Annotated in this window: 102 protein-coding genes and 3 pseudogenes (2 of these 105 only partly in view); 55 read left to right on the forward strand and 50 right to left on the reverse strand. The window is 72.9% G+C overall.

Annotated elements, in window-relative coordinates; all coding sequences use genetic code 11:
• Positions 1-150, reverse strand: partial view of a GntR family transcriptional regulator gene (locus AC3IX6_RS37290; protein ID WP_489367732.1) — the 5' end (the start) only. It extends 597 nt beyond the left edge of the window; only the first 150 of its 747 coding nucleotides appear in the window; its start codon is at positions 148-150; its stop codon lies off the left edge, out of view.
• A 308-nt stretch (positions 151-458) separates the two neighbouring features.
• Between AC3IX6_RS37290 and AC3IX6_RS37295 the strand changes: the two genes are divergently transcribed.
• The 5 genes from AC3IX6_RS37295 to AC3IX6_RS37315 are packed head-to-tail and all read left to right on the forward strand — an operon-like array spanning position 459 to position 5,341.
• Complete coding sequence (locus AC3IX6_RS37295) at positions 459-1,628, forward strand: ABC transporter substrate-binding protein (protein ID WP_489367733.1); 1,170 nt, start codon at positions 459-461, stop codon at positions 1,626-1,628.
• Complete coding sequence (locus AC3IX6_RS37300) at positions 1,628-2,536, forward strand: ABC transporter permease (RefSeq protein WP_489367734.1); 909 nt, start codon at positions 1,628-1,630, stop codon at positions 2,534-2,536. The genes AC3IX6_RS37295 and AC3IX6_RS37300 overlap by 1 nt, the downstream gene beginning before the upstream one ends.
• Positions 2,524-3,513 (forward strand): ABC transporter permease, encoded by a 990-nt coding sequence (locus AC3IX6_RS37305; protein WP_489367735.1) that lies wholly within the window; start codon positions 2,524-2,526, stop codon positions 3,511-3,513. Before AC3IX6_RS37300 ends, AC3IX6_RS37305 begins: the two co-directional genes overlap by 13 nt.
• 5 nt (positions 3,514-3,518) lie before the next feature.
• The gene (locus AC3IX6_RS37310) at positions 3,519-4,679 is read left to right on the forward strand and encodes an ABC transporter ATP-binding protein (RefSeq protein ID WP_489367737.1); all 1,161 of its coding nucleotides are present in this window, start codon (positions 3,519-3,521) and stop codon (positions 4,677-4,679) included.
• Positions 4,676-5,341, forward strand: coding sequence for an HAD family hydrolase (locus tag AC3IX6_RS37315; protein ID WP_489367738.1), 666 nt, complete (start codon positions 4,676-4,678; stop codon positions 5,339-5,341). Before AC3IX6_RS37310 ends, AC3IX6_RS37315 begins: the two co-directional genes overlap by 4 nt.
• A 32-nt stretch (positions 5,342-5,373) precedes the next feature.
• Here the strand turns inward: AC3IX6_RS37315 and AC3IX6_RS37320 are convergent, their stop codons facing one another.
• Positions 5,374-5,865 (reverse strand): hypothetical protein, encoded by a 492-nt coding sequence (locus tag AC3IX6_RS37320; RefSeq protein WP_489367739.1) that lies wholly within the window; start codon positions 5,863-5,865, stop codon positions 5,374-5,376.
• 64 nt (positions 5,866-5,929) lie between these two features.
• On the reverse strand, positions 5,930-6,316 hold the full coding sequence (locus tag AC3IX6_RS37325; protein ID WP_489367740.1) for a cupin domain-containing protein: 387 nt from the start codon (positions 6,314-6,316) through the stop codon (positions 5,930-5,932).
• 186 nt (positions 6,317-6,502) lie between these two features.
• Between AC3IX6_RS37325 and AC3IX6_RS37330 the strand changes: the two genes are divergently transcribed.
• The gene (locus tag AC3IX6_RS37330) at positions 6,503-7,273 is read left to right on the forward strand and encodes a GntR family transcriptional regulator (RefSeq protein ID WP_489367741.1); all 771 of its coding nucleotides are present in this window, start codon (positions 6,503-6,505) and stop codon (positions 7,271-7,273) included.
• On the opposite strand, the gene AC3IX6_RS37335 is transcribed toward AC3IX6_RS37330, so the two are convergent.
• The 4 genes from AC3IX6_RS37335 to AC3IX6_RS37350 form a co-directional block, all read right to left on the reverse strand.
• Positions 7,274-7,900 (reverse strand): phosphonate degradation HD-domain oxygenase, encoded by a 627-nt coding sequence (locus AC3IX6_RS37335; RefSeq protein WP_489367742.1) that lies wholly within the window; start codon positions 7,898-7,900, stop codon positions 7,274-7,276.
• The gene (tmpA, locus tag AC3IX6_RS37340) at positions 7,897-9,021 is read right to left on the reverse strand and encodes a 2-trimethylaminoethylphosphonate dioxygenase (RefSeq protein WP_489367744.1); all 1,125 of its coding nucleotides are present in this window, start codon (positions 9,019-9,021) and stop codon (positions 7,897-7,899) included. Before tmpA ends, AC3IX6_RS37335 begins: the two co-directional genes overlap by 4 nt.
• 516 nt (positions 9,022-9,537) lie before the next feature.
• Positions 9,538-10,287, reverse strand: a complete 750-nt coding sequence (locus AC3IX6_RS37345; RefSeq protein WP_489367745.1) for a phosphatase PAP2 family protein — start codon at positions 10,285-10,287, stop codon at positions 9,538-9,540.
• A gap of 218 nt (positions 10,288-10,505) precedes the next feature.
• Positions 10,506-11,558: a zinc-dependent alcohol dehydrogenase family protein gene (locus tag AC3IX6_RS37350; RefSeq protein WP_489367746.1), complete on the reverse strand. Its 1,053-nt coding sequence runs from the start codon at positions 11,556-11,558 to the stop codon at positions 10,506-10,508.
• 108 nt (positions 11,559-11,666) lie between these two features.
• Here AC3IX6_RS37350 and AC3IX6_RS37355 point away from each other — a divergent pair, with 108 nt between their 5' ends.
• Both AC3IX6_RS37355 and AC3IX6_RS37360 read left to right on the forward strand, forming a co-directional pair.
• Positions 11,667-11,804, forward strand: a complete 138-nt coding sequence (locus tag AC3IX6_RS37355) for a hypothetical protein (RefSeq protein WP_489367747.1) — start codon at positions 11,667-11,669, stop codon at positions 11,802-11,804.
• Between the two features lie 99 nt (positions 11,805-11,903).
• Entirely contained in the window at positions 11,904-12,287 is a 384-nt protein-coding gene (locus AC3IX6_RS37360; RefSeq protein ID WP_489367748.1) for a VOC family protein, read from the forward strand.
• 103 nt (positions 12,288-12,390) lie between these two features.
• Here AC3IX6_RS37360 and AC3IX6_RS37365 read toward each other — a convergent pair whose 3' ends face one another.
• The 5 genes from AC3IX6_RS37365 to AC3IX6_RS37385 form a co-directional block, all read right to left on the reverse strand.
• The gene (locus AC3IX6_RS37365) at positions 12,391-14,958 is read right to left on the reverse strand and encodes a galactose oxidase early set domain-containing protein (RefSeq protein ID WP_489367749.1); all 2,568 of its coding nucleotides are present in this window, start codon (positions 14,956-14,958) and stop codon (positions 12,391-12,393) included.
• Between the two features lie 409 nt (positions 14,959-15,367).
• The gene (locus tag AC3IX6_RS37370; protein ID WP_489367750.1) at positions 15,368-15,850 is read right to left on the reverse strand and encodes a hypothetical protein; all 483 of its coding nucleotides are present in this window, start codon (positions 15,848-15,850) and stop codon (positions 15,368-15,370) included.
• 50 nt (positions 15,851-15,900) lie between these two features.
• Complete coding sequence (locus tag AC3IX6_RS37375; RefSeq protein WP_489367751.1) at positions 15,901-16,623, reverse strand: DUF4232 domain-containing protein; 723 nt, start codon at positions 16,621-16,623, stop codon at positions 15,901-15,903.
• 151 nt (positions 16,624-16,774) lie between these two features.
• A complete protein-coding gene (locus AC3IX6_RS37380) occupies positions 16,775-17,563 on the reverse strand; it encodes an ATP-grasp domain-containing protein (RefSeq protein WP_489367752.1) in 789 nt (262 codons plus the stop codon).
• Positions 17,560-18,507: an ATP-grasp domain-containing protein gene (locus AC3IX6_RS37385; protein WP_489367753.1), complete on the reverse strand. Its 948-nt coding sequence runs from the start codon at positions 18,505-18,507 to the stop codon at positions 17,560-17,562. Before AC3IX6_RS37385 ends, AC3IX6_RS37380 begins: the two co-directional genes overlap by 4 nt.
• A 443-nt stretch (positions 18,508-18,950) precedes the next feature.
• Here AC3IX6_RS37385 and AC3IX6_RS37390 point away from each other — a divergent pair, with 443 nt between their 5' ends.
• The 7 genes from AC3IX6_RS37390 to AC3IX6_RS37420 all read left to right on the forward strand — a co-directional run bounded on the left by AC3IX6_RS37390 (position 18,951) and on the right by AC3IX6_RS37420 (position 25,464).
• Positions 18,951-20,726: a sensor histidine kinase gene (locus AC3IX6_RS37390; RefSeq protein ID WP_489367754.1), complete on the forward strand. Its 1,776-nt coding sequence runs from the start codon at positions 18,951-18,953 to the stop codon at positions 20,724-20,726.
• Positions 20,723-21,124 (forward strand): roadblock/LC7 domain-containing protein, encoded by a 402-nt coding sequence (locus AC3IX6_RS37395; RefSeq protein ID WP_243333037.1) that lies wholly within the window; start codon positions 20,723-20,725, stop codon positions 21,122-21,124. Before AC3IX6_RS37390 ends, AC3IX6_RS37395 begins: the two co-directional genes overlap by 4 nt.
• Complete coding sequence (locus tag AC3IX6_RS37400; protein ID WP_274546642.1) at positions 21,121-21,483, forward strand: DUF742 domain-containing protein; 363 nt, start codon at positions 21,121-21,123, stop codon at positions 21,481-21,483. Before AC3IX6_RS37395 ends, AC3IX6_RS37400 begins: the two co-directional genes overlap by 4 nt.
• Positions 21,464-22,174, forward strand: a complete 711-nt coding sequence (locus AC3IX6_RS37405; protein WP_489367755.1) for a GTP-binding protein — start codon at positions 21,464-21,466, stop codon at positions 22,172-22,174. The genes AC3IX6_RS37400 and AC3IX6_RS37405 overlap by 20 nt, the downstream gene beginning before the upstream one ends.
• Positions 22,171-23,409, forward strand: coding sequence for a cytochrome P450 (locus AC3IX6_RS37410; protein WP_489367756.1), 1,239 nt, complete (start codon positions 22,171-22,173; stop codon positions 23,407-23,409). The genes AC3IX6_RS37405 and AC3IX6_RS37410 overlap by 4 nt, the downstream gene beginning before the upstream one ends.
• The gene (locus tag AC3IX6_RS37415; protein ID WP_489367757.1) at positions 23,406-24,641 is read left to right on the forward strand and encodes a cytochrome P450 family protein; all 1,236 of its coding nucleotides are present in this window, start codon (positions 23,406-23,408) and stop codon (positions 24,639-24,641) included. The genes AC3IX6_RS37410 and AC3IX6_RS37415 overlap by 4 nt, the downstream gene beginning before the upstream one ends.
• A 91-nt stretch (positions 24,642-24,732) precedes the next feature.
• Positions 24,733-25,464, forward strand: a complete 732-nt coding sequence (locus AC3IX6_RS37420; RefSeq protein ID WP_489367758.1) for a DUF7873 family protein — start codon at positions 24,733-24,735, stop codon at positions 25,462-25,464.
• A 442-nt stretch (positions 25,465-25,906) separates the two neighbouring features.
• Here the strand turns inward: AC3IX6_RS37420 and AC3IX6_RS37425 are convergent, their stop codons facing one another.
• From AC3IX6_RS37425 to AC3IX6_RS37435, 3 genes are all read right to left on the reverse strand, one after another.
• Positions 25,907-26,629 (reverse strand): zf-HC2 domain-containing protein, encoded by a 723-nt coding sequence (locus AC3IX6_RS37425; protein ID WP_489367759.1) that lies wholly within the window; start codon positions 26,627-26,629, stop codon positions 25,907-25,909.
• The gene (locus AC3IX6_RS37430; RefSeq protein WP_250743242.1) at positions 26,626-27,207 is read right to left on the reverse strand and encodes a sigma-70 family RNA polymerase sigma factor; all 582 of its coding nucleotides are present in this window, start codon (positions 27,205-27,207) and stop codon (positions 26,626-26,628) included. Before AC3IX6_RS37430 ends, AC3IX6_RS37425 begins: the two co-directional genes overlap by 4 nt.
• Before the next feature lie 110 nt (positions 27,208-27,317).
• A complete protein-coding gene (locus tag AC3IX6_RS37435) occupies positions 27,318-28,316 on the reverse strand; it encodes a DUF1996 domain-containing protein (RefSeq protein ID WP_489367760.1) in 999 nt (332 codons plus the stop codon).
• A 206-nt stretch (positions 28,317-28,522) separates the two neighbouring features.
• Between AC3IX6_RS37435 and AC3IX6_RS37440 the strand changes: the two genes are divergently transcribed.
• Positions 28,523-29,875 carry an NsdA family TPR-like regulatory protein gene (locus AC3IX6_RS37440; RefSeq protein ID WP_489367761.1) on the forward strand — a complete coding sequence of 451 codons (1,353 nt, stop codon included), beginning with the start codon at positions 28,523-28,525 and terminating at the stop codon, positions 29,873-29,875.
• Between the two features lie 33 nt (positions 29,876-29,908).
• Here AC3IX6_RS37440 and AC3IX6_RS37445 read toward each other — a convergent pair whose 3' ends face one another.
• A complete protein-coding gene (locus AC3IX6_RS37445; protein ID WP_489367762.1) occupies positions 29,909-30,211 on the reverse strand; it encodes a putative quinol monooxygenase in 303 nt (100 codons plus the stop codon).
• A gap of 116 nt (positions 30,212-30,327) precedes the next feature.
• Between AC3IX6_RS37445 and AC3IX6_RS37450 the strand changes: the two genes are divergently transcribed.
• Positions 30,328-31,065: a DUF1838 family protein gene (locus tag AC3IX6_RS37450; RefSeq protein WP_489367763.1), complete on the forward strand. Its 738-nt coding sequence runs from the start codon at positions 30,328-30,330 to the stop codon at positions 31,063-31,065.
• A gap of 31 nt (positions 31,066-31,096) precedes the next feature.
• On the opposite strand, the gene pip is transcribed toward AC3IX6_RS37450, so the two are convergent.
• The gene (gene pip / locus AC3IX6_RS37455; RefSeq protein ID WP_489371677.1) at positions 31,097-32,017 is read right to left on the reverse strand and encodes a prolyl aminopeptidase; all 921 of its coding nucleotides are present in this window, start codon (positions 32,015-32,017) and stop codon (positions 31,097-31,099) included.
• A gap of 480 nt (positions 32,018-32,497) precedes the next feature.
• Here pip and AC3IX6_RS37460 point away from each other — a divergent pair, with 480 nt between their 5' ends.
• A complete protein-coding gene (locus AC3IX6_RS37460) occupies positions 32,498-34,261 on the forward strand; it encodes a S8 family serine peptidase (RefSeq protein WP_489371678.1) in 1,764 nt (587 codons plus the stop codon).
• A gap of 225 nt (positions 34,262-34,486) precedes the next feature.
• Positions 34,487-37,285 carry a helix-turn-helix transcriptional regulator gene (locus AC3IX6_RS37465; RefSeq protein ID WP_489367764.1) on the forward strand — a complete coding sequence of 933 codons (2,799 nt, stop codon included), beginning with the start codon at positions 34,487-34,489 and terminating at the stop codon, positions 37,283-37,285.
• On the opposite strand, the gene AC3IX6_RS37470 is transcribed toward AC3IX6_RS37465, so the two are convergent.
• The 4 genes from AC3IX6_RS37470 to AC3IX6_RS37485 all read right to left on the reverse strand — a co-directional run bounded on the left by AC3IX6_RS37470 (position 37,286) and on the right by AC3IX6_RS37485 (position 39,894).
• Positions 37,286-38,197, reverse strand: coding sequence for a glycoside hydrolase family 19 protein (locus AC3IX6_RS37470; protein ID WP_489371679.1), 912 nt, complete (start codon positions 38,195-38,197; stop codon positions 37,286-37,288). It lies immediately after the preceding gene.
• Positions 38,198-38,393: 196 nt separating this feature from the next.
• Positions 38,394-38,804 (reverse strand): rodlin, encoded by a 411-nt coding sequence (locus AC3IX6_RS37475; RefSeq protein WP_489367765.1) that lies wholly within the window; start codon positions 38,802-38,804, stop codon positions 38,394-38,396.
• 340 nt (positions 38,805-39,144) lie between these two features.
• Positions 39,145-39,336 (reverse strand): DUF5302 domain-containing protein, encoded by a 192-nt coding sequence (locus AC3IX6_RS37480; protein WP_243333056.1) that lies wholly within the window; start codon positions 39,334-39,336, stop codon positions 39,145-39,147.
• A gap of 114 nt (positions 39,337-39,450) precedes the next feature.
• Complete coding sequence (locus AC3IX6_RS37485; protein ID WP_266875140.1) at positions 39,451-39,894, reverse strand: MarR family winged helix-turn-helix transcriptional regulator; 444 nt, start codon at positions 39,892-39,894, stop codon at positions 39,451-39,453.
• A gap of 143 nt (positions 39,895-40,037) precedes the next feature.
• On the opposite strand from AC3IX6_RS37485, the gene AC3IX6_RS37490 reads away from it, so the two are divergent.
• The 3 genes from AC3IX6_RS37490 to AC3IX6_RS37500 all read left to right on the forward strand — a co-directional run bounded on the left by AC3IX6_RS37490 (position 40,038) and on the right by AC3IX6_RS37500 (position 42,601).
• A complete protein-coding gene (locus tag AC3IX6_RS37490; protein ID WP_489367767.1) occupies positions 40,038-41,591 on the forward strand; it encodes an MFS transporter in 1,554 nt (517 codons plus the stop codon).
• Between the two features lie 115 nt (positions 41,592-41,706).
• Positions 41,707-41,871, forward strand: coding sequence for a hypothetical protein (locus AC3IX6_RS37495; RefSeq protein WP_489367768.1), 165 nt, complete (start codon positions 41,707-41,709; stop codon positions 41,869-41,871).
• Positions 41,872-41,980: 109 nt separating this feature from the next.
• Positions 41,981-42,601: a HutD/Ves family protein gene (locus AC3IX6_RS37500; protein WP_489367769.1), complete on the forward strand. Its 621-nt coding sequence runs from the start codon at positions 41,981-41,983 to the stop codon at positions 42,599-42,601.
• On the opposite strand, the gene AC3IX6_RS37505 is transcribed toward AC3IX6_RS37500, so the two are convergent.
• On the reverse strand, positions 42,589-43,722 hold the full coding sequence (locus AC3IX6_RS37505; RefSeq protein ID WP_489367770.1) for an FAD-dependent oxidoreductase: 1,134 nt from the start codon (positions 43,720-43,722) through the stop codon (positions 42,589-42,591). The genes AC3IX6_RS37500 and AC3IX6_RS37505 overlap by 13 nt on opposite strands.
• A gap of 88 nt (positions 43,723-43,810) precedes the next feature.
• Positions 43,811-45,250, reverse strand: coding sequence for an MFS transporter (locus AC3IX6_RS37510; RefSeq protein ID WP_489367771.1), 1,440 nt, complete (start codon positions 45,248-45,250; stop codon positions 43,811-43,813).
• A 127-nt stretch (positions 45,251-45,377) separates the two neighbouring features.
• On the opposite strand from AC3IX6_RS37510, the gene AC3IX6_RS37515 reads away from it, so the two are divergent.
• The 4 genes from AC3IX6_RS37515 to AC3IX6_RS37530 all read left to right on the forward strand — a co-directional run bounded on the left by AC3IX6_RS37515 (position 45,378) and on the right by AC3IX6_RS37530 (position 52,958).
• On the forward strand, positions 45,378-45,983 hold the full coding sequence (locus AC3IX6_RS37515) for a TetR/AcrR family transcriptional regulator (RefSeq protein ID WP_489367772.1): 606 nt from the start codon (positions 45,378-45,380) through the stop codon (positions 45,981-45,983).
• 1,289 nt (positions 45,984-47,272) lie between these two features.
• The gene (locus tag AC3IX6_RS37520; RefSeq protein ID WP_489367773.1) at positions 47,273-48,331 is read left to right on the forward strand and encodes a hypothetical protein; all 1,059 of its coding nucleotides are present in this window, start codon (positions 47,273-47,275) and stop codon (positions 48,329-48,331) included.
• Positions 48,332-48,406: 75 nt separating this feature from the next.
• Complete coding sequence (locus AC3IX6_RS37525; RefSeq protein WP_489367774.1) at positions 48,407-49,144, forward strand: alpha/beta hydrolase; 738 nt, start codon at positions 48,407-48,409, stop codon at positions 49,142-49,144.
• Positions 49,145-49,562: 418 nt separating this feature from the next.
• Positions 49,563-52,958 (forward strand): CARDB domain-containing protein, encoded by a 3,396-nt coding sequence (locus tag AC3IX6_RS37530; RefSeq protein ID WP_489367775.1) that lies wholly within the window; start codon positions 49,563-49,565, stop codon positions 52,956-52,958.
• Positions 52,959-52,973: 15 nt separating this feature from the next.
• On the opposite strand, the pseudogene AC3IX6_RS37535 reads toward AC3IX6_RS37530, so the two are convergent.
• A pseudogene (locus AC3IX6_RS37535) lies at positions 52,974-53,911 on the reverse strand (IS5 family transposase).
• 88 nt (positions 53,912-53,999) lie between these two features.
• A complete protein-coding gene (locus AC3IX6_RS37540) occupies positions 54,000-55,823 on the reverse strand; it encodes a galactose oxidase early set domain-containing protein (protein ID WP_489367776.1) in 1,824 nt (607 codons plus the stop codon).
• 215 nt (positions 55,824-56,038) lie between these two features.
• Between AC3IX6_RS37540 and AC3IX6_RS37545 the strand changes: the two genes are divergently transcribed.
• Positions 56,039-56,710, forward strand: coding sequence for a DUF4360 domain-containing protein (locus AC3IX6_RS37545; protein ID WP_489367777.1), 672 nt, complete (start codon positions 56,039-56,041; stop codon positions 56,708-56,710).
• Positions 56,711-56,808: 98 nt separating this feature from the next.
• On the opposite strand, the pseudogene AC3IX6_RS37550 reads toward AC3IX6_RS37545, so the two are convergent.
• Positions 56,809-57,018 (reverse strand): annotated as a pseudogene (locus tag AC3IX6_RS37550) (DUF6204 family protein); the annotation flags it as partial.
• Between the two features lie 128 nt (positions 57,019-57,146).
• Here AC3IX6_RS37550 and AC3IX6_RS37555 point away from each other — a divergent pair.
• On the forward strand, positions 57,147-57,401 hold the full coding sequence (locus tag AC3IX6_RS37555; RefSeq protein ID WP_489367778.1) for an acyl-CoA carboxylase epsilon subunit: 255 nt from the start codon (positions 57,147-57,149) through the stop codon (positions 57,399-57,401).
• 124 nt (positions 57,402-57,525) lie between these two features.
• Here the strand turns inward: AC3IX6_RS37555 and AC3IX6_RS37560 are convergent, their stop codons facing one another.
• Positions 57,526-59,166 carry an FAD-dependent oxidoreductase gene (locus tag AC3IX6_RS37560; protein ID WP_489367779.1) on the reverse strand — a complete coding sequence of 547 codons (1,641 nt, stop codon included), beginning with the start codon at positions 59,164-59,166 and terminating at the stop codon, positions 57,526-57,528.
• A 284-nt stretch (positions 59,167-59,450) separates the two neighbouring features.
• Between AC3IX6_RS37560 and AC3IX6_RS37565 the strand changes: the two genes are divergently transcribed.
• The 7 genes from AC3IX6_RS37565 (at position 59,451) to AC3IX6_RS37595 (ending at position 64,759) form a co-directional block, all read left to right on the forward strand.
• Entirely contained in the window at positions 59,451-60,572 is a 1,122-nt protein-coding gene (locus AC3IX6_RS37565) for a SchA/CurD-like domain-containing protein (RefSeq protein ID WP_489367780.1), read from the forward strand.
• 118 nt (positions 60,573-60,690) lie between these two features.
• Positions 60,691-61,137, forward strand: coding sequence for a cupin domain-containing protein (locus AC3IX6_RS37570; protein WP_243333070.1), 447 nt, complete (start codon positions 60,691-60,693; stop codon positions 61,135-61,137).
• On the forward strand, positions 61,134-62,408 hold the full coding sequence (locus AC3IX6_RS37575; protein WP_389694810.1) for a beta-ketoacyl-[acyl-carrier-protein] synthase family protein: 1,275 nt from the start codon (positions 61,134-61,136) through the stop codon (positions 62,406-62,408). The genes AC3IX6_RS37570 and AC3IX6_RS37575 overlap by 4 nt, the downstream gene beginning before the upstream one ends.
• On the forward strand, positions 62,405-63,640 hold the full coding sequence (locus AC3IX6_RS37580) for a ketosynthase chain-length factor (protein WP_489367781.1): 1,236 nt from the start codon (positions 62,405-62,407) through the stop codon (positions 63,638-63,640). Before AC3IX6_RS37575 ends, AC3IX6_RS37580 begins: the two co-directional genes overlap by 4 nt.
• Positions 63,641-63,658: 18 nt before the next feature.
• Positions 63,659-63,916, forward strand: a complete 258-nt coding sequence (locus AC3IX6_RS37585) for a phosphopantetheine-binding protein (RefSeq protein ID WP_112448182.1) — start codon at positions 63,659-63,661, stop codon at positions 63,914-63,916.
• 1 nt (position 63,917) lies between these two features.
• On the forward strand, positions 63,918-64,397 hold the full coding sequence (locus AC3IX6_RS37590; RefSeq protein ID WP_489367783.1) for an SRPBCC family protein: 480 nt from the start codon (positions 63,918-63,920) through the stop codon (positions 64,395-64,397).
• A 20-nt stretch (positions 64,398-64,417) separates the two neighbouring features.
• A complete protein-coding gene (locus AC3IX6_RS37595; RefSeq protein WP_489367784.1) occupies positions 64,418-64,759 on the forward strand; it encodes a TcmI family type II polyketide cyclase in 342 nt (113 codons plus the stop codon).
• Positions 64,760-64,874: 115 nt separating this feature from the next.
• Here AC3IX6_RS37595 and AC3IX6_RS37600 read toward each other — a convergent pair whose 3' ends face one another.
• From AC3IX6_RS37600 to AC3IX6_RS37620, 5 genes are all read right to left on the reverse strand, one after another.
• Entirely contained in the window at positions 64,875-65,927 is a 1,053-nt protein-coding gene (locus tag AC3IX6_RS37600; RefSeq protein WP_489367786.1) for a LacI family DNA-binding transcriptional regulator, read from the reverse strand.
• Between the two features lie 191 nt (positions 65,928-66,118).
• On the reverse strand, positions 66,119-66,760 hold the full coding sequence (locus AC3IX6_RS37605; RefSeq protein ID WP_489367787.1) for an RDD family protein: 642 nt from the start codon (positions 66,758-66,760) through the stop codon (positions 66,119-66,121).
• Between the two features lie 281 nt (positions 66,761-67,041).
• The gene (locus AC3IX6_RS37610) at positions 67,042-67,695 is read right to left on the reverse strand and encodes a fasciclin domain-containing protein (protein ID WP_489367788.1); all 654 of its coding nucleotides are present in this window, start codon (positions 67,693-67,695) and stop codon (positions 67,042-67,044) included.
• 84 nt (positions 67,696-67,779) lie between these two features.
• Complete coding sequence (locus AC3IX6_RS37615) at positions 67,780-69,414, reverse strand: molybdopterin-dependent oxidoreductase (protein WP_489367789.1); 1,635 nt, start codon at positions 69,412-69,414, stop codon at positions 67,780-67,782.
• 265 nt (positions 69,415-69,679) lie between these two features.
• Complete coding sequence (locus AC3IX6_RS37620) at positions 69,680-69,919, reverse strand: chaplin (protein WP_489367790.1); 240 nt, start codon at positions 69,917-69,919, stop codon at positions 69,680-69,682.
• 365 nt (positions 69,920-70,284) lie between these two features.
• Here AC3IX6_RS37620 and sigK point away from each other — a divergent pair, with 365 nt between their 5' ends.
• The gene (sigK, locus tag AC3IX6_RS37625; RefSeq protein WP_489367791.1) at positions 70,285-70,962 is read left to right on the forward strand and encodes an ECF RNA polymerase sigma factor SigK; all 678 of its coding nucleotides are present in this window, start codon (positions 70,285-70,287) and stop codon (positions 70,960-70,962) included.
• Positions 70,959-71,705, forward strand: a complete 747-nt coding sequence (locus tag AC3IX6_RS37630) for an anti-sigma factor (protein WP_489367792.1) — start codon at positions 70,959-70,961, stop codon at positions 71,703-71,705. Before sigK ends, AC3IX6_RS37630 begins: the two co-directional genes overlap by 4 nt.
• Here AC3IX6_RS37630 and AC3IX6_RS37635 read toward each other — a convergent pair.
• Positions 71,702-72,706, reverse strand: coding sequence for an amidohydrolase family protein (locus AC3IX6_RS37635; protein ID WP_489367793.1), 1,005 nt, complete (start codon positions 72,704-72,706; stop codon positions 71,702-71,704). The genes AC3IX6_RS37630 and AC3IX6_RS37635 overlap by 4 nt on opposite strands.
• Positions 72,707-72,870: 164 nt before the next feature.
• Here AC3IX6_RS37635 and AC3IX6_RS37640 point away from each other — a divergent pair, with 164 nt between their 5' ends.
• Positions 72,871-74,532, forward strand: a complete 1,662-nt coding sequence (locus tag AC3IX6_RS37640; protein ID WP_489367794.1) for an AMP-binding protein — start codon at positions 72,871-72,873, stop codon at positions 74,530-74,532.
• A gap of 204 nt (positions 74,533-74,736) precedes the next feature.
• On the opposite strand, the gene AC3IX6_RS37645 is transcribed toward AC3IX6_RS37640, so the two are convergent.
• Positions 74,737-75,450, reverse strand: coding sequence for a PepSY domain-containing protein (locus AC3IX6_RS37645; protein ID WP_489367795.1), 714 nt, complete (start codon positions 75,448-75,450; stop codon positions 74,737-74,739).
• Between the two features lie 132 nt (positions 75,451-75,582).
• Here AC3IX6_RS37645 and AC3IX6_RS37650 point away from each other — a divergent pair, with 132 nt between their 5' ends.
• Both AC3IX6_RS37650 and AC3IX6_RS37655 read left to right on the forward strand, forming a co-directional pair.
• A complete protein-coding gene (locus AC3IX6_RS37650) occupies positions 75,583-76,260 on the forward strand; it encodes a response regulator transcription factor (protein ID WP_383949953.1) in 678 nt (225 codons plus the stop codon).
• Positions 76,261-76,312: 52 nt separating this feature from the next.
• On the forward strand, positions 76,313-77,680 hold the full coding sequence (locus tag AC3IX6_RS37655; protein WP_489371680.1) for a sensor histidine kinase: 1,368 nt from the start codon (positions 76,313-76,315) through the stop codon (positions 77,678-77,680).
• A 144-nt stretch (positions 77,681-77,824) separates the two neighbouring features.
• On the opposite strand, the pseudogene AC3IX6_RS37660 reads toward AC3IX6_RS37655, so the two are convergent.
• Positions 77,825-78,043, reverse strand: a pseudogene (locus tag AC3IX6_RS37660) (hypothetical protein); the annotation flags it as partial.
• A gap of 873 nt (positions 78,044-78,916) precedes the next feature.
• On the opposite strand from AC3IX6_RS37660, the gene AC3IX6_RS37665 reads away from it, so the two are divergent.
• Positions 78,917-80,818 carry an ATP-binding cassette domain-containing protein gene (locus AC3IX6_RS37665; RefSeq protein WP_489367796.1) on the forward strand — a complete coding sequence of 634 codons (1,902 nt, stop codon included), beginning with the start codon at positions 78,917-78,919 and terminating at the stop codon, positions 80,816-80,818.
• A gap of 49 nt (positions 80,819-80,867) precedes the next feature.
• Here the strand turns inward: AC3IX6_RS37665 and AC3IX6_RS37670 are convergent, their stop codons facing one another.
• Positions 80,868-81,920, reverse strand: coding sequence for a TetR/AcrR family transcriptional regulator (locus AC3IX6_RS37670; RefSeq protein ID WP_489367797.1), 1,053 nt, complete (start codon positions 81,918-81,920; stop codon positions 80,868-80,870).
• A gap of 53 nt (positions 81,921-81,973) precedes the next feature.
• On the opposite strand from AC3IX6_RS37670, the gene AC3IX6_RS37675 reads away from it, so the two are divergent.
• The 5 genes from AC3IX6_RS37675 (at position 81,974) to AC3IX6_RS37695 (ending at position 88,482) form a co-directional block, all read left to right on the forward strand.
• A complete protein-coding gene (locus AC3IX6_RS37675) occupies positions 81,974-82,465 on the forward strand; it encodes a GNAT family N-acetyltransferase (protein WP_489367798.1) in 492 nt (163 codons plus the stop codon).
• A gap of 242 nt (positions 82,466-82,707) precedes the next feature.
• Positions 82,708-83,472 (forward strand): bestrophin-like domain, encoded by a 765-nt coding sequence (locus AC3IX6_RS37680; RefSeq protein WP_489367799.1) that lies wholly within the window; start codon positions 82,708-82,710, stop codon positions 83,470-83,472.
• Between the two features lie 82 nt (positions 83,473-83,554).
• Positions 83,555-85,429, forward strand: coding sequence for a galactose oxidase early set domain-containing protein (locus tag AC3IX6_RS37685; RefSeq protein WP_489367800.1), 1,875 nt, complete (start codon positions 83,555-83,557; stop codon positions 85,427-85,429).
• 89 nt (positions 85,430-85,518) lie between these two features.
• A complete protein-coding gene (locus tag AC3IX6_RS37690) occupies positions 85,519-87,513 on the forward strand; it encodes a Dyp-type peroxidase (RefSeq protein ID WP_489367801.1) in 1,995 nt (664 codons plus the stop codon).
• Positions 87,514-87,522: 9 nt separating this feature from the next.
• Positions 87,523-88,482, forward strand: coding sequence for an aldo/keto reductase (locus AC3IX6_RS37695; protein WP_489367802.1), 960 nt, complete (start codon positions 87,523-87,525; stop codon positions 88,480-88,482).
• An 18-nt stretch (positions 88,483-88,500) separates the two neighbouring features.
• Here AC3IX6_RS37695 and AC3IX6_RS37700 read toward each other — a convergent pair whose 3' ends face one another.
• Entirely contained in the window at positions 88,501-89,391 is an 891-nt protein-coding gene (locus AC3IX6_RS37700) for an esterase/lipase family protein (RefSeq protein WP_489367803.1), read from the reverse strand.
• A 128-nt stretch (positions 89,392-89,519) separates the two neighbouring features.
• Between AC3IX6_RS37700 and AC3IX6_RS37705 the strand changes: the two genes are divergently transcribed.
• A complete protein-coding gene (locus tag AC3IX6_RS37705; RefSeq protein ID WP_489367804.1) occupies positions 89,520-90,764 on the forward strand; it encodes a PucR family transcriptional regulator in 1,245 nt (414 codons plus the stop codon).
• A 34-nt stretch (positions 90,765-90,798) separates the two neighbouring features.
• Here the strand turns inward: AC3IX6_RS37705 and AC3IX6_RS37710 are convergent, their stop codons facing one another.
• The 3 genes from AC3IX6_RS37710 to AC3IX6_RS37720 form a co-directional block, all read right to left on the reverse strand.
• Positions 90,799-91,713 carry a glycosyltransferase family 2 protein gene (locus tag AC3IX6_RS37710; protein ID WP_489367805.1) on the reverse strand — a complete coding sequence of 305 codons (915 nt, stop codon included), beginning with the start codon at positions 91,711-91,713 and terminating at the stop codon, positions 90,799-90,801.
• A gap of 80 nt (positions 91,714-91,793) precedes the next feature.
• Complete coding sequence (locus AC3IX6_RS37715) at positions 91,794-93,233, reverse strand: L,D-transpeptidase (RefSeq protein WP_489367806.1); 1,440 nt, start codon at positions 93,231-93,233, stop codon at positions 91,794-91,796.
• Between the two features lie 210 nt (positions 93,234-93,443).
• On the reverse strand, positions 93,444-93,977 hold the full coding sequence (locus AC3IX6_RS37720; RefSeq protein WP_489367807.1) for an FBP domain-containing protein: 534 nt from the start codon (positions 93,975-93,977) through the stop codon (positions 93,444-93,446).
• Positions 93,978-94,048: 71 nt separating this feature from the next.
• Between AC3IX6_RS37720 and AC3IX6_RS37725 the strand changes: the two genes are divergently transcribed.
• From AC3IX6_RS37725 to argG, 3 genes are all read left to right on the forward strand, one after another.
• Positions 94,049-94,618 (forward strand): TetR/AcrR family transcriptional regulator, encoded by a 570-nt coding sequence (locus AC3IX6_RS37725; protein ID WP_489371681.1) that lies wholly within the window; start codon positions 94,049-94,051, stop codon positions 94,616-94,618.
• A 64-nt stretch (positions 94,619-94,682) separates the two neighbouring features.
• On the forward strand, positions 94,683-95,858 hold the full coding sequence (locus tag AC3IX6_RS37730) for an SGNH/GDSL hydrolase family protein (RefSeq protein WP_489367808.1): 1,176 nt from the start codon (positions 94,683-94,685) through the stop codon (positions 95,856-95,858).
• A gap of 160 nt (positions 95,859-96,018) precedes the next feature.
• Positions 96,019-97,467, forward strand: coding sequence for an argininosuccinate synthase (gene argG, locus AC3IX6_RS37735; protein WP_489367809.1), 1,449 nt, complete (start codon positions 96,019-96,021; stop codon positions 97,465-97,467).
• A 70-nt stretch (positions 97,468-97,537) separates the two neighbouring features.
• Here argG and AC3IX6_RS37740 read toward each other — a convergent pair whose 3' ends face one another.
• A complete protein-coding gene (locus AC3IX6_RS37740) occupies positions 97,538-97,780 on the reverse strand; it encodes a DeoR family transcriptional regulator (RefSeq protein ID WP_489367810.1) in 243 nt (80 codons plus the stop codon).
• Positions 97,781-97,965: 185 nt separating this feature from the next.
• On the opposite strand from AC3IX6_RS37740, the gene AC3IX6_RS37745 reads away from it, so the two are divergent.
• From AC3IX6_RS37745 to AC3IX6_RS37755, 3 genes are all read left to right on the forward strand, one after another.
• Positions 97,966-98,748: a GntR family transcriptional regulator gene (locus tag AC3IX6_RS37745; RefSeq protein ID WP_489367811.1), complete on the forward strand. Its 783-nt coding sequence runs from the start codon at positions 97,966-97,968 to the stop codon at positions 98,746-98,748.
• A gap of 141 nt (positions 98,749-98,889) precedes the next feature.
• Entirely contained in the window at positions 98,890-99,096 is a 207-nt protein-coding gene (locus tag AC3IX6_RS37750; RefSeq protein ID WP_489367812.1) for a hypothetical protein, read from the forward strand.
• Between the two features lie 23 nt (positions 99,097-99,119).
• On the forward strand, positions 99,120-99,473 hold the full coding sequence (locus AC3IX6_RS37755) for a VOC family protein (protein ID WP_489367813.1): 354 nt from the start codon (positions 99,120-99,122) through the stop codon (positions 99,471-99,473).
• Between the two features lie 74 nt (positions 99,474-99,547).
• Here AC3IX6_RS37755 and AC3IX6_RS37760 read toward each other — a convergent pair whose 3' ends face one another.
• From AC3IX6_RS37760 to AC3IX6_RS37775, 4 genes are all read right to left on the reverse strand, one after another.
• Positions 99,548-100,897: an MFS transporter gene (locus AC3IX6_RS37760; RefSeq protein WP_489367815.1), complete on the reverse strand. Its 1,350-nt coding sequence runs from the start codon at positions 100,895-100,897 to the stop codon at positions 99,548-99,550.
• Between the two features lie 101 nt (positions 100,898-100,998).
• Positions 100,999-101,616, reverse strand: coding sequence for an RNA 2',3'-cyclic phosphodiesterase (gene thpR, locus AC3IX6_RS37765; protein ID WP_489371682.1), 618 nt, complete (start codon positions 101,614-101,616; stop codon positions 100,999-101,001).
• Between the two features lie 32 nt (positions 101,617-101,648).
• Entirely contained in the window at positions 101,649-102,140 is a 492-nt protein-coding gene (locus AC3IX6_RS37770; RefSeq protein ID WP_489367816.1) for an isochorismatase family protein, read from the reverse strand.
• A 110-nt stretch (positions 102,141-102,250) separates the two neighbouring features.
• Positions 102,251-103,159 carry a GlxA family transcriptional regulator gene (locus AC3IX6_RS37775; RefSeq protein ID WP_489371683.1) on the reverse strand — a complete coding sequence of 303 codons (909 nt, stop codon included), beginning with the start codon at positions 103,157-103,159 and terminating at the stop codon, positions 102,251-102,253.
• Positions 103,160-103,297: 138 nt separating this feature from the next.
• Here AC3IX6_RS37775 and AC3IX6_RS37780 point away from each other — a divergent pair, with 138 nt between their 5' ends.
• On the forward strand, positions 103,298-104,011 hold the full coding sequence (locus AC3IX6_RS37780; protein ID WP_489367817.1) for an MBL fold metallo-hydrolase: 714 nt from the start codon (positions 103,298-103,300) through the stop codon (positions 104,009-104,011).
• A gap of 123 nt (positions 104,012-104,134) precedes the next feature.
• On the forward strand, positions 104,135-106,684 hold the full coding sequence (locus tag AC3IX6_RS37785; RefSeq protein ID WP_489367818.1) for a galactose oxidase family protein: 2,550 nt from the start codon (positions 104,135-104,137) through the stop codon (positions 106,682-106,684).
• A 67-nt stretch (positions 106,685-106,751) separates the two neighbouring features.
• Here the strand turns inward: AC3IX6_RS37785 and AC3IX6_RS37790 are convergent, their stop codons facing one another.
• From AC3IX6_RS37790 to AC3IX6_RS37810, 5 genes are all read right to left on the reverse strand, one after another.
• On the reverse strand, positions 106,752-110,123 hold the full coding sequence (locus AC3IX6_RS37790; RefSeq protein ID WP_489367819.1) for a S8 family peptidase: 3,372 nt from the start codon (positions 110,121-110,123) through the stop codon (positions 106,752-106,754).
• Positions 110,124-110,242: 119 nt separating this feature from the next.
• Positions 110,243-111,508 carry a cytochrome P450 gene (locus tag AC3IX6_RS37795; protein ID WP_489367820.1) on the reverse strand — a complete coding sequence of 422 codons (1,266 nt, stop codon included), beginning with the start codon at positions 111,506-111,508 and terminating at the stop codon, positions 110,243-110,245.
• A complete protein-coding gene (locus AC3IX6_RS37800; protein WP_489367821.1) occupies positions 111,505-112,071 on the reverse strand; it encodes a carboxymuconolactone decarboxylase family protein in 567 nt (188 codons plus the stop codon). Before AC3IX6_RS37800 ends, AC3IX6_RS37795 begins: the two co-directional genes overlap by 4 nt.
• A gap of 5 nt (positions 112,072-112,076) precedes the next feature.
• Positions 112,077-113,072, reverse strand: a complete 996-nt coding sequence (locus AC3IX6_RS37805; RefSeq protein ID WP_489367822.1) for a 3-oxoacyl-ACP synthase III family protein — start codon at positions 113,070-113,072, stop codon at positions 112,077-112,079.
• A 37-nt stretch (positions 113,073-113,109) separates the two neighbouring features.
• Positions 113,110-113,145, reverse strand: partial view of a beta-ketoacyl-[acyl-carrier-protein] synthase family protein gene (locus AC3IX6_RS37810; RefSeq protein ID WP_489367823.1) — the final stretch only. 1,221 nt of this gene lie beyond the right edge of the window; only the last 36 of its 1,257 coding nucleotides appear in the window; its start codon lies off the right edge, out of view — the gene reads right to left on this strand; its stop codon occupies positions 113,110-113,112.

Raw genomic sequence — 113,145 nt, forward strand, 5'->3', positions numbered from 1 at the left:
CGCCACGGCCTGTCGGACGGTCCCGCGGGAGGCCGACCAGCGCGCCGCCAGATCGCTCTCCGAGGGCAGTTGGGCGCCCACCGGGTACTGCCCGGAGAGGATCGACCGGCGCAGCGCCTCGGCGATCTCCAGATACCGCACCGTAGCCATGCTGTCCTGTTCCCCCTCGTGTGGATGTGCACCGGCTCTGCCGCCCGGTGCCTGTCGCGCCCGCCCTCAAGCCTAGGCCGTACCGGGCCCGAAGATCATCTTGAGGGTCGTCCGTCACGTCTGTATCCGGCCAGTCTCCGGTCTTCGTCGAGACGTGCTCCGTACGACAGACGCCGTTCACCGTCCGTACAGCGACCCAGGGCGAACTGGAGCCAACTTGTTCAGACAAGTGAACGCTCCTCCAAGCTTCCCCCTCCAAGCTTCCTCCTCCACGCGTTCTTCATGCGTTTTCGTCTCCGGGAGAGACCGTGCTCAGTTCCTCCGCCCGTCGCGGTGCGGCCGTTCTGCTCAGTGCCGCCGTGCTCACCACGCTCAGCGCGTGCGGCGCCGCACCCGACAACACCGCCGGCTCCGCCGGTGGTGACGGCAAGAACAAGACCCAGCCCGGCACCGCCACCTCGGTCGCCGACTTCGGCGGCCTGGAGGGCCTCGTCGCGGCCGCCGAGAAGGAGGGGGAGCTCAACGTCATCGCGCTGCCCGCCGACTGGGCGAACTACGGCGAGATCCAGAAGGCCTTCGCGGCCAAGTACCCCAAGATCAAGATCAACGCCGAGAACCCGGACGCCTCCAGCGCCGACGAGATCGCCGCCGTCAAGTCCCGCAAGGGCCAGACCCGCGCCCCCGACGTCCTGGACCTCGGCATCGCCTTCGCCCGCAGCGGCGCCGCCGAGAACCTCTTCGCCCCGTACAAGGTCACCGCCTGGGACCAGATCCCCGCCGCCCAGAAGGACGCGGACGCCCGCTGGTACAACGACTACGGCGGCTACGTCTCCATCGGCTGCGACGCCGCCCGCATCCCGAACTGCCCGCAGTCCTTCGCCGACCTGGCCAAGCCCGAGTACAAGGGCAAGGTCGCCCTCAACGGCAACCCGACCAAGTCCGGCTCCGCCTTCGGCGGCGTCTACGCGGCGGCCCTCGCCAACAAGGGCTCCTTCGCGGACATCCAGCCCGGCATCGACTTCTTCGGCCGGCTGAAGAAGAGCGGGAACTTCATCCCCGTCGAGTCCACCCCGGCCACCGTCGAGAAGGGCGAGACCCCCATCTCGATCGACTGGGACTACCTGAACGCCGGCTACGCCGAGCAGTTCAAGGGCAAGGGCGTCGACTGGAAGGTGGCCATCCCCACCGACGGCGTCTACGCCCAGTACTACTCCCAGGCCATCAACAAGGACGCCCCCCACCCGGCGGCCTCCCGCCTGTGGATGGAGTTCCTGTACAGCACCGAGGGCCAGAACCTGTGGCTCAAGGGCTTCGCCCGTCCCGTGCTGCTGCCCGCCATGACCCAGGCCGGCACCGTCGACAAGGAAGCCGTCACCAAGCTCCCGCAGGTCCAGGGCACCCCGACCTTCCCGGCCTCCACCGAGCTGGACAAGGCCAAGGCCACCCTCGCCGAGAAGTGGGACAAGGCCCTCAGCTGATGTCCGCCTCCACCACCACCCCCCATCCGACGGGGACCGCCGGCGGCCGTGCCACCCGCCGCCGGCGGCGCGGCCCGCGCACCTGGCTCGCCGCCCTCCCGCTCCTCGTCTTCACCGGACTGTGCTTCGGCGTCCCGCTGGGCGCCATCGCCTTCGGCGCGGTCACCCGTACGGACCCGGTGAGCGGCGCCACCGAAGCGACCGGCGAGCACCTGGTCCGCTCCCTCCAGGGGCCCTACCTCGGCTCGCTCATCGGCAGCGTCCAGCTCTCCGGCCTCACCGCACTCGTGGCCGGGGTGCTCGGCGTCCTCATCGCGCAGGCCGTCGTCACCTCCCCCTCCCGCGCCCTGCGCGGAGCGACGCTGACCGCCTCGGGCGTCCTCGCCAACTTCGGCGGGGTCCCGCTCGCCTTCGCGTTCATCGCCACCGTCGGGATCTCCGGGGTCGTCACCCAGCTCGCCGACCTGACGGGCCTCGGCTGGAACCTCTACTCCTTCACCGGCCTCACCGTGGTCTACCTCTACTTCCTGACCCCGCTCATGGTGCTGGTGACCGTCCCCGCGCTGGACGGACTGCGCCCGCAGTGGCGCGAGGCCGCCCAGAACAACGGGGCGAGCGGATGGCAGTTCTGGCGCCACGTCGGCCTGCCCGTCCTCGCACCCTCCCTGCTCGGCGGGTTCGTGCTGCTCTTCGGCACGGCCTTCGCCGCGCACGCCACGGCCGCCGCCCTCGTCGGCGGCTCCGTCCCGCTGGTCACGCTCAAGATCGCGGACGCCCTGTCCGGGAACGTGCTGACCGGCCAGGAGAACGTGGCCCTGGCCCTCGGCCTCGACATGATCGTGATCGCCGGCCTGGTCATGGCGGTCTACCTGCCCCTCCAGCGACGGAGCGCCCGATGGCTGCGATGACCCCGACGCCCGCCCCGAACGACGAGGCCGCCCCGGCGGCTACGAGCGCCCAGGCCGCCGCGCCCGACAAGGCCGTTGCGGAACCCCGGGCCGCCCGGGCCGCGCGCGGGTTCCGCTCCCGGCCCCGCCCCCGGGTGTGGCGCGGAGCGGTGCTCGCGCTCGCCGGCGCGTACTTCCTCCTCCCGCTCCTCGCCTCCTTCGTGTTCACCGTGCACGTCCCCGGCCAGGGCATCAGCTTCGAGGCGTACACCCAGCTGCTCTCCGCCGAAGGGTTCACCCGGAGCCTGCTGCTCTCGCTGGGCCTCGCCGCGGCGACCATCGCCGCGTCGCTGCTCCTCGCCGTGCCCGCACTGGTCGCCGTACGCATCGGCTCGCCCAGGCTGCGCCCGGTCGTGGAGGTGATGTGCATGATGCCGCTGGTGGTGCCGCCGATCGCCCTGGTCACCGGTATCAGCACGGTGCTGCGCTGGGGTCCCGAACACCTCTCCAGGACCCCGCTCTACCAGACCTTCCTCGCCGTCCAGAACCCGGACTTCCCCCTCGTCCTGGTCCTCGCGTACACCGTGCTCGCACTGCCCTTCGTCTACCGCTCCCTCGACGCGGGTCTGCGTGCCGTCGACGTCCCGACCCTGGTCGAAGCCGCCCGCAGCTGCGGCGCGAGCTGGCCGTACGTGGTCCTGCGCGTGATCCTGCCGAACCTGCGGGCCGCCCTCGCCGGAGCCGGCTTCCTCACGCTGGCCCTGGTGCTCGGCGAGTTCACCATCGCCTCGCTGCTCGGCTTCCAGCCCTTCGCCGTGTGGATCGTGTCGATCTCCGGAGCGCACGCCCGGATGTCGGTGGCCGTCTCCGTGCTCAGCCTCCTCATCACCTGGTTGTTGCTGCTCCTCCTCTCCCGGGCCGGCACCGCCCCCGCTACCGTGTCTCCCGGGACCTCGCGTCACTCCCGTACCTCCCGCACCTCCGGCAAGGAGTCCTGACCCGCATGTCCCTCACCCTTCCCGAGGCCAGGAAGTCCGCGGACGGCGAAGCGGCCCCCGGCGGCGCGCGCGTCGAATTCCGTGGCCTGCGCCGGGCGTTCGGCTCCACCGTCGCCCTCGACGGACTCGACCTCACCATCGAGCCCGGCGAACTCGTCGCCCTGCTCGGCCCGTCCGGCTGCGGAAAGACCACCGCGCTGCGCGTCGTCGCCGGCTTCGAACAGCCCGACTCCGGCGAAGTCCTCCTCGACGGACAGGACATCACGCGCATCCCGGCCAACCGCCGCGACGCCGGAATGGTGTTCCAGTCGTACAGCCTCTTCCCGAACCTCAGCGCCCGCGACAACGTGGCCTTCGGCCTGCGCGTCCGCAAGGTCGGCGCGGCCGCACGCCGCGAGCGCGCCGCCGAACTCCTCGACCTGGTCGGCCTGCCCGACCACGGCGACCGGTACCCGCACCAGATGTCCGGCGGACAGCAGCAGCGCGTCGCGCTCGCCCGCGCGCTCGCCCTGCGCCCCCGCGTCCTGCTGCTGGACGAGCCGCTCTCCGCGCTCGACGCCAAGGTGCGGTCCGGACTGCGCGAGGAGATCCGCCGGCTCCAGCTCTCCCTGGGCATCACCACCGTGTTCGTCACGCACGACCAGGAGGAGGCGTTGTCCATGGCCGACCGGGTCGCCGTGCTCAACGCGGGCCGCCTGGAGCAGTGCGCCGCCCCCGCCGAGCTGTACGAGCGGCCCGCGACCCCCTTCGTCGCCGAGTTCGTCGGCACCATGAACCGGCTGCCCGGACGGCTGTCCGGCTCCGGGACGGTGGAAGTGGCCGGCTCCCGGCTGCCGGTGGACGGCCCGGTGCCTTCGACCCCGGACGTCGAGGTCCTCGTACGCCCCGAGAACATCACGGTGACGGCGGCGGGGGACGGCGTCCAGGGCGCGGCCACCGTCGTATCGGCCTCGTTCTTCGGGTCGGTGACCCGGCTCCACCTGGACCTGCCCGACGGCATCCGGATCAAGGCCGACCTGCCCTCGCGCGAGGCCGGAGCCCTCGTACCGGGCGCGCGGGCCGCCGTGCGCCTGGCCGAACGCCCCGTCCTCGTCGTCGCCGCGACCACCGCCGCCGCGACCGCCTCAGCCTCGACATCGGCCTCAGACACAGGGGATGCCCTATGACCGGACTCGCCGCCGTCCTCTTCGACATGGACGGCACCCTCGTCGACACCGAGGTCCTGTGGTGGCAGACCACCGTGGAGATCGCCGCGGACCTCGGTTACGCACTGACCGACGCCGACGCGCCCGAGGTGGTCGGCCGGGCGGTGGAGGACACAGCGGCCCACCTCGTACGGGTCGCCCGCGCGGGCGACGCGCAGCAGGTGGCACGGGCCCTGACCGACAGCTTCTTCGGCCGCGTCGAGGAGGGCGCACCGATGCGTCCGGGCGCGCAGCGGCTGCTGGCCGCCCTGGAGGCGGAAGGCCTGCCGTTCGCCCTGGTCAGCGCCTCGCCGCGGGTGGTCGTGGACTCCGTGGTGGGCGGCTCGCTGGCCCATGTCCCCTTCGCCTTCACGCTGTCCGCCGACGACACGTCCCTGACGAAGCCGCACCCGGACCCCTACCGGGCCGCCGCCGAGCGCCTCGGCGTCGAGCCGTGGAGCTGCGTGGCGGTAGAGGACTCCCCGGACGGCGCGGCCTCGGCGGAAGCGGCCGGCTGCGCCGTGCTGGTGGTCCCGTCCCTGCTGGAGGTCCCCGCGTCGCCGGTACGCACCTTCGCGCCCTCCCTCTCGGAGGTCACCCCGGCCACCCTGCGGGCCTGCCTGGTCGCGACGCTGGGGGTCTGACGGAGCCGGGCCGCGCCACAGCAAGAGACGGCCTAGACCGTCAGGTCGAGCAGGCTCAGGATCCCCTCCGCGTAGGCGGCCGATTCGGAGCCCGGGCGCCGGGCCGCCGTATCGCGCAGCCCGGGCGCGCAGGCGCGGATGTGCGCGGCGCACTGGCCGTACAGGCCGGCCTCGTGCGAGGAGCCGTCGTCCTCGGCGCCGAGCAGGCGCAGCAGGGCCCAGAGCAGGCCCTCGCGCGTCGACTGCCGGGGCGGGCCGGCTGACCAGACGGCCATCAGGACCCCGCACACCGCCGGGGCGGGCGGCCGCAGCACGCCGCCCTGGAAGGCGTGGCCCTCCAAAGCACGGAACGCGGCCGGGTGTCCCTCGGCCGCGTTCCACAAGGTGTCCGAGAGATGACCGAGGTGCCCCGCCGGACGGCCGCAGCCGCATTCGATGGAGTTCCAGTCGTGCCGGGCGATCTCCCGGGCCACTGCGTCGGGGACCAGCGGACTGGTGCGGGGCTGCTTATCCGTCGTTCTCACGGGAGAAGTATGGGATCACGCCGGTGGCCAGTCCAGAGCGGCCCTCCCGTAGGGGTTCGGGGGATCAGCCGCCGTGCCCCTGGCAGCCGCAGCCCTTCGCCGCGGCCCGCGGCAGCCCCTCGGTGAACTCGCTCTGCGAGAACACCGCCAGGACCGTCGCCGGCTCCGTGTCGTGGTTGACCAGGGTGATCTCCTTGCCGGCCGGCAGCATCGCGAAGGTGCCCGCCGTCACCGTCCTGCCGCCGCACCCGCACGAGGCCTCCACCGTTCCGGCGACGCCCGTCAGCAGCAGTTCGGACGCCCCGTGCCCGTGGGCCGGGATCGTCCCGCCGGCCGGCACCTGGATCCGGACGGCGGCGAGTGCGCGGAACGGACCGCCCGCGGGGTCGAGGCGCAGCACCGGGCCGCCGCTGGTGGAGTCGGGGGTGGTGTCGATGGTCATGCCGAACATGGGTGGTTCCTCTGCGCGTTGGTGCGCGGCTCGCGCCGCGCGGGCCGGGCCGCGCGGGCCGGGCCACGGCCACCGGTCCTTCCGGTCACGCTTCGAATTTAGACGACGGGCATCGTCTCAATACCGGGTGAAACGTCCCGGCCTCCCGGGCCTTTCGCCCCGCGCGGGCCATGACAGGCTGACCCCGTGAACGAGGCACCGCGCGACCCGGCACCCAGGACACCGCTCTACCTGAAGGTCGCGGGCGACCTGCGGGCCGCCATCAGCGCGGGCGAGTACGGGTCCGGCGCGCGACTGCCGGCGGAGGACGAACTCGCCCGCCGCTACGGAGTCTCCAGGGGTACGGTGCGCCAGGCCCTCGCCGCGCTGCGGACCGACGGGCTGATCACCTCGCGGCGCGGCACCCGCCGGGTCGTCCTCGGCGGCGGCGCGGGGGAGGCCGGGGGAGTCGCGGAGCTCCGTAGCTTCACCCGGTGGGCCCGCTCCCTCGGCGAGGACCCCGGCGGGCGGACCGTCGCCGTGGACCGGGGCGAGGCCGGCGCGGAGGAGGCGGAGCAGCTGCGGATCGACGCGGGCGCCCCCGTGTACCGCGTGCTGCGGCTGCGCACCCTGTCCGGGACCCCCGTGATGGTGGAGCGCACGACCTACCCGGAGCCGGTCGGAGCCCTGGTCGCGGCCATGCCGCCGGACACGGTCTCGTACTCCGAGCAACTCGCCCGGCACGGAGTCCTCTTCGCCGACGCCCACCACACCATCGACATCGCGGCCGCCGACGCCGACGACGCACGGCTGCTGGGCTGTCCGCGGGGCGAGGCCCTGCTGCGCGAGCGGCGCCGTTCCACCGACCCGGCGGGGCTCCCGGTGGAGTGGTCGCAGGACCGCTACCTGCCGGGGACGGTGGCCTTCACCGTGCACACCACGGCCGCCGGCGCGCTCGGCCGCCTGCTCACCCCCTGATCAGGCGTTCTCGATCAGCAGGGCCTCCAGGAGCGGCCGGAAGTGGTCGAAGCCGGGCGTGGCCAGCTCGGGGTCCTTGGCCTGCTCGTCCCAGCGCCGCACGGCCACCGCGTCGGCCGCCCCCGGGAGCGCCTCGAACGCAGCCGCCTGCTCGGCGGTCATCGGGCCGCCCTGGACGCGCAGGGTGTGCACGGAGGCCTCGGAGAGCAGGTCGAAGTAGCCCGGCTCGGCCGTGCACAGGTAGCGCTTGGCGGCCACGTGCAGCCGGACCGGCTCCGTCACCTCCGGCCCGAACCACCGGGCCAGCCAGTCGGCCCCGGTGTGGCTGTGCCGGTTGTCCCGCCCGCCCTCCATCAGGTCGCGGCCGGTCACGGTTCCGTGGAAGTGCCCGATGTCGTGCAGCAGCGCGGCCGCCACCAGGTGCGCGGGGGCCCCGGCGGCCTCGGCGAGGGCCCCGGCCTGGAGCATGTGCCCGGCCTGGGTGACGGCCTCGCCGAAGTACTCGGCGCTGCCCTCGCCCTCGAAGAGGCGGGCGAGCGCGGCGATGGCGCCGGAGGGGCCGGAGGGGCCGGAGGGGCCGGGCGAGTCAGCGGAGCCGGCGGAGTCCGTGGTGTCGTGGGCGTTCACGCGGAGGCTCCTTCGCGGCGCAGGACGGCGAGGGTGGAGAGCAGCCCGTCGAGATCGGCGTACGTCCCCTGGAGGTGGCGTCCCCCCGATTCGGCGAAGGCGGTACGGGCGTGCAGCAGGCGGGTGTTGTCGAAGACCACGCAGTCCCCGGGCGTGAGCCGGAAGTCGAGCCGGAGCTCGGGCCGTTCCAGCAGCTCCCCGAAGAGCCGGTAGGCCGCGTAGAACTCCTCCAGTACGGCGGCGGGCTGGTGCAGCGTGGAGATGGAGCGGTTGTTGAAGCGGACCTCGCGGATCCGGCCGAGCGGGTCCACGTCGATCAGCGGCCGGTGGGCCCGCAGTTCGCAGTGCGCGTCGGCGAAGGCGAACTCCACCGGTACACGGGTCAGCACCTCGAAGGCCGCCGGTTCCCGCTCGCGCAGCAGCGCGGCGGCGTGGAAGCCGTCGACCAGCCCGGAGTCGCCGCCCCGGGCCTCGTTGCGCAGACAGTGCAGCAGTTGCAGGGTCGGTACGGGATCCCGGTAGGGGTTGTCGGTGTGCGGGGTGATCAACGCGCCGGTGAACGCGAGGTTGTTGGGGTCGGCCTCCACGCGGACCTCGAAGAGCTCCCCGTAGTTGGTCTCGCGGACGAAGCCGAAGGTGCGGGCCACGTCCAGCACCATCCGGTCCCGGCACGGCACCTCCCGCAGGAGGGCGAAGCCCAGCCGGACCACGCCGTCGAGGACCTGCTCGCGGACCTCGCGGGAGCTGATGTACGCGTCCCAGCCGGCCTGCGGGATCCGCCCGTCCAGGTCCCGCGCCGCCCACAGCTCCTTGTCCGCCTCGGTCCGCCCGTCCCCGGCCGCGCGGTACGCCGGACCGTCCGGGGCGTGGGCGTCGAGCCACCGGGCCGGGTACAGGGAGCGGTGGCCGTCCGGCTGCCACACCACCTCCCAGCCCGGCCCGCCGTCGGCGGCCGGCGCTTCGCGCACCGAGCCGACGGCCAGACCGGCGGGCAGCTCGGTGATCTGGAACAGCTTCTGGCCGGTGCGCGGGTCACGGCACTGGGCGCAGGGGCAGTTGTCGCGCAACCAGGGCGCGGGCGGGCGGGTGATCGCCGGGACGGACATCGTGGCTCCTGCCATGCTCGGAAAAGTTGTATATACAACTCTGGGGTGCCCGCAGCGTGGCAGGAGGAGGTGACCGGAAGGTGACGCAGGGATGACCGGAACCGGATCGCGGCTCCGCCCGTCTGAGACCCGGGGCCGACGGGCCCGCAGGGGAAGGGGCCCGCGTGTGCACGGGCCCGCGGACGGCTGAGCGAGGGGTGTGGGGGAGACGGTGGGGACGGCAGGGGTGGGGATCGTAGGGGTGGCGGCCGCAAGGGTGCGGACCACAGGGGCACGAGTGGCCGGGTGGATCAGGCGGAGGATCGGAATCCTGCTGTTCGCGCTGCTCGCGACCCAGCTCGGGTCCCTCGTCAGCCCGGCCTACGCGACGAACTGCTCACCGCGGGCGGCGTCCCGGTCTGGATCCTCACGCTCGGGGGCGTGCTCGTCGCGGTGGCCCTGACGGCCGTCCTGACCGCGCTGCGGCTGCGCCGCGGCCGGACGACCGCCGGGGCGGTGGGCCCACACGTGTAACGGGCGCGGCTCCGACCGTCAGGGGGCGGGGGATTCCGCTTCCGCCGACCGTCGTCGGGTGCGCGCAGGCGCGGTGACCCGTACGGTTTCCCGGGCCAGTGCCGGGGCACAGAGCCACCAGGCGACCAGCCCGGCTCCGGCGCCGGCCGCGGCCCCGGCGGCGGTGTCGCTGAGCCAGTGCGCGTGCAGCCAGGTACGGCTCCACATCATGGCCACCGTGAACACCACGCCGCCGATCCACCACGCCCGGCGCCGGGCGGCCGGCACGAGGAGTGCGCCGACGATGACGACCAGGAGCGCCGCCCCGGCCGCGTGCCCGGAGGGGAAGGAGCCGTGGTCGACCCGGACCAGCGGGTTCTCCGGGCGCGGCCGGTCCACCAGGTGCTTGAGGCCCTGCACGACGAGCATGTTTCCGGCCATGTAGACGCCGAAGAGGAATCCCGCCGACACCCAGCGCCGCCGGACGAGCAGGAAGACCAGCAGGGCGAGCGGGACGACGGCGCCCAGCGGTCCCCCGAACCAGTTCAGCAGCGTGGCGACCACGGAGGGGAAGCCCTCGTGCGGCCCGCCCATCCAGGACAGCCAGCGGTCGTCGAAGGCCTGGAAGGGCGGCTGCGTGACGTCCCTCCGTACGATGAGCCCGAGCGCGGCGGCGGATCCGAGCAGGGTGATTCCGAGGCCGAGGGTGCCGGTGCGGCGGCTGCCTCGGTCCGTCGCGGACGCGGGTGCGACGGCTTCGAGGGGTGGGTCGACGGGGATCGTGGACATGGCTGTGCTGCCTCTCGCGGCGGGTGGAGAAAGAGGGGAGACGAGGGGGACGAGCGGGTGGGGAGGAATGGGGGTACAGGGGGTGTGGCGGGTTCAGAGTGGCCACATCTCGTGCTTACACGTGTAATCAAGGAATGTAGCCATGCCCTCCCCGCACCACAAGCCCCTCGCGACCAGCAGCCCGGCGGCTCCGCTGGCCGGCGGCCCGGCCGCCCGGCTCAGTTCCGCGCGTCGGCCCCCGGCCGGATGATCGTGATTCCGGGTCCCGGTGCGGTGCCCATCGCCGCCAGCGCGGCCGGCGCCCCGTCCAGGGGGATCGTGGAGGTGACCAGCAGGTCCGGCCGCAGCGCCCCGGAGCGGACCAGTTCCATCATCGGCGGGTAGGCGTGCGCGGCCATGCCGTGGCTGCCGAGGATCTCCAGCTCCCACCCGATGACCCGCTCCATCGGCAGCGCCACGGCCCCCCGCGCCGCGGGCAGCAGCCCGACCTGTACGTGCCGCCCGCGCCGGCGCAGCCCGGTCACCGAGGCCGCGGCCGTGACGGCGGAACCCAGCGCGTCCAGCGACAGGTGCGCACCGCCGCGCGTGTACTCCCGTACGGCCTCGGCCGCGTCGTCCCGACCCGGATCCACGCAGTGCGCGGCTCCGAAGACCCGGGCCAGTTCCAGGGCCGCCGACGCGGTGTCCACGGCCACCACCCGCGCTCCCGCCGCCACCGCGATCATCACGGCCGACAGCCCCACCCCGCCACAGCCGTGTACGGCGACCCACTCGCCCGGCGCCACCCGCCCCTGCGCGACGACGGCCCGGAAGGCCGTCGCGAACCGGCAGCCCAGCCCGGCCGCGGTGTCGTACGAGAGCTCCTCGGGCACCGCCACCAAGTTGACGTCGGCATGCTCCAGGGCCACGTACTCGGCGAAGGAGCCCCAGTGCGTGAAGCCGGGCTGCGTCTGCCGGGCGCACACCTGGTGCTGCCCTGCGGCGCACTCGGAGCAGCTTCCGCACGCGCAGACGAACGGCACCGTCACCCGGTCCCCGGTGCGCCAGTTGGCGACTCCCGATCCCACCGCCTCGACCACACCGGCCAGTTCGTGGCCGGGCACGTGCGGGAGCGTGATGTCCGGATCGTGCCCCATCCACCCGTGCCAGTCGCTGCGGCACAGCCCCGTCGCCTCGACCCGTACGACCACCCCACCGGTGGCCGGCACCGGATCGGCCACGTTCCGCACCTCGGCGGGCTCCCCGTACCGCTCGAACAGCACCGCGCGCACGCCGACCGCCTCCACTCGCCTGATCCGTCCGACCCGGGCTCACTTGTCGGCCCCGGGCCCGGATGCGAAGCTGCCGGGACGACCACCACACACCATCAGGGGGAGCCCATGACCCGCAAGACGACCCGCAAGCGCGCCGCGGCCGCCGCCGTATCCGTCCTGCTCGCCCTCACGGTCACCGCCCTGGGCGCGAGCGCTTCGGCGTACGCGGCCGCGGGCGACAAGAAGGTCGAGGTCATCAAGTAGCCGGACCGGGCCCGCGACCGGCGCCGGGACCGGCTCGCGGCCCGGCTCCCGGTCCTGCTTCCGGACCGGTGCCCGGGTCGTCTCCGTACACTGGCGGGCATGGTAAGCCGCATCAGTGAGCTGGTCATCGACTGCGCCGACCCCGAGCGCCTCGCCGCGTTCTGGAGCGAGGCCCTCGGCTATGTGGAGCTCTCCCGGGAGGACGACGGGAGCATCGAGATCGGGCCGGCCGTCGCCGGCTTCGGAGGTCCGCAGCCCACCCTCGTCCTCAGCCCGAGCAACGACCCGCGGCGGGGGAAGCTCCGCCTGCACATCGACGTCAATCCCGTCGACCGGGACCAGGACGCAGAGCTGGAGCGGCTGCTCGCCCTCGGCGCCCGCCCGGCCGACGTCGGCCAGACCGGCGCCGAGAGCTGGCACACCCTGGCCGACCCGGAAGGCAACGAGTTCTGCCTCCTGCGCACCCGCCTGAACCCCCTCTGACGCACGCCCCCGGGCCCCCGGCCCGTCTCCGCCCGGCGGGGCCTGTCCGTGGAGCAGGTCCAGGTCCAGGTCCAGGTCCGGGACGACTAGGCGCGATCATGATTCAGGTGGGATCGATGCGCAGGAAGTTGCCCTGCGAGGGGACAAGCCCGTCCGCGTCCTGCCTGCACGCGAAGAGCAGGTAGTAGCCCGGGATGGCGACGGCCCGGTCCGGGATCGTCGCGCTGTACAAGCCGGGGCCCCCGGGGTCGGGCTTCAGGCCGATGTACCGCTGGTCCGAGTCGAAGCCGTGGGTCGTGCTGCCGCACCGTACCAAGGCGAGCCGAGTGATCGGGCCAGGCCCGCGGACATCTACGCGGAGCTCGCTCCCAGGGCTGATGGACTTGGGAGCGTTGAGGATCCGGGGGCGCGGACGGCATACGTACCACGGCTCGTAGATCTCCAGTTCGAGGCGTCGGCGATCCTCCCCGCCGGGTTCCGAATTGATGTTCCCGCCACCCGTGAAGACGCGGCCATCCGGCATGAGCAGCGCGGTCGAGTGGTAATTGCGGGCGAACCTGGCCTCGCGAAACGGGCTTGGATCCCACGTCCAACCACCACCAGGGGTGCGAACGAGAAGCTCGGGAGCCGTCACCGCGCTGTCGTCGTCCGCGGCATCCGTGACTCCGCCGCACAGGAACACGTCACCGCTGGGCAGCAGCACCAGATTGCTGTTGAAACGCGCGCGTCCGTTGGCCTGGGCACTGCGGTTGCCGAGGCGCTGCCATGTCGGAGCGCCCACGGGATTCGCCGGCGTGCCGAGGTCGATCACCCAACCGGAGTCGACGCCGGTGTTTCCCGCCCGCAACACCTGGAACCGGAAACCGTCCTCCTCCATGAGCGGGAGCAGCGTGGCGGGTGTGTAGAAGTCGTCGTAGGCACCCCAGCCTCCTCCACCCGACGGAGGCGAGCCGTTCCGCGTCCAGTCCAGCCCGGTTCCGGGCCAGCTCGCGCTCCTCCGCGGTACGTGGGGAGGGACACCACCCTCGGCGGCAATGGGGGTGGCGCTGAACACCTCACCCCGCGGACCGCTGAACAGGCGCGGATAAAGATAGGACGGTGCCTCGAACGAGGTGTCGATGGCGGATGTCTCACCATGCCTTACCCAGTCTCCACGACGCCACGACTCCATGGTGTTGTTGTGGTGCCGTACGGTGTCCGCTTCTTCGGGGTGGCCGGACAGGGCGAGAATGTCGCCGTTCGGACGGGTGACCAGTGTGGGGTACCACCGGCCTCCGCCCCGCATGTTCTCCGCACTACGCCAGTACCGGCCGTTCTTCGCCAGGGGGTCGAAGGTCCAGGCATGAGACAGGCCCGAGAAATGTGCCCCATGAGGAGCCGCGGCGTCCTCCCGCCACTTCTCCGTGCCACCGGCCACCAACAACCGTCCATCAGGCGCGAACGCGTGCCCTGAGCAGAAGACGTCGCTGCTGGGGGCGTCGATCTTCTGCAAGGTCAACGTGCCGCAGTCGAAGAGTTCACAGTGGTTGATGTCCTGCGGGTTCGCCACGAGCTGCGCCCGGTTGTGCTGGTCCCCGCTGAAGATCACGATCTTGCCCGTGTGAACCAGGGCGGCGTGAATGGCGAAGGACCGGGCAGGGAGATTGCCGCCGTTCTCGTCCTCCACCCGGAACCACCGCCCGCGGCGGACCGAGGTCGCGCGATAGTCCCTGGATGTCGGGCTGATCACGCCGCAGAGTTCCTGGCGTGCGTTCAACGTCGCACCTGCGGGGATCTCGACGTCCACCGGCATACTCGATGCCCCGGCCTCCCAGCGGCCGATCTCGGCGTCATCAGCCAGGAGGATCACAGTCGCACCCGGCATGAGACGACCAAGGGCCACTTTGCGCGGGGCGGCGCACAGCGGGCCGTCGATGCGCGGGGGATTGAGGGACTGAAGCTTCTCGACCGTGGCGGTACCAGCGCTTCCGCTGCGCAGACCGCACAGGGGGAGTTCTTGCAGGGCTTTGTATTTCTGGCCGAGTTCGAGCCTCGGCATCCTGACCCGGACTGTCTCGTGCGCGATGGGCGCGTCGAATACGGGGTCGCCGTCGCGGAACAGCCGCAGAGTCGCCCCGGGAACGAGCCCGGTCACTTCGACCAGCGTGGTGCACTCCAGCAGGGGCTCGACGATGACGGGCGTGCGCAGGCCCTGGTTCTGCATGGGCGGGTCGACCGGCGGGCTGCTCCTCGTCGGAAACCGGAAGGAGCCCGAGCAGATTCGCTGGGTCACTTCTACGCCGAGCCCGGGTTTCACCCTCTTGAGAGGGAGGAACGTGATCGTGGCTTCATCACCGACCGCCGTGCCCTCGCCCAGCAGGATACCGACCTGCGACACCCGTAGATCGGCGCCGGGAGAACAGCCGGTCAGGTGAATTGCCTGTGCGCATGCGTAGACGGGGTCAGGGAGATGCACATTGCCGTTGACGGACTCCTCGACTACTTCCCCGGCCGGGGAGCGCGGGCTCTCCTGACCCCCAATTTCCTGTGTGGCCCTTATGGTTCCGCCGGGGACCAGTCGGGACTGATCGATGGCGACGAAGCCATCGGCCCAGTCGACCGGCGCATCTCCGATGGGCACCGGATCGTTCTCGGTGTAGATCCTCACCCGGGCGCTCGGGGTCTGGCCCATGACCCGTACCACTCGACTGCAATTCGAGACCGGGCCGATGATGGCAGGCGGTGAAGGGGACATGGCGTCCTCCAGCGATTCATTTTGCCGCGTTGGAGAGAAGACGGGCGCCGAACCCGAAGGCCACGAGGTCCATGAGACGAGGACGTGTGCATTCACCACGATAGGTCGCGGCTTCGCCCCGCGCTATTCCGAAGGAACCGCAGGGAGCCCGCCCTCATCCTCCGGCTCCGCGAACCATGCCAAGAGCTTTTGTCCGACAGGCATCGCTTCGTTTGGCGTGATTGTTCGTTGAACCGTGCATGACGGATCTGGTTGAGCGGCTGGTGCCGGACGAGTTGTAGGTGTTGTTCCGGCGGGTCGTCCACGCGGACGGAGGTGATACGTCCGCGTGGACGAGCAGGAACAGTCAGCGTGAGGTCCCGACACTGGCGACCCAGACAACGAACGGCATGATCTCCGGCTCGGTCCCGGTCTTCACCGAGGCGCTCTGCACGTCGTCCAGGTCCGACCAGGCGATGGCGTCTGGCTCGCTGTCGGCCAGAAATCCCTCGACGACCGGACCGATGTCGTCGGAAGCCACATAGGTACCGCTGAACGGCAACGCATCCGGGGGCACAGAACCGGTCGAGCACCGAAGCTGCCCGGCCTGTTCGTCGTGCCACACGTAGAACGTCGCCACGCCGGGAAAGTCCAGATCGCGAATGCGTTCCCGGATGGCATCAGCAGTCCCCTCGAAGGCAGCCGCCACCGCGGCGACGGACAACGAACTCCTGTCCTCGTCCGCCGTACTCAGCGACCAGGTGTTGGCCTCCCGCTCCACCCGCCGGTCAGCCGGCTCCAGGACCAGGGGCTCGGCCGCCACCTCAGCAATCCACGTCAACAGCACCACGGCAGTATCCTGCACGGCGCGGCACGAGAACCACCAGAAGAAACGACGCCCTAGGACGGCTTGGTGGGGGTCCAGGCGGTGACGGTTACCTTGTCGTCGCAGAAGGCGAACACGCCGTCGTCCATGGCGATCTGGTGCTTCCCGGCGCCGAGTACGCCGATGACCACCGTCGGGTAGGAGCCCGGGGTCGCGCCGGACGCGCAGTAGCCGTCCGCCTCGCCCTGGACCTGGACGAACGTGAGCTTCGTCCAGGCGCGGGCGCCCGGGGCCAGCACCACGTTGACCGCGGCGGGCCCGGTGTGGGTGGTGGCCAGGGGCTTGTTCTTCTCCGGCGAGCCGTTGCCGGCCGCCGCGACCGTCGGGTATCCGTACACCTTGCAGGCAGACGTGGAGGTGTTGGTGACGGAGACGACGGCGGCCCCCGTTCCGGTGCCCGGCGGGCGGACGTCGGCCTGGTGCCCTTCGGAGACCTTGATGTCGTCGACCGTGCAGGGCTTCTTCGTCTCGCCTCCCGTGCCGCCGGAGGAGGAGCCGCCCGAGGAGGACGCGCTGCCCGAGGGTGACGCGCCGCCCGTGGAGCCGCCGCTGGTCGTTCCGCCCTTGTCGCCGCCGGTGGCCGTGGGCTCGGCCGGCCGCGAGGGCGCGGTCGGCGCCGCCGGGCCGGCGGCTTCGCCGCCGTCGCCGGTCGGCGTACAGCCCGTCATCAGAGCCGCGGCCGCCAGAACCGTCGCCAGAGCCGCCGCGGTCCGGCCGATGCCTGCTGTGTACTGCATTGGGTGCTCCCCGAGGTTCACGACCGGTTCCTGCACCGGCACTCGCGTGCAGGAACACGGCTCCCTGACCCGAGCAGGTTCCCGCCGCACGCCGCTGTGGCGGTTCCGTGACGCGCCCATGACGAACGAGGATCACCCCGGCGCCGCAGTGTCAGCTCTTGGCCCGGCTCAGGGCCAGGGCCGCCAGGGCTTCGGGGGCGCCCGGCTGGTCGCGGACGCCGGGGAAGGCGTTGACGTCCACGATCAGGGGGGAGCCGTCGGCGGTGGCGATGATGTCCACGCCGTAGACGTCCAGGGAGTAGAGCGCGCCGACCCGGCGGGTCAGATCGGCCCATCCCTGCGGGAGCCGGGGCAGCGGCAGGGTCGGGCCGCGGCCTTCGGGGGAGAGTTCCGAACGGCGCAGGGCCGCGAAGACGCGGTCTCCGATCGCCCAGAGCTTGTGGTCCCAGCCGCTGTTCGGGGCGAAGTCCTGCACCACCACGGGCTCGTCGGGCCAGGCGTCCGCCAACTCCCCGAGGCGCACGGTGTCGTCGACCCGGGCCACGAGGTCCTCGCGGCGGCTGTGACGGCTCTTGACGACGACGGGGGAGCCCAGCGAGGCCCCGGCCGCCCACCGCGCGAGCGCGCCGACGGTACGGGTTCCCGCGAACGGCAGCCCGGCCCGGACCGCCAGCTCCGCCATCAGGGTGCGGTCCTGGCAGAGCGTGGTCGCCGCGGCGGAGTTCACCACCGGCGCCCCGAGCCGTTCCAGGCGCCGGGCCAGTTCCAGTCCGGGCGGGGTGTGCGCCTTGAGGAGGTACACATCGGCCGGGGTTCCCGCGGCCGCGTCCGGTGAGCCGGGATCCAGCACCTCCACCCCGTGCCCGCCGGCCCGCAGGAGACCGGCCGCCGCCGAGAGCAGCGGGTGCCCGGGCTTGTCCGTGATCAGGCCGATCCTCATACGGGCTCTCCCGTGGGGGCGGCAGCCGCCACGGTCGTGGCCGCCGTGGCCGCGGTGGCCTGGAGGGGGATCGACATCTCCTGCCCGGACCGGCGGGGGAGGGCGGACCCGGCCTCGGGGCAGGGCCGCGAGCCGGCGCCCCGCGCGAGGCCCAGTACCGCGCGGGCCACCCGGGCCGCCGCGTCGGGGACCTGACGGAAGCTCGGGAAGTCGTTCACGTCCACGACCACCGGCCCGTCGGGTCCCAGCAGCACGTCCACCCCGTACAGGTCGAGCCCGTACACCTCCCCGACCCGCGCGCCGATCTCCGCGATCTCCGCGGACAACGGGACGAGGCGCTCCGGCACGGAGGTGTCCGGATGCAGGGGGGAGCGGCGCTCGGTAGCGAAGAGCTCCCCGCCGACCGCGTACACCTTGAGGTCGGTGCCCGAGTTCGGGACGTACGGCTGGGCGACGAGCATGCCCTCGCCGGCCAGTTCGGGGAGCATCGCGGCCAGCCGCTCCGGCGAGGAGACCAGGTGCACGGCCCGTCCCGAGCTGCCGTCGGCGGGTTTGACGACCAGCGGGTACTCCGATGCCGGGATCTGCGCCAGCAGCTCCGGCCGGGCCGCGGCGTAGGTCGGTGGCAGCGGCAGGCCCCGGCCGCGCCCGATGGCGGCGGCCAGCGCCTTGTCCCGTACGCCCCGGATCGCGCGGGCGTCGTTGACGGTGGTCGCCCCGGCCGCGGCGGCGGCTTCGAGCAGGGTCAGCCCCGGCCCGCCGGACACCGTCTTCAGGACCCAGGCGTCATGGGTGCCGGCATCCACCGCCTCGCTCATCCGCAGCAGCGATCCACCGGGCCGCAGTACCTCCACCCGGTGGCCCCAGGCCTTCAGTTGCCGGACCACCTCGTTCGGCATGCCGTCGTGGCGGTAGTGCTCCTCCACCAGGAAGCAGAGCCTCATGGACCTTCCCCATATTCCCCGGACGTCCGCCGATCCCGTCCGGCGAGTTGTGACGTCACAGGATGTCATGGGCGGCAATGTGATGATCGGTCCGTGTACGCAGCAACCCGCAAGGGCGCCCCCGGGGCGGGTTTCGCCGTCCGGTGGCGGGCCGATGGCCGTCCGGTCGCCGCCCGATCGCTGCCCGACGGCCGTGCGGTCGCTGCCCGATCGCTGCCCGATCGCCGTCCGGTCACCGTCCGGCCATCGAGACGAGGGGGGACCGCAGGTCACCGTCCCGCGATTTCCCTTCTGCCCAAAGCGCCACAGAAGGACATTTACCGGTCGCGGTTGAGCGGAAAACTTGTCAGGGGCTGCCCAAAGCGATCAACAACTCTCCTATAGTGATGCCTCGTTGCCAGGAACCTTCTCCTCCATTTACGCCCGGTATGAGGCTTTGATTGATGACGGCGTCGCCCTCCCCCCTTCGCCCCTCCGCGCTGGCCCTGCTGATCACCGCAGTCGCCGGTGGCGCGCTCACCACGGCGGCGGTGGCCGCGGCCCCGTCGTCCATCGCCACCGCCCTCGGCTGGTTCGCCGGCGCGGGCGTCCTGCTGCTCGCGGTATCGGCCTTCGCCGTGACCTGGTGCGCGCGCACCTCCCGGGTCCAGCGCGCCCGGATCGCCGGTCTGAGCACCGAACTGGTCGCCCGTGACGGGCACATCGCCCGGCTCATCGCCGACGCGACCCGTGACGCGGCCGCGCACACCGCCGAACGCTCCCGTCTGACCGGCGAACACGCCGCCGTACTGGAGCGGCTGACGGGTGACCACGCCGCCGCGCTGGAACACCTGACGGGCGTGCACGCCGCCGAACTCGACGGACTGGCCGCCGCCCAGAACGCCTCCCGAGAGCGGCTCGGCGGAGAACTGCGCCGCGCCGAGTCGGGCCGGGCCGCCGCCATGGCCGCGGCCGCCAACGCCGCCGGGCGGATGCAGGCCCTGGCCACCGGGATGCTCGCGGACCTGCGCGACATGGAGCACCGGCACGCCGACGAGGACGTCCTCGGCGACCTGCTCCACCTCGACCACCGCACCGCCCAGGCGGGCCGTCTCGCCGACTCCATCGCCGTGCTCACCGGGGCCCGTTCGGGCCGCCGCTGGGCGAAGCCGATCGTCATGGAGTCGATCCTGCGCGGCGCGATGGGCCGCATCGGTGGCTACCAGCGGGTCAGGCTCCACTCCACCAGCGACGCCGCCGTAGCCGGGCACGCGGCCGAGGGCGTCATGCACGCACTCGCCGAACTCCTCGACAACGCCGCGAACTTCTCCCCGCCGACCGCCGAAGTCCACGTCTACGTGGAGGAGGTGCCGTCCGGGATCGTCATCACCGTCGAGGACAGCGGCCTCGTCATGAGCGAGGTCCAGCTGCGCCGTGCCGAACAGGCCGTGACCGCCGCCTCCCTGGACCTGGCCGGACTGTCCGGGACCCGGCTCGGCCTCGCCGTCGTCGGCCGGCTCGCCCGCAAGCACGGACTGACCGTCTCCTTCCGGCCCTCCGCCCGCGGCGGTACGGGCGCGCTGATGATGCTCCCGCAGGAGCTCATCAGCCGGACGCCCTCCGACGCCCCCGCCGCGCCGCTCGCCCTCCCGGCGCAGCCGTCCGCCCGGGTCGCGCCGAAGACACCGGCCGCGCCCGAAGCTCCCGCCGGGCCCGAGCCCGAGGCCCGGCACGACACGGCGGTGCACGACACCGCCGCCGCTCGGCAAGACGCCGTCCGCGCGCAGGACCGTACGGCGGTGGACGGCGGGACCGCGGTCCCCGGCGCAGCGGACACCGGCTCCGGTACCGACACCGGCTCCGGTACCGACACCGGCTCCGGTACCGACACCGGCTCCGGTACCGACACCGGCTCCGGTACCGACACCGGCACCGCGTCCGAATCCACCGGCGAGCACCCGCACTTCGGCGACAGCGGACTGCCCCAGCGCCGCCGCGGCCGGACCCTGGCAGCCGCCCACCCCGAGGGCACCGACGGCCCGGCCGCCGATCCCCGTACGGCTCCGGCCGCGGGCACGGCCTCCGCGCCCGGCGGGGCGTCCCGGTCGGCCGCGCGGTTCGGCAGCTTCCGCCAGGCCGTCCGCGGCGCCGCAGCACCGGGCTCAGCACCGGCCGGAACCCCCGGCGAAGAGCAGCAGCCCGCGCACACCCCAGACCCGGAAGGCAACACGCGATCATGACCGGCTTCACCACCGACGAGACGCTCAACTGGCTCCTGGAAGGCCTCCTGGAGCGCACACCGGGCGCCCGCCACGCCCTCGTGCTCTCCCGCGACGGCCTCAAGCTGTGCCGCACCCCCGAGCTCTCCGTCGACCAGGCCGACCAGCTCGCCGCGATCGCCGCCGGCATCCAGAGCCTGTCCCACGGGGCGTCCATCGAGTTCGGCGACGGAACCGGCGGAGTCCGCTCGGCCATGACCGAGTTCTACGGCGGGATCCTCTTCATCGTCGAGGCCGGCGAGGGTGCGCACCTCGCGCTCGTCGCGAACGAGGACGCCGACGCCGGACTCGTCGGCCACAACATGTCCGAACTGGTCGAGCAGCTCGGCGAACACCTCATCGCCAGGCCCCGGGGATGAGCCGGCCCCGGCCGGGCCGGGACGATTCGCCGGACCGGCTCTACACCCTCACCGGTGGCCGCAGCCGCTCCGGCTCGGACGTCTTCGACCTGGTCACCCTGGTCGTCGCCGAAAGCGATCCGGCGCCCGGCATGCAGTCCGAGCACGCGGCGATCCTGCGGATGTGCCAGTTCCCGACGGCCGTCGTGGAGATCGCGGCCGAGCTCGGACTGCCGGTGTCGATCGTACGGATCCTGCTGGCCGACCTGCTCGCCACCGGACGGATCCGCGCCCGGCACCCGCGTACGGCGAACTCGGCGTACAGCTTTACCGACCCCGACATCCTGGAGCAGGTGCTCGTTGGACTCCGCAATCTCTGACGCGACGATCCCCGAAGCCGCGTCGCCGACCCCGGCCACCGAGTACCGGGCCACCGAACCGGCCCGGCCCCGCCAGGCGCTGCGCAGTACGGCCGACAACGGGCTGAAGATCGTCATCGTGGGCGGTTTCGGCGTCGGCAAGACCACGATGGTCCGCTCGGTCAGCGAGATCCGCCCGCTGAACACCGAAGAGACCATGACGAAGGCCGGCGAGGCCGTGGACGACACCCAGGGGATCGCCGGGAAGAGCGCCACCACCGTGGCCTTCGACTTCGGGCGCATCACCCTCGACGCCCGCAACGTGCTCTACCTGTTCGGCGCCCCCGGCCAGGAGCGGTTCTGGTTCCTGTGGGACCGGCTCTTCTCCGGCACCCTCGGCGCCGTGGTCCTCGTCGACACCCGGCGCCTGGCGGACTCCTGGTACGCCATCGACCGGCTCGAACACCACGGCACGCCCTTCGTCGTGGCCTGCAACGACTTCGGCGGCCCCGAGCACACCCCGGAGCAGATCCGCGCCGCCCTGGACCTGCCCGACGGCATCCCGCTGGTGTTCTGCGACGCCCGCTCCCGGGAGTCCAGCAAGCAGGTCCTGATCTCCCTCGTCCAGCACCTCCAGACGGCCGCGCTGTCGCACGCCCGGCCGAGCCTCCAGCCGAGCCCCCTGTCCCAGACCCCGGAGCCCACCCCGTGACCTGCCCCGCCGCCCCCGAGCACCAGCCCGTCTACCTCGGCGGCCCCCGGTTCCAGACCGACCCCGCCGAGCTGTACCGGGAGATGCGCCGCGACCACGGAGCCGTCGCCCCGGTCGTCCTCGACGGAGACGTACCGGCCTGGCTGGTCCTCGGCTACCGCGAACTGCACCAGGTCACCAGCGACCCCGTGCTCTTCTCCCGGGACTCCGAGCTGTGGAACCAGTGGGACCGCATCCCCGCCGACTGGCCGCTGCTCCCGATGATCGGCCGCCGCCAGCCCTCGATCCTCTACACCGTCGGCGAGCGCCACCGGGAGCGGGCCGCCGTCATCTCCGAAGCCCTCGAAGCCGTCGACCCCTTCGAACTCAAGGGGCACGCCGAGCGGTTCGCCGACGAGCTCATCGACGACCTGTGCGGCAAGGGCTCCTGCGACATCGTCGGCGAGTACGCCATGCTGCTCCCGCTGCGCGTCCTCGCCCGCCTCTACGGGTTCTCCGACGCGCAGGGCCCCGGCCTCGTCCACGCCATGAACGAGATGATCAACGGGCGGGAGGGCGCCCTGGAGGGCCAGCGCCACCTCGCCGAGTCGATGTTCGCACTGCTCTCCGCCAAGCTCGCCGAACCCGGCGCCGACGTGGTCTCCCGGATGCTCGCCAACCGGTCCGGCTTCACCGTGGAGGAGGTCGCCCAGGACCTCATGGTCATGATGGCCGCGGGCCACCAGCCCACCGCCGACTGGATCGGCAACTCCCTGCGCCTCATGCTCACCGACGACCGATTCGCCGCCTCCCTCGCGGGCGGCCGGCACAGCGTCGGCGAGGCCATGAACGAGGTGCTGTGGGAGGACACCCCCACCCAGAACGTGGCCGGCCGCTGGACCTCCCGCGACACCCACCTGGGCGGACAGCGCATCGGCAGCGGCGACCTCGTCCTGCTCGGCATCGGCGCCGCCAACGCGGACCCGCACGTGCGCACCGACGCCGGGGAGCTGACCGGCGGCAACAACGCCTTCTTCTCCTTCGGGCACGGCGAACACCGCTGTCCCTTCCCCGCCCAGGAGGTCGCCGAGGTCATCGCGCGCACCGGCATCGAGGTGCTCCTCGACCGGCTGCCCGACGTGGACCTCGCCGTGCCCGCCGGGGACCTGGCCCGCCGCCCCTCGCCCTGGCTGCGCGGCCTCACCGCCCTTCCCGTGACCTACACCCCGACCCCCGCCCTTGGAGCCAACCGATGACGTGCCCGATCGACCACACCGGCCCCGCGGCCATCGTCCTGGACCCCTTCGTCGCCGACCTCGCCGCCGAGAGCGCCGCGCTGCGCGCCGCGGGTCCCCTGGTCCAGGTGGTCCTCCCCGGCGACGTGGCCGTGTACGCCGTCACGCACCACGCCGAGGCGCGCAAGCTGCTCACCGACCCCCGGATCGTCAAGGACATCGACGTGTGGGGTGCCTGGCAGCGCGGGGAGATCCCGATGGACTGGCCGCTGATCGGCCTCGCCAACCCCGGCCGCTCGATGCTCACCGTGGACGGCGAGGACCACCGCCGGCTGCGCACCCTGGTCGCGCAGGCCCTGACCGTGCGCCGGGTCGAGAAGCTGCGCGCCGGGATCGAGGCGCTGACCACGGGCATGCTGGACAAGCTGGCCGCGCTGCCGGCCGGTGAAACCGTCGACCTCAAGGCGCAGTTCGCGTACCCGCTGCCGATGAACGTCATCAGCGACCTGATGGGCGTCGACGCCGAGGAACACCCGCGCCTGAAGGCCCTGTTCGAGAAGTTCTTCTCGACGCAGACGCTGCCCGAGGAGGTGCCGCAGATGATGGCGGACCTCGGCGCGCTGTTCTCCCGCATCGTCGAGTCCAAGCGCGAGAACCCGGGCGACGACCTCACCAGCGCCCTCATCGAGGCCTCGGAGGACGGCGACCACCTCACCACCGAGGAGATCACCAACACCCTCCAGCTGATCGTCGCCGCCGGCCACGAGACCACCATCAGCCTGATCGTCAACGCGGTCGTCGCCCTGGAGACCCATCCGGAGCAGCGTGACCTCGTCCTGAAGGGCGAGGTCTCCTGGGAGAGCGTCATCGAGGAGACCCTGCGCTGGTCCAGCCCCACCTCGCACGTCCTGATCCGCTTCGCCACCGAGGACGTGGAGGTCGGCGACCGGATCCTGCCCAAGGGCGAGGGCCTGATCGTCTCCTTCGGCGCGCTCGGCCGCGACGAGGCCCAGTTCGGCGAGACGGCGGGCGAGTTCGACGCCACCCGCACCCCGAACCGGCACATCTCCTTCGGCCACGGCCCCCACGTCTGCCCCGGCGCGGCCCTCTCCCGCCTGGAGGCCCTGGTCGCCCTCCCGGCCCTCTACGCCCGCTTCCCGGACCTCACCCTGGCCGTCCCGCCGACGGAGCTCCGCAACAAGCCGATCCTCACCCAGAACGACCTCTTCGACCTTCCGGTCCGCCTGGCCTGACCCCCGCTGCCCCGACCCTCCTCGATCCGGAGGGGCGGGGCAGCGTTTTTAATCGGATGTGCTTACGGGGCACGGTTGTTAGGTTCACGGTGTGCCGAAGCTGAATCAGATCATCGCAGTCGAAAAGGGCGTCAAGTCCAAGGCCCTCCAGGAGCTCACCCAGGCTCACCAGGACGTGCAGAAGCCCGCCCTGCTGGCCGGCATCTCCCGGACCTACCAGCCCAAGGACGAGGAGGGCGAGCAGCTCCCGCCCGAGTCCACCCGGGTCCAGATCAAGGCCGAGGACGCCCTGCGGGCGACCGCCTCGACGCTCACCCGGCTCTTCGACGTGACCGCGACGAAGGACTGGGCGAACCGGTCCGCCGTCGCGGACGTGGTGGTCGACGGCAGGGTCCTGCTGCCCCAGGTGCCCGTCCCGTACCTGCTGTTCCTGGAGAAGCAGCTCACCGACCTGCACACCTTCGTGCGCAAGCTGCCGGTGCTCGACGCCTCCGAGTCGTGGAGCCCGGACCCCTCGACGGACGCGTGGAAGACGGACCCGGTGCGGACCATCCGCACGAAGAAGGTCCCGCGCAACCACGTGAAGGCCGAGGCCACGGAGAAGCACCCGGCACAGGTCGAGGTGTACTACGAGGACGTGGCGGTCGGTTACTGGACCACCGTGAAGTTCTCCGGAGCGCTGCCCGCCCGCCGGGTCAACGAGCTCCTCGACCGGGTCGAGAAGCTCCAGCAGTCCGTCAAGTTCGCCCGGGAAGAGGCGAACAACACCGAGGTCACCGACCAGCGGATCGGCGACGCGGTATTCGGCTACCTCTTCGGGTAGCCCCACATTCGCCCCCCGTCGCGAGCGGGGGGTGCGCGATGAGCGCAAGCTGAAACTGATGTTGAAGCTGATCGAGGGGTGTCAGGTGGGGGTTCGAATCCCTCTCCCCGCACACGTGCGGGGGTGGCCCAAGTCCGGCAGAGGCGGCCCCGTCAAACTCAGATTCTCGCTCCAGTCTCAGTATTCGCCGCCGAACACCGGATCGACCGAGCGCGGGCGAACATCGACGGATGGGGGTTCAAGTCCCCTCGGCGGCTCTCTCGTGCCGCTGTAGTTCAAAGGCAGAACACGTCGATCTCAATATGACCCGCGGATCTTAAACGCCGCCGGTGTGCGCAAATGGGTGGCAAGCTGGAGCCCGGGAGCTGGACATGCTCCCGGGCTCCGTCACGTTGCGTGACCAGCGCGGCGCGGCGCCCGATCGCCGCGGCGCCGGATCGCCCTACGCGGGCACCGGTACCGAGACGAACGCCGTGCCCGACTCGTTCTCCACCAGCACCGCCCGGACGTCCGCCGGGTCCACCGCCGCCGAGCCGTCCAGCGCCGCGCCCTTGCCCTCACCGTGCTCCGCGGAGCCCACCACCCAGCCGCCCGCCGTGGTGCGCGTGCCGTCCCGGGAGACCACGACGATCCGGCAGCGCTCGCCCGCCGGGATCCCCGTCACCGCCGCGTGCACCCTTACCCACTTGGCCGCGGGCGTCACCTGTACGGTCATCCGCGCGCCCGTGCCCGCATCCGTCGCGGAGGCCACCTTGGTCCCCGCCACGGGCGGCGAAGGCTGGGCCGAGACCGTCGGCTGCGGCCGGGCCTCGACCGCGGTGCTCCCGCCGCCCAGCTGCGTACCGGCCCAGAAGACGGCGGTCAGCGAGGCCGCAACGGCCAGTCCCGTGAAGGCGGTCCGGCGCCGGCGCGCCCCGTCGACCTCCTGGCGCATCTGGCGCAGGGTGCGCTGGAGCAGCAGGTCACCGCCCTGCGGCGGACCGTCGAGGAACGCCTCGGGGGGCACCTCGCCCAGCGCCGTCTCCATCTCGCGCAAAGCCGTCACCTCCTGACGGCACTGCACGCAGCCGTCCACGTGTTCCTCGACCCGGCGGACCTCCGCGTCGTCCAAGACGCCGAGAACGTACGGGCCGAGCAGTTCCTCCTCGTGCCGCTGCCCGTTCATGCCACCACCTCCTGCAGTCCGCCGGGCCGCGGAGACGGGCCGCCCGTGCGCGTGCTTTCCCTGAAGACTTCTCTGAGCGCCTTGAGCGCGTAGTGCGAGCGCGATTTCACCGTGCCGGCCGGGATGCCCAGGGTGTCCGCGGCCTCGGCGACGCTCTGCTGTCGGTAGTACAACTCCGTCAGCACGTCCCGGTGTTCCGGTGACAGCTGGTCCAGGGCGCCCAGCACGGTCATCGTGTCCACGACCGCGTCGGCGTGGTCCGCCTCCACCGGCGGATGCGCCGGAGATCCGGACACCTCCGGCGGCCGGGCCGCCTTCGCCCGGTACCGGTCGGTGACGATGTTGCGGGCCACCGTGAGCAGCCAGCCGCGTACGGAACCCTTCCCGTTCACCAGGACCTCGGAGTGGCGCCAGGCCCTGATCAGGGTCTCCTGGACGATGTCCTCGGCCGCGGCCCGGTCCCCGGTCAGCCGGGTCGCGTACGCGAGCAGGGCGTGACCGTGCTCTTCGTACACGGACTTGATCAGTGCCTCGTCGGTCGAGCCCCGCCGAGTGCGGGGCCACAGTGGTCCGGCCATCTCACCCTCTCCGTCTTCCTCGCTTACGTGGTGCGGTCACAACACGCCACCCAGGGGCACCGGGTTCACGTGACCTGCGTCACCCGGGCGTCCGTGGCGGGCGGGCCCGCTCAGGTCCGGCAGTTGCGGCCCTGGTTGAGGCAGTCCACGACCTCGTCCATCCGCGGGCCGGTCATCACGTTCACGAACATCCCGTGGTCCGTCTTCGGGCTGTGCCGCTGCTCCGGGAAGGAGTCGAGGGCGATGGGCGCCCCCGCGGGAACCTCGTAGGCGAGGGAGATCCGCAAGCGCGGTACGGGGAAGGTGTCCTGCGGGCAGACCCCGTTCTCCGCCGGGAAGCGCAGGTGCGCACGGTGCCCGGAGCTGGTGGTGTCCAGGCCGTTCCAGCAGCTCGGGAAGGTGAGCGTACGGGTGAGGCGCTCGCCCTCGGGACAGCGCGGATAGCGGGTGGTGGACCGGTCGGGGGAGCCCGAACAGCCCCAGCGGGCCCGCACGTCCTCGTCGGAGTCCGCGGTGAGGGCCACCGCGTCCCCGGTCATGGCGTGCAGGAACCGGGGCATCGCCACCACCTTGCTCACCGGACTGCCGAGGAACTCCACCGACACCGCCGCCTCCGGCAGGATCGTGCCAGCGTTCCCGTGGCCCGCGGACCCCTCGTGCGGCCGGTCGCCGGGCCGGTCGGTGCGGCGCAGCACCGGCCAGTAGTACGTGGAACGGTCCCCGCCCGCGCAGCTGGTGGCGGCCGCCTCCAGGGAGGCGTCCGTGGAGAAGGCGTCCGTGGACAGGTTCCCGACGTAGCCGTGCGTGTGGTGGGCGCCGGCGCGCAGCCCCGGGGAGACGACCAGGTTGTCCTCGTTGTAGTGGCCCTCCGCGTTGCGGCCGCAATCCACCGACACCCGGCCCCCGGAGGCCTGCGGACCGGCGGCGGGCGGCTCGGCGGGCCCGGGCGGCACCTCCCGGAAGTCCACGAAGTCGGCGGGCACGGGACCGGTCCCGGCCGCCGGCGCACCGGGCCCGCCCGCACGCGCGGCCCCCAGCACGGCGGCGGTCAGCCCGGAGCCCAGCACCAGGCAGATCAGCAGCGTGAGCAGTCGGCGTTCGTTCCCCATGCGGGTCACGGTTGCCGCCCACCCCCGCCTGCGTCAACCGGGCGTCCGCAGGGCGGTCACCGGCCGGCCGGGACGCCCCGATCCGTGGGAGGCGCCGCACGCACGGGCCCCGCGGCCCCGGGCCCGCAACCTTTGCCCCCGTTTGGCCGTTCCTACGGCAAAGCAACCTTCTCGAGCGACCCGCATCGCAAGGAAGGACCACCGCCGTGCCCGCTGCCAACCACCTCCTGCACCGCCTGATCAGGGAAACCGGCTGGACCTACGAAGCCCTGGCCCGGCGGATCAACACGAGCGCGCAGGCGGTCGGCCTCACCACCGGCTACGACCGCACCTCGGTCGCCCACTGGCTGCGCGGCAGCACCCCGCGCGACCCCGTCCCGGGCCTCCTCTGCGAGATCCTCGCCGCCCGGCTGAACCGGCCCGTGGGCCCGGCCGACATCGGCATGCACGACCGCTGCGCCGCGGACCGTTCGGGCGCCGGCCTCTCCGGCTCCTCCAGCCCCTCTGACCCCTCCGGCCACGACCCGGGTCCCGGACTCCACGCCCTGGCGGCGGAGCTCCTCGCCACCGTGCCCGGACTGCACCCGCACCGCAGGCCCCGGAGCGGCGAGGCCCACCGGGTCCCCGAACAGCGCGACCGCGCCGCGGCCCCGCCCGGTGCCGGGCCCGATGCCGGCCAGGTGCCCGCCCTGTCCCACACCGAACTGCGCCGGGCCGCCGAGAACTTCTTCACCGGCCAGGTCGACGCCCTCGGCGGGGACGCCACCGCGCCCGTACTCCTCGCGTACCTCCAGAGCACCTTCCGTACGGCCCTCACCGCCACCGGGGACGAAGGGTCCCTGTCCGCCCTGGAGATCGGGCACGCGGCGCGCACGGTGCTGCTCCTGGCCCGCAGTTACGCCGACCAGTGCTCCTTCGCCGAGGCGCGGCGGACCCTGATCCGGGCCGCTTCCCTCGCGGAGCTGGCGGGGGAACTCTCCACCCAGGCGATCGCCCTGCGCATGCTCAGCCAGGACGCCCTCGACCAGAACCAGCCGGCCGTCGCACTCTCCTACGTACGCCGGGCGCTGGAGATCGCCCCGCGCGCCCCCGACGCCGTACGGGCCTTCGTGGCCGCCCAGGCGGCCCAGGTGCACGCGGCCCTCGGGCACCGGGTGGAGGCCCTCGCCTGGCTGGAGGCCGCCGACCGGGCGCAGGGCGCCATGGCGGGCGAGCCGGATCCGTTCCACGTGTACCGTCCGGCCGCTATGGAGTTCAAGCGCGCGGTGGTGCTCGGGCTGCTCGGGGACCATCCCGCGGCCCACGCCGCCCTGGACGCCTCGCTGGCCTCCCGCCCCGCCCAGCAGGAACGCGCGATCATGCTCACCCACGTGGAGCGGGCCCGGCTGTACCGGCAGGGCGGCCGGGAGCGGGAGGCCACCGCCGAACTGCGGTACGCCGAAGCCCTCAACCGGGGCGTGCACTCCCCGCGCGCGGCCCGCGAGATCGAGCTGCTCGGCGCGGGTGGTGCGGGCGGCACGGGCGGTGCGGGTGGCGCAGGCGGCGCCCCCGTCGGCTGATCCTCCGGCCGGCGGGCATCGGGCCCGGGATCCTCAGGCCAGCGGCGCCGCGTCGAGCTCGATCACCTCCGCGGGCCCCGCACGGAACGCGGGGCTCGCCGCGTCCGCCTCGATCATGTGCGGGGTGACGTCGTGCGCGGCGAGGGCCGCCCGCGAGGACCACTCCTCGATCAGGGCGAACCGGTCCGGGTCACCGCTCACTTGGTGCATGTCGTAGCGAATGCAACCCTCCTCGGCCCGCACGGCCGGCGCGAGGCGCTCGTAGGCCTCGATCTGCTCCCGGCCGCGGCCCGGGAGGGTGGTGATGAGGATCAGGAGTCGAACTGTCGATGGCATGGGCCGCATGCTAGATCGACCGCACCGGCCGGCGGAAAGGAATTTCCGCCCGCCGGTGCCCGCACGGCCGGTCCGGTCCTTGCCCGGTACGGGCCGACCGCGCAAAGTGGCCCGGTATGACACCCGATGAGCTCCTGCGGGCCCTCGCCCGTACCCGCGCCTCCCTCGACGGATCCGAGGTCACCTTCTGGTGGACCGGCGACGTCCACGCCTGGGCCCCCGGAGAGCCGTACCGGCGCCTCTTCGGCTTCGAAGGCCTCAACGTGGCCCGGCTGGTGGAGGACGGGGCGCCGGGGACGTATCAGCTGCTCACCCGTGAGGCCGCGTTCTACCTGGACCCGCTGACCCGGGAGATCCTGGAGACCTGGGAGGACAAGCCCGTGGTCCACGTCTGGAACGACCCCGCGAACCAGAAGTGGCGTCCCTTCCCCGTCCCCATGACCGAACTGGGCGACGAGGTCTGCTTCAGCCTGGAGATCCCGCTCGCCTACCCCTCCCCGCTGCCCGTCGCGCAGTACCCGGCGAACTCGGCCGACGACACCTACCGGGCCCTGGAGCTGTTCCAGTTCTTCGCCCCCGCCTCGGTCCTCGCCACCGACGCGCCCAGCGTCCCGTCCACCATGTCCTGGACCCGGATGTCGCCCTGGCTCCCCTGGATGGAACAGGGCCCGCGCCCCGGCGGGCTCACCTTCCACTGCCGGGGCCGCAAACTCGCCTCCTACGCGGAGGTCCCGGAGCGGACCCGCGCGTACATCGCGGCCCGACACCCCGAGTTCGCCCAGGCCCCCGAGAAGTGGACGGAGCCGAACGAGACCAGCTGGACGTACTTCCGCAAGCTCAACCCGCCGTCCTGACCCGCCCCGCCGTCCGGACCCGCCCGGGCTCTCAGCCGTCGGCCGCGAACCGGTCGAGGGCGCCGAGCACGTGGTCGAGGGTGGCCGCTCCGCCCAGGTGGCCCGCCTCCTCCACCACGGTCAACTCCGCGCCGGGCCAGCCACGGGCCAGTTCCCAGGCCGTGCCGAGGGGGCTTCCCATGTCGAGCCGGCCGTGGATCAGGACGCCCGGGATCCCGGCCAGCCGGTGGGCCCCGCGCAGCAGCTCGCCCTCCTCCAGCCACGCGCCGTGCGAGAAGTAGTGCGAGCAGATGCGGACGAGGGCGAGCCGGGCCGCCGGCGGCCGGCCGGTGTACGGCTGGGAAGCGCCCTTCGTCTCCCCGGACAGCACCGCGTCCTCCCAGGCGCACCAGTCCGCCGTGGCCTTCGCCCGTACCGCCTCGTCGGGATCGGCCGCCAGGCGCGCGTAGGCGCCGACGAGGTCGCCGTCGCGCGCGGTGCCACCGGATCCGGCGACGAACCGCTCCCACTGCTCGGGGAAGTACCGGCCTACGCCGCGGTACAGCCAGTCGATCTCCGAGCGCCGGGTGGTGGTGACGGCCGCGATGACGATCTCGGAGACCCGCTCCGGGTGCCGCTCGGCGTAGGCCAGGATCAGGGTGGAGCCCCACGAGCCGCCGTACAGCAGCCAGCGGTCGATGCCGAGGTGCTCGCGCAGCCGCTCCATGTCGGAGACCAGGTGCCCGGTGGTGTTGTGCCGCATGTCGGTGGCCGGATCGCTCGCGTGCGGGGTGCTGCGGCCGCAGCCGCGCTGGTCGAACAGGACGACCCGGTAGCGTGCCGGATCGAAGAGCCGGCGGGCGCTCTCGGTGCACCCCGACCCCGGACCGCCGTGGACCACGAGGGCGGGCTTGCCGTCCGGATTGCCGCATACCTCCCAGTAGATGACGTTCCCGTCGCCGACGTCGAGCATCCCCTTGTCGTAGGGCTCGACCGGCGGATGGAGCTCTCCCACGCCCTGACCTCCTCATCTCCCCGCCCCGGACGACCGTTTGCCGGCGGGTTCGTCGGGTTCCGGCCACCCTACGGGGGGCCCGGCAGGGTGCGGACAAGGGTTTTCCCCGTATCGCGTTCATCCCCGCTTTGCCTACTGTCTGCCCACCGGCGATCCTCCCCGTACCGAACAGCCCCCGCGCCCACCCCACATGGCGTGAAGCTGGGAAGTCGGTCCGTCTCCGGTGCCACTGTTGCCCAGCCCCGACGCTGCGGCGGGCGACGACGTGGTGTGCAGCAGCGGTGGCCGGGCGGGCTTGACCAGCCCGTTCCGGCTCCGCGGCCGCCGGTCAACCTCCCACACTGCACCAACCGGCCGCCCCGGCGCGTTCTGTGGCGGCCCGCGAAAGGGAACACCGTGCACGCATCCAGACGACGCAGGCTCATATCCGTGGTGGCGATGTCCGTCACCCTGCTCGCCGGCTCCGCCACCACCTCCCTGGCGCTGTCCGCCGCGGATCCCGCCCCCGCCTCGACCCTCCCGGCTTCCGGCGCCCCCACCGCCGCGGCCCCCGTCGAGAACCTCATCGTCGGCTACAAGACTTCGGCCGCGGAGGCCGGCTCCAACTCCGCCGCCGCCGCCGACGTGGCGGCGAAGGGCAAGAAGGCCTCGAAGAAGGCCACCTTCGAGCGCCGCCTCGGCACCGGAGCCGCCCTCGTCACCCTCGGCGCCCCGGCCGACGCGGCCGCCGTCATGGCCCAGTTCCGTGCCGACCCCGACGTCGCCTACGTCGAGGCCGACTCCCGCGCCTACGCACTCGCCGTCACCCCCAACGACACCGAGTACGCCAGGCAGTGGGACCTCTTCGAGCCCACCGCGGGCATGAACGTTCCGGCGGCCTGGGACAAGACCACCGGTTCCGGCGTCACGGTCGCCGTGATCGACACCGGCTACGTCGCCCACTCCGACCTGGCCGCCAACGTGGTCGCGGGCTACGACTTCATCGCCAGCTCCACCGCCGCCCGTGACGGCAACGGCCGCGACAACAACCCCGCCGACCAGGGTGACTGGAGCGCGGCCGGCGAGTGCGGCACCGGCTCCAAGGCCAGTGACTCCTCCTGGCACGGCACCCATGTCGCCGGCACGATCGCCGCCGCCACGAGCAACGCCAAGGGCATCGCCGGCATCGCCTACGGCGCGAAGATCCAGCCCGTCCGCGTGCTCGGCAAGTGCGGCGGTGCCACCTCGGACATCGTCGACGCCATCACCTGGGCCTCCGGCGGCACCGTCGCGGGCATCCCGGCCAACGCCACCCCGGCCAAGGTCATCAACATGAGCCTCGGCGGCTCCGGTGCCTGCACCGCCACGTACCAGAACGCGATCAACGCCGCCGTCGGCCGTGGCACGACCGTCGTCGTCGCCGCCGGCAACAGCAACTCCGACGCGGCCGGCTTCTCGCCCGCCAGCTGCAACAACGTGATCAACGTCGCCGCCAGCAACCGCACCGGCGACCGCTCCTTCTACTCGAACTACGGCGCGATCATCGACGTTGCCGCCCCGGGCGGTGAGACCCGCCGCGCCACCGACACGCCCGGTACCATCACCACGCCCGAGAACGGCATCTGGTCCACCCTGAATACCGGCGCCACCACCCCCGGCGCCGAGAACTACGAGCCCTACCAGGGCACCAGCATGGCCGCCCCGCACGTCGCGGGCCTCGCCGCCCTGCTGAAGTCGGCGAACTCCGCGCTGACCCCGGCCCAGATCGAGTCCGCGATCAAGACGAACGCCCGCCCGCTGGCCGGCACCTGCACCGGCGGCTGCGGCACCGGCCTCGCCGACGCCGCCGCTGCCGTCGCCGCCGTGACCTCGACGCCGCCCACCCCGGGCTTCGAGAACACCACGGACTTCGCGATCGGTGACAACACCACCGTGGAGAGCCCGGTCACCGTCACCGGTGTCACCGGCAACGCCCCGGCCACCCTCAAGGTCGGCGTGAACATCGTCCACACCTACATCGGTGACCTCAAGGTCGACCTGGTCGCCCCCGACGGCACCGTCTACACGGTGCACAACCGGACCGGCGGCAGCGCCGACAACATCAACCAGGTCTACACCGTCAACGCCTCCTCCGAGGTCGCGAACGGCACCTGGAAGCTGCGCGTCAACGACAACGCGGGCGGCGACACCGGAAAGATCGACTCCTGGAACCTGACCTTCTGAGTCCGGTTCCGCTCGTACCCGAACCACCCCTGACGGTGCGATAGTACGGACCAAACGAGCCCGCCGGGCCTGCCGATACCCCACGTATCGGCAGGTCGGGCGGGTTTTCCTGTCACGTGACTGGAATCTGCGTCACAATCCGGGCCCGCCGGGCATCCGACCTCGTATTGTCGCGTCTCACAGGAAGGGCACAGGGACGGGCAAGCGAGAGGCTGGTGGCTGTGCGTGGTGGTGGCGACGGGGAACGCTGACACGACCGTAGGACACCCGACCGTCGGACACGGCGAACTGATCAAGGCGGTCGACCGCGCGCTGACCACGCACGGACGCGCCCTGCTCACCGGCCCCGCGGGCGCCGGCAAGACCGAGGTGCTGCGCGCCCTCACCGAGGCCGCCGCCCTGCGCCACGGGACCGTACTGCGCCTCGCCCCCGGAGCCGCCGACCGGTGGATACCCGAAGCATCCGCCGCCGCCCTCCTCGCCTCCGTCCCCGCCACCGCGCTGGACAGCCTCTCCGGACCGCAGCGCACCGCCATCGCCCTCCTGCGCCGCGAAACCGACGCGCCACGGGCCGGCCGGGACCACGTCGCCCTGCGCCTCGCCGTCGTCGAGGTCCTGCGCACCCTCGCCGCCCGCGGACCCGTCCTGCTCGCCCTCGACAACGCCCAGTGGATCGACGCGGAGAGCATCGACCTGCTCCGCTTCGCCCTGCGGCTGACCCCGCCGCGGGTACGGGTCATCGCCGCCGAGTGCGTCCAGGGCGGAGCCCCGCTCTGCGAGCCCCTCTGCGGACCGGACACCCCCCAGATACGGGTGCCTCCCCTCGGCACCGACGAGGTCGCCGAACTCCTGGTGCGCCGCGGGCTCCCGGCCCGACTCGCCGGCCGCATCCACCAGGCCAGCGGAGGCAACCCGCGCCTCGCCCTGGCGCTGGGCCACTCCCTCGCCGAAGCCGCCGACTCCCGCGCGGGCGGCGCCCACCACGCCGATCCGCTGCCCGTCTCCGGGCAGGCCCGCGAGGTGGCCCGCCGACTGCTCGGCGTCGTCCCCGCCCAGGCCCGGCGCACCCTGCTGTTCGCCGCCCTCGCCGCCCGCCCCACCACCGCGCTGCTGCGGCGGGCGGGGCGCCCCGACGCGGAGGCCGAGCTCGCCGTGGCCGAGCGGGCCGCCCTGCTCACCGTGGAGGAGGACGGCACGATCCGGTTCACCGCCGGGGCCCTGCCGACCGCGCTGGCCGCCGACGCGGGCTGGCCCGAACGCGCCGCCGGACACGCCGCCCTGGCCGCCGCCGTGGACGACCCGGTCCAGGCCGTACGCCACCGCGCGCTGGCCGTGGACGCCCCCGACGAGGCGCTCGCCGCCGAGGTCACCGAGGCCGCCGCCGCCTGCCGGCGCCGTGGGCAGCGGGCGCTGGCCGCCGAACTCGGCCTGCTCGCGGCCGACCGGACCCCCGGCCACCTCCCTGCCGAGGAACTCGCCCGGCTCGTCGGCGCCGCCGAGGACGCGGGCTGGGCCGGCCGCGCCGACCTCGCCCGCCGCGCCACCCGCGCCGTACTCGCCCGCGACGCCTCGCCCGCGGACCGGGTGCGGGCCCGCCTCGCCGTGATCGACGCCGAGGGCCAGGCCCTCGGCTCCCTCGACGAAACCTTCGCGCACGCCGCGGCCGACGCCGAGGGCGACCCCGCGCTGGAGGCCGCCATCCGGCTGCGGCTCGCCTGGAAGCACAACCTCAGCGACGGGGACCCCGTCCGCTCCCGCGACGCCGCCGCGCAGGCAGGCGTACTGGCCCGCAGCGGCGGCGACCAGGTCGCCGAGGCCATGGCGCTGACGGTGCGGGCCCGGATGGGCCGCATCCTCGGCGATACGGACGCCGAGGAGATCCTCGCCGAGGCACTCGCCCTGCCCGCCCCCGAGGTACCGCTCGGCATGCGCAACGCCCCGCAGTACCTCGCCGTCCGTCACGCCCTCTTCGACGACCGGCTCGCCGACGCCGGACGCCAGCTCCTCGTCCTGCTGCCCGCGGTGCGGCGCACCGGATCCGCCGAGGACGTCTTCGAAGTGCTGCGCAGCCTCACCGAGGTGGAACTGCGCCGGGGCAGGTGCGCGGCGGCCACGGCGCACGCCCGCGACGCCCTGCGGCTGACGGTGGAGGCGGGCCTCTCACCCGGCCCCGCCTGGTACGTCGCCGCGATGGCCGAGGCCGTGGGCGGCGGCTTCCCGCGCGCCGCCGGATATGCCCGGCGCGGCATCCAGGCCTCCGAGGAGGAGCACGACCAGATCTTCCTGTCCCGCGGCCTGTACGTGCTCGGCCTGGTCGAGCTGGCCACGGGCGAAGCCGCGAAGGCCGTCGCCACCCTGCGCCGGGTGGCCGAACTGGAGGCCGCCCAGCAGGTGGTCGATCCCTCGATCCTGCGCTGGCACGGAGAGCTGGCAGAGGCCCTGGTCGCCGCCGACGCGCCCGACGAGGCCGCCGAGCTGCAGGCCCGCGTCCGTACGACGGCCGTCGCACTCGGTCGCACCAGCGTGATCGCCGCCCTCGACCGGGCCCGGGGGCTGTGCCTGTCCGCGCACGGCGAGGCCGAGGCGGCCGTCGCCCTGCTGGAGGACACCGCGGAGCGCTTCGCGGACCTCGAACTGCCCCTGGAGCGGGCCCGTACGCTGCTGGCCCTCGCCCGGGTGGAACGCCGCCGCCGGCGGCGCGCACCCGCCCGCGCCGCCCTGGCGGCGGCCGCCGAGGCCTTCGCCCGGGCGGGCGCCACCCCGTGGGCCGAGCTCGCGCGGGAGCCGTCCCCGTCCCCGTCCGCGTCGGGCAGTGAGGGCGGCGGCGGGGCCCGGCCCCTGGCCGCCCTCACGGAGGCGGAGACCCGCCTCGCGGTGCTGGTGGCCCAGGGCGCCAGCAACCAGGAGGCGGCCGCGAAGCTCTTCGTCAGCGTGAAGACCGTGGAGGCCCGGCTGACCCGGATCTACCAGAAGCTCGACGTCCGGTCCCGGGCCCAGCTGGCCACCATGCTGCGGCTGCGCTGACTAGCAGCTCAGGTTGTTCCCCGGGGTCACGCCGAGGATCTGCGTGAAGCTCTGGTAGGAGTTGATCCGGCTCTGCACCTGCGCCGGGTTGCCGCCGTTGCACTCCAGGGCGCCGTTGATGGAGCGGATGGTCTCGCCGAAGCCGGCGCCGTTCACCATGGCGGCGTGGGCGGTCATCGTGCCCGGGCCGTTCTGCGTGTTCCAGTACCAGAGCGCCGTCTTCATCGCGACGGCCGGGTCCTGCTCCACCAGGTAGGGGTTGGCCAGGAGGTTGATGCCCAGGGCGTCGCCGGCCGCCTTGTAGTTGAAGTTCCAGCTCAACTGGATGGGCCCGCGCCCGTAGTAGGCGGCCTGCCCGGCGGGACAGCCGTAGGACTGGCTGGTGTCGCAGTAGTGCGGGTAGTTGGCGGTGTTCTGCTCGACTATGTGCACCAGCCCACCGGTCTCGTGCGAGACGTTGGCCAGGAAGGCAGCAGCTTCGCGCCGCTTGACGGTGTCGTCACCGGTGGTGGCGAAGCCGGGGTAGGCGGACAGGGCCGCTACCAGGCCGTTGTAGGTGTAGAAGGGGTTCCGGTTCGGGAACATCTGGTTGAACTGGGCCTCGCTGACCACGAATCCGGACGGGTTGGGGGTGGTCGGGTCCGGGTTCGGGGTCCCGCCGCCTCCGCAGACGCCCTGGTCGGACCAGACGCCCCACTGGCCGGTGGTGCCGGGGGTCTCGCCCTGGGTCCACCACTTGGCCAGCCAGTTGTGCCCGCCGTACGAGGCGGTCGCGCCGCCGGTGTAGACGGCCGAGGTCGCCCACGCGCCGACGCAGGCGGGAGCGGCGGCGGCGGGGGAGGAGGGGAGGGCGATCGCGAGGCCGAGGGTGACGGCCGCGGTGGCGGCCAGCGAGAGGGCGCGGCGGTGCAGGGTGCGCTTCACGGAAGTTCTCCTTCAGTGGGGGGAGTTGCCGTGTTGCCGTGGGGGGCAACGGGGATGTGGCAACGGACAGCTGTGCCCACTGAAGCGAGGATGGTCTGGACCTGTCAAGGTCTAGACCAAAACGCAGCGCCGGTGCGCCGCCCCGAAGGGCAGTGCACCGGCGCCGTGTTGTGGGGGTCGCGGGTCAGCTACCGGCGGAGACGTTGCCGGAGAGGACCGGGATGTTGTCCAGGATGTGCGAGGCCGTCTCGTCGCCCTTGGCCTGGGTGGAGTTCTCGGCACACTGCTGGTTCTGCGGGTTGGACGCGATCGGGATGTCCTGCACGCCGACGTTGACCAGCGCCAGGATCGACTGGGCGTTGACCTTCGCGGGCAGGCCGACGCAGAGCTTGTTCAGGGAGCCCTGGATGGCCGCCATCTGCGGGCTCATCGCGCCCTTGGTCTCCTGGTTGCCGTAGAGCTGCGAGGACTCGTTGCCGTTGACCGTGTTGACGCCGTTGTCGTTGCCGATCGCCATCGCCGGGGAGGCTACGGCGGCACCGGCACCCAGAACGGCGGCGGTGGCGGCTGCGGTGGCCATGAACTTCTTGAGCATGTGGGGGATCCTTCTTCTGTCGCACTGTCGCATGAGATAGCTGCCCTCGGCGGGACGAGCTGCTCAACTGCCGTGGACACCGGGGGTTATCACCCATCACCCGAGTGGCCCAACCTTGCACTCCACAGGTGCGGTCCGGCGTCGGCCGATTGACCGAACGGCGGCGGGAGCGACGGGCGGGCGGATCCCCTGCCCCGCGTGTGGACGCACGCGTGCGCCCCGGGTTCGCGCTGTGCGCGCGGGGCGGGTGTGCCGCCCCCGCCCGGATCCGGACCGTGTGCGGGTCCCGGATCCGGGTGGGGCCGGCGGGCGGTGTCGCGGCAACGCGACGCCGCCGGGGTCAGCCGGTCTTGCGACGGACCTTCTTGTTCTTGCCCCCGGGGTTGCCGCCGGCGCCCTGGATCTTCGCCCGGCTCTGGTGTGCCTGCTGCGACTGGGCATTGGCGGCGTTCCGCTCCAGGGCCTCCTTGAACTTCCGCTTGGCCTCCTCGGCCGGCGATTCGTTCTGCGGGGTGTCTGATTCTTCTGACATGCGTCCTCCTGGAATGTTCTGAAGCCGTTGCAGTCTGTCAGGTGGCGTTTCCCCTGGCCAACGCGTTCGGGCCCAGTGGCCTCGAACCGGCTGCGGAGCCGCGTCGGGGGAGTCTCAGGCGTCCTTCTCCAGGGTCGGGCGCAGTCGCTCCAGCAGGGCGTGGAGGGTCGCGCGCTCGGTGTCGTCCAGGACGTCGAGGGCGCCGTGCGTGGCCTGCATCTCCTCGCGCACCCGGCGGATCACCTCGCGGCCCGCGTCCGTGGCCACGACGTTCTTGACGCGCCGGTCGGCGGGATCGGGCTCGCGGCGGACCAGCTCGCGGGCCTCCAGCCGGTCCACGATGCCGGTCACGTTCGAGGCGTCGCAGACCAGCAGGGTGGCGAGGCCGCGCATCGGCAGCGGGCCGTTCAGCTGGGCGAGGACCTTCGCCTGGGTGGAGGTGAGGCCGTGGTGGGCGGCGGCGCCCGCGAAATCGCGCCACTGGGCGGTGCCGATCGCGGCGAGCAGCTCCAGGAGCTCCAGCTTGGTCGGGACGGCGTGGGGGGTGGTGGCGCTCATGCCCGGAGCCTACTCAAGATGCTTTACATGGGCAACCTTTTACTTGACCACCTTAACTATTGAGGTCTACCGTCTGCTGGAGTCGAAGTACTTGATGACGTCAAACATCTGCGATCTGAAGCACTGAGAAGGTCTTCCCTGCCATGAGCACCACTCCCACCGCCACCACCCGGGCCGGCGGCCACCGGAACGAGACGGTCATCGTCTTCGCCCTGAGCCTGGCCGCCATGGTCGTGTCGATGATGCAGACGCTGCCGGTCCCGATCCTGGGCCTGATCCGCAGCGATCTCGGCACCACCACCGCCAACGTCAGCTGGGTGACCACCGCCACCCTGCTGTCCGCCGCCGTCTTCACCCCGCTCCTGGGCCGCTTCGGCGACCAGCACGGCAAGAAGCCGACGCTGGTGGCCGTACTCGGCGTCATGGTCGTGGGCTCGGTCATCGCGGCGCTGGCGTCCTCGCTGCCCCTGCTCCTCCTCGGCCGCGTCCTGCAGGGCGCCGCCACCGCGATCTTCCCGCTCGCCCTCTCCGTGCTGCGCGAGGAGGTCCGCCCGCAGAAGCTCCCCGGAGCGATGGCCCTGGTCAGCGGCACCCTCGCGTTCGGCAGCGGCCTCGCGCTCGTCGCCACCGGCCTGCTGACCTCCGGCAGCGACGCCGACTACCGCAACGCCTTCTGGATGGCCACCGGCTTCGCCGTGCTCGCGCTGCTCGCCGTCGTCTTCCTGGTTCCGGCGACCCGGCACAAGACCGGCGGCCGCACGGACTTCCTCGGCGCGCTCACCCTGGGCATCGCCCTGCTGCTGCTCCTGCTGCCGATCTCCCAGGGCCACGAGTGGGGCTGGGCCTCCGGCCGCACGCTGGGCAGCTTCGCGGGCGCCGTCGTCATGACCGCCGTCTGGGTGTTCACCGAGCTCAAGGTCCGCGAGCCCCTCGTGGACATGCGGATGTTCGTCCACCGCCCGGTCCTGATGGCCAACCTGGCCGGCATCCTCGTCGGCTTCGGCATGTTCGCGAACTTCCTGGGCGTCTCCTACCTCGTCCAGATGCCCAAGGCCCTGACCGGCTACGGCTTCGACGCCTCCATCCTGCGCGCCTCCGTGGAGTTCCTGCTCCCCGGCGCGATCGTCTCGCTGCTCGCCTCGCCGATCGGCGGCCAGCTGGTCCGCCACCGCGGTCCGCGCGCCGCACTGGCGGTGGCCGCCGGCCTCGGCGCCGCCGGCTTCGGCTGGCTGGCCCTGGACCACGGCCACAGCGCCTCGGTGATCGGCGCGGGCCTCGTCGTCGGCGCGGCCGTCAGCTTCGGCTACGCGGCCATGCCGGCCGTGATCATGGCGAGCGTCCCGCACCACCAGAGCGGCATCGCCAACGGCATCAACTCGATCTCCCGCTCCACGGGCAGCGCGATCGGCAGCGCCATCGTGACCACCATCCTGGCCTCGAAGACGATCGAACACCTCCCGGCGGGAGTTCCCGCCCTGCCGGCCGAGTCCGGCTTCACCCTCACCTTCGTCATCGGCGCGGTGGCCTTCGGCCTGGTCGCGGTCATCAGCGGCATCGGCCTGCGCGGGGCGCACGGGCCGCGGACGACCGCCATGGGTGCCGCCACCCCGGCGGCCGCGGGAGGCCCGGCGGCGCCGGCCGCCGCGGAGTCCGCCGCGAAGACCCCCGTACCGTCGGCCGCGAAGGCCGACGCCTGATCCGTCCGCACCGCACCGCATCGCCGGTGCGACTCCACCACCGGGCCGTCCCCGGGTCCAGCCGCGCACGCGGCGGGACCCGGGGACGGCTTTACCCGTTCAAGAGACCGCATCCTTGACCAGTGATTGGTCCAGCGGCGCCTCGGTGGTCACCAGCTCCACCGGCTGGACCAAGCTCACGGGCCCGTTCACCACCGGCCCCTCCGGCACGACCACCGTCTACCTGCACGGCTGGTACGGCCAGGGCCCGGTCTACGGGGACGACCTCACGGTGGGCTGAGCGTTCCTCCGGTTCGACCTGCCCCTGGACGTCCCGCACCGTCGGCCGGGGGCGCCCGGATAGGCTCGACCGGGCCCGGGAAGGATCTCCCCGGGCCCGGAAGGGTGCCATGACCAGCGAAGCAGTGATCCGGATCCTGCGGGCGGCCGACCGGCCGGCGGCGCGGTGGAAGAACGGCGGGGGAGTCACCCGCGAGATCGCCGCCGGGCCGGACGGCGCGGGCATGGACGATTTCGGCTGGCGGGTGAGCCTTGCGGAAGTCACCGCCGACGGCGCCTTCTCCGTGTTCCCCGGCGTCGACCGCACGCTCACCCTCGCGGAGGGCGCCGGCATGGACCTCGCGATCGGCGGCGTACGACGCCTCGTGGACCGGCGGTACGAGCCCCAGCGGTTCCCCGGGGACGAGCCGACCGACTGCCGGCTGCTGGCCGGGCCGGTGGTGAACTTCAACGTGATGTACCGCCGGGGCGTGGTGAGCGCCGACACCGCCGTCGTACGGGGAGACCTCGCGCTCGCCGTACGGCCCGGCGAGAGCCTGCTGGTCGTGGCCCTGGAAGGGACCGCCGAACTGACGGGCTCCGTGGAACTGACGGGCTCCGCGGAACTGGGCCCGTACGACGCCGCCCAGGTCACGGGCCCGGGCGAGATCGGGCTGCGGAGCGCCGGGCGCGCGGCGGTGGTCCGCCTTGCCCCGGGGCCGCGGCCGGCGGGCCGGGCTCAGCCCGCGTAGGAGGCCATCCGCTCCACCAGCCCCAGGGGCGCGTCGGCGCCGAAGCAGAGCTCGAGATTGTCCGCGGACTCGGCGGCCGCGGCCTCGGAGCGCGGGAACAGCGCCTCCTCGTAGGTGGCGAGGGCGCCCTCCGGATCCCCGGGACGGGCCGCGAGGGCCGCGGCGAGCTCGGCTCCGTCGAGCATGGCCAGGTTGGCGCCCTCCCCGGCGAAGGGGGACATCAGGTGCGCCGCGTCGCCCAGCAGGGTCACCCCGGGAGTGCGGGTCCAGCGGTGGCCGACGGGAAGCGCGTGGACGGGCCGGGCCACGAGCGGGGTGTCGCTCCCGGCGACGAGCGCGCGCAGCCGCGGGTCCCAGTCGGCGAACCGCTCCAGGACGGCCTCCCGAGCAGGGGTGGAGCCGGCCGTCGCCCACCGCTCGGCCGTCCGCAGGGCGGCGTAGACGTGCAGGGTGCCCGCCGGTTCCCGGTGGGCGAGCAGGCCCTGTCCCTCGCCGAGCGCGAACATCATGCCGCCGCCGACCAGGGACGCGCTCCCGGGGTGGCGGGCATCGGCCTCGTACAGGTGCGCCTCGACGAAGGAGAGCCCGCAGTACCGCGGCACGGCGGGGGAGACCAGCGGGCGGACCTTGGACCAGGCGCCGTCGGCGCCGACGAGCAGCCCGGTGGTGAAGGCGGAGCCGTCGGTGAGCGTCACCTCGTGGCGGCCGTCGCCGAGGGCCCGTACTCCGGTGGCCTTGGACCCCCAGCGGACCGTGCCCGCGGGGAGCGAGTCGAGGAGGAGGTCGCGCAGCGCGGCACGGTGCACCTCGGGACGGCCGCGGTCCTCGTCGTCCTGCGCGTCGGCGTGTTCGAGGTGGACGGCCGCGCGGCCGTCGAGGATCCGCATGGCCTGGCCGCCGGGGAGCACGAGCGCGCGGAAGCCCTCGTGGAGTCCGGCCGCGCGCAGGGCGGCCTGGCCGGATTCCTCGTGCAGATCGAGCATGCCGCCCTGGTCGCGGGCGGTGCGTGAGGTGTCGAGGTCGAAGACGGCCGCCTCGATCCCGTGCAGGTGCAGGACGCGGGCCAGTGTGAGGCCGCCGAGTCCGGCGCCGATGATCGCGAGGGGGTGGTGGGTGGTCATGGTGGTGCTCCTCGGGTGAGCTCGGGTTCGGGGGGAGTGGGGTGGTGACGTGGGCTCGGCTCGGTGACGTGGGCCGGTGACGTGGGGGTCAGGCGCCGTGGACGGCGGGTTCCGCGTGCGCGGCGCGGGGCAGCAGCCGCAGGGCCGGGAGACAGGCGGCGGTGACGGCCAGGACGGCGCCGAGGCTGACGGCCATGGCGTGGGCCGGGGCGCCGGAGTGGAGGTAGACGGTGGTGACGACGGCGGAGCCGATGCCGTTGGCGATCTGCTGGACGGCGGTGAGGGAGCCGCCCGCGCTGCCGGCCTCCTCGGCCGACACGTCGCCGAGGGTGATGTCGAAGAGGGTGCCGAAGCAGGCGCCCATGCCGAGACCGGTGACGAAGACGGCCGGGGCCATCGTCCACAGGGTGAGGTCCGTACCGCGGGAGAGGACGAGCGCGAGGAGCCAGCCGGCGCCCGCGAGGGTGAGCAGCATGCCGGCCAGGATGAGCGTGCGCCCGAGCTTGCGGGTGAGACCGGCCATGCCGGCGACGGCCGAGGCGATGATGCCGAGGGTCAGCGGCAGCAGTCCGAGAGCGGTGTCGCCGGGGGTGGAGTGCAGGGCCTGCTGCATGAACAGGGAGGTCACGTAGAGCAGGCCGCTGGTGACCGCGAAGTACAGCATTCCGACGAACAGGCCCGAGGTGAAGCCCTTGTTGCGGAAGAGGGAGGGCTTGATCAGGGGTTCGGCGGCGGTGCTTTGACGGCGCGCGTACAGGACGAGGAAGACGAGCCCGGCGGTCAGCGAGCCGAGCGCCGTCGCGCCCCAGCCGTGGGTGGAACCCTCGATCAGGCCGTACATCAGGGCGAACATCGTGAGGCCGAGGAGCGCCGCGCCCACGCCGTCCACGCTCAGGGAGCGGTCGCCGGAGTCGCGGGGGAGCAGACGGGCGGCGGCGAAGGTGCCGAAGACGCCGAGGACCAGGTTGATCAGGAAGACCGGGCGCCAGGACAGGCCGGCCAGGTCGGCGTCGATGAGGAAGCCCGCCAGGATCGGGCCGCCGACGGTGGCCGCGCCGAGGAGCGGGCCGAAGAGGTTGAAGGCCTTGCCCAGCTGCTCGCGGGAGAACGACCTCGTCATGATCGCCATGCCCTGCGGGATGAGCAGGGCGCCGAAGGCGCCCTGGAGCACGCGGGCCGCGATGAGGAGGGCGGGATCGGGGGAGAGCCCGCAGACGGCGGAGGCCGCCGTGAAGCCGGCCATGCCGATCAGGAACAGCCTGCGCTGCCCGAACTTGTCGCCGAGCCGGCCCCCGAGCACCAGGAGCACGCCCATGGCAAGGGTGTAGGAGGAGCCCAGCCACTTGATGAGGCTCTCGCCGCCGCCCATCTCCCGGACGATCGTCGGCGCGGCGATGTTCGTGACCGTGGAGTCGATCATGTCGAGGGCGTCGGCGAGCAGGACCAGCCCGAGGATCAGCCAGAAGGCGGTGGTGGAGAGGGAGGCAGCCGTCCTTCGTGGGGTCCGGATTTCGGCTACGGAAGACATGGCGGCTCCTGGATCGAGAGGGGAGGGAGTGAGGCGCGTCGGCTTCCTTTCCAGAAGAACACAATGACTATGAAAGTGCAATCGATACACTTTCAGAGTGGATAGGGTCCGGCTCTATGCTGGTTCCATGGCGCGTATCGACAAAGCAGAGGCAGAACCGGACGGCCCCGGGCGACGCGAACGCAAAAAAGCCGCAACCCGACAGGCCCTCGCCGACGCCGCGCTACGGCTCTTCCTGGAGAAGGGCTTCGACCAGGTCAAGGTCGCCGAGGTCGCCGAAGCCGCCGATACGGCGCTGACGACCCTGTTCGCGCACTTTCCCGGCGGGAAGGAGGCGCTGATCCTGGAGGACGGTGCCGAACGGGAGGAGTCCCTGGCCCTGGCGGTACGCGGCCGGGCCGACGGGGTATCGGTCCTGGCGGCCCTGCGCGCGTTCTTCGCCGGCCGAGGCCCCTTCGACCCGGACCCGGCGCCGGAGTTCCTGCTCAAGACGCGGCTCGTCGTCGCCACGCCCGCGCTGCGCGCCTACGCCCGGCGGATGTGGACGGGCTGCGAGGAAGCCCTGGCCGGGGTGATCGCCGAGGAGTGCGGACGCCCGGCCGGAGACGATTCGCTGCGGATCCTGGCCCGCTACGTCCTGGAGATTCCCGACCTCGCGGGCCTGCGGCCGGACCCGCGGCGCGCCCTGGACACCGCCTTCGACCACCTGGAACGCGGCTGGCCCGGGGTGTGACCCGAACCTCTTGACGCGACCCGTCCCACCGCCGCCGGCCGGGTGCCCCGTCCCAGACGTCTCAGAAGGCGAACTCGCTGCGGCCGAGGGAGACGAACACGGCGAGGATGGCGATGACCCACGCCCCGAGGGCAGGCACTCCGGCGATGACCATGGCGGCGTGCTCCAGGGCCGGCTTCGTCTCGTGATTGCCCCGCCAGTCGGAGCCGCTCTTGTTCGCGAGGGCGCTGGCCCGGGGGACGGCCGGGCACCATCCGTACGCGTACTCGGCTGCACTCCGGATACAGGGGCCGGGGGCGACCTGAGGGCCACTTCGACGCCTGACCGGACAGCGAGTTGGCCGAATCGGGTCGGTTCCTTCCCCCTGGCTCGCGCGCGGCTCTACGCTCGTCCGATGGCCCGATATTCGAAGCCGGGCCTTGGCGCCGTCGACCGGGGGAGATCGTGGACGTCCCGACGTTGATCCTGTTGGGGACGGCGGGTGGTCTGCTGCGCGGGGTCTTGGACCTGTACACCCGGTTCGTTTTGTGGCAGGCCGACCGCCGCGTCCACCGGCAGTCGACCGCCGAAGGGGTCGCGCAAGGAACGCCCCCGCAGTTCCGGGCGTACCTCGACCCCGCCGTCGACAGCGTCGCGGCAGCCCTGCACGGCGTGTTGGGCGCCGGGGCCGCCGTGCTGTTCGGCACCACGGGACAGATCAGCGGCGAGTACGCCGCCCTCGTCGTCGGGATGTCGGCGCCCATCCTGCTCACCCAACTCAGCCGCATCCAGACGGTGAACGAGGCGGTGACGGGTGACCGGCAGCCGGCAGGAGCGGCGGAGGCGGTCACGGAGGCCGGGGCGGCTCCGCCCGCCGGTGTCGTGAACGCGGGTGGGCCGGTCGGTCCCGGCCCCGCAGAACCCCCTGGCCCCGCAGAATCCCCCCGTGCCGCAGCTGCCGCGGCCCCGCCCGCTGCTCCGCTCCGAACGGAGCCCCCGCCCGCGTCCCCGCCCGAGCCCTCGCCCGCCGCGCCCCCCGCCGACCGGGCCCGGTCTCCCCTCCCCGCGGAAGGGCCCCCGTTCCGCGCGCGACCGACGTCTCCCGCCAGGCCGGCCGTCGCGAGCGCGGACGCCACCACGCCGGATTCCCCGTCCGGCGACATTCCCGCGGGCGGGACACCGCTCCCGGGTCCCACGCGCCCCGGGGGTACTCCCGTCCCCGCGGACCCCGCCGACGGGACGGGCCCTGGCTTCGACGGCCGAGGCGCGCCACGATGGCGGCAGAGGCCGGCGATCGGGGAGGAGGGGTTGTGAACAGCGCGCCGCACCTGCTCAGCGAGGACCGACCGGAGTTCGATCGGCTCCTCGACGAGGCATTGCGCACGGCCCACGAGCGCCCGGAACTGGCCTCCCTGGGCCAACGGCTCAGCGCGGAGCAACTGCGCACCATGGCGTTCAACGCCACCGCGCTCCTCGCGGCGTCCGCAGCGGCCGAGTACGACCACTATGTGAAGGTCCGCAGAGAACGCAGTGAGGTGGAGTTCCCGCACACGCCCTCGGGCGCGGTGCACTCGTCCTCGCGTGCGCCGTCCGACCCTGCCCCGTCTGTGCGACGGCGGTTCGGCGCGGCCGTCCTGGGTGCCGGAGCACCGGGAGCCCGCCGGACCAGCCAAGCGATCGCTCCGCGGAGGTGGGCCGGGATGCCCTACGGCCGCCGCCTGCTGGCAGCGCTGCTGGGCCTGCACGTACGCCCACCGGCACCGGCACCGCCGGCGGCCGCCGGCACGCGCCCGGTCGGCCGCGAAACACCGGCGCCGTACGTGGCCGAGGCGGCCGGAGGCGGTGCGGCCGGAGCCGGTGCGTTCGCCGTTTTCGCGGTCCTCGCGCCGGTCCTGGCCGGCATGGCCATGCTGATCTTCCTGCTCGTGGGCTACATCCTGAAGACGATCGAGCCCGAACCGGCCTTCGCCGACACCATGCTGACGGCGGGCTGGCTGTTGGGCGGCCTCACGGCCGCCGCGCTGCTCTTCGCCGTGATCGGACTGCTGGTCACGGCCGTCCGCGGCAGCCCGACGGTGGTGGTGGCGGACGAGACCGAGGCGGTGCCCGACGAGGTGGCGCGGGCCCGGGAGGCCTGGCGCAACGCCCTGCTGGAGCGCGGCATCGTGCCGTTCCTCCGCGACGCCCTGGCCGAACCGAGCTCGTACCCGCCCCCCCGTACGCCGGCGGCCGGACGCGTCCCCAGCCTGGGCTTCATCCGGCCCGACTTCACGAGCCCGGGGGCCCCTGTCCAGGGTCCCCGTCCCGGATACGCGCCTCCGGACTTCACGAGCCCGGAGTTCGGAGGCCCGGAACACCTCTCGGAGTGAGACGCCGAAGTCATTGTGCCGAGGACTTCGTCGTCTACCGATGGGGTACTTCGAAGTCACGGGGGAGTGGTTCCGATGGCCGTTGGCTATGCGTCAACCACGGTGCCGGCGGCGCTGATCACGGTGTTCTGCCTGGTGCGCGTCCGCGGGCCGAAGCCGCTCTTCTTCTTCAGCTACCGGCTCGGGCTGGTCTTCGACGAGATACCGCACGTCGTCCTCTACGCGCTGACGGCCTCGACGACGCAGGCCCTCGTGGAGGGCGACATCGCCACGGTTGCCGACTGGGCGGCGGTGGCTCTGGCCGCTGTTGCGGCCGCCGGTCTCGTGGTGGTCGCCCGCCGCGGGACACGGACGGCGCCGGTGGTCTGGCGCGCCCTGGACGAGGCGCTCGGCGCCGGAACCGCCACGCGCCGCCGCAACCTCCTCGACGTCCACCATCACCGCTCGCGCCCCGAGGGCGGCCCCGTACTGATCCACTTCCATGGCGGCCACTACGACCAAGGCCGTAAGAACACCCAGTCACGGCCCCTGCTCTACCGGCTCGCGAGCCAGGGCTGGGTCTGCATCAGCGCCAACTACCGTCTACGGCCCGCTTCTTCCCACCCGGACCATCTGATCGACTCGAAGAAGGTCATCGCCTGGGCCCGCGAGCACGCCACGGCGTACGGCGCGGACCCCGCGGCGGACGTGTGCGTCGAACTCCCAGGCGGGCAGCACGCCTTCGACCTCTTCCACTCCTTCCGTTTCGAGGTGCTCATCGACGGCATCGAGGAGTTCGCCGCATGGGTACGGGTGGGGAAGAGGACGACCTAGCGCTGTGACCGGGAGGATTCCCCCGGTTGAGTGGTGAGGCCGCGGCGGGTAGGGGGCAGCTCGACCTTGTCGTCCAGGGCCACGTGGATCGGGGCATCGTCCGCGGGGCGAGGGCCCGGGTTGCGCTGCTGGAGGTCGGGGATGACCGCGACGGCCCAAGGGAACGTTTCCGCACGTCAGAGCGGTTGTGCCGTGGTAGGGCGGGTGGGATTCGAACCCCCCTCCCAAGCCCCCTCTCACGCTCCCTCCGAACTCCCCTCTGTGTGCGAAGCGTTGACAAAGTCGTCATCTGCTAGAAACCTGTGGCGCCATGGCCGCATAACTGCGATCAGATCACTCAAAAAATTAATAACGGTGCGCAAGTTTGCGGCAGGCGCGGTTGCGTCGGGCCGGGTCCCCTCATGGAACAGAGGACAGCATGAGATGGAAGCAAAGCGGTCGGCTGCTGGTGGCCGGCTCGGTGGTCGCGGGGCTGGTGTCGGTCGGACTCCTGCCCGCGACCTTCGCGGCCGCCGCGGGCGGACCCAACATCGCCCTGGGCAAGTCGGTCAGCGCGAGCGGATCCCTCGGCGGGTACGGGGCCGCCGGAGTCACCGACGGCAACCAGGGCTCGTACTGGGAGGGGCCCGGCAGCACCTTCCCGACATGGGTGCAGGTGGACCTCGGCAGCAGCGTCGCCGTCGACCAGGTGGTGCTGAAGCTGCCCGCCGGGTGGGAGACGCGCACCGAGACGCTGACCGTGCAGGGCAGCACCGACGGGAACGCCTTCACCACCCTGTCCGCCTCGGCGGGCCGGGTGTTCAACCCGGCCCAGGCCAACACCGTGACCATCGGGTTCGCCTCGGCGACGGTCCGCTACGTGAGGGTCAGCGTCACCGCCAACACCGGCTGGCAGGCCGCGCAGATATCCGAGCTGGAGGTGTACTCGGCCGACGGCAGCGGTGACCCCGGCGATCCCGGAGACCCGGGTACTCCGCCCCCCGTCGGCGTGAACCTCGCCAAGGGCAAGCCCATCGAGGCCTCCTCCACCACCCAGTCGTTCGTCGCGGCCAACGCCAACGACGACAGCGTCACCAGCTACTGGGAGGCGGGCGGCCAGCAGTCCACGCTGACCGTGAAGCTCGGCTCCAACGCCGACGTCACCGGAGTGGTCCTCAAGCTCAACCCCGACCCCGCCTGGGGGAACCGCACCCAGAGCTTCGAGGTCCTGGGCCGGGAGCAGTCGGCGAGCGGGTTCACCACGCTGAAGGCCCGCGCCGACTACGCGTTCAGCCCGGGCGGCAACCAGAACACCGTGACGGTCCCCGTCACCGGCCGGCTGGCCGACGTCCAGCTGAAGTTCTCCGGCAACACCGGGGCCGGCGGCGGACAGGCCGCCGAGTTCCAGGTCATCGGCGCCGCCGCCCCGAACCCGGACCTCACGGTCACGGACCTCGCCTGGTCCCCGGCCGCCCCCTCCGAGAGCGATGCCGTCACGGTCAACGCGACCGTCCGCAACGCAGGTACGGTCGCCGCCCCGGCCACCACCGTGAGCGTCAGCCTCGAAGGCGCGGTCGCCGGCAGCGCCCCGGTCGGCGCCCTAGCGGCCGGAGCCTCCGCCACCGTCCCGGTCTCCGTCGGCAAGCGCCCGATGGGCAGCTACACCGTCTCCGCCGTCGTCGACCCGGCCGGGACCGTCCCCGAGCAGAACGACACCAACAACAGCCGCACGGCCGCCGCGAAGCTCGTCGTCGGCCAGGCGCCGGGCCCCGACCTGGAAGCCCTCTCCATCGCCAGCAACCCGGCCAACCCGGCCGTGGGCGCCCCGGTCTCCTTCACCGTGGCCGTGCGCAACCGGGGCACCAGCGGGGTGAGCGCGGGCACCGTCACCCGGCTGGTCGCCGGCGCCACCACCCTGAACGGCCCCACCCCGGCGATCGCCGCCGGCGAAACCGTCAACGTGCCGATCAACGGCACCTGGACGGCGGTCAGCGGCGGAGCCACCCTCACCGCCACCGCCGACGGGACCGGCCTCGTCGCCGAGACCAACGAGAGCAACAACAGCCACTCGCGTGCCGTGGTCGTCGGCCGCGGGGCGGCGCTCCCGTACACCGAGTACGAGGCGGAGGCCGGCAGCTACACCGGCACCCTGCTGCAGAGCGACGCCAAGCGCACCTTCGGTCACACCAACTTCGCCACCGAGTCCTCGGGCCGCGAGTCCGTACGCCTCTCCTCGGCGGGCCAGTACGTACAGTTCACCTCCACCAACCAGGCCAACTCCATCGTCGTGCGCAACTCCGTCCCCGACTCCGCGAACGGCGGCGGCGCCGATGCCACGATCAGCCTGTACGTCAACGGCAGCTTCGCCCAGAAGCTGAACCTCTCCTCGAAGCACAGCTGGCTCTACGGCAGCACCGACAGCCCCGAGGGTCTGACCAACACCCCCGGCGGCGACGCCCGCAGGCTTTTCGACGAGTCCCACGCCCTGCTCGCGCAGAGCTACCCGCCCGGTACGACCTTCCGCCTCCAGCGCGACGCGGGCGACACGGCCTCGTACTACGTCATCGACCTGATCGACCTGGAGCAGGTGGCCCCCGCGGCCTCCAAGCCCGCCGAGTGCACCTCGATCACCGACTACGGCGCGATCCCGAACGACGGCATCGACGACACGCTCGCCCTCCAGAAGGCCGTGACGGCGGACCAGAACGGGCAGATCGCCTGCGTCTGGATCCCGCAGGGCCAGTGGCGCCAGGAGCAGAAGATCCTCACCGACGACCCGCTGAACCGGGGCCAGTTCAACCAGGTGGGCATCAGCAACGTCTCCATCCGCGGCGCGGGCATGTGGCACTCCCAGCTCTACACCCTGACCGAGCCGCAGAACGCGGGTGGCATCAACCACCCGCACGAGGGCAACTTCGGCTTCGAGATCGACGACAACACGCAAATCTCCGACATCGCCATCTTCGGCTCCGGCCGGATCCGCGGCGGCGACGGCAACGCCGAGGGCGGCGTGGGCCTCAACGGCCGGTTCGGCAAGAACACCAAGATCACCAACGTGTGGATCGAGCACGCCAACGTCGGCGTCTGGGTCGGCCGCGACTACGACAACATCCCGGCCCTGTGGGGACCCGGCGACGGCATCGAGTTCAACGGCATGCGGATCCGCGACACCTACGCCGACGGCATCAACTTCGCCAACGGCACCCGCAACTCCACCGTCTTCAACTCCTCCTTCCGCACGACCGGTGACGACGCCCTCGCGGTGTGGTCCAGCAAGTACGTGAAGGACCAGTCCGTCGACATCGGCCACGACAACCACTTCCGCAACAACACCATCCAGCTGCCGTGGCGCGCCAACGGCATCGCCATCTACGGCGGTTACGGCAACACCATCGAGAACAACCTGATCTACGACACCATGAACTACCCCGCCATCATGCTGGCGACCGACCACGACCCGCTGCCCTTCTCCGGGCAGACCCTGATCGCGAACAACGGGCTCTACCGAACCGGCGGCGCGTTCTGGAACGAGGACCAGGAGTTCGGCGCGATCACCCTCTTCCCGTCGAACCTGCCCATCCCGGGTGTCGTCATCCGCGACACCGACATCCACGACTCCACCTACGACGGGATCCAGTTCAAGACCGGCGGCGGAGTCATGGCCGACGTCAAGATCACGAACGTCACCATCAGCAAGTCCAACAACGGGTCCGGCATCCTGGCCATGGGCGGGGCGCGCGGCAACGCCACCCTGTCCAACGTCACCATCACCGGATCCGCCCAGGGCAACATCCTGATCGAACCCGGCTCGCAGTTCCTGATCAACGGCGGCTAGGTTCTGTTTCCTGGATCAGGTGCGGAGCCAGATCGTCAGGGCTGCGATGGTGACGGTTCCGAGGTAGACGTAGGCGCGTTTGTCGTAGCGGGTGGCGACTGCCCGGAAGTTCTTGAGGCGGTTGATCGCCCGCTCGACGACATTCCGTTTCTTATACCGGTCCTTGTCGAACCCGGTCGGGCGTCCGCCGGCCGAGCCGCGCCTGCGGCGGTTGGCCCGCTGGTCCTTGGGCTCGGGAATGGTGTGCCGGATCTTGAGTTTCCGCAGATAGCGGCGGTTGCTACGGGAGCTGTACGCCTTGTCGGCGCTGACGCTGTCGGGCCGGGTTCGGGGCCGCCCCGGCCCAGTGCAGGGCACCAAGATCTTCTCCAGCACCGCCTCGAACTGCGGGCTGTCCCCGCACTGCCCGGCCGTGAGGATCAGCGACAGCGGGCGACACCGGCCGTCAGCGGACAGGTGGATCTTCGTGGTGAAGCCGCCCCGCGAGCGCCCTAAGCACTCGCCTGCCGCACCACCTCCGCCAGGCGGGCAGACAGCCTCCGCAGCACCGGATCGCCCTGGTTTGCCCCGCTGTTGGCCCCCTTTTGGGGAGCAATCGGCGGCGGGGCCACCTTCCTCGCGCCAGCCGCATGCTGGTGGGCACGTGCCGTGGTGGAGTCCACCGACACGTCCCAGTCGATCCTGCCCGCGGAGTTCTCCGCGGCCTGCACCCGCGTCAGCAGCAACTGCCACGTTCCATCGGCCGACCAGCGGCGATGCCGTTTGTAGACCGTCTCCCACGGCCCGAACCGCTCCGGCAGATCCCGCCACGGCACACCGGTCCGCACCCGGAACAACACCCCGTTGATGACCTTCCGGTGCTCGCTCCACCGGCCACCACGCGCCCCGCCACGAGGCAGGAACGGCTCCAGCCGCTCCCACTCCGCAGTCGTCAGATCTCCCCGCCCCACCATGCCGACCAGCCTGAACCCCACAGCATGATCACGTCAGGAGATCCAGGAAACAGAACCTAGTCCGCGGCCTCCAGGACGGCCGGCGGGATCATTTCCTGCCGAGCGTCCCGATCTTGACCCACCTCGCCGTACCGGGGACACCCTTCGCGTCGAGGAGGAACAGCATGTAGTACCCGGGCGGGGCGTCGGCCGAGGTGGCCGGCGCCCGCAGCCCGATCGTGCGGCCGCGGACGCCGGTCATCCGCAGCTCCAGATGGCGCTGGCTGGTGTTCACCGCGTGGGTGACGGTGGTCGGCGCCAGCAGTACGGCCCGCCGCACGCCGGAGGCGGTGGAGCTCTCCACGGAGAACTCGGCGTCGTGGGCGATCTCGCCCGCCGGGACCCGGTCCAGTACGGGCCGGGACCCCCGGTGCAGGTAGGCGGGCTCGTAGATCTCGATCGAGCCGTCCATGCCGTCCTTGATGTCCGGGTCGTTGGCGATCTGCTGGAGCTCGTCCCCGGTGACCATGACCCGGCCGTCCGGCAGCACCAGGGCGTTGGAGTGGTAGCCCCGCGGCAGCCGCTGGGCCGGCCCCAGCCTCCACCGGCCGTCGGCGCCCCGCAGTTCGGTCCGGCGGAACTTCAGGTCGGCCTTCGGGTTGAAGGGCCCGAACCCGTAATCCCTGGTGTCCTTGGCCCCGTTGACCGTCAGCAGCGTGCCGTCCGGCAGGATCAGCGTGTCGTCCTGGGTCCGGCCGAAGGCGCGCGGTTCCTGCGTGGTCCAGGCGCCGCCCGACAGCCGGTAGGTGTTCGGGTCGAGCGGGTCCCCGCCCAGCACCAGCACCGAGTCGGGCCCGCGGAACCCCGCCGGCAGCGGTACGGCGGAGCCGTAGCCCCGGAAGTCGGCGGGCCGTCTGGGCAGGTCCGTACGGGTCTGCGCGCGCGGGTCGAAGAGCCACTGCTGGTCGGCGTCGCGCCCCAGGCCGTAGATCATGCCGTCGCGCAGCGAGAACAGGTGCGGGTAGTCGTTGCGGAAGGGCGCGTCGGAGCGCATCCGCTGCACGGAGACGTCCAGCGGGATGTCGTACGGGCGCCAGGGCACCGGCTCACCCAGCGCGGGGAACCGCTCCACCACCGGCGTGGGCGTCCCCGTACCGCGCTCCGACTGGCCCGACATGATGATCTGGCGGCCGTCCGCGCCCGTCACCACCGACGGGTACCAACGGCCCACGGCCATATCGCGGTTGCGGTACCAGCCCTCGGTCCACGGGTCGAAGACGAAGGACAGCTTCGCCCCGCTGCCGCCCTTGCCCCCCGTGTTGCCGCCGAAGACCCCGAGCATGCCGTTGGGCAGGAAGGAGTGCCCGGCGCAGAAGAACGGAGCCGGGCGCGGGGCGTGCGTACCGTCGGGCATCAGCACGACGGGCGGGGTGACCTTGCGGAACGCCCGCGCGCCCGTCCCCTTCGCCGGATCCCACAGGTAGGCGCGGCCCGCGTTCGCCGGTCCGATCCGGTCCGTGGGACCGGTCTCCTTGGTGGGGTCGGTCTCCACCCGCGAGAAGGAGAAGAGCAGCACCTTGCCGGTGGGCAGCTGGGCGACGTGCACGCCGAAGTCGGGGGAGGGGAAGTACTCGGCGAACCGTCCCGAAATCGCCGCCTTGAAAGCGGAGTTGGCCTCCCGCTGCGAGGCGGTGAGCGAGGCCAGGCTGTCGTCGCGCCGGGACTGCGGGTACTCCACGGCGCCCTTGGCCGCCCGGCGCAGCTCGGCGTGGGCGCGCGCGTGGCCGACGCCGATCACGGCGGCCTCGGCCGCATCGGTCCCGCCGTCCGTGCCGTGTCCCGGCGCCGCGGCGGCGGGCGGCGCGGTCGCGAGGACCAGGGCGCAGACGACCGCGGTCGCGGAGAGCAGGGCGGACCGGTGCAGGCGGCGCATGGGGCTCCTCGGCGCGGGCGGTTCCGTAGGGCGCTCATCATAGGAAATACCGGGAGGAAAAGGGTGTTCTCTTGGACCCGACGCCCCGTCGATGGGCCGTTCGGCCCTCCCTGAAACGCTGCCCGAACGTTTCTCCGGTGAAAGGGCCCGGCCATCGGAGTGAGACCGCGCACCCGTTCACCCGTCGGCCGGGTACGGACCGCTTCCATGGCCGGGTGATCAGAACACTGCGCACCGCGCTCGGCGCCGTCCTCGTGACCGGCGGCCTCCTCGCCCTCCTGCCCGCCTCCGCCGCCGGGGCGGCGGGTGGCCCGGCGGCCCCCTCCGCGCCGGAGGACCGGGTGACCGTCGACGTCGCCACGGTCAACGGCTCGGGATGCCGCCCGGGCAGCGCCACCGTCGCCGTGGCCGAGGACAACTCGGCCTTCACCGTCACCTACAGCGAGTACCTGGCCATGGCGGGCGGCAACAGCGCCCCGACCGACGCCCGCAAGAACTGTCTGCTCTCCCTGCTCGTCCACGTCCCGCAGGGGTACACCTACGCCGTCGCCCAGGTCGACTACCGGGGATTCGGCAGCCTCCAGCAGGGCGCGATCGGCACCCAGAAGGCCAGCTACTACTTCCAGGGCATGAAACAGACCGACTACCGCACCCACAAGTTCCAGGGCAAGCTCGACGACAACTGGCAGGCCACCGACACCACGGGCATCGAGGCCCTGGTCTTCGCCCCCTGCGGCGAACTGCGCAACTTCAACATCAACACCGAACTGCGCGCCGAGATCGGCACCTCGGACCCGTCGACGACCAGCTTCATGGCGCTCGACTCCACCGACGGCAGCATCAACAGCGTGTACCACTTCGCCTGGAAGAAGTGCCCGGCCCGCTGAGCCGGCCCGCCACGCTCCCCACGGGCGGCCGTGCGGGACTCCCGCTCAGGAGGCTCCCCGCGCGGCCGCCTGCCGCTGCCGCTTGCCTCGCCCTCGGCCAGGAAGCGGAAGGTGAAGAACGGCCGGGCCGCCACGTCGTACGTGAGGTGCCCCTCGGGAGTGAACTCGGCCGTCAGCATGTCGTGCCGGGCCGCGTCCGCGTCCGCGAGGAGCCTAAGCGGAGCCCCGAGCCGTACGCACCGGGATTTCCGGGGGCCCGCCACTCCGACGGCCCAATCACCGCGCGCCGCGAACAGCCCCGGCGTCACCCGGTCGGTGCGGCTGCGACCTGGGGTTTCGCGCAACTGCCCGGCGTGCCGGGCGTGTCGCGCCCCGCTAGCGTCGGCAGCGTCCGGAGTCCTTGGATTCCGCGAGGGGGGGGTCCTGCTATCCGCCTGTGCGAGAGGCCGAGCCGATGCTGAAGGACGCTCCGATAGCCCCGATAGCCAGCCTGCTCCGTGTGGAGAAGGGCGTGGCCGCCCCCGAGGAACTCGCCGCGATCGCGGTGGTCGTCGCCTGCTTCGCCCGCCGCAACTCCGCCGGCGCGGACCCGGCCCACGGAGCGGGCAGGACCCCGGCCGCGACCGCCCGCCGCCGGCGCCCCGCACACCACGGCTCCGGCTGCTGGGCGGGCTGCTGGGCCTGCGGCTGACACGGACCGGCACCCGTCCGCCGGCACGTATCCGCCGGCACGTATCCGCCGGCACCCATGAACGCCCCTGCCCCCGGCCCGCTTACGGGCCGGCGGCAGGGGGACCACTCGGCGTACGGGCCGCTCAGGCCCGGCGCAGCACCGTGGACAGCGCCTCGGACAGCACGGCCTCCGCGTCGGCCGCCGGACCCTGCGAGCGCCATGCGACGAACCCGTCCGGGCGCACCAGTACGGCGCCCTCCGGGGACATGGCGTGCACCTCGCTCCAGTCGGCGCCCTCCTCCTGCACCAGATCCGTGCCGGGAGCGCCCGCGGACCCGATGGCATAGGCGTCCAGCTTCACCGACAGCCGCGCGGCCACCCGTTCGGCCGCCGCCCGCCAGGGCGAGCCCGCACCGCAGAGCAGCACGAAGGCGCGCTCGTAGAGGTCCACCGTGGAGACCCGCTCGCCGTCGGCCCGCGTCAGCCACATGTGCGGTGCCCGCGTACCGGGGTCGCCCTTCATGCGCATCCCCTCCGGGATGACGGGCCGGTCCGGAGCCCCGCCGACGAAGGCGCCGCTCGGGTACGCGTAGGCCATCGCCGTCGTCAGGACCCCGCTGCCCGGTCCGCCGCCCATCGTGGGCGGCGGCGCGTACCCGGGGTGACTGTGCTCCGCCGAACGGGCCGAGGCGCGCTGGGCGGTCGCCACGGCCACCGGGTGCCGCTCGGCCCCGTAGGACTCCAGCAGGCCCATGCCCGCGGATCCGTCCAGGACCGCCGCGATCTTCCAGGCCAGGTTGTGCGCGTCCTGGATGCCGGTGTTGGAGCCGAACGCGCCGGTGGGGGACATCTCGTGGGCCGCGTCACCGGCCAGGAACACCCGACCGGAGGAGTACTGCTCGGCGATCCGCTCGGCCGCGTGCCAGGGGGCCTTGCCGCCGATCTCCACGTCCAGGTCCGGCACCCCGATCGCGGCCCGGATCTGCTCCCTGCACCGCTCCTCGGTGAAGTCCTCCAGGGTTTCCCCCCGGTCCGGGTGCCACGGGAGGTGGAAGACCCACTGGGTGTCGTTGTCCACCGGCAGCAGCGCCCCGTCCGCACCCGGCTTCATCAGGTAGCACACGATGAACCGCAGGTCGCCCAGCACCTCGACGAGCCGGCGCGAGCGGAAGGTGACGCTGACGTTGTGGAACAGCTCGCCGCTGCCCGTCTGCGGGATGCGCAACTGCTCGCGCACGGGGCTGCGCGGGCCGTCCGCCGCGATCAGGAAGTCGGCGCGCACGGTGATGTGCTCACCGGTCTCCCGGTCCTTGACCAGCGCGTTCACCCCCGTCTCGTCCTGGTCGAAGCTCATCAGCTCGGTCGAGAACCGCACGTCGGCGCCCTGGGCGCGGCTCTGCACGGCGAGGATCGGCTCGATGTTGTTCTGGCTGCACACGCACCAGCCCGTCGGACTGAACTTGCTGAGCGCTCCGGCCGGGTCGATGGCCTTGACCAGCCATTTGTGGTCGCCGCCCAGCAGGGACTCCGTCTGCAGGATGCCCATGTTGTTCTCCAGCGCGGACGCCGCCTGCCGGATGGCGCCCTCCGCCCCGGCCACCCGGAACAACTCCATGGTCCGGGCGTTGATACCGCGCCCGCGCGGGTGGTCGGAGGTACCGGCGTGCTTCTCCACTACCAGGTGCCTGATGCCGTGACGGCTCAGGAACAGCGAGGTGGACAGACCCACGAGGGAGCCGCCCACGACGAGAACCGGTACGCGAACATCTGCCGTGTCTTCCATCAGCTGCGAGCTCCTGAATTCTGTGTGGGGGGAGTGCACTCTTTTATGCCCCCGATCGCCGCCCAAGCCCAGGAGATACGCCGGTTGTCACCCGCTTGATCCGGAGATGTAGCGGTACGTCCCCACCCGGATGACGATGAGCGACAGCGGTTCCCCCGAAGACACGCCGGCCTGCCGTCCCCGCGACGGCCGCCGGTCCGGGGCGGTCACCGCCGATGACGGACGAGGGTCCGTACGCGATGAAACCCCGCCCTCCCCCAGGGCCCTCACGAAGGAGTGAGCAGATGACGACCACCCTGTCCGAACGGGTGTCACAGTCCGCCTTCGACGGTTCCATGCTCCGGGTCGTCCTGCTGATGGACCTCCACGAAGGAGCCCAGCAGCGGTTCTTCGAGGCGTACGAGCAACTGCGCCACGACATCGCGTCCGAACCGGGCCACATCAGCGACCAGCTCTGCCAGTCCTTCGAGAACCCCTCGCAGTGGCTCATCACCAGCGAGTGGGAGAGCGCCCCGCAGTACCTCGCCTGGGTCAACAGCGAGCACCACGCCGAGCAGGTGCGCCCGCTCGGCGCCTGCGCCCGCGCCATGCGCCCGCTCAAGTACACCGTCCTGCGCGAGACCGGCCGCGGCTACCAGGACGCCCAGCGGCCCACGGGTGCCCGGCTGCAGGAAGCACCCCGGCTCGGCGCCGGCATCGTGCGCCACGCCCTGACCTTCACGGTCAAGCCCGGCAGCGAGAAGGACGTCGCCGCGCTCCTCTCCAGCTACGCCTCCCCGGAGGCGAGGGTCGACGGCCACACCCGGCTCCTGCGGACCTCGCTGTTCATGCACGGAAACCGGGTCGTCCGTACGGTGGAGGTCCGCGGCGACCTGATGGCAGCCCTGCGGCACGTTTCCGAACAGCCCGAGGTACGGGCCGTCGAAGAGGCCATCAACCCCTACCTGGAGCAGGACCGCGACCTCGGCGACCCCGAGTCCGCCCGGATGTTCTTCATGCGGGCCGCGCTCCCCGCCGTCCACCACGTCGCCGCGCGGGAAGCCGGCGGCGCCGACCGCTCCGACGTACGGCGCCACGCGCTGTTCTACCCGGCCAAGCCCGGCTGCGGACCGGCGCTGGCCCGGTTCCTCGCCCGGCAGGACGAGGAAGCCGCCCACAAGGCCGACGCCCCGACCGTGAGCAGCAGCATCTTCCAGCGCGACGACATCGTCGTACGCCTCATCGACGTGCGCAGCCCGCACGGCGCCGGGCTGGAGACCGCCTTCGGCGTCCGGGGACCGCGCAAGGCGGCCGTCCTCGCCCGCCTGATGGCCGGACCCGTCAGCGGGTCCGACGGGGCCGCCGCGTCCGCGGTCCGCCACACCATGAGCCTGATCACCGACCGCCGGGCCCCTGCCGAAAGCTGACGCGCAGCGGCACCACCCGCCCGGCCCACCGGCCCAGCAGGCCCCCTGATCCCTCATCCCCGGCCCCCCCACCCACCAGCCCCGTCCAGGCTCCCCACCGCCAGGAGGAACCCCCGCCATGACCAGACAACGCCCACCGCACATCGTGGACCTCAGCGAGACGCAGCCCAACACGCGGCGCGGCGGCGACCTGAGGGCCGTCCTCACCCCGACCTCGGTGGGCTGCACCAGCGGCTTCATGGGTCTGGCCGTCATGGCGCCGGGCGAGCACATCGCCGAGCACTACCACCCGTACTCCGAGGAGTTCGTGTACGTGGTCGCCGGCGAGCTGGAGGTCGACCTCGACGGCGAGGCCCACCCGCTCCTCACCGACCAGGGACTCCTCGTCCCGATGAACGTGCGCCACCGGTTCCGCAACGTCGGCGGCACCGAGGCCCGCATGGTCTTCCACCTCGGACCGCTCGCCCCGGACCCCAAGCTCGGGCACGTGGACACGGAGGAGGCCGTCCACCCGGAGGGCTCCGCCTGGGAGCGGCCCCCGGACCGCGCGGGAGCGGTCTCGTGACCCGCCGACGAGTGGCCGTCACCGGGGTCGGCGTCGTCGCCCCCGGTGGGATCGGCGCCTCCGCCTTCTGGGAGCTGCTGTCCAACGGGCGTACGGCGACACGCGGCATCACCCTCTTCGACCCGACCGGCTTCCGCTCCCGGATAGCCGCGGAGGTCGACTTCGACCCCGCCGCACACGGCCTCGGCGCCGAAGAGGCGGCCCGCGCGGACCGGTACATCCAGTTCGCGCTGGTCGCCGCAGCCGAGGCGGTGCGCGACGCCGGACTCGACCTCACCACGGACGAAGCCTGGCGCACCGGAGTCTCCCTCGGCACCGCCGTGGGCGGCACCACCCGCCTGGAGCACGACTACGTGGCCGTCAGTCAGTCGGGCGACTGGTGGGACGTGGACCACCGGCTCGCCGCGGCCCATCTGCACCGGGCCTTCACCCCCGCCACCCTGGCCTCCGCCGTCGCGGAGAAGACGGGAGCCCGCGGGCCGGTCCAGACCGTCTCCACCGGCTGCACCTCCGGACTCGACGCCATCGGCTACGCCTTCCACTCCATCGCCGAGGGCAAGATGGACGTCTGCATCGCCGGCGCCTCCGACTCACCCGTCTCGCCCATCACCGTGGCCTGCTTCGACGCCATCAAGGCCACCTCGCCCAACAACGACGACCCCGCCCACGCCTCCCGGCCCTTCGACGCCGACCGCGACGGCTTCGTCCTCGGCGAAGGCGGCGCCGTCCTCGTCCTGGAGGAGCTGGAGCACGCCAGGGCGCGCGGCGCGACCGTCTACTGCGAGATCGGCGGCTACGCCACCTTCGGCAACGCCCACCACATGACGGGACTGACCACCGAGGGCCTGGAGATGGCCCGCGCCATCGAAACCGCCCTCGCCCAGGCCCGTACCGACGCCCGCGAGATCGACTACGTCAACGCGCACGGCTCCGGGACCAAGCAGAACGACCGCCACGAGACCGCGGCGGTCAAGAAGGTCCTGGGAGACCACGCCTACAAGACGCCGATGACCTCCATCAAGTCCATGGTGGGGCACTCCCTCGGCGCCATCGGGGCGATCGAACTGGCCGCCTGCGTCCTGGCGATGACCCACCAGGTCGTCCCTCCCACGGCCAACTACGAGACCCCCGACCCCGAATGCGACCTGGACTACGTGCCGCGCGTCGCCCGCGAGCGCAAGCTGCGCAGCGTGCTCTCCGTCGGCAGCGGCTTCGGCGGCTTCCAGTCCGCGGTCGTCATGACCCGCCCCAAGGAGGAGGTGGTCTCGTGAGCGTCCGTACGGTCATCACGGGCATCGGAGTCATCGCGCCCAACGGCATCGGCGCCGAAGCCTTCTGGAAGGCGACCCAGTCGGGCGCCTCGGTCCTGGGCCGCGTCACCCGAGAGGGCTGCGAACACCTCCCGCTGCGCGTGGCGGGCGAGGTACGGGGCTTCGACGCGGCCTCGATGGTCGAGGAACGCTATCTCGTCCAGACCGACCGCTACACCCATCACGCCCTGGCCGCGGCCGACCTGGCCCTGGAGGACGGCCGGCTCGGCCGGGCCGACTACGAGGACGACCCCTTCTCGGTCGGCGTGGTCACCGCCGCCGGGTCCGGCGGCGGCGAGTTCGGCCAGCGCGAGCTGCAACACCTCTGGGGCCAGGGACCGCGCTACGTCGGCCCGTACCAGTCGATCGCCTGGTTCTACGCCGCCAGCACCGGGCAGATCTCCATCCGCCGGGGCCTCAAGGGCCCCTGCGGGGTGGTCGCCGCCGACGAGGCCGGCGGACTCGACGCCTTCGCGCACGCCGCCCGGGCCATCAACCAGGGCAGCAGGGCCATGCTGGTCGGAGCCACCGAGGCGCCCCTGGCCCCGTACTCCATCGTCTGCCAGCTCGGCTACGAGGCACTGAGCACCCACGAGGACCCGGACCGGGCCTACCGGCCCTTCACCGTGAAGGCCTGCGGCTTCGTCCCCGCCGAGGGCGGCGCGATGTTCCTCGTGGAGGAGGAACAGGCGGCCCTGCGCCGCGGCGCGTCCGTCCGGGCCCTCCTGGCCGGGCACGCGGCGACCTTCACCGGCCCGCACCACCCCGAACGGGCCGACGCCTCCGCCGAGGGCCTGGCCCACGCGATCAAGGGCGCCCTGCGGGACGCGGGCTGCGCCCCCGAGGAGGTCGACGTGGTCTTCGCCGACGCGCTCGGCACCCCGGAAGCCGACCGGGCGGAGGCGGCCGCGATCGTCTCCGCCCTCGGATCACACGGGCGCAAGGTGCCGGTCACCGCGCCCAAGACCGGGACGGGCCGGGCCTATTGCGCGGCCCCCGCCCTCGACACCGCCGCCGCGGTCCTCGCCCTGGAACACGGCATCCTCCCGCCCACGCCGAACGTGTTCGACGTGTGCCACGACCTCGACGTGGTGACCGGCAGCGCCCGCCCCGCGGAGCTGCGCACCGCGCTCGTGCTGAGCCGGGGCCTCATGGGCTCCAACGCCGCGCTCGTCATCCGTATCCCCTCCTAGAGACAGAAGGAGCCGCTCATGTCCGAACGACTGACCGTCGAGGAGCTGGCCGCCCTGATGAAGTCCGGGGCCGGCATCACCGTGGACCCGGCCGACATGAAGAACCGCCCGGACTCCCTGTTCGACGACTACGGCCTCGACTCGCTGGGCCTGCTCGGCATCGTCGGGCTGCTGGAGAACCAGCGCGGCCGGGCCCTGCCCACCGACGCGGACCGCTGCAAGACCCCGAAGGAGTTCCTCGAACTCGTCAACACCAGCCTCATGACCGGAGCTTGAGATGGCAGGACACACCGAGAACGAGATCGTCGTCAAGGCGCCGATCGACACCGTGTGGGAGATGACCAACGATCTCCCCAGCTGGCCCGGGCTGTTCAGCGAGTACGCCTCGCTGGAGGTCCTGGAGGAGGACGGGCCCACCACCCGCTTCCGCCTGACGATGCACCCCGACGAGAACGGCACCGTGTGGAGCTGGGTCTCCGAGCGCACTCCCGACCCGGTCAGCCGCACCGTGCGCGCCCGCCGCGTCGAGACCGGCCCGTTCGAGCACATGGACATCCACTGGCAGTACTTCGAAGTGCCCGGCGGCACCCGGATGGTGTGGACCCAGGACTTCGCGATGAAGCCGCAGGCACCCGTCGACGACGCCGGGATGACCGACCGCATCAACCACAACTCCAAGATCCAGCTGGAACTGATCCGGGAGAAGATCGAACAGCGCGAACGCGAGAGCCGCACGCCCGCGGTCAGCCGCGTCTGAGACGAAAGGCAGCACACCGGATGCACCGCGCTCTCATCGTGGCCCGCATGGCGCCGCAGTCCGCCCCCGACATCGCCGAGCTCTTCGCGGCCTCGGACGCGGGCGAGCTGCCGCACCTCGTCGGGGTCACCCGCCGCAGCCTCTTCCAGTTCGGCGACGTGTACATGCACTTCATCGAGTCGGACCGGCCCCCCGGCCCGGCCATCGCCGAAGTGACCGGCCACCCGGAGTTCCGGGAGCTCAGCGACCGGCTCACCGCCTACGTCAGCCCCCACGACCCGGAGACCTGGCGCAGCCCGAAGGACGCCATGGCCCAGGAGTTCTACCGCTGGGAGCGTCCGGGCGGCTCGCGTACGGGATAGCCGTACGAGCCGGCCGCACGGAGCGCGCGACCCGCGCGACCGGCAGGCCTCGGGCCCCGCACCCACCCGGGTGCGGGGCCCGCCACCATGCCGCCGTCTCTCCGGAGCCGGTGCCTCAGGCGGAGCCGCGCAGCACCAGCGAGGTCGGGGTGATCACGGATCCCGGCACCCGGTGCGCTTCCGTCGCCGGGTCCAGGGACCGCAGCAGCAGCCGGACCATCAGGCGCCCCATGCCCTCGATGTCCTGGCGCACGGTCGTCAGCGGCGGATCGGCGCTCTCCGCCACCAGCTCGGCATCGTCGAAGCCGACCAGCGCCACGTCCGCTGGCACGGACCGGCCCCGCTCGCGCAGCACGCCCAGCGCGCCCGTCGCCATCAGGTCGTTCGCGGCGAACACCGCGTCGAGATCAGGGCAGCGCTCCAGCAGTTCGGCCATCGCCCGTGCGCCGCCCGCCGCGGTGAAGTCCCCCTCGGCGATCAGCGCCGGATCGGCGTCGAGCAGGACGTCCCGGTACCCGTCGAGCCGGTCGGTCGCCGACGTCTGGTCCCGCGGCCCGGCGATGTGCGCGATCTGCCGCCACCCCCGGGACACCAGGTACCGTACGGCCTCGCGCGCGCCCCCGCGGTTGTCGGCGTCCACGTACGACAGCGGACCGTACGGCGCGGCTCCGGCGGCCTGCCCGGTCCAGCCGGGCCGCCCCCCGTAGACGGTGGGCATGCCGATCCGGTGCGTGATCGCGGGCAGCGGGTCGTCGGTGTGCAGCGAGAACGCGAGCGCACCGTCGACGTGACCGCCCGCCAGGTACCGCTCGATCCGGCCGTAGTCCCCGCGGTGCTCGACCAGGAGCAGCACCAACTGAGTGTCGTGCGCGGTCAGTTCCTTGCTGATGCCGCGGATCTGCCGGGAGAAGAAGGGGTCGGAGAAGATCCGGATCTCCGGCTCGGCGATGATCACGGCGACCGCGCCGGTGCGCCGGGTGACCAGCGTGCGGGCCGCGTGGTTCGGCACGTAGCCGAGGTCCACGATGGCCGCGCGGACCTTGTCCACCAGGTGCGCACGGACCCCGTCGCCGCCGTTGACGACCCTGGACGCGGTGGCCCTGGACACCCCGGCGCGCGCCGCCACCGCTTCCAGGGTGGGCCGGCCGCCGGAAACCTGTTCGGCCACGGGCGCTCCTCGTGCACATCCGGGGGCGGCGGCCCGGGCTCTGGGGCCCCGGCCCTGTCGGACAGCAGGGTAACCCGTACCACCGGGAACGTTGAGAGCGCTCCCGGACGCACGGGTTCCACGCCCCCCAGGCCGTGGCGAACGCGTCGGGGCCCGCCCGGAATCCGGACGGGCCCCGACGTCAGGCCGTATCAGCCCTTGGGAACCACGATGACGACGGTGCTGCACACCTTGTCGGCGAAGGTCTGCTTCTTGGCGTCCCACAGCGGCCACAGGTAGCCGATGTAGCAGGCGATGCCGTCGAGGAAGTGCGCCAGCTTGCGGACGAAGGCCATGCCGAAGCCGAGGACGTTGCCGTCCGCCTCGCGGCGCACGCTGATCCCGACGACCTTCTTGCCGATCGACTGGCCGGTCGAGCCTTCCTTGTAGAGCTGGAAGATGCCCATGCCGACGGCGTAGAGCCAGCCGATGAGGAAGAAGACGCCCGGCCCGGAGGCACCCGCGTCGTCGCTCATGGCGAGGTCGATGAAGCCGAGGGCGTACATCGGACCCGCGATGATCAGACCGTCGAGGAGGGTCGCACCGACGCGCAGGCCCCAGTGCGCCAGCGGCGGCATTCCGGTGCCCGGCATGGGAGGCATCCCGGTCTGCGGGTACGCACCGTACGGCTGCTGCGGGGGGACGCCGCCGACGGGCTGCTGCGGGTACCCGTACTGCGGGGGGACACCCTGCGGCGCCTGCTGGGGGTAGCCGGGCTGGCCCTGGGGGTAGCCGGGCTGACCCTGCGGGGGCTGCTGCTGACCGTAGGGGTTGTTCGGGTCGCCGAAGCTCATGGCGGAGTCTCTCCAGGGGTGTGGCGGGGACGAGCGGCCGTACGGAGGGACGTGAAAAGAGCGGGTTGCCCCCCTGCGCAGCCGCGAACTTGCGGGGCCATGGTGTTAGTAACATCGGCCACTTGTCCAATCCGCCGCCCCATGTGCGGATCAAGTGATGGGCCGGTAAACACGGCATGGAGTCCCGGACCCTGAGGACGGGTCCGGGACTCCGGGGGCCACTTCGCTGACCGCTTCTACAACGACCGGCGCCCGTGCGGGTCACCGGTTCGGCGCCACTGCTACTTCGGCATCAGGACCGTGTCCACGATGTACACGGTGGCGTTAGCGGTCGGGACGTTGCCGCAGACCACGTTGGACGTGCCGTTGACCTTGTAGGACTCGCCCGAGCCGGCGGTGGTCACCTTCCCGGTCTCCAGCGTGGTGAAGGAGCCGTTCTCCAGCTGCTTCGGCGTCAGCTTCTCGCCGACCACGTGGTACGTGAGGATCTTGGTGAGCGTGGCCTTGTCGGCGAGGACCTTGTCGAGGTCGGCCTTCGGGATCTTGGCGAAGGCGTCGTTGGTCGGCGCGAACACCGTGATGTCCTTGGCGTTGTTGAGCGTGTCGACGAGCCCGGCCTGCTTGACGGCCGCCACCAGGGTGGACAGTGCCGGGTTGTTGGACGCGGCGGTCGCGACCGGGTCCTTGGCCATGCCGTCGAAGCTGCCCGCGCCCTCCTTCGGGACACCGGCGCACGCGGCGCCGAAGGGGCCGTCCGCCGTCATCGGCGCCGAGGCGTCCGCGGCGGGGGAGGAGGTGTCGGCGCTCGCCGCGGCGGTCGCGCCGGCGGACGCGTCCTTGCCGGAGTCGGATTCGGAGCAGGCGGCCAGCGCGAAGGGCAGTACGGCCGCGGTGGCGACGGCGAGGGCGGTGCGGCGGAAACGAAGAGTGCTCATGGTGTGCTCCAGAGAAGGGGGCGGTGCATACGGAACGGAAGGGAAGAAAGTGTGTGAAGTGGTGGGAAAGCGGGGTGGCTTCGGTCAGTCGACCGTGACGAAGACGCCGTGCCGGCCGCTCGCGCCGTCCGGGATCGTGCGGGTCCGCAGCTCGGTCTGCACCTCGCCCCGGCCGTCCGTGGCGCGGACGGTCAGACGGTGGCCGCCCGAGGAGGCCTTCCAGTCGAAGGACCACTGGCGCCAGGTGTCGGTGGTGGCCTGCGCCGCGAGCGAGGCCTCCTGCCACGGTCCGTCGTCGACCTGGACCTCGACCCGCTCGATGCCGCGGTGCTGGGCCCACGCCACCCCGGCGACCGTCACGGTCCCGGCCGGGATCCGGGCGAAGGGCTTGGGGGTGTCGATCCGGGCCTGCGTCTTGATCGGCGCCCGGCGGGCCCAGCCGCGCTTGACCCAGTAGGGGTCGTAGGAGTCGAAGGTGGTGAGCTCGATCTCGCGGATCCACTTGCAGGCGGAGACGTAGCCGTAGAGACCGGGTACGACCATCCGGACCGGGAAGCCGTGCTCGAAGGGGAGCGGCTCGCCGTTCATGGCGACGGCCAGCATCGCGTCCCGGCCGTCCATGACCTCCTCGACGGGGGTGCCCAGCGTCATCCCGTCCACCGAGCGCGCGATCAGCTGGTCGGCGCGGCCGCCGCGCGACGGTGCCCGGACGCCCGCCTCCCGCAACAGGTCCGACAGGCGTACGCCGAGCCAGCGCGCGGAGCCGGCGTAGGGGCCGCCCACCTCGTTCGACACGCAGGTGAGCGTGATGTCCCGCTCGATCAGCGGGCGTTCGAGGAGTTCGGGGTAGGAGTACGAGCGCGGGCGGGAGACGCCCTTGCCGTGGATGCGCAGCCGCCAGGTGTCGGCGTCGACCCTGGGAACCACGAGAGCGGTGTCGACACGGTAGAACTCCTTGTTCGGTGTGGTGAAGGCGCTGACCCCGGGAACCCGCAGGGCCGCCCCGGCCGGGATCGGCGCGGCGGGCGAAGCGGGGGAGGGCAGGCGTACGGCGGCGCGGGAGGCGGTGGCGCCCTGGCCGCGCCGGCCGGTCAGGGCCCGGCCGAGGGCGCCCGCCCCGGTGGAGACGATCGCGGTGACACCTGCCGCGAGGAGGAAGCCCCGCCGGTTCCAGGCGGCGGGCGGACCGGCGGCGCCGGCTTCGGTTCCGGCGTCGTCCGGGGTGCCCGCCGCGCCGTTCCCTCCGGCGGGCCGGGAGGCGCCGCCCACCTTGCCCACCAGCAGGTACAGCACCAGCGCCCCGGCCACGGCCCCGACCAGCGAGGGCAGTACGTCCCCCGCCCCGGCCGCGTCGGGCCGGCCGAGGGCCGCCGCCGCGCCGAGGACGCCGAAGGCCAGTACGCCGGCCGCCCCCGTACGGCGGTGGCGCAGGGCCAGCACCCCGAGCAGGGCGGCCAGGAGACCGACCGTGGCGAGGATGCCGAGCTGGAGGACCAGCTTGTCGTTCTCGCCGAAGGTGCGGATGGCGAAGTCCTTGAGCGCCGCCGGAGTGCGGTCGATGGCCGCGCCGCCGATCACGGTGACCGGTCCCGCCTGCGGCCGGACCAGGGACGCGGTCAGCTCGGCGGCGGCCAGTGCGGCGTAACCGGCCAGCAGGCCGCTCGCCGCGGCGAGGGCGCCGCGCTCGACTGTCCTTCGGTTGATGCTCACGACCCTCATTCGGCGCGGGAACCCTCCCGGATGGGCCGGTCATCCGATCAAGTGAAGATCCGTCGGTGTGTTGACCTTTGTGCGGGGGACTGGGGCCGGACCCCGTACGGCCCCCGCACGCGGGCGGCGGCGCCGACGGCCACCGCCCGCGCGGGTCCTCGGGGCCCGGCGGCGCTCAGGAGCGGCGACCCGCTCCCCGCCGGTCCCGAGGACCACCGGCCCGCCGCCGCCCCGTTGCCGGCGGCGGGCCGGAGACTGCGGTCCGGGTCCCGCGTCAGGCGTTGACGCAGGTGTTGCCGAACGCGGGGTTGAGCAGCCCGATCACGCTGATTGAGTTGCCGCACGCGTTGATCGGGATGTGGATGGGGATCTGGATCAGGTTGCCCGAGCCGACCCCCGGGGAGTAGGCGGCGAGGCCCTGGGCTCCGGCGTCGGCCGAGGCCGCGGAGGCCCCTCCCACGAGAAGGGCGCCCGAAGCGAGGGCGAGTGCGGCACTCTTGAGGACACGCGACACGACAGATCTCCTTGCTTGCTGTGCGGCGGCGGACTCCGGGGCCGTTCGCTCCGTGACCCGCCGCGCGGCGGCCCCTGGACCGGGCCCGCGACCCTCCTTCGGCCCGGACCCCCGCCGCGGTTTGGTCCAGGAGGGCCGGTTCCCCCGAACGGATGCCCTTTCGCGTGTATGTCGGCCAATCCGTGCGGGGGCCGGCTCCGAAGACAAGGTGAGACAGCAAGGACCCGGCGCGCACCGCGACCCCGGCGGACGGGGAACGGGTGCGCCTGCCACGAAGGATCGTTCATGCGATGGATGGACCGGCGAGAACCACTCGCGGCACCGGCGTGCCCGCCCGGGCCCGGCCGTACACGGGGGCCGCTGAGGTGAACCCCGAGAGGCTGCGCTTCCCCGGACCGGGCCCGGGCAACGGCACCGGCCCCGGCACCGGCCCCGGCACCGGCCCCGGCACGGGCCCCGGCACCGGCCCCGGCACGGGCCCCGGACCCGGATCGGCCGCGGCCGAGCTCGCGGAGCTGATGGCACGCGTCGCACAGGGCGACCAGGACGCCTTCGCCGCGCTGTACGACGCCGTGTCCGGAACCGTCTTCGGCATCGCGGTCAAGGTGGTGCGCGACCGCGCCCAGTCGGAGGAGGTCGCCCAGGAAGTGATGATCGACGTGTGGCGTCAGGCCGCCCGCTACCGCCCCGAGCAGGGGAGCGTCATGGCCTGGGTGGCCACGATCGCCCACCGCCGGGCCGTCGACCGGGTCCGCTCCGCCCAGGCCTCGGCCACCCGCGAGCACGACGTGGGCGTACGCGGCCAGGAACGGCCCTTCGACGAGGTGAGCGAGCAGGTGGAGACCCGGCTGGAACGCGATCAGGTCAAACGCTGCCTGCGCCGGCTGACCGAGCTCCAGCGCCAGGCCGTCACCCTCGCCTATTACCAGGGGCTGACCTACCGTGAGGTCGCCGAGACCCTCCAGACTCCTCTTCCCACGATCAAGACCCGGATGCGCGACGGACTGATCCGCCTGCGCGACTGCATGGGGGTGACCACGTGAAGCACGACGAAGAACTGCACACCCTCACCGCGGCCTACGTACTGGACGCGCTCGGCCCGGGTGAACAGGAGGCCTTCTCCCGGCACTTGGCCCGCTGCGCGCCGTGCTCCGGGGACGTCGCGGAGTTCTCCGCCACGGCCGGCCGGCTGGCCGCCGCGGTGGCCCTCGTGCCCCCGCCGCAGCTGAAGGCGGAGGTGCTCGCCCGCATCGAGACCGTCCGCCAGCTGCCCCCGAGGGTCGGCGTCCGCCGGGCGGCGGGATTCCTGGACCGGCTCCCGCGCAAGGCCGGGGCCTTCGTCGTCGCCGCTTCCCTCGTCGGGGCGGCCCTCTTCGGCGGGGCCGCGCTCCACGAGAGCGGGCAGGCCGACCGGGCCCGGCAGGAAGCCCGGCAGGCCGAGGCGCGCAGCCAGGAGCTGCGGGCCGTGGTCACCGCCCCGGACGCCCGTACCGTCCACGGCCGCACCAGCGGCGGAGCCGCCGCGACGGTGGTCACCTCCGCCGCCCGGGACCGGGCCGTGTTCCTCACCGACCGGCTGCCGGCCGCCGGGGAGGGCCACACGTACCAGCTCTGGCTGGCCGACCACGGCACGATGCGCCCGGCCGGCTTCCTCACGGACGACGGCGCCGCGGTGCTGGACGGCGGACTCGGTACGGCCACGGCGGTGGGCCTGACGCTGGAACCCGCCGGGGGATCGGCGCAGCCGACGACCAGCCCCCTGGTCCTGCTCGCCCTGCCGGCCTAGGGACCGAACAACGCCGCCGCGTTCGTGTCGAGGATCGCGGCGGCGTCCCGCGGGGGCAGCCCCGAATCGGATACGTAGGAGACCGCCCGCACGAACACCTCCCCGTCCTCGTAGGGGAAGTCCGTGCCGAGGACGAGGCGGCCCGCGCCGAAGGAAGCCGCCGCCGCGACCAGGGCGGGCCCGTGGCAGTGCGCGACGGTGTCGTACCAGAGCCTGCGGGCCGCCACCGAGGGGAGCTCGGGCGTCGCCGGGGATTCGAAGGCCAGGTGGTCGTCGAGGCGGCGCAGCAGCATCGGCAGGGCGCCGCCGAGGTGGGAGGCCAGGATCCGCATCCGGGGGTAGCGCCGCGGCAGGCCCGCCAGGATGAGGTGCATGACGGCCACCGTGTCCTCGACCGGGGCTCCGACCATCCAGGTCATGCGGTGCCCGGTGATCAGCGGGCTGCCGGCCCCCTCGCCCACCGGGTGGACGTACAGGACCGCGCCGCGCCGGTCCAGTTCCTCGTACAGCGGACGGAAGCGCGGATCGGCCAGGGTCAGGCCGCACACGGTCGTGGTGACGGCCGCCCCCGCCATGCCGAGCTCGTCGAAGGCGTACGCGAGCTCGCGCAGCGCCGCGTCCACGTGCGGCAGCGGCAGCGCGGCGAAGGCCCGGAAGCGCCCGGGCCAGCGGGCGACCAGCTCGGCGTAGGACTCGTTCACCGCGCGTGCCAGCTCCACCGCGTCGGCCTCCCGGGGCAGGTGCGGCGACTGCGGGGGCACGGAGAGCACCTGCACGGAGATCCCCGTCCGGTCCATGAGGGCGAAGCGGTGGTCGAGGTCGGCCGGGCCGGCGTCCGCGCCGATCCCGCGCTGGGTGCCCGTGTCGGTCCGGCCCAGCCGCTCCAGCCGGTCCAGGTAGGCGGGGGTCCAGAGGTGGGCGTGCACGTCGATCCGCCCGGCGGGCGACCCGGGCGCCGCCTCGGGCGCGGCCTCGGGCGCGGTCGCCGTTGATGGGGTCACCCTTCGATGGAACGCCCTGCCCGCGGGCCCGGCCAATCGGGGCCGCCGCACCGCGCCCCACTGCGCCTCATCGGGGGCTGGCCCCCGCCGCGGGCCACGTGGATCATGAGGGGGTGCCGGAGCGATGGGGCCCCGGTGCCCGCCACCGAGCCCAGGGGGTCCATGTGCCGTCCGTGCCGTCCGTCGCGCCGAGTCACGCGTCCGTCGAGCCGAGTTACGCGTCCGGGGCCGGCGAGGTGCCGCTGCTCGGCGACACCATCGGCGAGAACCTGGACCGCACCGTCCGCAGGTTCCCGGGCCGCGACGCCCTCGTCGACATGGCCTCCGGGCGCCGGTGGACGTACGCGGAGTTCGCCGCGGACGTGGACGACCTCGCGCTCGGTCTGCTGGACCTCGGGATCGCCAAGGGGGACCGGGTCGGCATCTGGGCCCCCAACCGCCCCGAGTGGACGCTGGTGCAGTACGCCACCGCCAGGATCGGCGCGGTCCTCGTCACCGTGAACCCGGCCTACCGCTCCCACGAGCTGGAATACGTCCTGCGCCAGTCCGGGATCCGGCTGCTGGTGGCGGCGGACCGGTTCAAGACCTCCGACTACGCGGCCATGATCGAGGAGGTCGGGCCGCGCTGTCCGGACCTGGAGTTCACCGCCCTGCTCGACGGCCCGCTCTGGAACTCCCTCCCGGAGCGCGGCCGCCGCGCCGACCGGGCCGAACTGCTGCGCGCCCAGGCCGCGCTGAGCCCCGACGACCCGGTCAACATCCAATACACCTCGGGGACCACAGGCTTCCCGAAGGGCGCGACCCTCTCGCACCACAACATCCTCAACAACGCCTACTTCGTGGGCGAGTTGTGCCACTACACCGAGCAGGACCGGGTCTGCATCCCGGTCCCCTTCTACCACTGCTTCGGCATGGTCATGGGGAACCTCGCCTGCACCAGCCACGGCGCGGCCATGGTCATCCCCGCGCCCGCCTTCGACCCGGGGGCCACCCTGGCCGCCGTCCAGGCGGAGGCGTGCACCTCGCTCTACGGGGTCCCCACCATGTTCATCGCCGAGCTGGCCCACCCGGACTTCGAGAGCTACGACCTCTCCAGCCTGCGCACGGGCATCATGGCGGGCTCGCCCTGCCCGGTCGAGGTGATGAAGGAGGTCATCGACCGGATGGGCATGCGCGAGGTGTCCATCTGCTACGGCATGACGGAGACCTCGCCCGTCTCCACCCAGACCCGCGTGGACGATTCCGTGGAGCGCCGCGTCTCGACCGTGGGCCGGGTCGGTCCGCACCTGGAGGTCAAGGTGGTCGACCCGGCCACCGGCCGGACCGTCCCGCGTGGAGAACCGGGCGAACTGTGCACCCGGGGCTACTCGGTCATGCTCGGCTACTGGGACCAGCCCGAGCGCACCGCCGAGGCCGTCGACGCGGCCCGCTGGATGCACACCGGAGACCTCGCCGTCATGGACGGGGACGGGTACCTCAGCATCACCGGCCGGATCAAGGACATGGTGATCCGCGGCGGCGAGAACCTGTACCCGCGCGAGATCGAGGAGTTCCTGCACGCCCACCCCGACGTCATGGACGTCCAGGTGATCGGCGTGCCCGACCCGAAGTACGGGGAGGAGCTCATGGCGTGGGTGCGGATGCGCGAGGGCGCCGAGCCGCTGACCGCACCGGCCGTGCGCGCGTACTGCGAGGGCCGGCTGGCCCACTTCAAGATCCCGCGCTACGTCCACGTCGTGGAGGAGTTCCCCATGACGGTGACGGGCAAGATCCGCAAGATCGAGATGCGGGAGACGGCGGCCCGGCTGCTCGGCCTTTCCTCCTGACGGAGGTTCACCGACGGCCGGCCGGTCCGGTGTCCCGCACCGCCGCCGCCGCGGTGCGGGCCACTGGGCGGGCGCGGCCGCGGTGCGGGCCACCGGACCGGCGCGGCCGCGGTACAGGACACCGGGCGGGCGTCGCTGCGGTACGGGCCACCGGGCGGGCGCCGCCGCGGTGCGGAACCGCCGGGCAGGCGCAGCCGCACCCGCTCAGCGGGACGCCCCGGCGCCCTTCCCCGCGACCGTGTTGCTCGTGACCGCGCCGTCGGCGCCGGCCAGGGTCACGGCGTGCCGGACCCCGTCGGAGCCGAGGACCACCACGCGCCACGCGCTCCCGCCGCCCTCCTGGGCGATCACGCGCAGCGCCTCGGCCTTGCCGCCGGGCACGGCGGCCTCCGCCTTCTCCAGGGCCTGGGCCGCCGGCAGCGCGGGCAGCGGTACGGGGGCCCGGCCGGGGCCGTCCACGACGATCCCCTCCTCGCCCTCGGTCGTCCCGGGCCGCCCCGGCCCGTCCGGCGGGAAGACGCCCCGCTCGCCCTTCTGCCCCCGCAGGCCGGGCTTACCGGGCTCGCCCGGCTTCCCGGGGCGCGCGGGCAGCGGAGCCGTCATCTCGCCGCCCCCCTCCCGCTCGACGTCGAACCGGTCCCACATCCGCTCCGCGCGCGTGCGGCGGACATCGTGCTCGTGGTCCGCCACGGCCACCGCCGCCGCTGCCGCCCCCGCTCCGGCGGACGCCACCACCACGAGCCCGAGCGCCACCCAGCGTCCCCGGCCCTCACGGGCGAACCGGGTGAAGCGGGCGATCCGGGCGCCGCGGCCCGTCGCCTTGCCGGCCGGCTCGCCGCTGCCCCCGCCCTCGCCGCCGCCTTCGACTGGGAAAGCGGCCGGGGGGAATTCGGGCGGCTGCGGACTGGACTGAGTCATCTGAAAGCTCCTCGCGTTCTCCGGGCGACGCGCCCGGCTCGGCCGATCCTGCGAGCAGGATGCTGAAGCCCCGCTGAAGCGAGCTGAAGAACCCTTCAGCAAGCCGACGGCGCGACCTGAGAACCTTGCCCCATGCGCGTACTGGTGGTCGAGGACGAGCGGCGGCTGGCCGCCGCCCTGCAACGTGGTCTGCGGGCCGAGGGCTTCACCGTGGACACGGCACACGACGGCCCGCAAGGCCTGTGGATGGCCGGCGAACACGACTACGACGCCATCGTGCTCGACATCATGCTGCCCGGCCTCAACGGCTACCGGGTCTGCGCCCGGCTGCGCGCGGCCGGCTGCGAGTCCGGCATCCTGATGCTCACCGCCAAGGACGGCGAGTACGACGAGGCCGAGGCGCTGGACACCGGAGCGGACGACTTCCTCTCCAAGCCCTTCTCCTACGTGGTCCTCGTGGCCCGCCTGCGGGCCCTGATCCGGCGCACCGGCCGCCGCAGCCCGCAGGTCATGGAGTTCGGCGACCTCCTCGTCGACCCGGCCCGGCAGCGCTGCACGCGCGGCGGCGTCGAAGCCCGGCTGACCGCGCGCGAGTTCGCCGTCCTGCTGCACCTGGCGCGGCGGGCCGGCGAGGTCGTGCCCAAGCGGGACATCCTCGACCACGTCTGGGACGCCGCCTACGAAGGGGACCTCAACGTCGTGGAGGTCCACGTCAGCGCCCTGCGCCGGAAGATAGACGCGCCCTTCGGCCGCGCCGCGGTGGAGACCGTCCGGGGCGCCGGATACCGGCTGGCGGCCGACGGTGGCTGAGCCCCACGCGCCCCACCAGGCCCCCGAGCCCCCCGAGCCGCTCCCGTACCGGCTGCGCAGGGCCGCCTCCCGGCTCCGCCCGCGGTCCGTCCGAGCCCAGGCCACCCTCGGCGCCTCCGCCGTGGTGGCCCTGGCCCTCGGCGTGGCCTCCTTCGCCCTGCTCGGGGCCCTGGAGACCAACCTGACCATGAGCGCCCAGGCCGACGCCGAACGGCAGGCCGTCAAGGTGGCCGCGCTGGCTGCCACCGGCCGGCTGGACCCCGTACCGCCCCCGGGCCGCGGCACGGACTTCGTCCAGGTCGTCGACGCGCAGGGCCGCGTCATCGCGGCCAGCCCCAACCTCAGCGGCCGCCCCGCCCTCGTCCCCGAACCGCCCGTCGCACCCGGCACGGTCCGCGGCACCTGGAAGGGCGGCCGGGTCCGCCAGGAACACCGCCAGCGCGTCGTGCAGGTCACCACCGTCACCGCGAACGGCCTGGTCACCGTCTACGCCGGGACCTCGCTGCGGGACGCCGACACCGCCGACGCGACCATCATGGCGGTCCTGGCCGTCGTGGTCCCGCTGCTCGTCCTGGTCGTGGCCCTGATCACCTGGCGGGTTACCGGCTGGGCCCTGCGCCCCGTCGAGGCGATCCGCGCCGAGATGGCCGAGATCGGCGACCGCGAACTGCACCGGCGGGTGCCCGTTCCGGCCACCCGCGACGAGGTGGCCCGGCTCGCCGTCACCATGAACGCCACCCTGGACCGGCTGGAAGCCGCCGGAATCCGCCAGCGCCGCTTCATCGCGGACGCCTCGCACGAACTGCGCAGCCCGATCACGGTGCTCCGCACCCAGCTGGAGGTCGCGCAGGCCCACCCGGATCCCGAGCTGTGGGGCGAGCTGGTCAGCGGCGCGCTGGAGGACACCGTACGGCTCCAGGACCTGGCGGCCGACCTGCTCCTGCTGGCCCGCCTCGACACCTCGGAGCCGCCGCCGGCCGCCGCCGTCGACCTCACGGAGGTGGTCCGCGAAGCGGCCCGTACGCGCAGGGGCGAGCGGGTCCCCGTCCGGGCGGACGTCGCCCCCGGGATCGCGGTCCGCGGCAGCACGATCTGGCTGTCGCGGCTCGTCACCAACCTGCTGGACAACGCGGGCCGCCACGCCGACCAGCACGTCACCGTCGTCCTGCGCGTGGACGGGGCCCGGGGCGAGGCCGTCCTCGAAGTGACCGACGACGGAGCGGGCATCGCGCCCGCCGACCGCGAACGGGTCTTCGAACGCTTCACCCGGCTCGACGACGCCCGCGCCCGCGACGAGGGCGGCACCGGCCTCGGCCTGGCCATCGCCCGCGACATCGCCCTGCGCCTCGGGGGCACCCTCGCCGTCCGGGACTCCCCGAAGGGCGCCCGCCTGGTCGCCACGCTCCCGCTCGCCCCCTGACGGCGCCCGGGATCCCGCCGACGGCGCCCGCTCAGCAGACCGGCCGACGTCCCGCGTCCCGTGCGGCCTCCTCCTCCGGATGCCGAGGGCCGGGTAGCCGTCCTGCCCGGTGAGCGTGTACGAGGTGGTCACGACCCGGTACGAGGCCTCCGGCCGCAGCGGGGCACCGTCGACGAACACATCGCCCGGCGCCACCCGGTCCCCGACGGGCCCCGCCGCGTCGAAGGAGTACCGGACGTCGTCCGACACCGCGAGCGGGACGTACGTGAGCACCCCGAAGAGCGCGGGCCGGGGGCTGGTGTCGAAGGAATCGGGTGCTTCGCGGGCGGCCCACAGCGCCCAGTCGGCGACGAGGCTGCCCATGGTGGACTCCCCGGCCGGGGAGAGCCGGCGGCGGAAGGAGGCGCGCCGGCGGCCGATGACGCCCGCCCCGTGCCGCCGCGCGTAGCCGGTCCAGGGTGGTCAGGCCGGGCTGGAAGGAATTCCCGAAGGTCTCGGTGCCGACGGCTGTCAGGTGGATGAACCCGATGGGCAGCCGCTGCCCGCCCGGCGCGTCCACGTACTCGATGTCGTACGGGGGGAGCACCGTCTCCCCGCTCGCCGGGGACACGGTGTTGGCGCTGTCGTAGCGGAAGTCGGCGCCGCCCGAGTCCGGGAACGCGTTGGTCAGCCCCGCCCCTCGTAGGGGATCCCCTGCTCCATGTGCCGGAGTTGGCCCGGCCGGCCCGCAGCCGGGCCAGATGGGTGGCCGTGCAGGCGACCCCGCCGACCGCGTACGCACGGCCGCCCGCGCCGGTGACGACGGAATCACGGGCCGGGGGAGCGGAGAGGTAGCCGTGCAGGTCGGTGATGTGCAGCAGCTGTACGTCCACGTACCCGGCCGGGGAACTTCACCCTGCCGGCGAACCGTCCTCCTCCGGCAGCCGTGCGGAGCCGCCTCCCGGCGTGAGCCGGGGGCGTGCAAGGCCATTCCTCCGCGCTCCGTCGGGATCAGGCCGTTCTGGCTCCCGGGCCCGCTGCGGACCCCCGGACCCGGGTGCCCCGTGCGCCCGTTCCCGCCGGGCGGCGACGAAGGCCGGTTCTCGTTACTCCGCGTTCCGGGCTCGGATGTACTCCCTCACTCGACCACCCAACGGGTTCCCCGGGACGCACCGCGGCCCCCGCTCCGCCATGCCGCGGAGCGCCGCCGTCCGACGGGAACCGCCGCTGTTCGACGACGACGTGAAGGAGCTGCACGTGGCTGAGAAGACGGCACGCAACACCCAGGGCACACCGGCGGCACCACACCATCCGGCGCCCGCCGACCCACCCGAGTTCACGTTCGCCCACGGCGCGCACCAGAAGGCCATGGAGCAGCTCTCGCTCCGCGAGATGGCCGCCCGGCTGCCCGCCGCCCTCGCGCAGACCGCCCGGATGGTCTGGCGGATCGACCCGGCCTCCGCGACCCTGCTGCTCGCGGGCCAGATCCTCGCCGGGGTCTGTACGGCCGCCTCCCTCGGGGCCGTCGCCGAAGCGATGGGCCCGCTCCTGACCGGCGGCGCCGCGGGCGAGCGCATCGCGGACGCCGCCCGGCCGCTGGCCGTCGCCGCCGTCGCGGCCGGGGTCGGTACGACGGCCCAGATCGTCGCGGGCGGCGCGGCCCGCCGGCTCACCCCGCGCCTGGCCACGACGGCCGACCTCGAGATGGTCGACGCCCACATGGACGTGGAGGTCTCCGCCTACGACGAGCCCGCGTTCTCCGACCGCTCGGAGGCGGCCGAGATCGGCGCGGCCCGCTCCTCCATGCTCGTCAAGGACGCGATGGCCTTCACCAACGGCCTGGTCAACCTGCTGGCGGTGGCCGGGGTCCTCGCCGTCGTCCACCCCGTCCTGATGCCCCTGCTCCTGCTCTCGGTCGTGCCGCGCGGCGCGGGCGCCGTCTTCGCCGCCCGCCTGGACTACGCCCTCCACAACGAGACGATCGCCTCCCGCAACGTCCGCGGGATGATGCGCTGGTACCTCACCACCCACAAGCTCGGCGACGAGCTGCGCTGCAATTCCATGCGCCCCCACGCGCACGCCTGGTACGCCGCCGTCTGCAACCGCATCGACGCCAAGCTCGTCGGCGCCGCCCCGCGCCACCTGCGGGTCTCGCTCCTCGCCGCGGCCCTCGGCGGCCTCTTCCAGCTCGGAACCTGGGCCGCGCTGGGCGCCCTGGTCCTGGCGGGCTCCATGGCCCTGGCGGCGGCCGGCACTGCCATCGTCGCCATGCGGACCTCGGCCTCCGCCCTGTCCAGCCTGGTGGTCTACGGCGCCGCCATGTTCCAGCACGCCCTCTACCTCGAGGACTACCGCCTCTTCCTGGAGCAGGCCCGCGAACTGGCCGTCACCCGGGGCCGCGTGGAGGCGGGCCCGCCGGAGAAGGTCAGCCTGGAGAACGCCTCGTACACCTACCCGGGCAAAGACACCCCGGCGCTCGGCCCGGTCAGTCTGTCGCTGTCCCGCGGCGAGATCATCGCCGTCGTCGGCGAGAACGGCGCCGGGAAGTCCACCCTCATCCGGCTGCTGACCGGCCTCACGGTCCCGAGCGACGGGGAGGCGTACTGGGACGGCACCCCGACCCGCGCGCACGACCAGCGGACCCTGTGGACCCACGTCGGGCTGGTCGCCCAGTCCTACGCGCAATGGCCGTTCACGGTGCGCGACAACGTCACCCTCGGCCAGCCGCAGGCGCGGGGTGAGGACGCCGTCTGGGACGCGCTCGACGCGGTCGGCATGCGCGAGGCGGTCCAGGGCTATCCGCACGGCCTCGACACGCTCCTGGCCCGCTCGCTGTGGGGCGGGCACGAACTCTCCGGGGGCCAGTGGCAACGCCTGGCGTGCGCCCGCGCCTTCCACCGCAGGCCCCGGCTGCTGATCATGGACGAGCCCACCTCGGCGATGGACGCCCGCGGGGAGCACCAGATCTTCACCGGCCTGCAGGAGATGAAGGAGGACCGGATCACCATGATCGTCACCCACCGGATGGAGAACTGCCGCCTGGCCGACCGGATCATCGTCCTGGACAAGGGCCGGGTCATCGAGACCGGCACGTTCGCCGAACTGACCGCCCTCGACGGCACCTTCGCCGAGCTGTACGGACTCTCGCAGGACCGCTGACCGTGCGCCCCGCTCCGGACGTCCGGAGCGGGGCCCCTCGCCTCCGTGGCTACGGAGCGGCGTAGCGGGCCAGGAAGAGGTCGACCCCCGAGGTGACCACGCGGGTCAGCTCCGCCGGGTCGGTCTCGGTGCCGGGTGCGAAGGTGTGCACCAGTTGCGGGACGCCGACGGTGGCGGCGACGAGCTGCCGGACGGCCAGCTCGGGGTCCGTGACGCGGAGCCTCCCGCGCCGGCCGAGCTCGGTGAAGGCCTCGACGAGGGGACCGTTGTACATGTCGTACGTGACCCGGTACCAGAGCCGGCCCAGCTGGGGGAAGCGGCCGATCTCCCCGATCACCAGGCGGCGCAGCGTCATGATGTCGGGGCGCAGCAGCAGCGCGGCCCAGTCGCCGGTGAGGGCGATCAGGGCGGCGCGCAGGTCGGAGGCTTCCACGAGGGCGGAGCCGTCCGGTTCGAGACCGGCGTAGGTCTCGCGCAGGATGCCGCCGATCACGGCGAGGAACAGTCGCTCCTTGGTGCCGAAATGCTTGTAGAGCGTCGCCTTGGAGACCCCGGAGCGGCTGGTGATCGCGTCCATGGAGGCGGCCGCGTACCCCTCGGCGAGGAACTCCGCGGCGGCCGCGTCGGCGATCGCCCGGCGCTTGCGCCGGACGGCGTCGGAGGAGGCGGGGATGACCGGGATGCCGTGGGCGTCGGTGGCGTTCGCCGTCTCGGCTTCCATGGGGGAGTCCTTCGTACCTGCGGGGTGGCGTGGGGGCGGTGCGTACCGGTGCCAGTGTAGGAACCCGGCGCTTCGGTACGCACCGCCCGGCGGGACCGCGATGTCCTTCGCCACGCCGAAGGAGAGGAAGTCGATGTCGACGGTGATGTTCCCGAAGACCTGGTCCTGCGTCTGGAGGTCCCCGGCCGGCATCCCGGCTTCCCTCGCGAGGTCGTTGCCCCAGGAGCAGGTGGTGCCGTTCACCTGGACCGGCTTGCCGCCCGTGTCGGGCATCGTCACGCTCATCCTCACCTCGGCCGAGCCCGCCTCGGAGGCCTCGTCGGAGGCCTTCGTGAGCTTCGCGACCAGCGTCTCCGCCGAGTCCGCCGCCTTCGTGCCCACCCCCCCCGAAAACCTGCGGCGCCCGTCCGAGCAGCGCGTATATCCTGCCCGGCATGCTGCGACTCGAACGCCTGCGGGCCGATCACGAAGACGCCCTGCTGGCCTTCGAGCGGGACAACCGGGCGTACTTCGCCCGCTCCGTACCGGACCGCGGGGACGCGTACTTCGCGGAGTTCGCCGCCCGCCACCGCGCCCTGCTCGCGGAACAGGACACGGGTGCCTGCCGCTTCCACCTGGTGCTGGACAGCGCCGGGGAGCTGATCGGACGCGTCAACCTGGTGGACCTGGCGGACGGCGCCGCCGACCTCGGCTACCGGATCGGCGAACGGGCCGCGGGCCGCGGCGCGGCCACCGCGGCCGTCCGGGAGGTCTGCCGGATCGCCGCCACGGAGTACGGGCTCGGCGTCCTCACCGCGTCGGCGGCCCTGGACAACCCGGCATCGGCGGCCGTGCTGCTGCGGACCGGGTTCACGGCGGTGGGGGAGACCGTCCTGGACGGCAGTCCCGGGCTGACCTACCGGCGGGCGCTCACGGCAGAGGGCTGACCGGTCCCGGCCGCCCCGCCGACCTCTGCCCCGCCGACCTCTGCCCCGCCGGCCCTCCGGCCCTCCGCCCCGCTCCGACGGGGCGACAGCCCCCGCCCTGGTGCGTACGGGTGACGGTCCGCCAGGGACCCGTCACCCCATCGGTGGCCCCGGCGCGCGCGCACGGCGTTGATCACCGAGTGTGTTGATCACCGGCAGCGCGTGCTGCCCGTCGGCCCCCGCACTGAGGAGTCCCCGGCCCCATGGCTGTCGCCGCCGTCCTCTCCGTCTTATGCGCCGCCCTCATCGCGATGGGCGCCGCGCAGCTCGGCCACCACGTGGCACGCAACCGCACGATGCCGGACGTGGGGCCCGCCGTCGGCACCGCCGCGGGAGTGGTGTTCTCCTTTTTCATCCTCACCCTGGCCTTCCTGATGGTGAGTTCCGCCCAGGAGCTGGCCGTCGCGCGCAAGGGCAACTACGCGGAAGCCGGCGCGCTGATAGACCTCTACCTCGCCGCCGACCGGATGCCGGCCCCCGCCAAGGCCGAGGTGCGCGGCCACTCCGAGAAGTACGCCCACATGGTCATCGACCGCGAGTGGCCCCGGATGCGTGAGGGCGAGACCGACGAGGAGACCTGGGCCATGGCCTACGGGCTCTACCAACTCGTCGCCAAGGTCCCCGCGGAGACCCCGCCGAAGGCCGTCGACGACGCGCGGGACGCGGTCAACCGGCTGCTCGCACAGCGCCGGGTCCGGGTGGCCGACATCCAGGGCGGGCTCCCGGCCATCATGGTGCTCACCCTGGTCGGCGCGGCCGTCCTCTCGGTGGCCTTCCTGGTCCTGATCGGCTGGCCCAAGGGCGTGCGCGGGGTCCTCGGCATCGCCGCGCTCGGCGGTATCTGCGGGTACGGCGTCTGGCTGGTCCTCCAGCTCAATCACGCCTACGCCTCGGGCGTGCACGTCGAGCCCGACGCCTTCCACGAGGCGCTGCGCCGGATGGCCTTCGTGACCGCCCACGGCATCTGAGACACCGGCACCCGAGACACCCCCCCTCCCTAGCTTGCCCCCTTCCCCCCTTCCCGGTCCCCCCCCCACGTAAGGGTTCCCCATGTCCCGTCCCGGAGTCGCCCGCGCCCTGGTCGCAGGCACCCTCCTCGGTCTGCTCCCCGCCGGCCCCGCGGCCGCGCACGAAGCGCCGTACGATCCGGACGCTGCGCGGCCGGCACCGTACGTCGCCCCCGAGCGGGTGCGCCGCGAGATCAGTGCGGACGAGCGGCTGGTCCTCGGCGAGGACCACGCCGAGGAGCACGCCCGGACCCGCGTCGCGCTGCGGGACGCCGCCGACTACCCCGACACCACCCGCCGCGCCCGTCTGAAGGCCCTCACCGAGTCCCAGGCCGAGGCCAACGCCGGTCTGGCGCCGGAGAAGTACGGCGTGTTCAAGGAGTACTTCGACTCGCCGGACTTCGCCGCGCACATCGCGCTGCTGCCCACCGGCAAGGTGCTGCTCTTCTCCTTCGAGCGGATCGAGACCAACCCCACCAAGGAACCCGCCCCCACCAACATCATCGGCGCCACGAACGCCGGCCGCGCCTTCCTCTGGGACCCGGCCAAGGGCACCGGCGCGGCGGCGTTCACCAAGGTCACCCCGCCGGTGGTCGACATGCCCGACGGGACCGGCTCGCCGCGCCCCGCACCGTTCTTCTGCTCCGGCCACTCCTTCCTCCCCAACGGCATGCTCGGGGTCTTCGGCGGCAACCTCGGCTCCAACGGAGGCAGCGGCGCCAAGCTCTCGCTGGTCTTCGACCCGTGGACGGAGACCTGGAGCCGCAACCAGGACATGGCCACCGGGCGCTGGTACCCCTCCGTGGTGACCGCCGCGGACGGCCGCCAGCTCATCATGTCCGGCCAGTCCGAGCTGGGCTGGGGCACGCCGACCCCGCTCGTGGAGCGCTTCCCCGCCCTCGGGCACCCCGTACCCCGGGAGAAGACGGACGTCCCGCGCGACGTCCCGGTCGGCCCGTTCAAGGCGAAGGCCCCCTTCACCCGCGACTACCCCCACCTGTTCTCGCTCCGTGACGGACTGGTCTACGGGCTCGGCCGGGTCCACGACGAACAGTGGGCCTTCGACCCCGTCAAGGAGACCCGCACCGACCTGCCGCCCCGCCCCGACGGCGTCATGCGGCTGTACGGAGGCGCGGTGCCGCTGCCCGGCGGGTACGAGGGCCCCAAGGCGGCCCTGGTCATCGGCGGGGACCGCACCGACCCGAACACCTACAAGCTGTCCGGGGGCCGCTGGACCCTCGACAAGCCCCGGGCCTTCGGCCGCACCCAGGACAACACCCTGCTGATGCCGGACGGAACGCTGCTGACGGCAGGCGGCGGTTACGACATCCGCGACTACGGGAACGGGGTCCTGAACCCCAACGCCGACCTGAAGTACCGGCAGTTCGAGACGCGCGACGCACAGGGGAACTGGAAGCTCGGCCCCGCCCAGCGGCTTCCCCGCGGCTACCACTCCAATGCCGTGGTCCTGCCCGACGGCCGGGTCGTGGTCACCGGGGACGAGCTCCAGCAGCTCGCCAACGACGCCGACATCACCGACGGGATGAACGGCACCATCGAGATCTACGAGCCCTCCTACCTCCACCAGGGGGCCCGGCCCGCACTCGGCAAGGTGCCCGCGGGCCCGGTCCGCCACGACGCCCGCTTCGAGGTCACCACGAGCACCCCCGACCGGGTCGAGCGGGCCGTCCTGCTGGCGCCCACCACCGCCACGCACGCGGTCAACACCAGCCAGCGCCACGTGGAGCTGCGGATCAAGCGGCGCGCGGGCGACACCCTCACCCTGCAGGCTCCGCCGACCGCCGCCGCCGCGCCGCCCGGGTACTACATGCTCTTCCTCCTCGACGCCAAGGGAGTGCCAGGCGTCGCCCAGTGGATCAAGCTCGACTCCGGAGCGCCCGCGGCGCCGCCGCGCTGACCCCCGGCCGTACTCCGTCGTTCTCCGCCGCTCCCCTTTCCCCTTCCTTTTGCCTTTCCCCCCGTCCCTCCGCCAATTGGAGCAAGTCGATGGCCCTCGCCCCGTCGCCGCCCCCGGGCTGCCCCCACACCGGACCCGCCCGCAGGACCGTGGTCCAGGCCGCGGCCCTCGCCGCCGCCGGTCTCACCACGGGCCTCGCGCCCACGGCCCGGGCCGCCGAGGCCCCGGCCCGCCCGGCCGCGGAACCCGCGCGGAGGGACACCGCCCCCGAAGCCCTCCCGCTGCGCGCCGACCGCGACTCCCAGGGCGACATCCTCGCCGGGTTCCGCAAGGACCACGCCTGCTTCCTGTTCCTCCACTTCGGCGACGCCGACCAGGCCAGGCGCTGGCTGACCGGCCTGCTGCCCTCGATCTCCACCACCGAGGAAGTGGCCCGCTTCAACCGGGCCTTCAGCAGGGCCCGCCGGCGCAGCGGCGGCATCGACCCCGCCTCCATGGCCACCCTGTGGACCGGGATCGGCCTGACCCATCCGGGGCTGCGCCTGTTCGCCGGCAAGGAACCCTTCCCCGCCGCTCCGCCCGGCTCCAGCGCCGAAGCGTTCACCCAGGGTTCCGCCGCCCGCGCGCAGCAGCTCGGCGACACCGGCACCAGCGCCCCGCAGTCCTGGCTGTTCGGCGCCGAGGAGTCCGGCCGCGCGGTGCACGCCGTCCTCACGCTCGCCGCCGACCAGCCCGAGCGTCTCGCCACCGCCGTCGCCGAACACCGCGCGGGCACGGCCGCCGCCGGCGGGACGGTCCTGTACCACCAGGACGGGGCCACCCTCCCCGGCGCGCTGCGCGGGCACGAGCACTTCGGCTTCCTCGACTGCATCAGCCAGCCCGGCGTACGGGGCTTCGACGAGCCCGATCCGGCCGACCCCACCTGCGTCCTGGGCAAGCCCGGAACCCGGCTGATCCCCGCCGGCGAGTTCGTCGTCGGCCCCGAGCGGGTGAACAAGCGCCCCACGGGCCTGCCCGCCTGGGCCACCGGCGGCGCCTTCCAGGTGGTGCGCCGCCTCGCGCAGGACGTGCCCGGCTGGTGGACCCAGGTCGCCCTGCGCCTCGCCGATCTCCAGCGCGCCGGCGCCGCTCCCGCCGACGCCGGCCGGGAATGGCTCGGAGCCCGCCTGATGGGCCGCTGGCCGGGCGGCATGCCGGTCGCCCTGTGCCCCGCTGCGGAGGAACTGCCCGTGCCGGGCAAGCACCCCGACGCCGGACTCGACTACAGCCAGGACCCGCAGGGCTGGCGGATGCCGCTGTTCGCGCACATCCGCAAGGGGAACCCGCGCGGCGGCCTCGTCCTCACCCCGGGCCGGCCGCCCGTGGCCCAGACGGAGCTCGACGCGCGGCGCCTGATGCGGCGCGGAATCCCGTACGGCTCCGTCTACCAGCCCGAACGGGGCGAGGAGCACGGTCCGCAGGCCGCGCGCGGGCTGGTCTTCGTCTGCCACCAGTCGGACCTGGTGGGGCAGTTCGAGCTGGTGATGCGCAAGTGGGTGAACGACCCCGACTTCCCGGCCGGCCGCAACCCGCGCGCCGGATGCGACCCGGTGCTCGGCCCCGATACGGCCATCGCCTTCGAAACCCCCTCGGCGGACGGCACCGGCAGCCGGGCCAACACCCTCCACTTCGGCCGGTTCGTGCGCACCGAGGGCTCGGTCTACGCCTTCAGCCCCTCCCTCCCCGTCCTGCGCGCCCTTGCCAAGGGCGAACTCGACGCGTCCATCGAGTTCCACACCGGTTCCGTCCTGCGCCCCGGCGACGTCCTCGACGCGGGGAAGGCCCGGCTGACCCTCGACGCCTCGGGCGACCTCTCCCTGCTCGACGCCCGGGGCACCCGTACCTGGCACACGTACACGGGCGGCGTCGGCCACGACGCCGTGCTCACCGGGGACGGCGAACTGCTCGTGCGCGACGCCGACGGCGCCACGGCCTGGTCCAGCGGGACCGGCGGCCACCCCGGCGCACGCCTGCTGCTGCGCCCCTCCGGAGAGCTGGTGATCCTGGACGGGAAGCGGGTGCTGTGGAAGGCCTCCGCCTCGTAGGGTGACCGCATGGCGATCACGGCACCAGTGACAGGCGACACCCGGCTGATCTACGGCTGCATGGCTCTCGGCGGGAGCTGGGAGCCCGGCCCGTACCGGGCCGAGGACATCGACGAGGCCGAGGCGGTCATCGAGGCGGCCCTCGACAGCGGGATCACGATGTTCGACCACGCCGACATCTACCGGCACGGCAAAGCGGAAGGCGTCTTCGGCGAGGTCCTCGCCCGCACCCCCGGACTGCGCGAGCGCATCACCCTGCAGACCAAGTGCGGCATCCGGCTCGCCGAAGGCGACCGCCCCGGCATCTACGACCTGCGGGGCGCGAGCATCCTGCGCCGCGTCGAGGAGAGCCTCACGCGGCTGCGCACCGACGTCATCGACGTCCTGCTCCTGCACCGGCCCGACCCCCTGGCGGACCCGGCGGACATCGCGGAAGCGCTCACCTCGCTGCACCGCCAGGGCCTTGTGCGGCAGTTCGGCGTCTCCAACATGAACGCCGCCCAATGCGCCCACCTGCAACGCCACCTCGACCTCCCGCTCGTCGCCAACCAGCTGGAGATGAGCCTGCAACGGCGCGACTGGCTCGAGGACGGGGTCCTCGTGAACACCCCGGCCGCGGCGGCCGTCGGCTTCCCCGCCGGGACCGTCGAGTACTGCACGGCGAACGGAGTCCGCCTCCAGGCCTACGGGGCCCTGGCCCAAGGGCGCTTCACCGGGCGGGAGTCGAGCGTCGGTGAGCACGCGACCGCCGAGCACCTGCGCGCCCTGGCCAAGGCGAAGGACACGACGCCGGAGGCGATCCTGCTGTGGTGGCTGCAACGCCACCCGGCCCGGATCGCCCCCGTCATCGGCACCGGCCGCCCCGAGCGCATCAGGGCCTGCCGCGACGCCGCGCTGCGCGCCCCGGACCTCGGCCACGAGGAGTGGTACTCCCTGTGGCTCACGGCCCGGGGCGGGCCGCTTCCCTAGCCCCCGGGGCATGTCGGCCTAGCCGGGCGAGCCGACCGCGCACACCAGGATCGGGGTGGCCCGGCGCGGGTCGAGGGCGTTGCGCACCATGTGCCAGACGTTGAGGTCGTAGGCCTCGCCGATGTGGCCCACCGGGTCGAAGGGGCAGAAGTCCTGCACGTACTGGTTCTTGACCCCCGGCTCGCGGACGAACGCCGTCTCGGTCGGGGTCACCAGCTCGTCGTAGCGCGAGGTGATGATGGTGTACGCGATCCCGGGCTGGGCCACCGGACCGTCGTTCAGCGCCAGGATCGCGGGACCGCCGGGTACCTCGTCGGCGAGGACCGGGATGCCGATGGTGGTGACGATCTTCTCCATGGTCGCCCGGCCGATCAGCTTGTCGCCCAGGTCCAGCAGCCCGGCGGCGTTCGTGCCGTGGGTCGGGGGAGCGATGGCCACGACCGCCTTGATGTGGGGCTGGATGCCCTGCATCTTGGCGAGGTACAGGGCCTGGAGCCCGCCCTCGGAGTGGCCGACGACGGAGACCTTGTCCGCGCCGGTCGCCGCGCGCACCTTCTCCACGTACGCCTTGATCTCCAGGTTCGAGACGGCCACCGGCTTGAGGCCGCCGACCAGCGGGAAGCCGTCGTAGGCGCCGTAGGTCAGGGCGAAAGTGCAGTAGCCGCGGGCGGCGAGGTCCAGCTGGAGGAAGTTGAGGTCCTCGTACCAGGTGGCGAAGGTTCCGTGGAGGAGCACCACGGGCTCGGGGTGCGCGGCGCTCGGCCGGCAGGAGAAGTCGTTGACCCCGCCTCCCGTGACGCCCTCGGTGGCGGCGTGCGCGGGGAAGGCGGCGCCCACCATGAGGGCCAGCGGGAGGGCGGCCCTGGCGAACAGGGTGCGGGCGCGCGACGCACGGGTACGGCGAGGCATACGACATCTCCTGACGGGGGGTCATGCACGGGGCGGACTGCACAGAATGCTCCGGTGCGCCGCCCCTGTCCCCTGGCGGTACGCGCAGAATGCTTCCTCCCGCGTTTGTGCACGGTGACAATGCGGGGATGGACGACGCGGGCGGGACGACGGGTGCGGCACCGGGCGTGGCATCAGGTGGGACGGCGGACGGGGCGCCGGGTGGGGAGTCCGCGGCCGCGCGGGAGCTCGCCGCCGCGCTGCTGCCCCGGATACCGGAGATGGCGGCCGAGACCGTCGCCCGGCTGACCGCCGACATCCCCGCCTACCGGCTGCTGCCCGACAGCGTCCTCGGCGGGGACCTCGTCGCGAACACCGAAGCCGTGCTGCACCTGTTCTTCACCACCGTCGCCGAAGGGCGGGCGCCCACCGAAGCGGAGCTGGCGGCCCCCGTCGCCTGGGGCGCCGAGCGGGCCCGGGACGGGGTCCCCCTGGAGGCGGTGCTACGGGTCTACCCGCTCGGCGCCCGCCGGGCCTGGGAGCTCGCCGCGGCCGGTCCGGACCCCGTCGCCGATCCGTACGCCCTGGTCACAGGCCTGCTTGCGTTCCTCGGGGAGGTGATGCCCAAGGTCGCCGAGGCCTACCTGCGGGAACAGGCCGACCTCGACTGGGAGCAGCGCGAACACGGCCGCAACCTCGCCGGAGTCCTGCTCGCGGGCCGTCCGGCGCGCCGCGCGGCCGAACGGTACGGACGCACGCTGGCCGAACGGTACGAGGTGGTCGTCCTGCGCCTGCCCGAGGCCCCCGGCGGCGCGACGAACCGGATCCTGCGCGCCCTGCGCTCCGAACTGGACGGGAACCCCGAGGTGCTGGCCACCTTCAAGGGCGAAGGCGGCGTCTTCCTGGTCCCGCTCGGCCCGGACGGCGCGACCCGGCGGCTGCTCGCCCGGCTCGACACGGCGGCCGAACTGCGGTGCACGGCGGCGGCCGCCGTCGCCGAGGACCACGGATCGATCCCGCGGGCCCAGACCGAAGCCTCGGAAGTGCTCTCCCTGGCCGAGGACTTGGGGCGCCCGCCGGGGCTCTACCGGCTGGCCGACCTGGCCGTCGAGTACCAGCTCGTGCAGCCCGGCCCCGCCCGCGACGCCCTCGCCCGCGTCCTGGCCCCCCTCGACGACCAGCCCCATCTGATCGCCACGCTGCGGGAGTTCATCGCGGCCGGCTACCGGCGGGCCGAGGCCGCCGAAGCCCTCACCGTCCACCGCAACACCCTGACCTACCGCCTGGGCCGCATCCGGCTGCTCACCGGCCACGACGCCACCGACCCCACGGGAGCCCGCCACCTCGCGGCCGCCCTGACGGCGTACGCCGCGGCCCGCCGCACCGGCCCCTGAGCCGCACCGGCGGGCCGGTTGCCCACCCGGGTCCTCACAGGACCGGCGGTCGGCCCGCGGCCGTGAGGCGGGCCACGGTCCGCCAGCGCAGGGGCCGTCGCACCTGGTCGTGGCGGGCCGCCCACCCTTCGCGCAGGCCTTGGAAGGAGTCCCGGAGTCCGCCGCCGCGCAGCCCGCGCAGCACCGTGACGGCCGTCCAGATGCCCAGGTACGCGGGGATGAGGGGCGCGGGGAGGTTGCGGTAGGCGAGCCAGACGCGGTTCCGGGCGGCCAGCCGGTGGAAGAGCGCGTGCCGGGTGGGGCTGGTGACCGGGTGGTGCATCCGGACCTCCGCCGCGTACCAGCCGGTGCCGCCCTGCTCCCAGAGCCGGTACGCGAGGTCGATGCCCTCGTGGTACAGGAAGAAGTCGGGCCAGCCCCCGGCCGCGTCGAAGGCGTCCCGGCGGACCATGACCACGCCCTCGGTCATGGTGGCGATCGTGCCGGGCCGTCCCGGATCGCCGGTGTGCAGCCGGGGCACCCAACGGCGCGGCGTCGTGGTGTCGTCGGGCCCGGTCAGCCGCGGCTGGACGTACGCGGCCTCCGGGCGCCGGCGGGCTTCGGCCACCAGCCGGGACAGGACGTCGGGCCGGGGGAAGGAGGCGTCGTTGTCGAGGAAGAAGAGGAACTCGCTGCCCGTGTCCCGCAGGGCGAGCGCCCCGCGGTTGCGGCCCTCGGGGATGCCGAGGTTCTCCGGGAGGGTGACGACGGTGGCCCCGTCCACGGAGAGGGAGGGGCGGCAGCCGTTGCCGACGATGACGATGCGGAGCTCGACGTCCTCCTGCGCGAGGAGCGTGCGGACGGCCGCGGCCTCCTCGTCGGGGCGGTCGTTCATCGTCAGCAGGACGACGTCGATCCCGGTCGCCGCGGGGGAGGCGGACGGGGTGGGGCGTGGGGAGGAGGCGGGCACGGAGCGGATGCTATCGGAGCCGCCGTGCCCGCCCCCGCCGCGTCTGCCTCCACAGGCGGGAAGCCGGGAAGCGGGACGGTTCAGGTGAGGGGGAGCAGCCGGGACGGTCCGTGCGCCGACGCGAGCGCGGAGGCGGACGCGAGCGGGGCGTCGGTGGCGGCGCCCAGCGCGCTGCCTGCCAGCCAGGCGTCCCAGCCGAGGTTCCAGTCCCCGAACCCGTTGGCGAACGGGGCCATCGGCTCACCGCCGCTGTTCACCACCGACACCACATCCCCCTCCCGCACCGTGTCGAAGAACCAGGCCGCGTCGGCCGTGCTCATGCCGGTGCAGCCGTGGCTGACGTTCTCCTCGCCCTGCGCGTCGACCGACCAGGGCGCGGCGTGCACGTACTCCCCGCTCCACGTCACCCGGGTCGCGTAGAAGACGGGCAGGTCGTAGAACTCGCTCGTACCGCGCTTGATGCCCACGGTGTCCCCGCGCATGCGCACCTTGCGCTCCTTGCCGAGCACGACCTTGATGCCGGTGCGCGTCAGGAAGCCCGCCTTGCCGGTGGTCACCGGGATGGTCCGGACGGTCCGGCCGTTGCGCCGTACGGTCATCTCGTGCTCGGCGGCGTCGGTGACCGCCTCGATCCGGTCCCCGATGGTGAACCGCAGGGGCTCCGAGGGGCCGCCGTACTCCCGCTCCCCGACCTCGACCCCGTCGAGGCCGCTGACCACGTGCACCACGGCGTGGGCGGGCCAATAGGTACGGGGCCGGTAGTGCAGGGTCGAGTCGTCGACCCAGTGCCAGGCGCCCTCGACGGCCGGTTCCGAGGTGACCTGCAAGGCCCGCTCCAGCCGGGCCCGCGCTGCCCGGTCGGCCGCCGGGACGGGGCGGCTCAGGGAGGCCGTCACGATCTGCCCGGCCCCGTACGTGCCGGGCCGGGGCCCGAACTCGGCCGTGAGCCGGTCGTCCCGCGCCTCGTCCCGCGCCGTCGCCGCGGTCCGGAACGCCATGGTCACGCCGACCGGGGTCCCCGCCGCGTCCTGGGCGCCGACCCGGACGGTGTAGGTCTCACCGGCCCGCAACGGCTCGGTGTTGCCCCAGTGGTGCCCCCGGGCGCCCAGGGCGCCGCCCACGTAGCGGCCGTGGCCGTCCTGGACGGTGACGTAGGTGAGCAGCCCCGGTCCGGCGAGGGCGATCTCCAGGGGGCCGGCCGCGTCGGTGGGCAGGACGACCGTGTGCGCCGCCGCCCGGGCCGCGCCGCGGGACGCGGGATCGCGGACCACGGAACCGGCTCCGCTGGCGGTGGCCCGGACCACCTGCTGTTCCAGCCCGCTGCACAGTCCGGCCCGGAAGGCGTCCATCGCGCACCGCCGGCCCCCGCCGTCCAGCACCCGGCCGACCAGCAGCTCGACGGAGCCGGCGGGCTGACCGCCGGTGTGTCGGCCGTCGGTCTGCGGCCCGTCACCGGACCGCGACGCGGACTGCGGCGCGGCGGCGACGACGAAGACCACCCCGGCCACCGCTCCGGCCACGCTCCACGTCCTGCTCCGTCGCCGGAGTCCTCCACGGTGTGTCGATGACAGCATGCGCGCCACGCAGCCCTCCCAGATCGCTCGGCCGGATGGCAGCATCAAAACGATTTCCGGGCAGCCCGATGATCATGAACTCGGCCCATGGGGCCGAACGGGCACCGAAGAGGACTCGGACGGAGTAACGGAGTGGTGCAGCAGCGCAGTGGCGCTTCAGGCCGTCGCGGTGACGCCGCCGACGGCCGTGACGCCGCCGACGGCCGTGACGTTGGCGAAGAACGCGGCGAGGTTCGCGACCGTCCGCTGGATCTTCTCCTCCAGGGTGAGCGATTCGCGGAGCCGGGCGTCCGGGCCCGCGTCCTTCTTGCCCCGCACGTAGAGCGAGCAGGCGAGGTCGCCGCAGATGTAGATCCCCACGGTGTTGCCCTGCTGCCCGGCCTTGCCCGCCTTCGGCGCGACCATCAGTGAGACGCCCCCGGTGTGGGTGGTCAGGCACAGCGAGCACATGCTGCGCCGCGCCTTGGAGGGAGCGGCGCCGGAGGAGCGCAGCGCGAGGGCGACCGGGCGGCCGTCCAGCTCGGCCACGAGGTAGGCGCGCTCGGGGGCCTTGGGGTCCCACCAGCCGAGGAAGTCCAGCTCGGCCCAGGGCCGTTCGGCCAGGTCGCGGGGTACGGACAGGCGCTTGGCCTCGCCCTTGGTGCAGTTCACGAAGGCGGTGCGGATCTCTTGCTCGGTCAACGGCTTCATGAGCGGCAGGCTAATTTGCCTAAAGGTTTTAGGCAAATGCATAATGGCTATCGCCAGCTAGGAGGCACATGATGGTTCGAGCAGGACTCACCACCGAGCGGCTGACCCGGGCGGGCGCGGAGCTCGCCGACGAGGTCGGCTTCGAGCAGGTGACCGTCTCGGCGCTCGCCCGGCGGTTCGACGTCAAGGTCGCGAGCCTCTACTCGCACCTGAAGAACTCCCAGGACCTCAAGACCCGGATCGCGCTCTTCGCCTTGGAGGAACTGGCCGACCGGGTCGCGGCCGCCCTGGCCGGGCGGGCCGGCAAGGACGCCCTCGCCGCCTTCGCGGACGCCTACCGGGACTACGCCCGCGAGCACCCCGGCCGCTACGACGCCGCCCGGCTCCGGCTCGACCCCGAGACGGCGGCCGCCGGCGCGGGCGTCCGGCACGCCCAGATGACGCGGGCCATCCTGCGCGGCTACGAGCTGACGGAACCCGACCAGACGCACGCGGTCCGGATGCTCGGCAGCGTCTTCCACGGCTACGTCAGCCTGGAGCTCGGCGGCGGCTTCAGTCACACCGCCGTGGACCCGCAGGAGTCCTGGGACTGGATCGTGGACTCGCTCGACGCGATGCTGCGCAGGCCCGCAGGCCCGTAACTCCGTAACCGCGCACATCCCGTAACCCGTAACCCGTAACCCCGATCACCACGAGGCTGAGGCGATGACCACCGACCACGACCGGATCACCACGCCGATCACCGAGGACCTCCTGCGCGGCGCGGCCGACGTGGAACGCACCGCGCACGGGCTGCTGCCCCACCGGCTGCCCGCCCGGGCCCGCCCGCAGATCCCCGACGAGCAGCTGGCCGCGGCCGAGGCCCGGCCGTCCGGCGTGCGCCTGGCCTTCCGTACCCGCGCCACCGTCATCGAACTGGACGCCCTGCCCACGAAGAGGGCCTACCGGGGCTTCCCGGCCTCGCCGGACGGCGCGTACGACCTCGTGATCGACGGCGTGCTCACGGCCCGGGCCACCGTGCCCGGAGGCAGGGTCCGCACCCTCGACCTGGCCACCCAGGCGGTCGAACTGGAAGAGGGGCCGCCCGGCACCGCCCGCTTCGCGGATCTGCCCGCGCGGGACAAGGGCGTGGAGATCTGGCTCCCGCACACCGAGATCACCGAGCTGATCGCGCTGCGCACCGACGCCCCCGTCACCCCGGCGCCGGACAGCGGGCGCCGGGTGTGGCTGCACCACGGCAGCTCCATCAGCCACGGCTCGAACGCGGAGCGTCCCACCGGCACCTGGCCGGCCCTGGCCGCGGCGCGGGGTGCGGTGGACCTGCTCAACATGGGGTTCTCCGGCAGCGCCCTGCTGGACCCCTTCACCGCCCGCGCGATGCGCGACACCCCCGCCGACCTGATCAGCGTCAAGATCGGCATCAACATCGTCAACCTGGACGTGATGCGGCTGCGCGCCTTCACCCCCGCGGTGCACGGCTTCCTCGACACCCTCCGCGAGGGCCATCCGGCGACGCCGCTCCTCGTCGTATCGCCCATCCTGTGCCCGATCCAGGAGGACACCCCCGGCCCCCTCGCCACCGACTTCAGCACCGGGACCCTGCGGTTCAAGGCGCTGGGCGACCCCGCCGAACGGGCCGCCGGGCGCCTGACGCTGGGCGTCGTCCGCGAGGCGCTCGCCGGCATCGTCGCGCAGCGCGCGGCCGAGGACCCGCACCTGTACTACCTCGACGGCCGCGACCTCTACGGAGCTTCGGACCACGCCGAGCTGCCGTTGCCCGACGACCTGCACCCCGACCCCGCGGGGCACGTGCGCATCGCCGAGAACTTCGCCCGCCACGCCTTCGCCGCCGGTGGCCCCTTCGCCCCGCCGGCCGGCTGAACCCCCTCGCGCCGCGGCCCGGCGGGGCGTCCCCACGGGGCCCCGCCGGACTCGCCGCTCGCACGGCCGCGCGTCACAATGACGGCACGTCCGTCCGGTGCCCGGAGCGTCAGCGGCCCGTCATTTTGCATGAACATGCATCATCGCGCATACTCATCCCATGTCAAAGGTTCTCACCTCCCTGCCCACCGGCGAGCGCGTCGGTATCGCCTTCTCCGGCGGCCTCGACACCTCCGTCGCCGTCGCCTGGATGCGCGACAAGGGTGCCGTCCCCTGCACCTACACCGCCGACATCGGCCAGTACGACGAGCCCGACATCGCGTCGGTGCCCACGCGGGCCACGGCGTACGGTGCCGAGATCGCGCGCCTGGTCGACTGCCGTGCGGCGCTCGTGGAAGAGGGCCTGGCGGCTCTCGCCTGCGGCGCGTTCCACATCCGCTCGGGCGGCCGCGCCTACTTCAACACGACGCCGCTGGGCCGCGCCGTGACCGGCACCCTGCTGGTCCGCGCGATGCTCGAGGACGACGTGCAGATCTGGGGCGACGGGTCGACCTTCAAGGGCAATGACATCGAGCGGTTCTACCGCTACGGCCTGCTCGCCAACCCGCACCTGCGCATCTACAAGCCCTGGCTCGACGCGGACTTCGTCACCGAGCTCGGCGGCCGCAAGGAGATGTCGGAGTGGCTGCTCGCCCACGAGCTGCCTTACCGCGACAGCACGGAGAAGGCCTACTCCACCGACGCCAACATCTGGGGCGCCACCCACGAGGCGAAGACCCTCGAGCACCTCGACACCGGCGTGGAGACCGTCGACCCCATCATGGGCGTCCGGTTCTGGGACCCCTCGGTCGAGATCGCCACCGAGGACGTGACCATCGGCTTCGAGCAGGGCCGCCCGGTCACGATCAACGGCAAGGAGTTCGCCTCCGCCGTCGACCTGGTCATGGAGGCGAACGCCATCGGCGGCCGGCACGGCCTGGGCATGTCGGACCAGATCGAGAACCGGATCATCGAGGCCAAGAGCCGCGGCATCTACGAGGCTCCGGGCCTGGCCCTGCTGCACGCCGCGTACGAGCGCCTCGTCAACGCGATCCACAACGAGGACACGGTCGCCCAGTACCACAACGAGGGCCGCCGCCTCGGCCGCCTCATGTACGAGGGCCGCTGGCTGGACCCGCAGGCGCTGATGATCCGCGAGTCCCTGCAGCGCTGGGTGGGTACGGCGATCACCGGTGAGGTGACGCTGCGCCTGCGCCGCGGCGAGGACTACTCGATCATGAACACCACGGGCCCGGCGTTCAGCTACCACCCGGACAAGCTGTCCATGGAGCGCACCGAGGACTCGGCGTTCGGCCCGGTGGACCGCATCGGCCAGCTCACCATGCGCAACCTCGACATCGCCGACTCCCGCGCGAAGCTGGAGCAGTACGCCGGCCTCGGCATCGTCGGCACCACGCACCCCGCGCTGATCGGCGCCGTCGAGGCGCCCGGCTCCGGCCTGATCGGGGCCATGCCCGAGGGCGGCGCCGAGGCGATCGCCTCGCGCGGCGAGGTCTCCGGCGACGACGAGCTGCTGGACCGTGCCGCGATGGAGTTCGGCACCGACTAGTCGCTGCCGCGGCAGGACGTGACGCGCCGCCCGTGGTCCCCGTGGGGACCACGGGCGGCGTTCCTTTTCGTCACGAGGCCGTGGTCAGCCAGGGGGCGACCGCGCCGCCACGGACCCGGCGCACCTCGCCCCGGGAGTCCAGGAGCCGCAGGTCGCGGTGGATGGTCATCGCGCTGACGTCCAGTTCGCGGACGAGTCGTTCGAGGGAGACGTAGCCCTCCCGGCACGCCGTCTCGACGATGTGGTGCTGCCGGGAAGCGGCGGTCGGCTTGCCCGTCGCCAGACTGATTCCGGAGCCCCGTCGGCTGCTCATCCGTGCGCCTCTTCCTGTAGCGATATGGGCCAGATGTAGACCAAAAGTAGACCACGAAGAGTGGCCGGAACTCGGTCGAAGGTCCCCTGGTCACAGGTCCGTGGACTGGCCGGGGCCCCGTGGCGGCTCAACCTTCTGGTCCATTCCTGGTACAGAGGCGGTCTGCCGAGGTGAATACTGGAGGGGTGAACCAGCCTCTCGACCTGCGACCCGTCCTCCGGGACGGGTCGAAGCCCGTCCACGTGCAGGCGCGCGACGCGATCGCCGACGCCCTCGCCGCAGGGGTCCTCGCCCCCGGTACGCGCCTTCCCTCCGAACGTCACCTCTGCGAGCGCCTCGGCGTCAGCCGGGTCACGCTCCGCAAGGCGCTGCACGCGCTCCAGGAGGAGGGCCGGGTCGGGTCGGCGGAGCGGGCGGGCTGGCACGTCGCGGCCGGCGCCGCCGCAGCGGCGGTACCGGCCTTCGACCACACCTCGGAGCTGATCGGCGGGCTCAAGGAGTACAGTCGCCGGTTCGGGTTCACCCCGACCGCGCGGGTGTTCGGCGCCAGGCTGCGCCCGGCGGACTTCGAGGAGGCGGAGACCCTCCAGGTGCTGCCCGGGGCGGGGATCTTCGAGCTGGACCGGGTGCGGCTCTTCGACGACGCGGTCATGTGCCACTCCGTCACCCTCGTCCCGGCCGAGCGCGCCCCGGGCATCGGCGAGGCCGACTACACCACCGCTTCGCTGTACGCCGAGCTCACCGCACGCGGCATCGTCCCCACCCGCGCGAACTACACCGTCCACTCCTCCCTCGTCCCCGCGGACGAGGCCCCCCTCCTCGAGCTGGACGAGGGTGCTCCCGTACTCCACATCGAGCAGCTCACCTACGACCAGCACGGTCGGCCCTGCGAGTACAACCGCGTCGTCTATCGCGCCGACCGCTACCGCTTCCACGCCACTCTGACGGCGGGTCCCGGGCGGGGCTGAGGGTCTGCGGGACCGAGGAGCCGAGGGACTTGGGGACCGATGGCGCCCGGAGTGGGGACTTTTGGTCTCTTGCGCGGGATCAAGCCGGTCGTAGATTGGGCAAAAGGGATGCTTGATCGGTTTGAGGAAGGGGCGAGCGCGATGACCGAGGTGCAGTGGGAGGTCGGCGCGTACCGGTTGACGGTGTCGCTGCCGGAATCGGACGCGCCGTGGGCGGCCGAGGGTACGAAGGGGCTGAGGGGGATCCGCCCGATGTTCGAGGGGCGGGGACCCGAGCCCCGTCCGCTCCCCGAAGTCGAGACCGGGGTGAACCCTCTGCTGCTGGGCGCGCTCGGCAAGGGATTCTGACGGCGTCCTGGCAGGATCGCCGTATGGAACGTGTGCTGGGAATCGGTGGATATTTCCTGCGGGCCGCAGATCCGGCGGCCCTGGGCGCGTGGTACCGGGATTGCCTGGGGCTGGACTCGGACGAGCACGGTCTGTGGCGCCAGGGAGCCGGACCGACGGTGTTCGCGCCGTTCGATTCCGGGACCGACTACTTCGGTTCCCCCGCCCAGCAGACCATGCTCAACTTCCGCGTCCGCGACCTGGACGCGATGCGCGCGCAGTTGCGTGCCAAGGGGGCGGACGTGGCGCAGGAGACCCAGGACATGGACGGTGTCGGCCGGTTCGGCTGGGTCACCGACCCCGAGGGCAACCGGATCGAACTGTGGCAGCCCGCCTGATCGCGGCTTCGCGCGGAAGACCGTGACCGGGCGGGCTGCGGGGCTGCGGGGGTTCTCGGCGGGGGAGCGGTCCCTCAGGCGCCGGCCGTGGTGGCCGGCTCGCGGGTGGACGCTTCCCGGGCCTGGGCCTGGGCCTGGGCCGGAGCCGGAGCCGCGGACGGCTGGGCGGCGTACACCGCCTCCGCCGGGAGGTGGCGCTCCAGCCGGATCATGGCGAGCGCGGCGCCCAGCGCGGCGACGGTCAGGAACGCCCAGGGCAGTCGGCCGTCGAGCGCGAGCAGCCCGGTGAAGAGGGACGGGGCCAGCGCGGTGGCCAGGGAGTACGACAGCTGGTAGGTGGCGAGGTAGCGGCCGCGCACGGCCTCGGGCGCGGCCGAGACCGACAGGGCGCCGCCCGAGGGACTGTGGACCAGTTCGCCGACCGTGTAGACCACCACGATCACCAGCAGGGCGACCAGCGTCGCCGTCTGTCCGGGCCGGACCGTACCGAGCACGATCTGCCCGACGAAGGCCGCCGCGAAGAGCAGCGCCCCGAGGGCCGCGGAGCGGGTGCGCCGGGCTCCGGAACGGCGGACCCGGCTCGCGATCAGGACGCCGATCCCGGCGCAGAGGGCGGTGTTGACGGTGAAGGCCGCACCGGTGAGGGAATCGGGTCCGTGCAGCCAGGTGCTGATGTAGAGCGGGAAGAGGACGGACAGGGCCGCGTACCCGAGCGCGGTCAGGAAGTTGGCGGCGGTCAGGCCCAGGAAGGGTCGGTCGGCGAGCACCATCCGGTAGCCCGCGGGCGGACGCCTGGCCGAGCCGGGTGCGCCGCCGCCCGTGCCGAGTTGGCCGTCCCCGTGGTCCCGTACCGGCTTCACGCGGGTGACGAGCAGTCCGGCGAGCGCGAAGGCGACCGCGTTGCCCCAGGCGGTGTACGTGAACCCCGCCGTGCCCCACAGGGCCAGGACCCCGGAGACGATCAGGGCGCCGGCGCCCATGCCCGCGTTCTGCAGGGCCCGGATGGAGGCCTGGAGCCGGTCACGGGCGCCGCCGCGGGCCACTTCGCCGATGAGCGACTGCTGCACGACGGGGAAGGAGCGGTCGGCGAGGGCCGTGATCAGCGCGACGGCGGCGAAGGCCGGGAGGGACCCGGCGAGCGGGTAGAGGGCGAAGCCGAGGGCCCGTACCGCGTAGAGCAGCAGGTTGACCTTCCTGGCGCCGAACCGGTCGACGGCCGAGCCGGCGAGGGGCATGACCGCGAGCCCGGCCAGGCCGGTCGCCGTCAGCACGATGCCGACGAGGGCGAAGGAGAGGCCGGTGACGTGGTGGAAGAAGACGAGCGAGAAGGGGATGTACATCCCGATCCCGATCGCGCTGATGCCCACCCCGAGGAGCAGCGACCGTTCGCCCGCCACCCGTTCCTCGCGCATGCCCTTGACCACGTCGATCTCTCCCCCGATTAGATTGCTGGAAAGTAGCTTAGTTCTAAGCTGCTTTGCGTCAAGGGGTTTCTTCGCGGTCGCCGGCGGAGGGGTGTTGAGGTTCAGTCCTCCCCGCCGCCGAGGTTCCACGCCTCGATGTCGCGGTAGTGGATCGGCCCCGGGCCGCGGCCGATGTTGCTGCCGACGAGGTGCAGGCGCTCCGTCCGCCAGCGGCGACCGGTGAACCCGGTGAGTCCGGCGGCGGCCTCCACCGCCGAGGAGACGTCGTTCCGGCGGGCGCGGGCCAGCGTCAGATGGGGTCGCAGCGGCCGGTCTTCGAAGGGGATGCCGCACTCCTTGACCACGGCGCGGACATCGGCGGCGAGCCGGTGCAGTCCGTCGAGGTCCCCGTCGATCCCGCTCCACAGCACCCGCTCGCCGAAGTGGCCGCCCCCGTGCAGGGCCAGGCGTACGGGACCGCGCGCCGCCGCGAGCTCCGCGAGCGGCGGCCGCAGCAGCGGCACGGCCTCGACCGGCAGCTCGCCGAGGAACGCCAGGGTGATGTGCCAGTCCTCGATGCGGTTCCACCGCATGTGCGGGTACGCGGCGTACGCGGGGCCCAGCTCGCGCGCGAGTTCCTCCTTCGCGTCGTCGGGCGGGGCGAGGGCGATGAACACGCGAACGGTCGCGGGCCCGGTCTGTTCGTTCACATCGTTCACAGGAGACTTCGTACCGTGCATCGGGCGGTCCGGTCGTTCGTCGTGCATCGTGATCAGGCGTAGTGCGCCGTGTTGTGCACGTCGCCGAACCTGGGGAAGATCCGCTCCACGGTGAACTCGTGCTCGTCGGCGGCGAAACCGGACATGGCGTCGGCCACGAACTCCAGCTCGTAGCCGAGGTCGCTCGCGGCCCGTGCCGTGGACTCGACCCCCATCGTGGTGACGAGCCCGCCGAGCACCAGCGTGTCCACGCCCAGGCCGCGCAACCGGTCGTCCAGGCCGGTGTCGTGGAACGCCCCCACGGTGTGCTTGACGACCAGGACGTCGCCCGGCCGCACCAGACCGTCGGCGAAGCCGCTGCCCGGCGGCTGTTCGGCGACGCCCGGCCGGTCCACGCGGACGAGCACCACCGGACGCCCGTTCGCCCTGAAGGCCTCGGCCAGCCGGAGGCAGCGGGCCAGTACCTCTTCACCGGAGTGAGGGGCGACCGGCATGTCGATGATGCGGGGCATCAGGTCGATGAGGATCAGTGCGGCGGAGGTCACGGAAACGATCATAGGACAGGGCCGCCCCGGCGCCGGGGGCCCGCCGGCCGGGGCCCGGAGGGAGGCGTCCAGCCCGGAGGGGACCGGCGGGAGGCGCCCCGCGAAAGGAACTAGGGCGTGCTCGTGAAGGAGCGGCGGTACGAGCGGGGCGGAACTCCCCTGCGCCGCACGAACTGTTCGCGCAGGACCGCCGCGCTGCCGTAGCCGACCCGGCGGGCGATCTCCTCGACCGGCAGGTCCGTGCTCTCCAGGAGCTCCTCCGCGCTGCTCAGCCGCAGGTTCCGCAGCCAGGCGTGCGGGGTGGTGCCCGTAGCGGCGGTGAACCGGCGGGCGAAGGAGCGCTTGCTCATCATGGCGCGGTGGGCCAGCTCCGTGACGGGAAGCGGCTCGTGGAGGTGGTCGCGGGCCCAGGCGAGCACCTCGGAGAGCCGCTCGTCCCGGCAGTCCTCGGGGACGGGTGCGGCCAGGTACTGGGCCTGCCCGCCGTCGCGGTGCGAGGGCAGCACCATGTCCCGGGCGACGCCGTTGGCCATCGCGGCCCCGTGCTCCCGGCGCAGCAGGTGCAGGCACAGATCGAAGCCGGCGGCGGCTCCGGCGCCCGTGACGATCCTGCCTTCGTCGATGTACAGGGCGTCCGGCTCGACGGCGACGTCCGGATGGCGGTGGGCCAGCAGCTCGGCGAACCGCCAGTGCGTGGTGGCCCGTAGGCCGTCGAGCAGTCCCGCCTCGGCGAGCGCGAAGGTACCGACGCAGTGGGCCGCGAGCACGGATCCGCCCCCGTACGCGGAGACCAGCGCCTCGATCACCGCCGGACCGGGCGGTGTACGGAAACCGGCCCCCGGCAGGGCGATCACCAGATCGGCGGCGGCCAGCCGGTCGAGGCCGTGCTCGATCGCGAGCGGTACGCCGATGTCGGTGGGGACCGGCCCGGGCCGCTCGGCGCACAGGGCGAAGTCGAAGCCGGGCAGCCCCTGTCCGTGCGGGCCGAAGACCTCGGAGACGATTCCGACGGCGAGCATGCCGACACCGGGCGGGACGTACGCGGCGACGCTCGTGAAAGGGGGCACGGGGGCAGTCTGTCACTGTGGCACGAATCCTGCGATCACTGGCAGGTGTGCCACTCGTCCGCTCCCCGGCGGCCCGGCAGGATTACGGCCATGACGAACACGACGAACACGACGAACACGACGACAGACTTCGCAGCAGACACCACGACCACCACGGCGGACACCACGGCGGACGCGACGACCATCGCGACGGTCGCCGCGCAGGACCTCCGCACCGACGCACCGCTCGGCCGCAGCGCCGTCTACAAGGTCCTCACCACCGGCTACGTCGGCTCTACCGGCCCCGGGGTCGCCGCCACCGTCTCGTACGTATCCGACGCCGGCCGCCACTTCATCTTCGACCCGGGCATGGTGGCCGGCCACGCGGACATCCTCGGCCCGCTCGCGGAGCTGGGGCTGGGCCCCGAGGACATCACCGACGTGGTGCTCAGTCACCACCACCCCGACAACACCATGAACGTGGGCCTGTTCGGCCGGGCCCGGGTGCACGACCACAAGGTGGAGTACCAGGGCGACCAGTGGACGAACCGCGACGCCGAGGGCTACGAACTCACCCCCTCCCTGCGCCTGATCCGCACGCCGGGACACAGCCACGAGGACATCACCCTGCTGGCCGGGACGGATTCGGGTGTGGTGGCTTTCGCCGGCGACCTGTGGTGGCACGCGCAGGGCCCCGCCGACGACCCGGTGGCCCCGGACCGCGAGGTGCTGCGCGCTTCCCGGCTGCGGGTGCTCGCCGCGGCGGACCTGATCGTCCCCGGCCACGGCGGCCCGTTCGCCGCCGGCGACACCGTACCGGTCTAGACCTTCCCTCCCGGATCGCGCCGGTGGCTGCGGTTTTGCGTCAACTCTCCCCTCATTTAGGTGAGTTGCTGCCATGCTGACCTATCTTCCATGGGGCATACCGGTTCGCCCCAGGAGGTCAGATTGCAGTCCAGGCGCTTCCTCGCCCTACCCCGCGCCCTACGCCGATCCCGTCTGCTCATCGCCTTCGGCCTCGGCGCGCTGCTCATCGGCTTCACGCCGTGGCTCGGGGTCGCGAGCCCGACGCCCGCGCCCGCCCCCAGCCCCGCGCCCTTCGGCGATCAAGCGGCGAAGCAGTCGCCGCACCACGGCATCGCACCGGCGAACGCCATGGAGCCGACGGCCCCCGTCCTCGACCGGACCGGATGGACGGCCGTGGCGAGCGACGAGGAGACGGTCCGCGAGAACGGCCGCGCCTCCCAGGTCCTCGACGGTGACACCGCGACCCTCTGGCACAGCAGGTGGTCGGGCACCACCCCGGCCCCCCTGCCGCACAGCATCACCATCGACATGCACCGTACGGCGGTCGTCTCGGCGCTCGTCTACACCCCGCGCACCAACGGGGCCAACGGGCGCGTCGGCGAGTACACCCTCAGCGTCAGCGCGGACGGGGTGAGCTGGCCGGCCCCGGTCGCCGGCGGCACGCTCGCGGACGACGGCAGCGCCAAGACGCTCGGGTTCGCCCCGCAAGGGGCCCGGTTCGTACGGCTGACGGCGCTCACCGAGGCCGGCGCCCGCGGCCCGTGGACCTCCGCCGCCGAGATCAACCTGCTCGGCGACCCCGGTACCCCGGAAGCCACCGTGGACCTGGCCCGGACCGGATGGACGGCCGTGGCGAGCGACGAGGAGACGGTCCGCGAGAACGGCCGCGCCTCCCAGGTCCTCGACGGTGACGCCGCGACCCTCTGGCACAGCAGGTGGTCGGGCACCACCCCGGCCCCCCTGCCGCACAGCATCACCATCGACATGCACCGCACGGCCGCGGTCTCCGCACTCGTCTACCACCCCCGCACGAACGGCGTCAACGGCCGCGCGGGCGCGTACACCGTCACCACCAGCACCGACGGAGCCGCCTTCGGCGCGCCGGTGGCCGCGGGTACCTGGCGTGACGACGACACCGTCAAGACCGCCACCTTCACCCGTACCGCGAACGCCCGGTTCGTACGGCTGACCGTGACCACCGAGGCCGGCGCCCGCGGCCCGTGGACCTCCGCCGCCGAGATCCGTCTGAGCGGGCCGGCCGCCCCCGCCGCCCACGGATCCTGGGGCCGGATCACCGGCTTCCCCCTGGTTCCGGTGGCCACCGCCGTCCTGCCGGGGGACAAGCTGCTGGCCTGGTCCGCGTACGCCGTGGACCGCTTCGGCGGCAGCAACGGCTACACCCAGACCGCGATCCTCGACCTGAAGACCGGCAAGGTCACCCAGCGCCGCATCGACAACACCGGCCACGACATGTTCTGCCCCGGCATAGCCATGCTGGCCGACGGCCGCGTGCTGGTCACCGGGGGCAGCAACGCGGAGAAGGCCAGCATCTACGACCCCGCCACCGACGCCTGGTCCGCCACCGACAGCATGAACATCCCGCGCGGCTACCAGGCCATGACACTGCTCTCCACCGGCGAGGCCTTCGTCCTGGGCGGATCCTGGAGCGGGCCCGCGGGAGACAAGGCCGCCGAGGCCTGGTCGCCGGTCACCCGCACCTGGCGCGGTCTCCCCGGAGTCCCCGCCCTCCAGGCCTCCACGGCCGACCCGGCCGGACCCTACCGCGCCGACAACCACATGTGGCTGCACGCCACTTCGGGCGGCAAGGTGCTGCAACTGGGCCCGAGCAAGCAGATGAACTGGATCTCGACCACCGGTACGGGCAGCATCACCCCGGCCGGCACCCGGGCCGACAGCGCCGACGCCATGACGGGCAACGCCGTCGCCTACGACATCGGCAAACTGCTCACCCTGGGCGGCTCGCCCGCCTACCAGAACAGCCCCGCCACGCGCCGCGCGTACACCGTGAGCATCGCCGGCAGCCAGGTCGAAACCGCCCGTACCGGAGACATGGCGTACGCCAGGGCCTTCGCCAACAGCGTGGTCCTGCCCGACGGCAAGGTGATCGTCTTCGGCGGACAGGCCTACCCGGTCCCCTTCAGCGACGCGACCTCGGTCCTGACCCCCGAACTGTGGGACCCCGCGACCGGCGCCTTCACCCCGCTCGCCACCATGGCCGTTCCGCGCAACTACCACAGCGTGGCCAACCTGTTGCCGGACGGCAGGGTCTTCTCCGGCGGCGGAGGCCTGTGCGGCGACTGCGCCACCAACCACGCCGACGGGGCCGTCTTCACCCCGCCCTACCTGCTCAACCCGGACGGTTCGCCGAAACCGCGCCCCGAGATCACGGGGGGAGTCCCCTCCAGGACGCCCCCCGGCACCACCCTGACGCTCTCGACGTCCACCTCCACCCCGGCGGCATCCTTCGTCCTGATGCGGGCGGCAGCTGCGACCCACTCCACCGACAACGACCAGCGACGGATCCCCCTCGCCTCCACCGCCACGGGAACCGGCACCCACACGGTGTCCCTGCCCGCCGACCCGGGCGTGGTCCTGCCGGGGAACTACATGCTCTTCGCCCTCGACGCCCAGGGAGTACCGAGCACGTCCCGCTTCCTCACCATCTCCTGACCGCGCACGCGGTCCGGCCCGGCACCCGCGCGGTGCGGGGCCGGGCCGGAGCGTCGTACGGGGCGGCTCAGGGAGCGAGCAGGTAGGCGTTCGTGATCGTCTCCCGCACGGTGTTGCCGGCCTTGTCCCGCAGGTCCACCCGGAACGACACGGCCTTGGCCGCCGCCGGGTGCCGCACGGTCACCGAACGCGCGCCGTCCGCGTCCGTCGCCACCGCGAGGAGCCGCCAGGTCGCGCCCCCGTCGAAGGAGACCCTGACCGTCAGCGCGGCGACCTGCCCCGCCGCGGCGGCCGCCCCGCCCACCCGCAGCGGCACCTTCAGCGTGCCGCCCGCCGGCGCCGTGCCGCTCAGGCTCAGCTTCGGCGCGAGCCGCACCGTGGACAGCGGCAGCGCCGCGGCCTCGTCCGTGGTCGGACGGGCCGAGGTGAACGTCCAGACCGCGTTCACCTTCGTGCTGGTCGAGGTGTCCTTGGGGGACCGGCTGGCCTCCTTGGTCAGTCGGTACGTCGCCTTGCCGGCCGGCACCTCGGCGCTCAGCCAGCCGTTCGGCGGGGTCTCGGCGATGACCCGGCCCCCGGACTCCAGCCGGGTGAAGCCGCCGGTGGTGACGGACGAGCCGGGGTGGCCGCCGCCGTCGTTGAAGAGCCCGACGTTGAAGTCCACGTAGTCACCGGTCCGCGTCGCGGCCTGTTCCTTCCCGGCCGCCAGGTTGGGGCCGACCACGCCGGTGTTGAAGTTCAGCGTGTACCGCCGGCCCGGCTGGTACGACCGGACGTCATGCGTGTAGATCATGCTCGGCTCGCCCTGGGGGTTGATCTGTGAGGCGACCCAGGACCAGTGCACCCCGCCTTCGGTGCTGACGTACTGGGTGCTCGCCAGCGGCAGGCTCTGCTCGGTGGGGTCCTGTACTCCGGAGGTGTAGCCGCTGGAATCCATCGGCGTCGCGTAGATCAGGCCTTTCGCTCCGGTGACCGAGGCGCCGAAGCCGAGCTTCACCTCGGCGACGTCGGCCTTGGTGAGCTTGCGGTCGAGCCCGGTGAACCAGCTGCCCGAACGGTTGAAGGCGAGCCGGTAGTCGATGTTCTTGCCGACCGCCCCCGGCGTCTTCCACAGACCGTTGTACTGCGCCCGCAGCGTGGGCGCGGCCGGACCCAGGTGCTGGGTGAGGATCTTCGTCGCCCCGTCGGTGGCCCACATGTCGGACACCATCGCGGCCCCGTCGTAGAACCCGGCGTAAGCGCTCACCAGTTTCGCGGACGGATCCGGCGGGGTGACGTTGAACGGCTTGGCCTTGCGGGCGTCGAAGGCGACCGTGGTCTTCCCGGTGAGCTTCAGCACCGGCTGGACGAAGAAGCCCAGGGTGGAGTCCGGGCCCCAGAGGACGGCCTCCAGCAGGTAGTCGCCCTTGGGCAGCCGCTGGACGACCGTGCCGCTCGGGTCGTACCGGACCTCGAAGCGGCCCTCCATGCCGGTGCCGAGCTTCGTGACCGTGGTGTAGTACGTCAACGGGTTCCCGCCGTTGACGTCCAGGTGCTTCAGGGTGACGTCGTAGGACTCCACCTCGCGCTCGACCACGAGACCGGTGCGCACCTCCTGCCCGTCCCCGGAGGCCAGCACGGTTCCGCCGAAGGCGCCGTCGACGGAGCCCTTGCGGGTGTCGGCGGTGACGGTGGTCGTCGCGGTGCCCCCGGCGGGGACGGTGAGCTGCGCGTCCTTCACGGTGAACATCCCGGCCGGGGCCGGACGTCCGGACGGGTCGGTGCCGACCGTGCTCAGCTTCAGCGTGACCGGCTTGGTCCCGTGGTTGCGGTACGTGAGGGACTTGGACACCGGCTTGTCGTCGGCGTGCGGCCAGAGCTGCGTACCGAAGGCGAGGGAACCGGGATCGGCCGTGACGACGGCCTTGCCGGCCCGGACCAGGTCGACGCGGCCCGCGCCCTGCTGGTAGGCGTTGAGCTTCGGGTTGGGCGTGGCCGAGGCGGTCAGCAGGGCCTTGATCCGGGCCCCGCTCCAGGTCGGGTGCTGCTGCTTGACCAGCGCCGCGGCGCCCGCGACGTGCGGGGTGGCCATCGAGGTGCCCGACATGCTGACGTAGCCCTCGGGGGGCCCGGGTTCCGTGCCCTGCGTGGTCGCGGCGGCGGTGATCTCGACGCCCGGCGCGGTGATGTCCGGTTTGGCCAGGCCATCGGCGGTCGGACCGCGGCTGGAGAAGTCCGCGAGCTGGTCCTGCTCGTCGACCGCGCCGACGGTGAGCGCCGCCGCGGCGCTACCGGGCGTGCGCATCGTGCCCGCCTTGTCGCCCTCGTTCCCGGCGGCCACCACGAACAGCGCCTTGCCGGAGAGCTGGGCGACCGCTTCCTCCATGGGGTCGACGCCCGGCTGGTCGGGAGAGCCCACGCTCATGTTGACCACCGTCGCACCCTGGTCCACGGCCCACTGCATGCCGCTGACGATCTCGGATTCGGAGCCGAAGCCGTCGTCGCCCAGGACCTTGCCGTCCAGGAGCTGCACACCGGGTGCCACGCCCTTGTAGAGGCCGCCCGACCGCGCCCCCGACCCGGCGATCGTGGAGGCCACGTGCGTACCGTGCCCGTACCGGTCCTTGGAGTCGGGCGAGCTGCTGAAGTTCTTCTGCAGGGTCTCGACGCCCTTGAGGTCCGGGTGGGTCTCGTCGACCCCCGTGTCCAGGACCGCCACCTTGACGCCCTTGCCGGTGAAGCCCGCCTTCCACATGGCGGGCGCGCCTATCTGCGGCACGCTCTTGTCCAGCGTGGCGCTCACCTTGCCGTCCAGCCACAGGTGGTTGACGGCCGGGACGGGCGCGGAGCCCAGTGTGCGGGCGTCCTTCCGGCCGGTGACCGCCGTCCACAGGGCCGCGGCGTCGGCCTTCCGCGCGTTGAACGCCTCGCCCGCCACCGCGGGCAGTTCGCGGCGGTCGCGGGCGACCGCCGCCAGTGTGTCGCCGGCGGCCCCGAAGGTCTTGGCCCCCGAGGCGTCGCGCCGGTAGCCGGCGATCAGGGGCAGCGTGGTGCGGTGCGCGTCGTCGTACCCGTCCCTGACCAGCGCGGCGACATCGAACAGGCGCCGGTCGAGCACCCCGTCGGCGACCAGTCGCAGGGCGTCCTGCGGAATGACGTACGTGTGCGCGCCCTCGCGGCGCACCGAGAAGGCGGTCCCCTCACGGCCCGCGCCGCGGAGCAGCTGCTCGACGCTGCCGTCGCCCTTGACGACGACCCGGTCGCCGGTGATCAGGGTCACCGTCGCCGACGGCTTCGATTCCTTCTTCGCCCGGCCATCGGCCGGACCCCCCTTGCCGTCCTGTGCGGCAGTGCCCGCGGCCAGTGCCGGAGCGACGCCGACCGACACCGTGCCCGCGATCAGCGTCCCGGTCACCGCCGCGGCGAGCGCCGTCCTTCGGGCCTTCCTTGCGAATCCCACCCGTGTTCCCCCGCGTTCGTGTGCATGCCAATGCGTGTGGGGTATCACGCCGGGTGGGCCCGGTCGGTTCTCCGCGGGCGCGAGAAATATCAACTCGCACGCCAACTCGTCCGCGGAGGTCACCAGGTGACGGGGAGCTCCCGCACGCCGTAGACGATGGTGTCCCGCTGGAACACGAGCTGCTCCTCGGGTACGGCCAGGCGCAGGCCCGGCAGTTGGCGCAGGACGGTTTCCAGCATGACCTGGAGCTCGACCCGGGCCAGGGTGTGGCCCAGGCACTGGTGGGCGCCGTGGCCGAAGGCCACGTGGCGGCGCGCGTCCCGGGTCACGTCCAGCTCGGCCGGGCAGGCCGCGGCGCCGTCCGGCGAACCGAAGGGCTCTGCCTGCCGGTTGGCGGTGGACAGCATGCAGATCACCCCGTCCCCGGCCCGGATCGCCGCTCCGCCGACCGTGACGTCCTCGGTGGCGGCGCGGCCCAGGCCGAGGTGGATGATCGTGAGGTAGCGCAGCAGCTCCTCCACCGCCCCGGGAATCAGGGCCGGTTCGGCCCGCAGCCGGGCGGCCTGGTCGGGGCGGCGCAGCAGGGCCAGGACACTGAGCGCCGCCATGTTGGTGGTGCTCTCGTGGCCGGTGATCAGGAGCATGAAGCCGAGCGAGGCCGTTTCCCGCGCGCTCAGATCGGGCCGGACGGCGAGCCGGCTGAGGATGTCGTCCCCGGGATCCTGCCGCTTCCGCTCGGCCAGCCCGGCCAGGTAGCCCATCAGCTCGCGGTGCGCCTCGGCCGCCCGTCCGGGGTCGGTGGTGTTGTCGAGCAGGGTCCGGCTGAGCGACTGGAACAGTGCGTGGTCCTCGTACGGGACCCCCAGCATCAGGCAGATGACCAGCGACGGCACCGGCAGCGCGAAGTCCGCCACGAGGTCGGCGGTCCGGCGTCCGCCGGCGGTCATGGCCTCCACGGCGGCCCCGACCACGTCCGCGATGGCCGGGCGCAGTTCCTGGACCCGGCGGCTCAGGAAGTCCTTGGCGACCATCCGGCGCAGCCGGGCGTGCTCCGGATCGTCCATCCGGATGAAGCTGGGCTGAGCGGTGGCCAGTTGACGCTGGCCGGGGGAGAGGAAGGGGAACCCGGGGGTGCGCGCGTCGGCGCTGAAACGGGCGTCGGCGAGCACCGCCCGCACCTCCGCGTGGCCCGTGACGAGCCAGCAGGGGGTGCCGTCGGGGAGCTCGGCACGGCTGACCGGAGCCTCGGCGGCGGCCTGCGTGTAGCCGGGCGGCGGGTCGTACGGGCAGGTGCCGTAGGGGGCGGGCAGGGCGGTCGGCGCGGTGGTGGCGGAGGCGGAGGCGGAGGCGGTGGTGGTGGCGAGGGTCATGGTGGCGGATCTCATCCGGAAGGGGTTCGGCCGCCGTCGGGCGGCGTGTGGAGGGCGCCGAGCGTGGCGCACATGGTGGCGCACTGCCCGGCGAGGATCAGCAGTTCGATCAGCTGGTCGGGGCGCAGTCCGCCCGCCAGCCGGTCCCACAGCGGCTGCGGCAGCGACTCCCCGGCCGCGAGCGCGTCGGAAGCCTCCAGCAGGGCCATGTCGGCGTCGGACCACGGGTGTTCGGCAAGGGGCAGGGCGGTTGCAGTCACCTCCCGGGAGTCCAGCCCGGCGTCGGCGGCGACCGCGCGGTGGCGGTCGAACACGAAGGACCCGCCGCGGCGGTGCGCGGTGCGCAGGACGACCAGCTCCCGCTGACGGCCCGTCAGGGTGCCTTCGTGGGTGAGGACCCGGGCGAGGGAGAGCCAGGCGTGGGCGAGACCGGGATGGTGGGCGAGGGTCCCGAAGAGGTTCACCCGGCCCGGTCCGTCCTTCGCGGATCCGGCCAGCAGCGCGCGCAGCGCGGGAGTCCACCGCTCGGGAGGCAGCGGGGTGATGCGTACGGGGAGCTCGGGCTGTCCGGCGGTCATCGGGCTCACCACCGGCAGATGACGACGCCGGCGCTCGCCCCGCTCGCGAACCCGAACATGCCCACCAGGTCGCCCGGGTGGAGCCGGTCCGATTTCAGGGCGGTGGCCAGTTGCAGGGGGATGGTGTTGGTCGCGACGTTGCCGTGCTCGGGGAAGGTGGACAGGATCCGCGAGGGATCCACACCCACCCAGCCGCACGCCACCCGGGTGAAGGGGACGGACGGCTGGTGCACGCAGACGAGGTCGAAGTCCTCGACGTCCACCCCGAGTTCGCGGACCGCTGCGCGCACCTTGGCCGGCATCCCGTCGAAGGAGGCCACCAGCCGGGCCGAGTCGATCTCCAGGCGGCCCATCGTGCGGTGGTTCGCGTACGGATTGGTCAGCGTCGCCGCCTGCCAGCCCCAGGAGTTGGCGAAGAAGCGGCTCCCGAGGATCCCGGGCCTCGTGCTCGCGCAGACCAGTACGGCCGAGCCCATGTCGCCGGTGCTCAGGCTCGGCAGGGCGTTCAGCACCTCGTCCGGGTCCGTGACGCTCCAGCGGCTCTCCCGGGTGCTGACCTCGGCGCTGGTGATCAGCACCCGCCGGTACTGTCCGGTCCGCACGAAGGCGTCGGCCACCTCCAGGGCGTTCAGCACGCCGTTGCAGGCGTTCTTCAGGTCGAACACCGGGCAGTCCAGGCCGAGTTTGGCCGCCACCACATGGGCGGTGGCCGGTTCCTCCATATCGGCGAGGATGCCGGCGTACAGCAGCAGGTCCACCTTCCGTGCCGGGGTGCCGCTCTCCTCCAGCAGACTGCGGGCGGCGTGCACCGCCAGGTCGGAGGGCTGCTCCCCGTGTGCGGCCACGGTGCGCTGGGCCAGCCCGTACATGTGCTGGAGCACACCCCGGGACATCGGAATGCCGGGGCTGCCCGCCCGGAAGCGGTCTTCGACCGCGGCGACGCTCTCGCGCCCCTCCGGTACGTGGACGGTGGCGTGGACGACGGCGCTGTGAACGGCCAAGGGTACGGAGCCTTCTGCTGGTGGGGGACGGCGGCGGTCAGGGAGCGGTGAGGAGGAGCACCACGTTGTGCCC

The sequence above is a fragment of the Streptomyces sp. GL_141 genome, from assembly GCF_057834385.1.

What these genes read in the sequence shown, in the direction of transcription:
- AC3IX6_RS37400 (WP_274546642.1), top strand. Translation starts at nt 21,121, where the DNA reads ATGAGCCGGCCCCGGCCGGGCCGGGACGATTCGCCGGACCGGCTCTAC.
- AC3IX6_RS37685 (WP_489367800.1), top strand. Translation starts at nt 83,555, where the DNA reads ATGTCCCGTCCCGGAGTCGCCCGCGCCCTGGTCGCAGGCACCCTCCTC.
- AC3IX6_RS37540 (WP_489367776.1), bottom strand. Translation starts at nt 55,823, where the DNA reads ATGCGCCGCCTGCACCGGTCCGCCCTGCTCTCCGCGACCGCGGTCGTC.
- AC3IX6_RS37730 (WP_489367808.1), top strand. Translation starts at nt 94,683, where the DNA reads ATGACCACCGACCACGACCGGATCACCACGCCGATCACCGAGGACCTC.
- AC3IX6_RS37505 (WP_489367770.1), bottom strand. Translation starts at nt 43,722, where the DNA reads ATGACCACCCACCACCCCCTCGCGATCATCGGCGCCGGACTCGGCGGC.
- argG (WP_489367809.1), top strand. Translation starts at nt 96,019, where the DNA reads ATGTCAAAGGTTCTCACCTCCCTGCCCACCGGCGAGCGCGTCGGTATC.
- AC3IX6_RS37355 (WP_489367747.1), top strand. Translation starts at nt 11,667, where the DNA reads ATGACCCGCAAGACGACCCGCAAGCGCGCCGCGGCCGCCGCCGTATCC.
- AC3IX6_RS37445 (WP_489367762.1), bottom strand. Translation starts at nt 30,211, where the DNA reads ATGCCATCGACAGTTCGACTCCTGATCCTCATCACCACCCTCCCGGGC.
- AC3IX6_RS37560 (WP_489367779.1), bottom strand. Translation starts at nt 59,166, where the DNA reads ATGGAAGACACGGCAGATGTTCGCGTACCGGTTCTCGTCGTGGGCGGC.
- AC3IX6_RS37595 (WP_489367784.1), top strand. Translation starts at nt 64,418, where the DNA reads ATGCACCGCGCTCTCATCGTGGCCCGCATGGCGCCGCAGTCCGCCCCC.
- AC3IX6_RS37430 (WP_250743242.1), bottom strand. Translation starts at nt 27,207, where the DNA reads ATGGCCGGACCACTGTGGCCCCGCACTCGGCGGGGCTCGACCGACGAG.
- AC3IX6_RS37585 (WP_112448182.1), top strand. Translation starts at nt 63,659, where the DNA reads ATGTCCGAACGACTGACCGTCGAGGAGCTGGCCGCCCTGATGAAGTCC.
- AC3IX6_RS37650 (WP_383949953.1), top strand. Translation starts at nt 75,583, where the DNA reads ATGCGCGTACTGGTGGTCGAGGACGAGCGGCGGCTGGCCGCCGCCCTG.
- AC3IX6_RS37725 (WP_489371681.1), top strand. Translation starts at nt 94,049, where the DNA reads ATGGTTCGAGCAGGACTCACCACCGAGCGGCTGACCCGGGCGGGCGCG.
- AC3IX6_RS37450 (WP_489367763.1), top strand. Translation starts at nt 30,328, where the DNA reads ATGACACCCGATGAGCTCCTGCGGGCCCTCGCCCGTACCCGCGCCTCC.
- AC3IX6_RS37500 (WP_489367769.1), top strand. Translation starts at nt 41,981, where the DNA reads ATGACCAGCGAAGCAGTGATCCGGATCCTGCGGGCGGCCGACCGGCCG.
- AC3IX6_RS37780 (WP_489367817.1), top strand. Translation starts at nt 103,298, where the DNA reads ATGACGAACACGACGAACACGACGAACACGACGACAGACTTCGCAGCA.
- AC3IX6_RS37475 (WP_489367765.1), bottom strand. Translation starts at nt 38,804, where the DNA reads ATGCTCAAGAAGTTCATGGCCACCGCAGCCGCCACCGCCGCCGTTCTG.
- AC3IX6_RS37390 (WP_489367754.1), top strand. Translation starts at nt 18,951, where the DNA reads ATGACGGCGTCGCCCTCCCCCCTTCGCCCCTCCGCGCTGGCCCTGCTG.
- thpR (WP_489371682.1), bottom strand. Translation starts at nt 101,616, where the DNA reads ATGCACGGTACGAAGTCTCCTGTGAACGATGTGAACGAACAGACCGGG.
- AC3IX6_RS37645 (WP_489367795.1), bottom strand. Translation starts at nt 75,450, where the DNA reads ATGACTCAGTCCAGTCCGCAGCCGCCCGAATTCCCCCCGGCCGCTTTC.
- AC3IX6_RS37395 (WP_243333037.1), top strand. Translation starts at nt 20,723, where the DNA reads ATGACCGGCTTCACCACCGACGAGACGCTCAACTGGCTCCTGGAAGGC.
- AC3IX6_RS37675 (WP_489367798.1), top strand. Translation starts at nt 81,974, where the DNA reads ATGCTGCGACTCGAACGCCTGCGGGCCGATCACGAAGACGCCCTGCTG.
- AC3IX6_RS37345 (WP_489367745.1), bottom strand. Translation starts at nt 10,287, where the DNA reads ATGTCCACGATCCCCGTCGACCCACCCCTCGAAGCCGTCGCACCCGCG.
- tmpA (WP_489367744.1), bottom strand. Translation starts at nt 9,021, where the DNA reads ATGGCAGGAGCCACGATGTCCGTCCCGGCGATCACCCGCCCGCCCGCG.
- AC3IX6_RS37795 (WP_489367820.1), bottom strand. Translation starts at nt 111,508, where the DNA reads ATGAGATCCGCCACCATGACCCTCGCCACCACCACCGCCTCCGCCTCC.
- AC3IX6_RS37415 (WP_489367757.1), top strand. Translation starts at nt 23,406, where the DNA reads ATGACGTGCCCGATCGACCACACCGGCCCCGCGGCCATCGTCCTGGAC.
- AC3IX6_RS37565 (WP_489367780.1), top strand. Translation starts at nt 59,451, where the DNA reads ATGACGACCACCCTGTCCGAACGGGTGTCACAGTCCGCCTTCGACGGT.
- AC3IX6_RS37610 (WP_489367788.1), bottom strand. Translation starts at nt 67,695, where the DNA reads ATGAGCACTCTTCGTTTCCGCCGCACCGCCCTCGCCGTCGCCACCGCG.
- AC3IX6_RS37800 (WP_489367821.1), bottom strand. Translation starts at nt 112,071, where the DNA reads ATGACCGCCGGACAGCCCGAGCTCCCCGTACGCATCACCCCGCTGCCT.
- AC3IX6_RS37325 (WP_489367740.1), bottom strand. Translation starts at nt 6,316, where the DNA reads ATGTTCGGCATGACCATCGACACCACCCCCGACTCCACCAGCGGCGGC.
- AC3IX6_RS37460 (WP_489371678.1), top strand. Translation starts at nt 32,498, where the DNA reads ATGTCCGTCACCCTGCTCGCCGGCTCCGCCACCACCTCCCTGGCGCTG.
- AC3IX6_RS37525 (WP_489367774.1), top strand. Translation starts at nt 48,407, where the DNA reads ATGGCCGTTGGCTATGCGTCAACCACGGTGCCGGCGGCGCTGATCACG.
- AC3IX6_RS37305 (WP_489367735.1), top strand. Translation starts at nt 2,524, where the DNA reads ATGGCTGCGATGACCCCGACGCCCGCCCCGAACGACGAGGCCGCCCCG.
- AC3IX6_RS37380 (WP_489367752.1), bottom strand. Translation starts at nt 17,563, where the DNA reads ATGAGGATCGGCCTGATCACGGACAAGCCCGGGCACCCGCTGCTCTCG.
- AC3IX6_RS37490 (WP_489367767.1), top strand. Translation starts at nt 40,038, where the DNA reads ATGAGCACCACTCCCACCGCCACCACCCGGGCCGGCGGCCACCGGAAC.
- AC3IX6_RS37680 (WP_489367799.1), top strand. Translation starts at nt 82,708, where the DNA reads ATGGCTGTCGCCGCCGTCCTCTCCGTCTTATGCGCCGCCCTCATCGCG.
- pip (WP_489371677.1), bottom strand. Translation starts at nt 32,017, where the DNA reads ATGCTCGACGTCGGCGACGGGAACGTCATCTACTGGGAGGTATGCGGC.
- AC3IX6_RS37310 (WP_489367737.1), top strand. Translation starts at nt 3,519, where the DNA reads ATGTCCCTCACCCTTCCCGAGGCCAGGAAGTCCGCGGACGGCGAAGCG.
- AC3IX6_RS37515 (WP_489367772.1), top strand. Translation starts at nt 45,378, where the DNA reads ATGGCGCGTATCGACAAAGCAGAGGCAGAACCGGACGGCCCCGGGCGA.
- AC3IX6_RS37530 (WP_489367775.1), top strand. Translation starts at nt 49,563, where the DNA reads ATGAGATGGAAGCAAAGCGGTCGGCTGCTGGTGGCCGGCTCGGTGGTC.
- AC3IX6_RS37695 (WP_489367802.1), top strand. Translation starts at nt 87,523, where the DNA reads ATGGCGATCACGGCACCAGTGACAGGCGACACCCGGCTGATCTACGGC.
- AC3IX6_RS37700 (WP_489367803.1), bottom strand. Translation starts at nt 89,391, where the DNA reads ATGCCTCGCCGTACCCGTGCGTCGCGCGCCCGCACCCTGTTCGCCAGG.
- AC3IX6_RS37315 (WP_489367738.1), top strand. Translation starts at nt 4,676, where the DNA reads ATGACCGGACTCGCCGCCGTCCTCTTCGACATGGACGGCACCCTCGTC.
- AC3IX6_RS37365 (WP_489367749.1), bottom strand. Translation starts at nt 14,958, where the DNA reads ATGGGCCAGACCCCGAGCGCCCGGGTGAGGATCTACACCGAGAACGAT.
- AC3IX6_RS37300 (WP_489367734.1), top strand. Translation starts at nt 1,628, where the DNA reads ATGTCCGCCTCCACCACCACCCCCCATCCGACGGGGACCGCCGGCGGC.
- AC3IX6_RS37510 (WP_489367771.1), bottom strand. Translation starts at nt 45,250, where the DNA reads ATGTCTTCCGTAGCCGAAATCCGGACCCCACGAAGGACGGCTGCCTCC.
- AC3IX6_RS37615 (WP_489367789.1), bottom strand. Translation starts at nt 69,414, where the DNA reads ATGAGGGTCGTGAGCATCAACCGAAGGACAGTCGAGCGCGGCGCCCTC.
- AC3IX6_RS37755 (WP_489367813.1), top strand. Translation starts at nt 99,120, where the DNA reads ATGGAACGTGTGCTGGGAATCGGTGGATATTTCCTGCGGGCCGCAGAT.
- AC3IX6_RS37690 (WP_489367801.1), top strand. Translation starts at nt 85,519, where the DNA reads ATGGCCCTCGCCCCGTCGCCGCCCCCGGGCTGCCCCCACACCGGACCC.
- AC3IX6_RS37435 (WP_489367760.1), bottom strand. Translation starts at nt 28,316, where the DNA reads ATGGGGAACGAACGCCGACTGCTCACGCTGCTGATCTGCCTGGTGCTG.
- AC3IX6_RS37750 (WP_489367812.1), top strand. Translation starts at nt 98,890, where the DNA reads ATGACCGAGGTGCAGTGGGAGGTCGGCGCGTACCGGTTGACGGTGTCG.
- AC3IX6_RS37720 (WP_489367807.1), bottom strand. Translation starts at nt 93,977, where the DNA reads ATGAAGCCGTTGACCGAGCAAGAGATCCGCACCGCCTTCGTGAACTGC.
- AC3IX6_RS37605 (WP_489367787.1), bottom strand. Translation starts at nt 66,760, where the DNA reads ATGAGCTTCGGCGACCCGAACAACCCCTACGGTCAGCAGCAGCCCCCG.
- AC3IX6_RS37705 (WP_489367804.1), top strand. Translation starts at nt 89,520, where the DNA reads ATGGACGACGCGGGCGGGACGACGGGTGCGGCACCGGGCGTGGCATCA.
- AC3IX6_RS37740 (WP_489367810.1), bottom strand. Translation starts at nt 97,780, where the DNA reads ATGAGCAGCCGACGGGGCTCCGGAATCAGTCTGGCGACGGGCAAGCCG.
- AC3IX6_RS37385 (WP_489367753.1), bottom strand. Translation starts at nt 18,507, where the DNA reads ATGAGGCTCTGCTTCCTGGTGGAGGAGCACTACCGCCACGACGGCATG.
- AC3IX6_RS37590 (WP_489367783.1), top strand. Translation starts at nt 63,918, where the DNA reads ATGGCAGGACACACCGAGAACGAGATCGTCGTCAAGGCGCCGATCGAC.
- AC3IX6_RS37570 (WP_243333070.1), top strand. Translation starts at nt 60,691, where the DNA reads ATGACCAGACAACGCCCACCGCACATCGTGGACCTCAGCGAGACGCAG.
- AC3IX6_RS37375 (WP_489367751.1), bottom strand. Translation starts at nt 16,623, where the DNA reads ATGCAGTACACAGCAGGCATCGGCCGGACCGCGGCGGCTCTGGCGACG.
- AC3IX6_RS37480 (WP_243333056.1), bottom strand. Translation starts at nt 39,336, where the DNA reads ATGTCAGAAGAATCAGACACCCCGCAGAACGAATCGCCGGCCGAGGAG.
- AC3IX6_RS37425 (WP_489367759.1), bottom strand. Translation starts at nt 26,629, where the DNA reads ATGAACGGGCAGCGGCACGAGGAGGAACTGCTCGGCCCGTACGTTCTC.
- AC3IX6_RS37775 (WP_489371683.1), bottom strand. Translation starts at nt 103,159, where the DNA reads ATGCTCGCCGTCGGAATCGTCTCCGAGGTCTTCGGCCCGCACGGACAG.
- AC3IX6_RS37360 (WP_489367748.1), top strand. Translation starts at nt 11,904, where the DNA reads ATGGTAAGCCGCATCAGTGAGCTGGTCATCGACTGCGCCGACCCCGAG.
- AC3IX6_RS37485 (WP_266875140.1), bottom strand. Translation starts at nt 39,894, where the DNA reads ATGAGCGCCACCACCCCCCACGCCGTCCCGACCAAGCTGGAGCTCCTG.